We start from the raw sequence: 115,343 nt of genomic DNA on the forward strand, positions 1-115,343 counted from the left end.
TTACTGACTTAACGCCGAAAGAATTTGATTTATTAAAAACTTTAGCAACTAAGCCACGACAGGTATTTTCTCGTGAACAGCTGTTACAACTAGTTTGGGATTATGAGTATTATGGTGATGAACGAACTGTTGATGCGCATATTAAAAAATTACGTCAGAAAATAGAAAAAGTTGGACCACAAGTAGTGCAAACTGTTTGGGGTGTTGGTTATAAATTTGATGATAGTGGAGCTAATCAATGAAATTAATCTATAAACAAATGATGGGCTTTTTTGCAGTTATTTTAACGTGTATCGTAATTGTAGGTCTTTTGTTTATTAACGTTACAACTAAAATGTTATATACGAATACTTGGACGCAATTGCAAAACTATTCGGATAGTTTAATTGAAGACTCAATGCGTTATGATGAAAATACAAAGCAATTTGAAGGCTTAACTACAGTGCCACTTCAAAATAATGCGCGGCTATTAGCTCGTCAAAATGTGCACTTTACAATCTATAGTAAGCAAAACAAAATCAGTTACTCTAGTTCTGAATTTGCAACCAAGGTTAGCAAGGCTGATTGGAAAAAGCTAAAACAAGGCAAAACTGTGCACAAAATGATGGCAACGGCTGTTAAAACCAAAACCAGTTCGAAGACATCGAGTGCTAAGGAAAAAGCAGATGATAGCCGGCCACAAATGACGGAAGTAGTTAGACCGTATTTTTATAAGGGCAAGTTAGTTGCGGTTGTGTCTATTGGTGCCTATGTTTCTGACATTCAAGGGAATGTTCAGCAGATTAAGAATAATTTGTGGATTGCATTTGTAATTTCTTCCTTAATATCATTAATTTTAAGTTATTTCTTTGCCCGTTCAACAACTAAACGAATTGATAAGATGCGAATTGCAACGCATCAAATCACCCATGGTAATTATGATGTGAAGTTGGATTTGAGTGGTCGTGATGAAATTACTGAGCTTTCGAATGATTTTGGTAAAATGGCAGGTTCTTTACAAGAATCACAAGAAGAAATCAAGCGACAAGAAGAACGCCGTCGTCAGTTTATGGCCGATGCAGCCCATGAAATGCGGACACCACTAACAACCATTAATGGCCTACTTGAAGGATTAGAGTACGATGCCATTCCTGAAGAAGATAAGGCACAAAGTATTAAATTAATGCAGAATGATACAAAACGCTTAATTCGACTAGTTAATGATAATTTGGATTATGAAAAAATTAGAACTAATCAGTTTACAATGGAACGTAAAGTATTTAATGCTTCTGAGGTTTTAAATAATTTAAGTGAACAACTGAATAAAAAAGCTGAAAATCAAGGCGATAAGATTAATGTGGATGCACCGGATTCATTAATGACGTATGCAGATTATGATCGGTTTGTTCAGGTGATTTTTAATATTGTACAAAATGCGATTCAATTTACAACGAATGGAAAAATTACATTAGAAGCAGAAAAAGTTGATACTGGAAGTCAATTTAAGATTTCCGATACTGGAATTGGTATGACGGACGAGCAAGTTAAAAATATTTGGGAACGATTCTATAAGGCAGATCGTTCACGAATGAACACGGAATATGGTGAATCTGGTCTTGGACTAGCGATTGTTCATCAATTAGTTGACTTACACGGTGGGACTATTGAAGTAACTAGTGAAATCAACAAAGGAACGACATTTACTATTTATTTTCCAGATCGTGAACATGCTAAGCACTAACTGCATATTAATTAAAAGTAATTGGCCAAATTTAGACCAATTACTTTTTTTTTGCTGATAAACGATAATGTTAACGTTTCCAGAGATAGACCAATTAAAATTTGGACCTTGTGAAATAATTAACAGTTGTGAAACCGATTACATCACTATATAATAGTATAGTCATAGAGAGAAAAGGGAGAATTTTAATTATGTTTATTGCGTTAGCTTTGATTCCAGCATTAGCCTGGGGTAGTGTCGGACTGATCAGTGGTAAGTTGGGTGGAACAGCAATCCAACAGACTTTAGGAATGACAGCCGGGGCCGTGTTATTCGGGATTTTTACAATTGTAGTGTACCATCCAACCCTTACAGGACGAGTTTGGATTTCTGGATTAATGTCTGGTTTATTTTGGGCAGTTGGCCAGAGTCAACAATTTACGTCGATGAAAGCGATTGGTATTTCAAAAACAGTTCCTATTTCAACTGGTTTACAGTTAGCTGGTAACGCTTTAGCTGGAGTTTTACTTTTCCATGAATGGAAAACAACGCACATGATTACCGTTGGAACAATTGCGGTGGTCGTTTTAATTGCCGGAGCAACAATTACATCATTACGTGATCGTAGAGCTTCCGCAATCGGAGTGACATCATCTCAACCTAATGATGTTTCAACTGGTACCCGAGCAATTATCTTTTCAACATTGGGTTATGTAATGTATACAATTATTGTTAACTATGCCAATGTTGATGCCAAAGCAGTTGTATTTCCACAAGCAATCGGAATGTTTGCTGGAGCAATTATCTTTGCAATGTATAAAAAAAGCGCCAAAGATATTACTGCACCAGTTTCATATAAAAATGTTCTTACTGGTTTAGTTTGGGGTGTTGGTAATTTATTCATGTTCATTTCAATTCCACATGTCGGACTAGCTATTAGTTATTCATTAGCTCAAAGTGGAATCGTGATTTCGACTTTTGGTAGTATCTGGTTCTTGGGAGAAAAGAAAACTAGTAAAGAAATGGTTTATGTTGTGATTGGATCAGTCTTGGTAATCGTTGGTTCAGTCCTACTAGGAATGTTAAAATAATCTTGATTTTTAAAGTTGTCTAGACCAATATTGTGGTGTATAATGATGTTATCAAAAAAAGGAAGAGGTAATTATTTTGGCTCATATTTCATTTGATAGTTCTAATCTTAGTACATTTATTCAACCTAACGAATTAGGTGAGATGCAAGCAATGGTAAATGCTGCCGATGACCAGTTACGTAATGGAACTGGTGCAGGTGCAGAATATACTGACTGGCTACATTTACCAACTGATTATGATAAAGATGAGTTTGCTCGTATCAAGAAAGCAGCTCAAAAAATTCAATCAGATTCAAAAGTGCTAGTTGTTATAGGTATTGGTGGATCATATTTAGGAGCACGAGCAGCAATTGATTTCTTGAATAATGCCTTTTTCCAAGCTCAAACTGATGAAGATCGCAAAGCACCACAAATTTTATTTGCAGGTAATTCAATCAGTTCATCATATGTACATGATTTAGTTCAATTAATTGGCGATCGTGATTTTTCTGTTAATGTAATTTCAAAATCAGGAACTACAACAGAGCCTTCAATTGCTTTTAGAATTTTCAAGGAAATGTTAGTTAAAAAATATGGCGCTGATGGTGCTAAATCACGGATTTACGCTACAACTGATAAAGAACGTGGCGCACTTAAAACGGAAGCTAATTCAGAAGGTTATGAATCATTTGTAATTCCTGATGGTGTTGGTGGTCGGTTCTCTGTTCTAACGGCAGTTGGTTTATTACCAATTGCAGCAGCTGGTGCTGACATTGATAAGTTGATGGAAGGTGCAAGAGCTGCCGAAAATGAATACGTTGATACTGATCTAAGTAAAAACGAAGCTTACCAATATGCAGCTTATCGTAATATTTTGTATCGTAAAGGATATGAAACTGAATTACTTGAAAATTACGAACCAACAATGACTATGTTTGCTGAATGGTGGAAGCAACTAGCTGGAGAATCTGAAGGTAAGGACCAAAAAGGAATTTACCCTTCATCAGCTAACTTTTCAACTGATTTACATTCATTAGGTCAATATATCCAAGAAGGTCGTCGTACCTTAATGGAAACTGTTGTAAAGGTTCAAGAACCAAAACATGATGTTGTGATTCCTAGTGAAGATAGCAATCTAGATGGACTTGAATATTTACAAGGTAAGACAATGGATTATGTTAATGATAAAGCTTATCAAGCCGTTGTTTTAGCTCATGTTGATGGTGGAGTTCCAGTTATGACCGTTAACATTCCAAAGCAAGATGAATTTAGTCTTGGATACTTAATGTATTTCTTTGAAGTTGCCATCGGTGTTTCTGGTTACTTGAATGGAATTAATCCATTTAACCAACCAGGAGTTGAAGCTTATAAGACTAACATGTTTGGTTTACTAGGTAAGCCTGGATTTGAAGAAATTGGTAAAGAATTGAAGAGTCGTCAAAAATAATTTAATGCGTTAAAAAAAGCAGCCGATTGGCTGCTTTTTTTGTTAGAAATTATTAGATAGATAGGTCTTTAGTTCATTATTTGAAAGCCCAGAAGATAGCCCAATCAACAATTTAAGGCGTGCTTTTTGTCCGTTAAGTCCATTAACAAAATTAACACCCATGTTTACTAATTCCTCACCACCACCTTGATAGGTGTAAACCGGTTCGGGATTGCCGCGATAACCCCGCGCAACGAGATAAACAGGAATATCATTATCAATTACAGTTTGTAGCGCAGGCAGAACGTTTGGTGGCAAGTTACCAGCACCGGTACCTTCAATAACTAATCCATTAGCATGCTTTTTAGCAATATGGATAAATAAATCGGCATCCATTCCAGTGTATGATTTTAATAGATAGACATGGCTTACTAATTTATTGATTTTAACGGGAGCAATTAATTTTGTCATTGAATAAAAAACAACTGAATCATGTAAGACTTCGCCAATTGGTCCATTTGATGGTGATTCAAATGTGGCCACGTTTGTTGTGTGTGCTTTGGTAACGAAACGAGCAGCGTGAATTTGATCATTTAATTCGACTAGGACACCTTTTTGCTTAGATTCGTCATTAGCAGCGATTCTAATGGCGCTTAATAGATTATGAAGTCCATCAGAGCCAATTGCATTTGATGAGCGCATAGCCCCAGTTACGACGACTGGTTTGTCTGATGATAAAGTTAAATCTAAAAAATAAGCTGTTTCTTCTAAAGTATCGGTCCCGTGAGTAACAACGAAACCATCGTAATTTGGGTATTCATTTTTAATTTTAGTTTGCAACTGTAACATTGTCTCTGGTGTCATATGTGGTGAAGGGAGATTCATAAATTCTTCTGAAGTAACGTGTATATCTTTATCAGATAAATTATTCTGTTTCATTAACGGATTACTTGAGTTGGTATTAACCGCACCGGTATTATTTTCAGACATTGAGATAGTTCCGCCAGTGTGAATAACGAGAATTTTTTTCATGGATAAACTCCTTTATAGTTAATAGGGTAATTATAGTTGAATTAAGATACTTTGCAATGTAGTGTACAATTTTTTTCATAGATGTTACTATCATTGAGTAATTAAATATTTTTCACACTAGGGGCGCCAATAGGCTGAGACGATTAAATTCGAACCCTTGAACCTGATCTGGATGATACCAGCGGAGGAAAGTGTTGGAACCCTAATTCTGAAATTATGGGCTCTTCTAGTGTGTACACTCACTTAGGAGGGCTATTTTTTATGCATAAAAGAATTTATCGTTTAACTTTAACCGCACTATTTGTGGCATTTGGGGTCGTTGGAGGAAGTATGTTTGAGTTTACGGTAGGGGTTGCCAAGGTTGCACCAATGCAGCATTTGATTAATTTAATGTCGGGAGTAATTCTTGGACCTTGGGCAGCGTTAATCCAAGCATTCTTGACATCGTTAATTCGTAATATTATGGGTACTGGAACAGTGTTAGCATTTCCAGGGAGCATGATTGGGGCATTTTTAACGGGCTGGATTTTTCAACGAACAAGTAAATTAATCTTTGCATCCTTAGGTGAAATTATTGGTTCAGGAATTATTGGTGCCATCGTTGCTTATCCTATAGCGAGTCTCTTTTTAGGAACTAAGGGTGCACTATGGGTTTTCATGCCAAGCTTTTTTATCAGTACTTTAGTGGGTGTAGTAATTGGATATGGAATTCTAAAGGTGATGTGGAAAACAGTAATTGTGCCACAACTAGCTAAGTTTAAACAAGAATAGCTATATCGTTATTTTTTGAGGAATGTAAATAATTTGGTATCATTTAATCAAGTAGTCAGTAATCAACTTGATTGGGAGGAAAATATGAAATTTTATGATGAGTATCTTAGTAAGATAGATGATCAAGATCATCGAATTATTTTAGAAACAGTGCTCAATTGGGTCAGTGATAATTACCCGAATTTAGGTGGCAAAATTGCTTGGAATCAGCCAATGTTCACTGATCATGGAACTTTTATTATTGCCTTCAGTATTGCAAAAAATAACTTTGCATTTACACCAGAAGCATTCACGTTAGCTAAGTTTAAATCTGAAATTGAAAAAGCAGATTATAGCTTTACGGATAACATTATTCGTATTCCATATAATGCTAAAATCGATTTTGAATTAATTGGTAATATGATTGATTTTAATATTCAAGATAAACAAGGTTATACTAAATTTTTTAGATAAATAATTGTTGGTAGGATTAACGTATTTGGTTAATCCTATTTTTATATTGTTAACAATATAAATGAAATAAGTTTGACCATCTGATGTATAATTTAGGCAATTATAAGTTATAAAAATATAATAAGGTGGATAATGAAAAATGGTTTATACAGTTGGTTTCTTTGTTGCTTTTTGTGGACTTTTAATTATGTTATTTGGAATTAAAAATTTTTATTCAAACTTGAATAAATGGAATCGACTTGGGTTTATTTTGCTATGCTTAGGTCTGATATTACCAATGATTTATGGATTCATTGATGGAATTAAAAGTAGCTTTTAATTATGTAGATCAATTAATCAAAAATTGACACTGTATCATTTGAGGTAGTATAACAAACAATAATTAATACAAAGAAGATGGACAATGATGGAAGTTTATGATGGTGAAGCGCTTAATATACTGCACACAATTGGCTTGGATACCTTATATCCAGTCATTCGGATAGAACTTGAATTTTCACAAAGCCTATCTAAGTCTCGATTTGAACATGCGTTAAAAGGAGTTTGTAAGGTGGTTCCTGAAATCTTATATCGCTATAATATGCAAACTAATCAATGGTTTAAAATCACTGATAAAGTTTTTGATTTAGTGATTGAAGATGTTAGAAATGTTGATGAGCACGCTAAAGAATGGGACTTGATGAAAAATCCACAGTTACGCGTTTATTGGAATGAAACGACAACGGGTACACGATTAATTTTTTATGTGAGCCATATTTTGACAGACGGGGCAGGAAGTAAGCAATTATTATATTTGATTGCGAAAGCTTATACAGATGGCGAAAATTCAATTCAAAATATTCGTAATAATCAAAGCACTGAGTGGCTTGAAAAACTAGTTGAAAAGCACCAGAATACTAATGATAAAAAAGATAACAATTTAGACGAACTCATGTCATTGCCACAAATTAAAAGTGATACGCCTACAGGCCTTAAAGTTGGTTCGGCAACGTTGACGAAGCTGCAAACGGAACAATTAATTCAAGCTACACATCTTGCTAAAGTAACGGTTAAATGATGTAGTTATGGGTGCATTTGGACGTGTTATTCAGAGCTTTGCAGGTACACAGAGCATCAATTTAGTTTGTCCAACCGACTTACGCCAATTTAACACCACAGCGAATAATGTTGTTCAAATTGCTAATCTTACTTCGCGGTATACTTTGGCAATCAATACAGAGTTAACTGAACCTTTTCCGAATTTAATACAGCGAATACATCAAGAAATGGTGAAAAAAAAGAATCAGCGACAATGTTTTGATGCGCTTTCTAGTTTATTAAGGGATTACCATTCAAAACCGGTTGAACAACTAGAAACTATTGTTGATGATAATTACCAGATTCGCGAAATTGCGTATACTAATTTTGGGGTGCTTGACAAGGAACATTTAAACTTTGGTGATATTTCAGTTAAATCATTAATTATGACTGGTGGGTTTAGGAGGGCGCCAATGTTTCAAATTGCTACAGGTACTTTTGATGATCGGTTAACGTTAGCTTTCAATATGAATGGTACTAACAGTGAATACTTATTTGGTATGGCATTAGCCAGAAATGTTGCCATTATTATTAACAATTTTAGTCTAGAAACATTATCGATTGAGAGTTAATAGTGTATTTGTGGTATAAGTAACTAAGCTGCTCCATCGGGTAACTAATTTGAGTTAATGATTATGAAGCACTTCAAAAGAACCTTATGATTTATTGTTTACGTATTAAAAAATGACTACCGGTCTTTACACTGATAGTCTAAACATGTAAGTAGTGTTATCTCGTGGAAAGCTAATCCTTCTGGGTTAGCTTTTTTAGTGAATTGTTAATATACAATATCGCTATCTATACTAAGCAAAATATTCAGGTAGATATCTTATCAATAATCCCTAAAAATATTGTAGTATTAGAAAATAAAACGTGTAAATTAATACTTTTTCTGTTTATTGGACTACGTAAGTGTATTCTCACAAGGTTTTAAGTTATATGTTCTTTGTCTCTATTTACATAGTAATAATTGAAAGTAATAAAAAACCCGTTATATCAATGTTTATTAACATCAATGATAACGAGTATTTACTAACAATTGGGCATACTGGGTTCGAACCAGTAAATTGCGGATTCAGAGTCCGGTGCCTTACCAATTTGGCTAATGCCCAATAAGAACTTTGATTAACGTAACACTAATATTATACAGAATTGAAATTTTACAATCAATAGCTATAGACTAATCAGTTAATCTTTTCATTGTCATTTGTTATAATATACGAGAGTTGAAAGGGGAATTTATCATGGCTAGTAATTCAGATTCGATTTATCATGTTTTAACATATATGAAGCAGCATCCAGATGTAATTAATCAACAACCACTAGAGTATACGAATGTAATCAGGCTTAATATTTCAGATAAAATTAAAGTAGCCGATGCAGATATTTATTTTCCAGACCAAAAATTAATGGTTAATCGCTTTACACCAGATTTTGTGGCTAAAAATGGTGATTTACTAGATTACTTTTATGAAATGACTAACCAGGAAATTCCTAATTTTCACGATGTCTGGGTCACAACTTCACATATTCTTGACAAGAGTACTTATTTACTCGAACTATCTTTTGAATAACTCTAAATATCATTGACATTCGCGACGCTAAATAGCTATACTAGTATAGTAAATTTGCCCGCTGGTCAAATTGGTTAAGACGTGGCCCTCTCAAGGCTAAGTTACGGGTTCGATCCCCGTGCGGGTGATTTTAATGTAGTGGTCTGTTATGATACGGTGTTAAATCGTTGATGTGACAGGCCTTTTTATTTTAATAAATGGTGTTAATAGTATTAGATATTTAGGAGGAGTAGTTAATGCCCAAGCACTCGAGAGTTAAGCATACTTATAATTTCTATAGAAAAAGGCGTAATGATCCTAATTGGCGTGATGATTATATATATGTAAGGGATAAACGTATTATTAAATTTTTATTAGTGACAGTAGTATTATTATTTTTGGGATTAGGGTACATATTTTTTTACGGTGGTAATTCACAAGAACCGAGTTCTGAAGAATCAGCTAGTGTTGTTAATAGTGACAGTTCGTCAAGTAATAAAATAAGTAGCTCAGAATCAATAGAAACTGATAATGATGCTGATCCAGACGAGTATCAAGTTACTAATAAAATTGGTAACTATACCGTATCTACTGAAGAAATAAACGCTAATCAAACATATTCAGTTAATATCCATGCAGGAAGTAATAGTGCTGAGCCTAAATATAGAGGGATTAAATTTGAACTAGATGATGTAACTGGTGATGGAATATTTACAGATTTAGGAAATAGTTCTATACCTTCTAATGAAAGCCAAACTGCACATTATCAACAGATTAAAACTAAGAAAATTGAAGTTATTAATGCGGATAATGAAACAAGAACAGTAAAAGTTAATACTGCTGTGATAAATAATAGTGGAAAAGTAATATCTTTTGTATTTAAAAGAAGTAATGGTAACGTATCAGTAACTTGGAAAAATGATAGAGGATTAATTGAAGCTATTCCAACCGATGAAATATCATTCAATTAATGTGTACAATCATAAAATAAATGATCTTAAAATATGGAGGCAATTATAAATGGCAAAAGTAAAAGCAACAGATATTGATTTTAATAATCTAGGATTTAACTATTTTGACTTACCATATCGTTTTCAAGCAATTTGGAAAGATGGTAAATGGAGTGAGGGTGAACTTACTGAGGATGCAGAAGTTCACATTAGTGAAGGATCAACGGTTCTTCATTATGGACAGTCGGATTTTGAAGGTTTAAAGGCTTATCGAACTAAAGACGGTTCAGTTCAGTTATTTCGTCCCGACCGTAATGCTAAACGGATGCAAGATTCATGTGCACGGATGATGATGCCAGCCTATTCAATTGACAAATTTATTGAAGCAGTTAAACAAGTAACGAAGGCTAATGAAGATTTTGTTCCTCCATATGGAACTGGTGGAACATTATATTTGCGCCCTGTAATGTTTGGGGTTGGCGATAACATAGGGGTTCATCCAGCTGATGAATATATTTTGCGGATTTTCGCCATGCCAGTGGGTGCATATTTCAAAGGTGGAATGACACCAACTAGTTTTGTAACCTCTAAATATGATCGTGCAGCGCACCAAGGAACGGGCCAATCAAAGGTTGGTGGTAATTATGCTGCTAGTTTATTACCGGGTAATGAAGCTCATCAAGCTGGTTATTCTGATGTAGTTTATCTTGATCCAATTGAACATAAAAAAATTGAAGAAGCTGGCGCAGCTAATTTCTTCGGAATTACTAAAGATGGTAAGAAGTTTATTACCCCCAAATCACCTTCGATTTTACCAAGTATTACAAAGTATTCATTACTTTATTTAGCGGAACATCGATTAGGCTTGCAAGTCGAAGAAGGTGATATTTTTATTGATCAGCTAGATCAATTTAGTGAAGCTGGTGCATGTGGAACGGCTGCCGTTATTTCACCAATTGGAGCAATCGTTGATGGTGATCGGAAACATGTCTTCTATAGTGAAACTGAAGTGGGACCAGTTACTCAAAAGCTTTATGACACGTTGACGGGAATTCAATTTGGCGAAATTGAAGGTCCTGAAGGTTGGATTGTTAAAGTTGATTAGTATTTAATTCCACAAAAAAAGATTTCTATTCCAATTAAGGAGTAGAAATCTTTTTTGCTACATAAACAGTGAAACCAGAAGGACGGATCCTAATCCAGAAAGTCCAATCACACTAGTTAAAGTAGTCCAAGAAATAAATGTTTCTTTTAAGGTTAAACCAAAGTATTCTTTAATCATCCAGAAACCAGCATCATTAACATGGTCCATGAAGACACTACCAGCACCAATTGCGAGCACAATCAGTACAGGATCAACAGTAGAACCAGCTACGATTGAAGTAACTAAACTTGCACCGGTAATTGAAGCTACGGTTGATGATCCAAGACTAATCCGAAGAAGGGCAGTAATTAGCCAAGCCACGATGATTGGTGAAAGGCTAGTATTGCTGAATAGCTGACCAATATAATCGGCAACGCCACCATCAACAAGTACTTGTTTGAAGGCTCCACCACCACCAATGATTAGTAGCATCATGGCAATTTGTTTGATTGATTCTGACATTGCATTACCAATAGCAGTAATCTTTAAGCCACGGAAAATACCCATGGTAAAGATCCCAACGATTAATGAAATTAACATTGCTTGATCGGGTGATCCAATAAATTGAATAATTTGAAAAGCGATTGATTTATTGGGAATAATGAATGAAAGAATAGTTTCGATTCCGATTAATAATACTGGAAGTAAAGCGGTGAAAACACTGATACCAAAACCAGGAGTTTCTTCTAATTTAAATTCTTTATATTCACCTAAAACTGAGATATTAATGTTTTTCCGATATACTTGTGGATAAAATTTGTGTAGACACCAGTTAAAAATGGGTCCGGAGATAATAATAGTTGGAATTGAAACTAAAATTCCAATTAATAAAACGTGTCCAAGGGGTGCATTTAAAACCTGAGCAACCGCGGTTGGTGCAGGATGCGGTGGTAAAAATCCATGGGCAACATTTAAAGTTGCAGCCATTGGAACCCCTAAATACATTAACGGAAGGTCAACTTCACGAGCAATTACGAAGATAATTGGTAGTAAAACAACCAAGCCAACTTCAAAGAATAGAGCTAATCCAATAATGAATGAAGTTAAGATAACGGCAATTTGAATATGTTTTTTTCCAAAAACTTGAATTAGTTTGTTGGCAATTCGATAACCACCACCAGCATCAGAAATTAATTTTCCGAGCATTGATCCAAATCCAAAAATAATAGCTAAATGGCCTAATTGACCACCAATACCAGTTTCGATACTGGTAGAAATTTTAGCGACGGGAATTCCTAATGCAATTCCAACGGCAAAAGCAGTAATTACAAGTGATAAAAATGCATTAAGCTTTAGTTTAGTAATTAAAAATATTAATAAAATAACGCCAATTACAACGGTTATTAGGGGCATGTTCTTGTTCTCCTCATAAGGGGTAATAGTGCAGCGACAAAAATAAATTTTAGTACGTTATTACTGAATTGAATTACATCGCATGAATATCAATAATGATGGCTATATTTAGGTTTAAAGTTCCTTTCATGTTTTTTGCTTTGTAACCGTTAACAAATATACGGAATGTTGATACAAAAATCAACTAATAAGGCTAAACGATTAAACACTTATTTTTTGACTAAATAGAAGAAGGCTAATTTAGTTGACAAGTTTATAAGTTGAGAGTAAATTAGTTAATCGTTAGGTACCTAAGTATATATTGGGAGGTTAATCAATGACGAAGAGTTATGAGGACTTATCACATCAGATGTTTAATGTCATTGGTCTAATGCGCAGAGCGAGTTTAGCGAGAAGCTCTGAACAACATGGAATTCATCATGGTCAAGGCCATTTACTCAGCGTTTTAATGGAACATGATAATTTATCGCAAAAAGAATTAGCAGATGTCGTTCATATTAGAGCAGCTTCAGTGACGGATTTGCTTGAAAAAATGGAACACGAGGGATTAGTGATTAGGACTAAAGATGAAAAAGATCGCCGAATCACGCGAGTTTCAATTTCTGATAAAGGTCGCCAATTTTTAATTAAAAACAATTTGATCAGGCATGAAGTTAATGAAGTTGTTTACGGTGACCTTAATGATGACGACTTAGAGCAACTCGATATGATTTACCAAAAAATTATTAATTCGCTATCTAAAGATCTTGAATCGAACTGCGATTAAATAAGTCCGACAAAATGAATTACAAGGAGAAAGCTATTGTTTAAAATTGCACGAAAAAACTTTGCATTATGGGCTGTTGCGCTAGCCGTATTATTTTTGTTAATACAAGTCAGTGCAGATTTATATTTACCAACAATTACTTCAGATTTGATTGATAAAGGAATTGCGCAGAATGATCATGCGTATATTTGGCGTCAAGGTGGGAAAATGTTGGTGGTTTCTTTATTAGGTTTGTTAGCGGCTGCCGCTAATGTTTATTTTGCATCAACGCAAGCAATGAAAGTTGGACAAAAATTACGAACACAAATCTATTCGAAAATTATTAATTTCTCAAGTCGTGAGTTTACTGATTTTGGTGATTCATCATTGATTACACGAACAACCAATGATGTGATTCAGATTCAAAACGTTTTGGTAACAATGCTAAGAATGATGTTGCAAGCGCCAATTATGTTAATTGCCGCGGGCGTCTTGGCATATAATCGTGAAGCTAAGCTAACATCGGTATTTTTAATTTCATTACCATTATTAGCAATTAGTGTTATAGCAATTATGTATTTTGTGGTGCCACTATTTAAATCAATTCAAAAGAAAACCGATCGCATTAATTTAGTTTTTCGTGAAGGATTAACGGGAGTACGTGTAATCAGGTCATTTAATCAGGATCAATTTGAACAAAATCGATTTGATGAAGCCAATAAAGATTACACAATGACTTCAACTAAGGCCCAAACAATCGTGTCATTTATGTTTCCAATTATGACCCTAATTCTTAGTGGCACCAATATTGGAATTATCTGGTTGGGTGGACACTTGATTGGTGATATGTCGATGCAAGTTGGTAATTTAGTTGCTTTCATGACATATGCTACTCAAATTTTAATGAGCTTTATGATGCTTTCAATGGTCTTTGTGATGATTCCTCGTGCACAAGCTTCGGGTCAACGAATTAACGAAGTTTTAAATCGTGAAAGTAGTGTGAAAGATGCTACTGGGGATGATTTAAAGGTATTTGATCAAACTAAACCAGCTTCATTGGAATTTGATCATGTTGATTTTAGTTATCGTGGTGCTGAGAACAAGGCATTAGAAAACATCAATTTTAAAGCAACGGCTGGTCAAACGGTAGCCATTATTGGTGGAACGGGATCAGGTAAGTCAACGTTGGTTAACTTGATTCCTCGTCTATTTAGTGCAGATCATGGTGAAATCAAGGTTAACGGTCAAAATAATGCTTTGATTAGCCAAAATGAATTACATCAAGCTATCTCAATAACACAGCAAAAAGCCGTTCTGTTTAAGGGTACAATCCGTTCAAACATGCAATATGGTAAAGCTGATGCAACCGATGATGAAATTTGGCAAGCACTAGAAATTGCGCGCTCACGTGATTTTGTTGAAGAAAACGGTGGGCTAGATGCGACTGTTGAACAAAATGGGGATAATTTCTCTGGTGGTCAACGTCAACGATTAGCAATTGCACGAACAATCATTAAGTCAGCATCAATTTATATTTTTGATGATTCATTTTCTGCATTGGATTTCAAAACTGATGCGGAATTACGATTAGCATTGAAAGATGATAAAAATGTTCAAAAAGCTGTTAGTGTCATTGTGGCTCAACGAATTTCAACGGTTGCCGATGCTGATTTAATCTTAGTTATGGATGATGGTAAAGTAGTTGGTCAAGGAACACATGCTGACTTGAAAGCCACTAATGAAACGTATCGACAAATTGTCGAATCACAAATTCGGGAAGGGGATGGACAAAATGCATAATGGTCATCACGGGTCTAAAGGACCAATTGAAAAGCCACGTCATTTCTGGCCAACCACTAAACGATTATTTAAATATATGAAACGTTGGGTACCAGGGGTAATCATGTCGATTATTCTTGGTGGTGTATCGGTTATTCTCTCCGTTAATGCACCTAAGGTATTAGGGAAAGCGACCACCGAAATTTACGTGGGGGTAACTAAGGGATTCGCTGAAATGAAGGCAGGCGTACACGTTACGAGTTTGCCAATTAACTTTGATAAAATCCTCCAAATTTTAATTGTTGTTGGACTTTTATACGGAATATCAGCACTCTTTAGTATGGTTCAACAAGTGGTCATGACAAGGATTTCACAAAAAGTAGTTTATCAACTACGTAAAGATTTTAAAGCGAAGATGCAACGCGTACCCGTTAGTTACTATGATACCCATTCAAATGGTGATTTAATGAGTCGTGCCATTAATGATATGGATAATATCGCGGGTACACTACAACAAAGTTTGGTTCAAATCGTGACCAGTGTTTTGACTTTCGTTGGCGTATTGTATTTTATGCTGACAATTAGTTGGAAATTAACCTTGTTAGCGTTAATTACTGTGCCATTGAGTTTGATTATTGTCGGGGTGATTGCGCCTAAATCACAAAAACTATTTGCTAAGCAACAATCCAGCTTAGGTAAACTAAATAATCAGGTTGAAGAAAATTATGCTGGTCATACGGTGGTTAGAACGTTTAACCATGAAACGGATGCAATTGATAGTTTTAATGAACAAAATGAAAACTACTATAAAGCTGCTTGGAAAGCTCAATTTTTCTCAATGTTAATGTTCCCAATGATGAATTTCACGAAGAATATTACTTATTTATTAGTTGCAGTGGTGGGAACGATTGATGTTGCTAATGGAAATATTACTTTAGGTAATGTCCAAGCAATGTTGCAATATACTAATCAACTTTCGCAACCAATTACACAAGTTGCTAACTTATCAAATACAATTCAAGCAACCATCGCATCAGCTGAACGGATTTTTGAAGTCCTTGATGAACCAGAAATGGAAGATAATATTCAAGCTGATGCTAAACCAATTGATTTAAATGCGAAAATAATTTTTGATGATGTTGAATTTAGTTACGATGAAAATCCATTAATTAAAGATTTCAACCTGTTAGCGCCAAAGAATGACATGGTGGCGATTGTGGGACCAACCGGAGCCGGGAAAACAACAATTATTAACTTGTTAGAACGATTCTATGATATTCAAGGTGGAAATATCTACTTAGATGGTCAAGAAACACGAAATATGACGCGTGAAGAAGTTCGCAGTCATTTTGCGATGGTTCTACAAGAAACTTGGCTATTTACAGGATCTATCTTTGACAATATTAAATATGGTAATGAATCGGCAACTGATGAAGAAGTTTATGAAGCTGCTCGTTCAGCACATGCTGATAGTTTTATTCGTCAACTTCCCGATGGTTATGATACGATATTAGATGAGTCGGCTTCTAATATTTCACAAGGCCAGCGTCAATTAATTACCATTGCTCGAGCATTTGTCGCCGATCCTGAAATTTTGATTCTGGATGAAGCTACGAGTTCAGTTGATACACGAACTGAGTCGTTAATTCAAAAAGCGATGAATAATCTACAGCAAAATCGAACTAGTTTTGTGGTGGCTCATCGCCTATCGACAATTCGAAATGCAGAGAATATTATTGTTGTTAATCACGGTTCAATTGTAGAAACTGGAGATCATGATGATCTTATGAAACGTAACGGGTTTTATGCAGATTTATATAATAGTCAGTTCCTTGGAAATCAAATTTAAAGGGTAAAAATAAAATGGCACATGAATATTCAGAGACAATTAGACAAATCCATCAATTGGTGGAGGATGGCATTGCTCCTGGAATTTCATATGCCATTTTTGATGCTCATGAAGAAATTAAAGAAGTTTTTGGTTATGCAGAATTAACACCCGAGTTAGAAAAATTACGTCCAAGAATGCAATATGACGTTGCTTCTTTAACTAAGGTAATTGGGACAACAACGTTAATTATGCAATTAGTACAAGAAGGTAAAATATCGGTCGAGGATACTGTTCAAAAGTATCTGCCGGAATTTGGTGATCCTCGAGTTAAAATTAGACATTTATTAACTCATACGTCCGGAATTGAAGGATACATTCCGAATCGTGATGAATTAAGTGCAGAAAATCTAACTAAAGCATTGCTGGCATTACCAGTAAGCGATAATTTTAATCAAACAATTAAGTATGCTGATATTGGTCTTATTTACTTAGGCTGGATTATTGAATATTTTTATCACCAACCAGTGCAGCAGGTGATTCAAACCGAAGTATTAAACAAGTTAGGTATGAATTATTCGACTTTTAATCCGAAAATGAATAATTGTGTGCCTACACAATTACACCCCAATCGAGGATTAATACGTGGAGTTGTTCATGATCCAAAGGCTTATACGCTGGGAGAACATTGTGGAAGCGCAGGGATGTTTTCTACGTTACCAGATCTAACCAAGTTTGCGCATTCGATGATTGAGACCGGGCTAGATGGGTTGTTAACTAAAGCCACCATCGAATCTTTACAACAAGATCAAACACCAATGCAAGGATTTAACGGGCGAACCTTTGGCTGGCAATTATTGCAAGATAAGTCCGATAAGCATAATATTTTGTATCATACTGGATATACTGGTACCTGGCTAATTATTGATGTAAGCACTGATCAGGGATTTGTCTTTTTATCTAATCGAGTCCATCCATCCGATAATAATCAAATCTATTTACCAAGACGAGATGAGATAATTAGCACTTACTTAGCAGAAAAAAGTAAATAATTGTAGTTTTAGTTGTTAATGTTTAAAATGACAATAATGGATTACTGGAAGTCCTCAGTTAATTGAGGACTTCTTTTTTTGGAGGAGATTATGAGAAAAATAATGGGGATGTATCGGCGATATTGGATGCAATTTAGCCAACATTGGGGTTATTTAATTTTATTGACTATTGGAACAAGTGCAATTATTGGGCAAGTTATTGTGCCGGTTTTAACCTGGCTAGTTCAAAGAGCGATGAAAATAGCCAATATTCAATATTTATCGTATACCAATATGATCGATGTAATTATTTCTCATCCAATTTTCGTAATGATTTTATTGCTGATAGTGGTCGTAACCTTAATTACGGCTTATTTACAGTTCACTTTTTGGATGGTAATTATTGCTAATATTCGTATAAATCGAAGATTTTCAACATGGTCAGTTTTAAAAGAAAGAATTAGAGATCTAAAACATCTTCGGATTTCAACGATGTTAGTGACCTTTGCATATTTGATTGTCGTAGTACCATTCGGTAAAGTGCTATTTCAATCGGAATTACTTTCGAAAATTACAATTCCGGTTTTTATTCTGGATGATATGGGGTCGTCAGTCTTCATTTGGGTGCCAATCGTTATTATTACAGCATTATCACTTTTTTTATCGATTAAGATGATAACTTTTTTACCAAGAACTATGAATCGACATTCATCAACAATAACGTTATTAAAGAATAGTTGGATAGAAACAAATAAACGTTGCTTAAAAATTATAATTAAATTAATTGCTAGTTCATTTTTATTGATTTTAGTTGAGATTATTAGCCGTGGAATTTTATATATACTGCAAACCTATTTAGATAAGTATATGCCTTCAATTGCGTTGTTTGGAGCTGTAACAAATTTAATGATTTTAGAAGTAATTAACCAATTTATAATGGCAGTTGGAATTGTTTTTATTATCAATATTGTACTTGATGAATTCAATGGAAAGTTAGTTAATGAAACAAAAATAGTTATTAAGCAAGCTAAGTTTAAAAAATTAAAACGTTTCTCGGCAATTGGCTTAATTCTTATCGTAGGAGGATCGGTTGCCACATATAATTTTTTATATTTTAAAGGTGCTTTAATTGAGCCGCCATTAGTGATTGCCCATCGAGGGGTAGATAACCAAAATGGAGTTCAGAATACAATTCCAGCTCTTGAAAAAACAGCTAAAGAAAAGCCGGATTTTGTTGAGATGGATGTCCAAGAAACTAAGGATCACCAATTTGTGGTGATGCATGATGGTAATTTAAACAAATTGGCTGGTGTAAATAAACAAATTCATGATCTTACTTTGTCAGAATTAACTCGACTAACAGTAAGTGAAAATGGAAAGTCAGCTAAAATTGCTAGTTTTAATGAGTATTTATCAGTAGCAGAAGATAATCATCAAAAATTATTAGTTGAAATTAAAACTTCTAAATATGATAGCCCTAATATGGTATCTAATTTCTTGACAGAGTATCAATCCAGGATGTTGGCGGATGGTAACTATATTCATTCATTAGATTATCCAGTAGTTAAAAAAGTTAAAGATCAGTCGCCTAAACTGATAACGAGTTTTATCTTACCTTATAACTTAGCCTTTCCACGAACGAGTGCTAATGCTTATACGATGGAGGAAACGACATTAACACAAAATTTCATGGATCAAGCACATCAACATGGTAAAAAAGTTTTTGCTTGGACGGTTAATGATCCTGACCAAATGCAACGATTATTATTCTTAAATGTTGATGGTATTATTACTGATGATACTTCGACTCTTCAGGAAGTTATAACAGATAATAAGGATCATCCGTCATATGCTAATCAATTAATGATTTATACAAATCAATTAAATGGTATTAGTGGAACAGCGCAAAATTAATGTAAGTAGTTAAATAAATAGGACTTCACCCAAATTGGGGTGAAGTCCTATTTATTTAGAAAGTTGGTAAAACTTGATATTGTTCTTGAACTGAAAAATCTTCATTTGGATATTTATTGTGTAGTGCTTTGAGAATCATTCGTTTAGCTAGTAAACCATTACGAGTTAAGATTGGTCCGTGAAAGTATGAACAGTAGGTTTCTTTATAAATGGCACCTTCATAATTATCTTTATCATTATTACCTTTTCCAGAAATAACCGTACCTAAAGGTTTTTCGCCATCGCCAAGGAAAGTCATGCCGCTATGGTTTTCAAAGCCATGATAAACTTCGCCGGTTTCTTCGTTTTTAATGGTAATATCACCGATGAAACGACTATCATGCTGATTTATCGTATAGTGATTTAATACGCCGATACCCGGAATCCGTTCGCCTTTAGCACTAAGGTAATAGTGTCCTAATAATTGATAGCCACCACAAATTGCAAGCATTGGTTTATCATCATTAATGAATTTTTGAATTTCAACTTTTTTACTTTGAATATCTTTTGAGACAATAACCTGCTCGTAATCTTGACCACCACCGAAAAAAGCAATATCAAAATCAGTATCATCGAAGGTATCTTCAGTGCTAACAACGGTTGTTTCAATTTCTGTATCCATTTGGCGGGCGTAATATTGTAAAGCTAAAATATTACCAACATCGCCATAAGTATTTAATAAATCACCATATAAATGTACAAGATTTAAACGATATTTTGCCATTAAGCATCCATTCCTTCCTTGATTAATTTTTGATCAGCTAATTGATTACGAAGTTGTAAGACGGCAGTGTAAGTTGCCAAAACATAAACTTTTTTAGTTGGAACCTCAGTAATTCGTTGAACAACATCTTTAAGATGAGGTTCAATAATGGGGTCATCAATGCCAGCCACTTTAAGACGGAAAGTAATATCTTTATATCGTTCGCCACCAGTAATGAATTGTGGAATATCATGTTCTTTTAGTTTTTCAAAATTACCATCCCAAATCCAACTAGTATCAATACCGTCAGCGTAATTGGCGTTTAATAAACCAACAAATGAAAATGGGTCATTATCAGATAAAATCATATCAATAACTTGATTTAAGCCAACTGGGTTTTTAACAAGGATTAATGTAACTTGTTTATCGCCAACGTTAATAACTTCTTGGCGACCAAAAACACGGCTATCATTTTCAAAAGCATTACGAATTTTATCAGCGGGAACGTCTAGGAAACGGCCTAGAGTGTAGGCAGCTAAAGCGTTATAGATGTTGTAGGTTCCACCAATTTGAATTGAGAAAGGGTCGCCGTCAATTTCAAATGAAGAACTTGTTGGCGTGAGTTCATTAATTTTAGTTACTTGATGTGCTAATTTAGGACGTTTGAAATCACAATTTGGACAGAAATAATCGCCAAGATTGCCATAAGTAATGAAACCATAATGAAGAATGTGATTACATTTAGGGCAAAGGACACTATCTGTGTTGGAAGGGGCTTTAATGTCACTTGTAGGAAGATGATTAAAACCGTAGTAAATAATTTTATTTGGTAATTTCTTTGAGTTGAAAATCATTGCGTCGCCATTAGCGATGATAGTAGCTTCAGGGGCATTAGCAACGCCATCGAGAATCTTTTGGTAGGTTGTATATAATTCGCCATAACGATCCATTTGATCACGAAACAAGTTAGTAAAGACAAAGGCAATGGGCTGAATATGTTTAGTGACCTTAACCACATTGGCTTCATCAACTTCAAGCACAGCAATTGGTTTACCATTTTTTGATTTAGGTGCAGTAATGAAAGTTGTCACAATTCCTTGTTCCATATTAGAACCAGTTGGATTAGTAACGACTTGATCATATTTTTCTTTAAGAACTTTTACGCTAAGTGCGGTAGTAAGTGTTTTTCCATTAGTACCAGTGATAATCACAACGTCATATTTTTGACCAAAGGCACTTAAAATGTTTGGGTCAAGGGCAATTGTGACTTTACCTGGTAGCGAACTACCGCCATGGAAAAAAGTATGTAGAAACCAATAGCTAGATTTTCCAGCAGCAGCAGCCAATGAACTTTTGATTGACATGGAAATTTCCTCCCGTTATACGTTGTTAAATTAAGCATAGACTTATTTTTTTATTTAACTAATTTTGATTACGTAATTTACACAAATTTAATAAATTAATATTGATGTTATTAATAGCTTATTGATAAACCTTGAACCTTGAGTTTATCTAAAAAAGGGCAGATTGTCGAGTAATCTAAGTAAAGTTAGTCATCTATTTCGAAGGATCTGGACTTGTCTGTTCACAAAAACTTTTTTTTTCGGTATACTGTTAAGGACTATGTAAGGAAAAAGGTGAAATGACTTGGCACAATTATTCTTTAAATACGGTGCAATGAACTCTGGTAAATCAATTGAAATTTTGAAAGTTGCTTACAATTATGAAGAGCAAGGCAAGTCAGTAATTATGATGACAAGCGGCATTGATAATCGTTCAGGTGTTGGGATGATTTCAAGTCGAATTGGCTTGAAACGAGAAGCATTACCAATTATGCATGAAACTAATGTATTTGATTATGTTAAAAAAACTAATCCAGATGCAGCTTGTGTGTTAGTTGATGAAGCCCAATTTTTAACCAAGGAACATATTTTACAACTAACTAAAGTTGTTGATGATTTAAAGATTCCAGTGATGACATTTGGATTAAAGAATGATTTTCGTAATGAATTATTTGAAGGCTCTAAATATCTTTTAATTTATGCTGATAAAATTGAAGAAATGAAGACAATCTGTTGGTTTTGTAAGAAAAAGGCCAGTTTTAATTTACGAATGCTTGATGGCAAGCCTGTTTATGAAGGTGAACAAGTTCAAATTGGTGGTAATGAAGCTTACTATCCAGTTTGTCGACGTCACTATTTCGACCCAACTGTTTAGGAAACTAGGAGAAAATACTTAATGAACGAAATATTTGATAAATTACAATCGGTCGCCGATCGTTACGATGAAGTAAATGAATTACTTAGTGATCCAGATATTATTTCTGATACTAACCGGTTTATGGATCTCTCAAAAGAAGAGGGTAATTTACGTGAAACGGTTGAAAAGTATACAGAATATAAAAAAGTGGTTCAGCAAGTTAAAGATGATGAAGAGTTACTTCGTGAAAACTTAGATGATGAAATGGCTCAGTTGACTAAGGAAGAACTAACTGAATCACGTGAACAACAAGAAAATTTAGAAAATGAATTAAAAGTTTTATTATTACCTAAAGATCCTAATGATGATAAAAATATTATTATGGAAATTCATGGTGCTGCTGGTGGGGATGAAGCCAGTCTATTTGCTGCTGACTTATTTGAAATGTATTCACGATATGCTGAAAAGCAAAACTGGACAGTTGAAATCGTTGATCAAAGTCAAACTGAGGTTGGTGGTTTTAAAGAAATTGTACTAATGATTAGTGGTGCTAGTGTCTATTCTAAATTGAAGTATGAAAATGGTGCCCATCGAGTTCAACGGATTCCAACTACTGAATCAGCAGGACGAATTCATACCTCAACGGCAACGGTTGGGGTGATGCCTGAAGCCGAAGACGTGGATATTGAACTTGAAGATAAGGATATTCGGACTGATGTTTATCGTTCATCAGGAGCTGGTGGACAACATATCAATAAGACATCATCAGCCGTGCGGATGACGCATTTACCAACTGGAATTGTGGTAGCAATGCAAGATCAACGATCACAACAACAAAACCGTGCTAAAGCAATGCAAATCTTAAAAGCCCGTGTGTATGATTACTATTCACAAAAAGAAGAAAGTGCATACAATGAACAACGTAAATCGGCTGTCGGAACCGGAGATCGTTCTGAACGAATTCGGACTTATAACTATCCGCAAAACCGAGTTACGGATCATCGGATTGGATTAACTTTGAATAAATTAGATCGAATTATGAGTGGCGAATTGGAAGACGTGATTGATGCCTTGGTTATTGCCGATCAAGCAGAAAAAATGGAGCAACTTCGTGATGAATAATCCAACCTATCGAGAAGCCCTTAATTGGGCTTCTTCTTATATCCAGAGTAATATTGATCCCACAGCACCTGAGTTTTTATTAGAAGCTGAACATGATTGGACGCCAACCCAATTGGTTTTACATCGTAATGATGAAATGATTGATTTTGAATTTGAAATTTTTAAATCTCAGGTTGAACGTTTAATGCAAAATGAGCCAGCTCAATATATTGCTGGGAAGGCCCCTTTTTTTGGACGAACATTTACGGTTAATGATCAAGTGCTAATTCCAGAAAATGAAACTGAGGAATTAGTTGAGTGGGTATTAACGGAATTTGGTGAACAACCATTAAAGGTACTTGATTTAGGTACTGGTAGTGGTGTAATTGGAATTACTTTAAAATTAGAACGGCCAAATTGGAATGTAACGGCGAGTGATATTTCTACAGCAGCTTTAAATGTTGCTACATTGAACGCCAATGATTTAAATGCTGAGGTTGAATTTATCCAGAGTGATATTTTTACTAATTTGGATGAGCAAAAATTTGATTTAATTGTTTCTAATCCACCATATATTGGTGAAGAAGAACGTGATGAAATGGATGAGTCGGTTTTAGAATATGTGCCGGATTTGGCATTGTTTGCGGATAATCATGGTTTAGCAATCTATGAAAAGATCTTTAGTAATTTAAAACAAATCTTGACGCCTCAGGGAGTATTGTTTGCTGAAACTGGATATGGTCAGGAAAAGATGATTAAAAATTTGGCAAACCGTATATTGCCTATGGCGACAGTTGAAACTAAACATGATATTAATGATAAGATGCGAATGGTAAAGATATCCGATTTAAATGAAAGTGACAAGTAAGCAATGAAAACTCAAATTTTTACAATTAAAGAAATTAAGCAAGCTGCACAATTGATTAGTGATGGTCAGTTGGTTGCTTTTCCAACCGAAACGGTTTACGGATTAGGGGCAGATGCAACCAATGAAGCCGCAGTTAAGCAGGTTTATCTTGCTAAGGGCCGTCCTAGCGATAATCCATTAATTGTTCATGTGGCTGATATTGAAACGGTGGAGAAGTATGCCAAAGTTATTCCCGATAGTGCTTATCAATTGATGAATCATTTTTGGCCAGGATCATTAACGATGATTTTTACATTGAAGGATGGAGTACTATCAAAATCAGTTACGGGTGGATTAAATACGGCTGCCTTTAGATTTCCGGATAATGATGCAACGAGAAAATTAATTGAATTAGCTAATTGCCCAATTGTCGGACCGTCAGCTAATACTTCTGGCAAGCCTAGTCCGACAAAAGCCCAACATGTATATCATGACTTAAATGGAAAAATTGCTGGTATTTTAGATGATGGTGAAACTAAAGTCGGGGTTGAGTCAACGGTAATTGATATGTCAACGGATACGCCTGTAATCTTACGACCAGGTGCAGTGACTAAAAGCCAAATTGAAAGTGTGATTGGTTCAATTTCGAATAATCACCATCAAGTAGGTGACAAAGAAGTTCCTAAAGCACCTGGTATGAAATACACGCATTATTCACCCAAAGCACAAGTTACTATTTATGATCCTAAAGTTGACTTGTCTCGATTAAATCAATGGTTAGATCAGCAGAAACAACCAATTGGCCTTATGATTGCTGATGATCAATTAATGCAAATGAAGTTAAATTCTAATGTCGAAGTTTTTTCTTTGGGTAAATCTTTAATTGATGCAAGTCATCAATTATTTGCGGGATTAAGATATTTTGATGATCAGCCAGAAGTTAACACAATCATGGTGCAATCGTTTGAAGCCAATGACTTAGGGTTAGCTTATATGAATCGTTTAGAAAAATCGGCTGGTGGATCACACTTTTAATTATAAATTTTGACTAGTTTTGGTGTATTATCATATTGTGCTCTAAATACCATTAAATTTAAGGAGAGTGTGCTATGAACTATGCGAAGAAAGATGACCAATTATGGCAATCAATTGCGAAAGAAGAAATCCGTCAGGAAGATACAATTGAATTGATTGCTTCAGAAAACATTGTTTCAGATGCTGTCCGTGAAGCCCAAGGAAGCGTACTTACCAATAAATATGCTGAAGGGTACCCAGGCAAGAGATATTATGGTGGCTGTCAATTTGTTGATCAAGTTGAGCAGTTAGCAATTGATCATGCTAAAGAACTGTTTGGTGCTGAATACGTTAATGTTCAACCACATTCAGGTTCACAAGCTAATTCAGCTGTTTATCAGGCATTTCTTAAACCAGGTGACACGATTCTAGGTATGGGGCTGGATGCTGGTGGACATCTTACACATGGTGCGACCGTTAATTTTAGTGGTAAATTTTATAAGTCATATGGATATGGATTGAATCCGGATACTGAATTATTAGATTATGATGCAATTTTGGATCAAGCAAAAGAAGTTCAGCCACAAATTATTGTAGCTGGAGCCTCGGCATACAGTCGGATTATTGATTGGAATAAATTCCGTGAAATCGCTGACGCGGTTGGTGCATATTTAATGGTTGATATGGCACATATTGCTGGCTTAGTAGCGACTGGGGTTCATCCAAGTCCAATTGGAATCGCAGATGTGGTCACAACCACTACACATAAAACTCTCCGTGGACCTCGTGGTGGAATGATTTTAAGCCAAGAAAAATATGCTAAAAAATTAAATTCAGCAGTTTTTCCTGGAGGCCAAGGTGGACCGCTTGAACATGTAATTGCTGGTAAAGCCCAAGCTTTTTACGAAGACTTGCAACCATCATTTACAACTTATATTAAGCAAGTAGTTAAAAATGCTAATGCAATGGCAGAAGTATTTAACGCTAGTGATAACGTCCATGTTGTTTCTGGCGGAACCGATAATCATTTATTTAATATTTCTTTAGTTGATACAAATGTAAATGGTAAAGAATTACAAAACTTATTAGATAGTGTAAATATCACAACTAATAAAGAATCAATTCCAAATGAACCATTGAGTCCATTTGTAACTAGTGGAATTAGGATTGGAACTCCAGCAGTTACTAGCCGCGGATTTGATGAAGAAGATGCTAAACAAGTTGCACATTTAATCTTGCAAGTGATTAATCAACATGATGATGAAAAGGTCATGGCTGAGGTTAAAAATAAAGTTAAAGAGTTGACAAGTGTACACAAAGTAAATTAATTTGATATTTTTACACAGAACCAGTGATATGTCTGGTACAATAGATATGGAATTTTTATAAGGAGTGTAATCGATTATGGGCAAATTTGAAGTACTTGATCATCCACTAATTCAACATAAATTAACATTAATTCGTGATAAGAACATGGGAACTAAAGATTTCCGTGAGACAGTTAACGAAATTTCAACGCTAATGGCTTACGAAGTATCTCGTGATATGCCACTTGAAGATGTTGAAATAGAGACACCAATCATCAAGACAACTCGTAAACAATTAACAGGTAAAAAAGTTGCAGTTGTTCCAATTTTACGTGCTGGTCTTGGTATGGTTGATGGAATTCTGGATTTAATTCCAGCAGCCAAAGTTGGTCATATTGGAATGTATCGTGATGAAACAACCTTAAAGCCACATGAATATTTTGTGAAATTACCATCTGATATTGATCAACGACAATTATTTGTTGTCGATCCAATGTTAGCAACTGGTGGTTCAGCAATTATGGCAATTGATGCGCTTAAAAAGCGTGGCGCTTCATCAATTAAATTTGTATGTCTTGTAGCTGCACCAGAAGGCGTTAAAGCTTTACAAGAAGCACATCCGGACATTGATATCTATACTGCTTCACTTGATGATTCATTAAATGAAGATGGATATATCGTTCCTGGACTAGGTGATGCTGGTGATCGCTTGTTTGGAACTAAATAATAAATGAGATTTAAAAGATTGAACTTTGGTTCAATCTTTTTTTATGCAAATCTTTGAAATTATTAACTAACGCTTGCGGTACAATGAAACAGTGATGTAGGAGGAGTAGCATGAAGATACTTAAACAATGGTTTACAAATAAAAAAATAGTTATTTTAATCGTGCTACTAATTATTGGTGGCTGCTCCATGTGGTTTGTTAATCATAATCAAATGTTTTATCACGATACAATTGCTAAAGTTACGAAAGTTGCAACTGATAAGCCACAAAAACAAGTGGATACTTTTAAGAATAAAGACCAAGTAACTCAACAAAAATTAACTTTGCATATATTAAATGGAAATAAAAAAGGGCAAGACATTACTATTAAAAATGAATATTCTGATTCACAAGCAGCAGATCAAAAATATAAAGTTAATGATCAAATCTTTGTAAAGCTCCATCACTATGATGGGAAACTAGGTGGAACCATTCAAGGCTTTAAACGAGACTATGTGTTAGTATTTTTAGCTTGGATAGTCGTCTGTCTGTTAATGATGTCAATGGCTTTTAAGGGGTCAATGGCTTTGCTTAGTGTTATTTTAAATGCGGTGCTATTTATTTTTGCTGTTAAATTGGACTTGCATTGGCAAGGGAACCACGTAATGGCCATTTTTGGCACCTTAGCGGTTGTTTTTTCAGTTCTAACCTTATTACTAGTGCTGGGGCCTAGTAAGCGAATGCTGGCCACTTTAGGGGCAACGATACTAGGTACCGGTATTTCTATTTTAATTAGTCTGGCTGTTTTTGCATTAACTCATGAAAAAGGAATTTATTATGAGTCAATGGAATATGTAACTCAGGTTCCCAGACCTCTTTTTTTAGCAGAAACCTTGCTAGGATCATTAGGGGCAGTTATGGATGAATCAACGGATATCGTCGCTACTTTATTTGAGCTAAAAAGTATTGACCCAAATATCAGTCGGGGACAATTATTTTTATCGGGTCGCAAAGTTGGACAATCAATTATGGGTCCATTAGTAAATGTACTATTTTTAATTTTTATGACGGATACTTTTATTTCAACTTTGTTGTACATTAAAAATGGTAATTCTTGGGGTTATACATTTGCAATGAATATGAGCTTGGGAACCGTTCAGAGTTTAATTAGTGGAATTGGCATTGTACTGGCAATTCCGGTTGCTAGTGGATTGGCTGCATTATTATTAGGAAGGCGGCAATCAGTATGACAACAATTACAGCTTTAGGCTTAGTGCTCTTAATTTTAATGTTAATTATCGGTGGTAAACAAGGGTGGAAAGCTTTTATGAGTTTAATACTTAACTTTGGCTTTTTGTTCTTTGCAGTTATCCTAATTGCATTTCACGTTTCGCCTTTTTTGGTGACCTTAGGAATTGGGATTGTTATTTTAGCAATCACGATTTTTATGGGTGACGACGATTTGCTAACGACACAGACCGCTTTTTATGCCTCGCTAATCGTATTATTAATTCTATTAAGCATAATTGTTCCAATTGAACATTTTGCGATGGTTCAAGGATTCGGTGCAGAAGATTCCGATGCACTAGAAGGAATGTCATTATATATTGGCATGAACTTTTTACAAATTTCAGTGACAACAACTGTTTTAAGTACATTAGGAGCAATTGCGGAAGCATCAATTGCAATTTCAGCTGGTTTAACCGAAGTTATAAGTCAGCATCCACATTTAACTAATCGTCAGTTAATGGCGAATGGAATGTCAATTGGTGAATCAATTTTAGGTACAACGTTTAATACGCTCTTCTTTGGCTTTTTTGGTGGCTTTTTAGCGTTATTTATTTGGTTCATGGGTCTTAATTATTCATTTGGAGAGATTATGAATAATAAAATTTTTGTTTCTGAATTAATTATGATTTTTATTTCGTTCATTGGAGTTATTATTACGATTCCGTTAACGACTTTGGTTATGACACATCAAAGACATAAGAAATTCGTTGACAATGATTAAATAAATCGATACGATAGATGACAACATAAGAGTCCTTTTAATGTGGTCCCGTGAGGCCGCCAAAGGAGACAGTGGAATTTAGTATATCCTTGTTGCCTTTAAATCCTTGCGGGTTTAAAGGCTTTTTTATTTATAAGGAGGATTACGATGGATAAGAAACAAGTCGTGTTAGATATTCATGATCGGCCTAAATTGGGTCAATGGTTGGGATTATCGATTCAACATATGTTTTCAATGTTTGGGTCAACGGTATTGGTACCAATTTTAGTTGGATTAAATCCGGGGATTGCATTATTTAGTTCGGGCGTTGGAACGTTATTATACATTTTAATCACTAAGGGAAAAATTCCAGCATATATGGGATCGAGTTTTTCGTTTATTGTGCCCATGTTAGCTCTGATGAAAGCCGCAGGATATCCTGCAATTGCTCAAGGGACGATTGCAGTTGGGGCAGTATATTTAATTGTTGCTTTGATTGTTAACTTCTTTGGATCGGATTGGATTGATAAGGTTTTACCACCGATTATTGTGGGACCAATTGTAATGGTGATTGGATTGTCGCTTGCCGGTACAGCAGCTAAAGATGCCACGTTAAATGCAGCAGGTGAATATGATATTAAATTGTTCGTGGTTGCATTAATTACATTACTAGTTACGATTGGTTTTAATATGTATCTAAAAGGATTTTTAGGCTTAATTCCAATTTTGTTAGGAATTGTATTTGGCTATTTAATGGCGGTGGTTTTTGGATTAGTGGATTTTACACCGGTTATGAAAGCAAATTGGTTTCAGTTACCATCATTTCAAGTTCCGTTTGTTTCGTATACACCAGAATTTTATTGGGGTGCAATCTTAAGTATGGCACCAATTGCCTTTGTAACGATGACTGAGCATTTGGGGCATATCATGGTTTTAAATCAATTAACGGGCCGTAATTTTTTTAAAAATCCTGGTTTAAATCGAACATTAGCCGGTGATGGAACGGCATCAATTATTGCAGGCTTTGTTGGTGGACCACCGGTGACTAGTTACGGTGAAAATATTGGCGTATTAGCAATTACTAAAGTTCACAGTGTTTATGTGCTTGGAGGGGCTGCTTTTTTTGCAATTGTGTTTAGTTTTGTTGGCAAATTAAGTGCACTAATTGAATCAATTCCTAGTCCAGTAATTGGTGGGATTTCATTTCTTTTATTTGGAGTAATTGCTTCAAGTGGTCTGCGGGTATTAATTGATAAAAAAGTTGATTTTGATAAGAAAAGAAATTTGATGATTGGCTCAACAATTTTAGTTATTGGGATTGGCAATGCCTACCTACAATTAGGGCAATATCAATTCTCTGGGCTTGCTGTTGCAGCGGTTTTGGGAATCATCTTGAATTTAGTCCTACCTGAAGAGGCAGCCAGTGAAAAACAAAACAATCAATAAACGTTGTTCTCATGCACAGTAAGACACATTATCAATGATGTGTCTTTTTTGATAAATACCTTTGAATTTTACCTCAAATGGTGGTAATATCGTTTTATGTATTTTGAGCTGTCAAATAATGTATTATTGATAGAATCTTCAAGCTGTCAACTCACTATATTAAGAACTAAAATTAACAGTTATAAAGAAAAGAGGTGGAATGTACATGGGTGGTGACGCTTATACTTTTAAGCTTTTCGGCCTCATGTTCAACTGGACGAACGTTCTTTCCGGGCTTGCTGTATTTGCAATTGTGTTTTTCTTGTTATTCTGGTTATCTAGAAAATTAACAATGAAACCAACTGGTAAACAGAATGTCTTGGAATGGTTTGTTGATTTCACGAACGGAATAGTTCAAGGACAAATGCCAGCAGAATTTGCGCCAAGGTATAGTTTCTTAGGATTTTTCTTGTTCATTTTTATTTTCGTTGCAAACCAATTTGGACTAATACTTCAATTTGGATGGGGTGGACATGAGTTATTACGGAGTCCAACAGCAGATCCAGTTATCACGATGACATTATCATTTTCAATCATGGTACTGACTCATTTTGTTGGGGTAGCGCAAAAAGGAATTTTTAAGTATCTAAAAGGATATGTAAAACCTTATGCGTTATTACTACCAATCAATCTTTTCGAAGAGTTTGGTAATTTCTTAACACTCGGTCTTCGTCTCTTTGGTAATATTTATGCAGGTGAATTGTTAATGAAGATGATTGCAGGTCTTGCTTTACCAGACGGTCATTTATCACTCGGAGTGATTTATGCATTACCGTTGTCGGTTTTATGGCAAGGATTCTCAGTCTTCATCGGTGCAATTCAAGCATACGTCTTTGTAACATTAACGTCAGTTTATATTTCTCACAAAATTGCTGAGGAATAACACATTTTAAGGAGGATTTAACAATGGGAGCAATTGCTGCAGGAATCGCTGCGATGGGTGCCGCTGTAGGTGCCGGTGTTGGTAACGGTCTTGTTATCGGAAACACTATTTCAGGAATGTCACGCCAACCAGAATTATCTGGTAAACTTCAAGGAACTATGTTCTTGGGTGTTGGTTTGATTGAAGCTATGCCTATCTTGGCTATCGTTATCGCCTTTATGGTTATGAACAAGTAATAATTTTTTTAATATTATATAAGGAGGTAACGATAGGATGTTTGCACAAAGCGTTTTAGCTGAATCGAATAGCTTGTACGTCGGAGACATGATCTTTTACATAGTATCATTAGTAATTTTAATGTTATTAGTTAAAAAGTTCGCCTGGGGTCCAGTTGTCAAGATGATGCAAGATCGTGCTGATAAAATTGCTAATGATATTGATAGTGCTGAAACATCACGTGAAGAAGCAACTAAGCTTGCTGAAAAACGTGAATCAGAACTTCAGAACTCTCGATCAGAAGCAGCTACAATTGTAGGTAATGCTAAGCAAAGTGGTGAAAGCCAACGGACGCAAATCATTACAACAGCACAAAACGAGGCACAAGCACTTAAAGAAAATGGTCAACATGATGCTGAACAAGCTCGTGAAGATGCATTAAAGAGTGCTAAAGACGATGTTGCAAACTTGTCTATTGAAATTGCTTCTAAAATCATTCACAAAGAGCTTAGTGCCAGTGATCAAAAAGCTTTGATTGATTCTTATATTGAAGGGTTGGGTAAAGAATAATGAGTCTTGATAAGATGACAATTGCAAAACGTTATGCGAAAGCAATGTTTGAATTAGTCGTTGAACAAGATCAACTTGACGCAACGCTTGAAGAGTTAACGCAATTACGTGAAGCCTTTAAAGCAAATGATACTTTAACTTCAGTTTTAACTGGTGCTGAATTATCACTTCAAGAAAAGCAATCATTAATTCAAGCTTTGACTAATGGAGCTTCTCCAGTGGTCAGTAACTTGATTCAAATGGTTTTTGATTACGGCCGCATGAATGAAATGGTCGCAATTATTGATGAGTTTGAGCGACGTTATGATTCAAAAATTGGAAGAGTTCATGCAGAAGTAATATCTGCGGTAGAACTTGATGATTCACAAATAGAAAAATTAACTAAGCAACTTGCTTTACGTGTAAATGCTAAAGAAGTTGTCGTAAGTAAACGTATTGATGATTCAATTATTGGTGGCGTAATTGTACGTACTGATAAAGAAATTCTAGACGGTAGTATCAGTTCTAGAATTGAACAAGTTCGTCGTTTACTATTGTAATAACATTTAATTTAAAGAGGTGAGACTTTTATGAGCATTAAGGCTGAGGAAATCAGTTCACTCATCAAACAACAATTGGCTAATTACCAAGAACAATTATCTGTTGAAGAAACAGGAACTGTTACGTATGTTGGTGATGGTATCGCCCGTGCTCACGGGTTAGATAATGCAATGGCTGGTGAGTTGCTCGAATTTGACAATGGCGTATTTGGAATGGTCCAAAACCTTGAAAGCAACGATGTTGGTATCGTTGTTCTAGGTGATTTTACTGGTATTCGTGAAGGTAACAGTGTCAAGCGTACTGGTCGTATCATGGAAGTTCCTGTTGGTGATGCATTATTAGGTCGCGTGGTTGATCCATTGGGTCGTCCAATCGATGGTAATGGTGAAATCAAGACTGACAAGACTCGTCCTGTTGAAAGAAAAGCACCAGGAGTTATGCAACGTAAGAGTGTCTTCGAACCATTACAAACAGGTATCAAAGTTATTGATGCTCTTGTTCCTATTGGTCGTGGTCAGCGTGAGTTGATTATCGGAGACCGTAAAACTGGTAAAACATCAATTGCCATGGATGCAATCATTAACCAAAAAGATCAAGATATGATTTGTATCTATGTTGCAATTGGACAAAAAGAATCAACGGTTCGTAGCCAAGTAGAAACATTACGTCGTTATGGCGCAATGGATTATACAATCGTAGTTTCTGCTGGACCATCTGATCCAGCTCCACTATTGTATATTGCCCCTTATACGGGTGCTGCTATGGGTGAAGAATTTATGTTTAATGGCAAGCATGTTCTGATCGTGTATGATGATTTGACAAAGCAAGCTGATGCATATCGTGAACTATCATTGATTCTTCGTCGTCCTCCAGGGCGTGAAGCTTATCCTGGTGATATTTTCTATACCCATTCACGTTTACTTGAACGTGCAGCTAAGTTGTCAGATGAATTAGGTGGTGGTTCAATGACTGCCCTTCCAATTATTCAGACACAAGCTGGTGATGTGTCAGCATATATTCCAACGAATGTTATTTCCATCACTGATGGACAAATCTTCTTGGATTCAGATTTATTCTATGCTGGTACTCGTCCTGCCATTGATGCCGGAACTTCAGTTTCACGGGTTGGTGGAGATGCACAAATTAAGGCTATGAAAAAGGTTTCAGGAACATTACGTTTGGACTTAGCATCATATACTGAACTTGCATCGTTTGCTCAATTTGGTTCTGATTTAGATACATCAACACAATCTAAATTAAATCGTGGAGCTCGAACAGTTGAAGTATTGAAGCAAGGCTTACACCAACCTGAAACTGTTGAACAACAAGTTGTAACATTATTTGCTTTAGGTAAAGGATTCATTGATGCAATTAAGATCGAAGATATCCAACGTTATGAAAGTGAATTATTCAGTTACATGACTGGTAACCATCAAGAAATTCTTGATGAAATTACAAGTACTTCTAAATTACCTGAAGGTGATGGATTCTATAATGCAATTAAAGAATTCTCTGAATCATTTCAAGGTAGTAAAGAAGCTGCAAAATAAGACTTAACCAGTAGGAAAGGACGGTGAGATTCAGTGCCTGCATCACTAGCAATCGTTAAACGTAAAATCGTTTCAACTAAAAATACTCGACAAATTACTTCTGCGATGCAAATGGTTTCAACTTCAAAGTTGAATCAAATTCAACATCACACAACTACGTATCAAATATACGCGGCTAAAGTAGAGTCAGTTATAGCGCATCTTGCACAATCTCATGCTTTCGGTTCTTCATCTGCTGGTCAAGCTTCTTCCGTTTCTCCATTGTTAACTCAACGTCCGGTTAAAAAAACTGGAATATTAGTTATCACTTCTGATCGAGGACTTGTTGGTAGTTATAACAGTAATGTTATTAAATCTACACTAGATTTTATGAACGAACATGATTTGAACGCTGATAATAGTGTGTTCCTAACGATTGGTAATACTGGAACAGAATTTTTTACTAAGCGTCAAATGAATGTTGCTTATGAATATACAGGTGTCAACGATGTTCCTAAGTTTGAAGAAGTAAGAGAAATTGTTAAAACGGTAACTGAAATGTACAGTAATGAAGTTTACGATCAGTTGTATGTGGTTCATAGCCATTACGTTAATCGTATTTCTTCTGAAGTGGAAGTTTCACAAATGTTACCGATTTCTGAAGAAACTCTTGGTGACATTGTCGATTCGAAAGAAGCCGAGAATGCTGATCAAGTAAGTCCAGCTTATGATTTTGAACCTTCGGAAGATGATATTTTCTCAGTTGTATTACCACAATATGCTGAGAGCAAAGTTTATGGAGCAATTTTAGATGCGAAAACATCTGAACATGCATCAAGTTCAAACGCGATGCGTGCTGCTTCAGATAATGCCGGGGATGTTATTGGTTCACTTGAACTTAAATATAACCGTGCGCGTCAAGCTGCGATTACTACCGAAATTACTGAAATTGTCGGTGGTCAAGTAGCACTTGAATAAATCTAAAAAATAGGAGGAAACAACAAAATGAGTTCTGGTAAAGTTGTACAAGTTATCGGACCTGTCGTTGATGTTGAATTCCCCTTGGACAGCAATCTACCTAATATTAATACTGCGCTTGATATTAAGTTAGCTGATGGTAATGCTTTAACAGTTGAAGTTGCCCTTGAATTGGGTGATGGAGTTGTTAGAACAATCGCCATGGATGCTACTGATGGACTACAACGTGGTATGGAAGTTATCAATACTGAACAATCAATAAGTGTTCCAGTTGGTGATGACACATTAGGTCGAATGTTCAATGTCTTAGGAAATACAATTGATGGCGGTGCGGAATTTAGTGCTGATGCTGAACGTAATCCTATCCATCGTGATGCTCCTGAATATGACGAATTAAACAATGCCACAGAGGTTTTGGAGACAGGTATCAAAGTTATTGATTTACTTGCTCCTTATGTTCGTGGTGGTAAAATTGGTCTGTTCGGTGGTGCCGGTGTTGGGAAGACGGTTCTAATTCAAGAACTAATTCATAATATTGCACAGGGACACAATGGTATCTCAGTCTTTACGGGTGTCGGTGAACGTACTCGTGAAGGTAATGATATGTACTATGAAATGAAAGAATCAGGTGTTCTTGAAAAAACGGCCATGGTCTATGGTCAAATGAACGAGCCACCTGGGGCCCGTATGCGTGTTGCCTTGACTGGTTTAACGATTGCGGAATATTTCCGTGATGTTAAAGGTCAAGACGTGCTATTGTTTATTGATAATATTTTCCGGTTTACACAAGCTGGGTCAGAAGTTTCTGCCTTGCTTGGACGGATTCCGTCAGCCGTGGGATATCAACCAACTTTAGCAACCGAAATGGGTCAGTTACAAGAACGGATTACATCAACTAAGAAGGGTTCAATTACTTCGATTCAAGCTGTATATGTCCCTGCTGATGATTATACCGATCCTGCTCCTGCAACTACTTTCGCCCATTTGGACGCTACAACTAACTTGGAACGTGCCTTGACTCAACAAGGTATCTATCCAGCCGTTGATCCTTTGGCATCAACATCAACTGCCTTGACCCCTGAAATTGTGGGCCAAGAACATTATGATATTGCAACTGAAGTTCAACATACACTCCAACGTTATCATGAATTGCAAGATATTATTTCAATTCTTGGAATGGACGAACTTTCTGATGATGAAAAGACGATCGTTGCTCGTGCACGTCGTATTCAATTCTTCCTCTCACAAAGTTTTAGTGTGGCTGAACAATTTACAGGTCTACCAGGTGCGTATGTTTCACTTAAAGACACGGTTAGTGGATTTAAGGAAATTCTTGATGGTAAGCATGATGACCTTCCTGAAGAAGCATTCCGTTTGGTTGGAACTATTGACGATGCAATTGCTAAATCAAAAAAAATGCAAACTAACTAGGGGGAAATAAAATGGCTGATCATAATTTAAAAGTCACCATTGTTACTCCTGATGGAAGTGTGTATGATCGCGATGATGCAACAATGTTGATTTTAAAAACTGGTGGCGGAGAAATGGGTGTTTTAGCTAACCATTTACCTTTCGTAGCTACTTTAAAAATTGATGCTGTCCGTATTCAAAGTGATGATAAGGAAGACCAAGTTGCTGTTTGCGGTGGATTTGTTGAATTTTCAAATAATTTAGCAACCATCGTAGCTGACAGTGCTGAGACTTCTGTTGAGATTGATATTGAACGTGCACAAAGTGCTAAAACTCGTGCTGAAGAGCATATCCAACATGCGAACGAAGTGCATGATCAGGATGAACTTAAACGGGCAGAGGTAGCTTTGAAACGTGCCATAAACCGATTAAAAGTTTCTGGTAAATAATCAACTTTTAAAAATAAGATTGAACTCATTTAATTGGGCTCAATCTTATTTTTTTATATAAAATTACAATTTAAGCTTTGTTTAAGAACGGGCAGATGTTTATAGTTTATGGTATTATTGAAGACGATAATTGAAGGAGTATGTCATGAAATTAATTGGAATTGAAGCCTTAATTAGTTTAGTTGTACAATTTAGTTTTATTTGGCTTGCTTTTAAATCAATTCAAGGTTTACATATTGAACGATTGTTTCGTGAAACCCCGAAAACTTTGCCCTTGTTAAACGTCCTGTTATCAGTGACGATTGGATATACAAGTGCAAGCTTTTTTATGGCTTTTTTTGATACAATTCGTAATCTTATTTATATTGTGAAGTAAGTTCGTCGGAGGAATTCTCATGGAAAAAATTATTGTTAAAGGTGGCAACAAACTCGAAGGCGAAGTAACTATTGAGGGTGCTAAAAATGCGGTGTTGCCAATTCAAGCAGCATCTATTTTAGCGTCACAAGGGGTTGTTACATTGAGTAATGTGCCTATCTTGTCCGATGTATTTACTATGAATAGTGTTTTAGAATTTTTAAATGTAAAATTAAATTTTGATCAAGATAATAAAGTTTTGAAGTTAGATGCATCTGGTGATATTTCTTATCAAGCACCATTTGAATATGTTTCTAAAATGCGTGCATCAATCGTTGTAATGGGTCCATTATTGGCTCGTTGTGGTCATGCGAAGGTTGCGCTTCCTGGTGGATGTGCAATTGGTTCTCGTCCAATTGATTTACATTTAAAAGGATTACAGGCATTAGGTGCTAAAATCGAACAACATGATGGCTATATTGAAGCTTTTGCTGATCAATTAATTGGAAGCCAAATCTATTTAGATTTCCCAAGTGTGGGTGCAACTCAAAATATTATGATGGCGGCAACTTTGGCTCAGGGAATTACTGTAATTGAAAACGCAGCTCGTGAACCCGAAATCGTTGATTTAGCTAATATTTTAAATAAAATGGGTGCAAGAGTTCATGGTGCTGGAACTGAGGAACTCAGAATTGAAGGCGTTACATTTTTACATGGTTGCGAACATGCGGTAGTTCAAGATCGGATCGAAGCAGGGACATTTATGGTCGCTGCAGGAGTCACTGATGGTGATATTTTGATTAAGGATGCCATTGCGGAACATAATTTACCTTTGATTTCTAAATTAAGAGAAATGGGTGTCACCGTTGTTGATCAAGACAATGGTATTCGCGTGATTGGAACATCGGTATTATTACCAGCTAACGTGACAACAATGCCACATCCCGGCTATCCAACTGATTTACAACCACAAATTTCAGTGTTGCAGTTGTTAGCAAATGGGGTTTCAACCTTACACGAAACGGTTTTTGAAAATCGCTTTATGCATTTGGATGAATTACGTCGGATGAATGCTAGTGTGACGATTAAGGGGTCTACAGCTGTATTAAACGGTCCTGCTAAGTTAAATGGTGCCGAAGTCGAGGCGACTGATTTAAGAGCAGCAGCGGCACTTGTGTTAGCTGGATTAGCAGCAGAAGGCTATACACAAGTTACTAATTTAAAATATTTGGATCGTGGTTATTACTGCTTCCACGAAAAGCTTAGAGATTTAGGTGCAGATATCAAACGAGTGCAAGATCTTGATAATGTGACCATCAATGTTAATTCCGCTTTAAAACCTGAAAAATAAGTATTTAACTATGATATAATATCGACTGATAATTGAAGGGAGTAACAAGTAAATATGGCAAAAGATATCGGGATTGATTTAGGAACTGCCAACGTATTAATTTATGTTCAAGGTAAAGGAATTGTATTGAATGAACCATCAGTTGTTGCAATTGATACTAAGACTAATAAGGTACTAGCAGTTGGTTCGGAAGCTTATCGAATGGTTGGACGAACTCCAAGTAATATTCGAGCAATTCGACCACTTAAAGATGGGGTTATTTCTGATTTTGATGTGGCACAAGAAATGCTTTCATACTTTATTAATAAGTTGGATGTGAAAGGTTTCATGTCTAAACCTAATATTATGATTTGTGCACCAACTAACATTACTGAAATTGAACGTAAAGCAATTATGCAAGCTGCAGAACAATCTGGAGGCGGTAAAGTATTCTTGGAATATGAGCCAAAAGTGGCAGCAATTGGCGCTGGGTTGGATATTTTCCGGCCAACTGGTAGTATGGTGATCGATATGGGTGGTGGAACAAGTGACGTTGCAGTTCTATCATTAGGTGACATTGTTTCTAGTCGTTCATTAAAAATTGCTGGTGACAAGATGAATAGTGATATTGTCAGCCATATTAAAAATAATCATGGCTTGATTATTGGAGAGCATGCAGCAGAAAATATTAAGATGAAACTTGGTACGGCAATTAAAGCGGATAACCCTGAAAAGATGGAAGTTCGCGGGCGTGATTCAGTTAGTGGAATGCCGCGTTCAATTGAAATCGATGAAAATGAAGTTGAAGCTGCATTACATGATACATTAATGCAAATTGTTAATGGTGCAATTGAAGTGCTTGAAACGGTACCACCGGAGTTAGCTTCGGATATTATTGATCGAGGTGTAATGCTAACTGGTGGGACATCACTCTTGAAAAATATTGATCAATTGTTTAGTAGCTTCTTAAAGGTTCCGGTGTTAATTTCTGAGAGCCCATTAGATAACGTTGCTAAGGGTGCTGGCGCATTGCTAGAAAGAATGCAAAAATAGGCTAATATGATAACAAAACTCATTATACGAATCGTTAAGTGGTATCAATCAGGAATATCAGCATTTCGACCTGCTACATGTAGGTACACACCGACATGCTCAAATTATATGATTGAAGCCGTTGAAAATTTTGGAATGAGAGGCTTTATAATGGGGGTGGCACGAATATTAAGGTGTCACCCATTTGTGCAAGGTGGATTTGATCCCGTTCCGGATCATTTTAGTTTGCGCCGAAATAAAAATTTTAAGTAGGTGACATTTTGTCAAAAAAAGATAAAAATATAGAAGTTGAAATTGCAGAAGCCGTTAAAGATGGTAAACAAGTTCAACAAGTATTAATTGGAAAAAATATTGTTGGTGAAGTTAAAAATAGTGATGGTAAGTTCACAGCCATATTAACAGATGGTGAAGAATTTAATGTTCATTCATTTGATGAAGGTATTGAAGTTTTATTGCAACAGTATCACTTACATCAAGGGTAATACCTATTCATTGAAGGAGTTGTCTAATGCAACGAAAAGTAGAAAAATCAGAAGGAAATTCACGGATTGACTATGGAATTATTTTTTGTGTTTTACTATTAGCATTAATTGGATTAGCATCGATTTATGTGGCCGCTAATTACGATAAAACTTCGACTAGTGTCATGCATTATGTTGTTATGCAGCTTGCATGGTACGTGATTGGTTCGATTGCAATTGTGATAATTATGCAGTTTGATTCTGAACAATTATGGAAAGTTGCCCCAGTTATTTTTGGATTAAGTATGTTTTTAATGTATGCCATCTTAATCTTTTATAGTCGATCGTATTACGCTAGTACGGGTGCTAAGAGTTGGTTTGCGATTGGTTCGATAACCTTCCAACCGTCAGAGGTGATGAAACCCGCATATATTTTAATGATGGGTCGCGTCATCACAATTCATAATAATACTCATCCAACGCATACGATTGAGTCAGATTTCAAATTAATTGGTAAAATGATTTTGTGGGTGTTGCCAATTATAATTTCGCTTAAATTTCAAAATGATTTTGGTACGACCTTGGTTTTCGTGGCTATTTTTGCAGGAATGTTATTAGTATCCGGAATTTCATGGAAAATTATTATTCCAAGTGTAATTAGTGTTGTAGCTGTTGGAGTTACTGCGTTATCACTAGTTGCGACTACATATGGTCGGACTATTCTTGAACATGTTGGATTCCAAGCTTATCAATTCTCGCGAGTTGATACTTGGCTGCATCCTTCGCAAGATACATCTAACAATGGATATCAACTATGGCAAAGTATTAAAGCGGTTGGTTCCGGAGGGATTATGGGAACCGGATTTAATACATCCAAAGTCTATGTACCGGTGCGTGAATCAGATATGATTTTTTCAGTAATTGGTGAAAACTTTGGTTTCATTGGTGGGGCCCTATTAATTTTGCTGTACTTGTTGTTAATTTACCAAATGATTAGAGTAACTTTTGATACTAAAAATGAATTTTATGCTTACATTGCAACTGGTGTGGTAATGATGATTCTATTCCATGTCTTTGAAAATATTGGAATGAGCATTGGACTATTACCTTTGACCGGGATTCCATTGCCCTTTATTAGTGCTGGTGGGTCGTCGTTAATTGGAAACTTAATTGGTGTGGGAATGATAATGTCGATGCGCTACCATGATCATTCATACATGTTTAGTAATAAAGATCAATTTAGATAGTTATTATTTGAAAGGAAGTTAATATCTTGAGCGAAGCAAACAAATATTTTTGGCTTAAAAAGCAAGCAGACGGAACTAGTCGAATAGGGATTAGCGATTCAGGGGTTGAGGAATTAGGATCAATTAGTTTTATTGATTATCCAGAAGTTAATGCTAAATTAAAAATTGATGGCGAATTTATTTCAGTTGAGGCTGAAAAAGCCGTTACTGATTTGGTAAGTCCAGTTAATGGTACGGTGGCAAAAATTAATCCAAACTTAGAAAATGACTTAAGTGATTTAAATTCAACTAAGGCAGAACAACGTTGGATTGTGGAAATTAATGAAGCTTAATTTATTTATGTCTTGACAGTTTGAATGGAAGTTAAGTATAATTACGACATTGTTAATTATTAAAAATTGATTTGAAGAGATGAGTAAGTTTTTAATTCATATTTAAGAGAGCCCTTGTAGCTGAAACGGGGATATGAATGTTAACTGAAGATGGTCTCTAAATATTGATTTACAGATAAGTCATCGGTAGATAATGAATTTGTGATGGTAGTGCCCATTAGCGCACATGAGTAGTAATACTCACTGAGTCAATAGTTGTGAGACTATTGAAAAGTTAGGTGGCATCGCGCAAAGCAAATATAGCTTTTCGTCCTATTAAATGATTATATTTAATAGTGATGAAAGGCTTTTTTTATTAATTTTAAGGGAGACGATGTTTAGATGATTGAATTTAAAGATGTTTCAAAAACATTTGATGCCAAGACTGGCACCGTTAGTGCAGTTAAAGATGTTAATTTAGTTATTCCAGACGGGAAAATTTATGGGATTGTTGGTTATTCTGGAGCTGGTAAAAGTACGATAATTCGAATGCTAAATGGTCTTGAAGCACCAACAACTGGTTCAGTAACGGTTAATGGCTCAGAAATAAGCGCATTAAAAGGTAAGGCACTAAGAGATCAACGGTTAAAAATAGGAATGATTTTTCAGCACTTTAATCTCCTTTGGTCTAGAACTGTATTAGAAAATATTGAATTTCCACTTGAAATTGCGAAACTTTCAAAAGCTGAACGCAAAGCAAAAGCACTTAAATTAGTTGAATTGGTTGGTCTTAAGGGACGTGAAAATGCCTATCCATCTGAACTATCAGGTGGACAGAAACAACGAGTGGGAATTGCTCGTGCATTATCAAATGACCCAGAAATTTTGTTATCTGATGAAGCGACTAGTGCACTAGATCCACAAACAACAGATGAAGTATTAGATTTATTGTTAGATATTAATAAAAAACTGAATTTATCAGTGATTGTTATTACTCATGAAATGCACGTTATTCGTAAAATTTGTGATCATGTGGCGGTATTAGATGCTGGTGAAATTGTTGAACAAGGGCCAGTGTTAGATGTTTTCAAAAATCCAAAACAAGCGATTACGAAGCGATTTGTTAATCAGGAAACTGATACTGGTAGTGCCGATGATACTAATATTGCGGTGGAAGAAATGTTAAAGAAATATCCGCAAGGTAAAATCGTTAAATTGACTTTTCATGGTGAGCAAGCATCGTCACCAATTGTGTCTGAAACGCTTCGACAATTTGATGACATTGATTTGAACATCATTGAAGGTAATATTCATCAAACTCAGGAAGGATCAATCGGATCACTGTATATCCATTTACTGAGTGATAATCAGCAAAGTATCGATGGTACGCTGGCATATTTTCAAACACTGCGAGTTGAGACGGAGGTGATTGAACGTGGTTGATACAGGGATTGGTTCATATTTTAAATTTAGTAATGTTGATTGGTCCTCAATGGGAACAGCAACTTGGGAAACCTTTTGGATGACCGCAGTTTCAATCATTGTAGTTGCAGTATTAGGATTCTTATTAGGATTGTTATTATTTGAAACAACTGATAGTGATTCACTTTTGATCAAAGCGTTAAATTGGATTGTTTCAGCGATTGTTAATATTTTCCGTTCAATTCCGTTTATTATCTTGATTGTCTTACTATTACCAGCAACTCAAGTGATTATGGGAACAATTATTGGGGCACAAGCAGCCTTACCATCACTTATTATTTCAGCAGCCCCATTTTATGCACGATTAGTTGAAATTGCTTTTCATGAAATTGATCGTGGAGTATTAGAGGCGGCCGAGGCAATGGGTGCAACTAAAGCACAAATTATTTTCAAAGTTTTACTACCTGAAAGTTTACCAGCCTTAGTTTCCGGAATTACAGTTACGGCTATTTCATTAATTGGATACACGGCAATGGCTGGGGCAATTGGTGCTGGTGGTTTAGGGAATACGGCTTATCTGGACGGGTTCCAAGCTAATAATAATGCTGTAACCCTCACAGCGACAGTGATTATTGTGTTGATTGTGTTCGTGTTCCAATTTATAGGTGATTTTGCGGTTAAGCGGATTGATAAACGATAAAAATTTGGAGGAATTAGCTCATGAAAAAATTAATTGCGGGTCTTGTAAGTGTAGCTGCGGTTTCATTGTTATTGGTTGGCTGTGGTAATTCAAGTAAGGAAACTACACTAACTGTTGGGGCTTCAAATGAACCTCATGCACAAATTTTAAAACATATTCAACCACAACTTAAAAAAGAAGGAATTAACTTAAAAATTAAAGTATTCCAAGATTATGTTTTACCTAATAAAAGTTTGGCTAGTAAGAGTTTAGATGCTAACTATTTCCAGCACACACCATTTTTGAATAACTGGAATAAGAAAAATAATGGTACTTTAGTTAGTGCTGGTAAAGTACATCTTGAACCAATTGGGATTTATTCACAAAAATATAAAAGTTTAAAAGATCTTCCAGATGGTGCAACCATCTTAGTAAGCAATAACGTTGCTGATTATGGACGAGTGCTTACGATTCTTAAAGATGCAGGCCTAATTACTATTAAGTCGGGGACTGATATTACAACGGCTACTTTTAGTGATATTGCTACAAATAGTAAAAACTTGAAGTTTAAAACTGATCTTGAGCCTAAGTTGATGCCTAAATTCTATCAACAAAAAGAAGGCGATGCAGTCGTTATTAATTCTAATTATGCTGAACAAGCAGGAATTAACCCAACTAAAAAAGCCATCGCACTTGAAAGTAATTCATCACCATATGCTAATATTGTTGCGGTCCGTAAAGGTGATACTAAGCGCCCAGCAATCAAGAAATTGATGAAAGCTCTTCAATCAAAGAGTACACAACAATGGATTAAGTCAGAATATAAAGGTGCCGTGGTACCAGTGTATCCTAATGGAAAATAGTTTATGATATAGCTATATTTTGTTAAGTATATAAAGCCTATTGATATGGACATATCTGTTCATATCAATAGGCTTTTTTTATTTTATTCAATATGGAATAAGTGACATTGGATGTAATTGTTATGATAGTATTAACATTATAAATGTTAACGATGGAGGAACAGATTGATGACTCAAATTGAGACAGTTAAAAAACAACTGGTTGAATTAAGAAAAAAATTAAACGATGGTAAGATTTATCAATCTTTGGGTTCTGAAATTGGTAATGTTATTGATAACGTAAAGAAAATTAAATTAGCTAAAGTTTATTTATCAACCGATGATGACCAGTATCTTGAAACTTTAAATGATTTAAGAACTCAAAATAATGAACAACAATTAACGGAAATTTCAGACGAGGAATTAATACTGATGCTGACTCACTTAGGATCAATGAATCCTAATGTTCGAGATCAAGGTGTTTACTTCTTCTTTAGCGAATTACTTGAACTACAAGTTATTTCAAAGCAACAATTAGTATTATCATTTAATTATTTGTCACAAGACGATGTGATGTTTTCGCATATTTTAGAGCCAAAAAATAATGCTATTTTTAAGCGATCATTCAGTTTGTTATTATTATCAACGGTTTTGTATGGTGACCAAGCAGGTTATTTCTTTTTAGATTCAGAAAAATTGGATGAATTTATCATTCAATTTGCGACATACATCATCTTAGAAACTGATACGCGTGGATTCATTAAATCAAATGGGTGGGCACATGCTTATACACATATTGGTAATGTGATTGATGAATTGTGTAAACGTGATGATTTATCGCGGGCGGATAAGCTCTTTTTGATGACGGTGTTGTTGGAACGATATAAACGATTGGAAACACCAATTATTTTTGGCGAATCTCAGCGTATTGTGGCCTTTTTATCATCATTGGCTAATAAGAATGAATTATACAGTAGTTACTTATTGTTACAATTAAAGTCGTGGAGAAGTTACCTAATGACTAAATTACAACCGCAGACAGAAGCTGATTGGAACATAATTTTTAATCATAGTCGGTTAATGCAAGCCATGTTAGTCAGAGATGATTTTCCAGATGAAATTATGAAGTATATTTCCACTGGTGAAAATTTGTTATCATAAATTATTAAATATTTCTTAGAGTTCAAGCTAAGCTACGACAAACTATAGCTTTCATGCTATACTTAAGATTCTATAAAACGACAGAATAGGTGTGGAAAATTATGAAGAATAATAATAAGTTGCACATAGCTTTGCTATTTGGTGGTAACTCGTCTGAACACGATGTTTCAAAACGTTCAGCACACAATATATATGATGCAATGGATAAAGATAAATATGACGTAAGTTTATTTATGTTTACCAAAGATGGCATTTTGTTAGGGCATGAAGCATCAAAAAAAATCTTTGATGGCGTTCCGGAAGACGACATTATTGCAGACGAATATCCTAAGATTGATATGTCTGATCCGTTAGCTCCAATTAAGGCATTTCAAGAAGTTAAAGATATTGATTTATTTTATCCAGTTATTCATGGTAATTTGGGTGAAGACGGAACAATTCAAGGATTGTTTAAGCTACTTCGGAAACCATATATTGGCTCAGGTGTAATGGCATCAGCAATTTCATTTGATAAGGATATGACGAAGCGAGTACTGAATCAGGCAGGGGTTCGTAATACTAAATATCTACTTGTAACTCCTGAAAATCGCAAGCAGATGACATGGAATTATATTAGCGAAAGACTGGGCAAATCTGTTTTCATCAAGCCTGCTAATCAAGGATCATCAGTTGGAATCCACAAGGCGGATGACGAGAATTCTTATAATGAAGGTCTTGAAGATGCTTTAAGATATGACTTTAAAGTGTTGATTGAAGAAACAATTAATCAACCACAAGAAATTGAAATTTCAATTCTTGGTAATGAAACACCACGAGCATCAAAACTTGGTGCGGTTAGAGTTCCTGCAACCGATACCTTCTATGATTATCAAAATAAGTTTGTGGATGCTAGTGGAATTGTATTTGAATTACCAGTTGTTTTATCTGATGAGTTAACTAAAGAAATAACTGATATGGCCATCAACGCCTATGTCGCACTTGGACTTAAGGGGCTAACTCGAATGGACTTTTTAGTTGATAAGAATGATGTTCCATATCTTGGTGAACCAAATACTTTACCAGGATTTACCAATATCAGTCTTTATCCACAAATGTGGGAAGTATCAGGAATTAGTTATTCAGCATTAATTGATGAAATTATTCAATATGGATTAGCTGAATTTGAACGTAATAACCAAATTCATTATGATTTCCAAGAACTCGGTGATGAACATGTTGGTCAAAAGAAATATAATAACTAAGATAGCTGATTGAAACAATGAAACACTTGCAATACAATGGTATTGTAGGTGTTTTTTTGTTTGGAGGAAATTTAGTGAAGTGGTGTGAACTTACCGGGATTATTTGGCTCGGACTATTAATTAATAGCATATTAGTTAGTTTAGATTTATTTTGGGGATGGATAATAATCGCTATTATCTTTGAGTTGTTAATTATTACTCGATATATGCATAAGCAAATTCCTCTGATTTTAAGTAACCAGTTTGGAAGATATTTTATTGCGGGTTTTGTTTTAATGTTGCCATTGGGCGGATTAGGCACAGCCGGTTATTTATTTGCTAATTTACCATTTCCAGAACAAATTGTTAGGTTGGTTAATCTGCATCGAGTTGCCGTGGGAATCCCGGCAATTATTTTATATTTATTTTTATGGTTTATCTGGTTAAAAGTGACAAAAAATCATAACAGTTTTCGTCTAAAAAGGAAGCTAACGCTCAAATTGATAGTAGTAATTTTGGGATGTATTAGTTTATTAATGCTGTTATTGTTAACTAATTTCCGGATTAGCTTTATTGATGATCAGATTTTAGGAAGTGTGATTTTATTAATCGGAATGCTATTGGCTGCTTCGATTCTGAGTACACTGTTATATTTACATTTTGGGATGTATTATTCCAAGTTATCATCACAACCTAATTTAGGTGGATGGGGATTAATAATTGCGGCATTCGCTACGGTTAGTTTTGGGTTAGTTGGCTTGAATCCGCAAACTCAGCAAGAACCAATTGTTATTGCCCATCGCGGAGTAGATAGTAATAATGGAGTTCAAAATTCACTCCAAAGTTTAATTAAAACAGGTCAAGAAAATAAGTATATTGAAATGGATATCCAAATGAGTCATGACAACCAATTTGTATTGATGCATGATCCTAATTTAAAAAAACTAGCTGGAAAAAATCAAACAGTTGAAACTGATGAGTTTGCCGATTTAAAAAAGATTAAACTTCACGAAAATGGTTATGTAGCATCCGTAACTACACTAGATCAGTATTTAAATAAAGCAAATGAATTAAACAACCAGTTAATCATTGAATTGAAACCGCAAGCAATTGCTCCACAAATTGTTGCTAATAAATTTAATCAACAGTATGGCTTGAAAACAATTAAATCAGGTGCAATTGTTCATTCAGTTGATAGTGAAATTGTTAGTGCGGTCAAGAAAATAAATCCTAATATTAAAGTCGGTTTGATTAGGCCATTTGTACTGAGTGAATTACCAACAAAAGGAATTTCGTTTTACTCATTAGACTACAGAACAATTAATCAAACGATTGTTACGAAAGCTCATGACCAAGATAAAAAAGTATATGTATGGACGGTTAACAGTCCAACTGTTGCTAGAAGAATGGTCTCATTAGGTGTGGATGGAATTATTACCGATCAAAGTAGTTTAATTAAACGAGTACTTAAAGAAAAAACTAATTTAGTCGTAGAGCAAGCAAAAAACATTATTTGGCAATTAATATAATTTAAAGGATAAACAATATGGAACTTCGTGGAGATCAACTAAAGAAATATCGAATACAAAAAAGAATGTCGCAAGCAGATCTAGCAAGTGGTGTTTGTACTCAAGCAACAGTAAGCTTAATGGAAAATAGAAATAAGTTACCAGGGATGCCAATTTTATTTGCAGTTTGTGAACGATTAGGTATTCAGGTTGAAGATTTAGTTGCTGAAGATAGTCATAATTTAGGGGATATTTTTGAAAAAGTAAATCAATTGTTGATGAAGCATGAATATGATTTAGCGGCACAAGCATTAAATGAAATCAGGATTAAGCAAATTAGAAATGCGTTTGATAAACAACGTTACTATTATTTTATTGGGGTGACACAATTTTACGTTAACCAAGACTTAAATGAAGCTATGTTCAATTTTCAGTTATCAAATCAAGAGTTTTCTGAAAATAGTGGTAATGTCTATCAAGCGTTAACAACGTTGGAGATGGGGATGGTCTATTTAGCTCAAAATAACCATAAATTAGCTGGGCAAATGGCTAAACGGGTCAGTTTATTGATTGATGGCAATCAATTAACTGGAACGGTATCGCAGTTAATTCAGGTAAATGTTAATTTATCTAAATTAGCTTATGAATCAAACCAAATTTCAATTAGTCTAGAATCGGCTGAAGTGGCATTGAAAATATGTAAATTACATGGCTTGCTATTTTTATTAGATGAAGTTTATCTGTGTTTAGCAAAGAGTAATCAGGCACTAGGCAAAATTAAAGAAGCAAAGAAACAAACTATGATTGCTTTAGCGGTTAACGAAGTAATTGATAACAACTATTTAACTGAACAAATTAAAGTAATAAGTCATAAGTTAGGAAAATAAAAAGTTGTCCATGTATGAAAACATGGACAACTTTTTTAATTATTCTTATTTTTTCTTTTTAGTAATTGGTTGGTTGTCTAAGTCGGTTCTAACAACAAGCACATCACAGACTGCGTTACGAGTAACGAATTCAGTAACTGAACCAATCAATAGTCGTTCAACTGCATTAAGACCAGTGGCACCAATCATAATTAAATCGGCTTTCATTTCGCCAGGAATGTCTTTTGCAATAATGGTTTTTGGGGCACCATATTCAATTGTATAACTAACATTTTCAAGACCTGCAGCTTTAGCATCTTCGATATATTTATCTAAAGTTTTCTTAGCTGTGTCAGTAACTTGTTCAACCATTGAAGTATCAAAACTTGAAATGTTTTGGAAGGCGCGAGTATCGACAACGTGTACCAGGCGTAATTCTGTACCTTCACCATTTCTCATTGCGACTGCGACAGCCTTTTGGAAAGCTAATTCTGCTTCTTTAGATCCGTCGACTGGGACTAAAATACGTTCGTATTGTTGTAACATATGCCATTCCCCCTTAGTTATCTATAAGACCATTGTAATTGAATAGGGGTAAAAAGGCAAAGAAAACGATATCATTTTCTGTATAAAAATCGAGTCATTGTTAATAACATGAATGTTCCGGAGAAACTACCAGTGGTTAAGACTGCAATTGTCCAGATATCGTTATTAATAAATGCTATGATAATGCAGGCAAGTGCAACAAGTAAAAATTCACTTCCCCAAAACGTCAGCATCATTTTGAGTCCGGGTTGATTAATAGGATCAAAAACTAAAAATGGCTTATTTCGATGAGCTAACAGGTAGCTACCTAGAAACAGTAAAATTAATGCGAAAACAATTGTCAGTATGGCAATCAATGTAAAACCTCCAAAATAAAAAGTCCGATAATTTCTCGGACTAAGTTTAATTTCTAATAAAGGGAACTCTAATGGTGCCGTTAACTGTTCGTCAGTGATGACCCTGTAGTAAAGACAGGTGGGACATGGCAATTAAATATCTAACTACCAAATGATAAGGCTTGTTATCCAAGTAATTCAGCTCTAGTCCCAATGTAGTGAGACTGTAAGGCAAAACTGTAAATGAACAACGCGTACACCTGAGAATTCCTTAACTCATTCTAACATGGTGATTAAATCAGCGCAAACAATTGCTATGATTTACGTTGAGCATCTAATAGTTGTTGGTAACGAAAACCGAGGGCTTCTTCGAATTTACCGTTATTTTTTGGCTCGTAGTAAATCGCACGTTTAATTTTATCAGGCAAGTATTGTTGCTTAACCCAGTCATTTGGAAAGTTATGAGGATATTTATAATCAACACCATGGCCCAATTTTTCAGCTCCTTGATAGTGTGCATCCTTCAAATGAGCGGGAACATCGCCGAAGTTACCTTGTTTGATTTGAGCAATTGCTTTATCAATTGCGGTGATACCAGAATCAGATTTTGGTGAGATACATAGTTCGATTACCGCATCAGCTAATGGAATTCTAGCTTCAGGAAAACCGAGCTTTTCAGCGGCTGTGATTGCTTCAATTGTTCTAGCAGCCGCAGGTAAATTAGCCATACCGATATCTTCATAGGCAATGACCATTAATCGTCTGGTAATAATTGGTAAATCACCAGATTCAATTAGTCTAGCAAGATAATGAAGTGCTGCGTTGACATCACTACCGCGAATTGACTTTTGTAATGCCGAAATGACATCATAATGAGCATCACCATTTTTGTCAGCAGACAGGGCTTTGTGTTGAACACTTTCTTCAATGATGGGTAATGTAAGTGTAATCAAACCATCTTTATCAGCAGGGGTTGATTTAGCAGCTAGTTCCAGTCCATTTAATGAACTTCGAAGATCACCATTAGTGGCTCGAACTAGTTGTAATAAGGCATTATCTTCAAGCTTAATCTTCATTTTTCCCAGTCCATTTTCGTCGTCAGCTAACGCACGTTTGACGGCTTGTTCCATTTCGCTTTCTGAAAGTGGAAAGACTTGAAAAATTTGGGTTCGACTACGAATTGCGGGGCTAATAGAAATATATGGATTCTCAGTTGTTGCCCCAATTAAAATAATTTTACCGCTTTCTAAATGTGGAAGTAGAAAGTCTTGTTTAACTTTATCTAATCGATGAATTTCATCAAGTAATAGGATTACGGTACCACTCATTTTTGCTTCTTCAGCCACGATTTGGAGATCCTTTTTGGAATCAGTGGCGGCATTTAACATGCGAAAGGCATATTTAGTAGAACCAGCAATCGCACTAGCTATACTGGTTTTTCCAGTGCCAGGTGGTCCGTATAAAATCATGGACGACAACATTTTAGCGGTAACCATACGATTAATTATTTTGCCATCACCGACCAAGTGTTGCTGACCGACAATTTCACTTATTTGGGTGGGACGCATACGATATGCTAAGGGCTGCACGAGTTATTACCTCTTTTTTATTGAAATAGTTTCTGCCAAAATGATTGTTTAACCTTTTGGTTGCGTGGTTGGTCATCAATTGGATATTTTTCACTGGCAGTAATCGTTGAAAAATTAATTGCTTGTTTATTAGCTACGACAATCGCAAGATTATCTGGATTGGTATGGAACTCTGGACTTGTTTTCAGGGTGAAATTAATGCCAGCTTTGGTGGCAATCAAAATAAATGGTTTAATTTTTTCTTGTTCAAGATTACCATTAATGAAAATAATTTGGACGTAGTTTTGTGTTAATTCTTTGGCAAATTCTTTAGTCCAATCACGAGAAATTAATTCTTGAACCGAAATTGTAAATCCAACCCGTTCGCGAAAAGTACCGAGATATTTGCGTTGCTCGTCCGGATTGATCTTTGGTGTACCATGAATAGAATTTTGGAGACGATCGTCTGTAGAAGCTGAATAATTATCAGGCATGAGTCCATGCTCCTTTCAATTTAGTTGATACTATTATACCATGATGTAAATTGAATAATGAAATGGGTGAATGGAATTGTATGATAAATCAGATTTTGAAATATTTAATGATCAAACACTACAAGGACGATTAGGAAAAATTAAGCAGTCTATAGATCCAAAATTCGAAACGACAGGTAATCAATTACAAGGGCTATTTAACAGCCAAGGACTAACAGTTTTTCAACATGTTGCAAAACATGCTCGAAGAACGGTGAATCCGCCAGTGGATACCTGGATTGCTTTTGGACCGAATAAACGTGGATATAAGAAAGATCCGCATTTTGAGTTGGGATTTTGGGATGATCGGATGTTTTTAAAATTATGTTTGTTATCAGAATCAAAAGCTAATCCATTTAATGCAAAATATTTAGCAGATTCAGAGACAGCGATTAATCAAATTAGTGATCGTTATGGCGTTAGTTCTGATCACACTAAAAAAGGAATGCATTCGTTGAAATTAACGGAAGACTATATTGATAAATATGCAAATTTTAAGTCAGCAGAGTTTATGGTTGGAATTGAATGGATGAAAGATGGTGCATTTTTCAAAGATTTACACCAATTTGAAATCATTCAGCAAAGTATAAAAGACCTAATTGATATCTATAAAATTTGGGTAATTCGGATTTAATTATATTTATTGCAACAAAAAAGTTGATTACATTTTATGTAATCAACTTTTTTAAAATACAATGAATTATAGTTTGTTGTAATATTCAACGATTAATGATTCATCAATTTCTGCGTCCATATCTTGACGTTCTGGGATACGAACTAATGATCCTTCAAGCTTGTCAGCATCGAATTCGATATATGAAGGGCGACCAATAACTGCTTCAACAGCAGCAGCAATGATAACCAAGTTCTTTGACTTTTCACGTACGCCAATTACTTGACCTACTGTAACTTCGTATGAAGGAATATCAACACGTTTGCCATCAACGGTAATGTGACCATGATTAACAAGTTGACGAGCTTGACGACGAGTAGTAGCCAAACCTAAACGATAAACCATGTTATCTAAACGACGTTCTAGTAAAGCCATGAAGTTAGTACCATGAGTACCTTCTTTGATTTTACCGGCGCGAGTAAATAAGTTTGAGAATTGACGTTCAGTCATGCCGTATGTCATACGCATTTTTTGCTTCTCTTGAAGTTGTAAACCGTATTCTGACATTTTGCTATGACGATCTTGACCATGATCACCAGGAGCATAAGGGCGACGAGCTAATTCTTTACCTGTACCTGAAAGTGAAACTCCAAGACGACGAGATAGACGCCAGCTTGGTCCTGTATAACGAGACATATGATAGTCCTCCAAATATTTTTTGGAGTAAAATAATCCGATCGTATCCGCAATATTCGTGCAGATTGTTCTGCAACGTTCACCTTTACAGCTTAGGTTACTTGTTGAACCATGAAGGCATCAATCTGTTGACGAGCTTATCCGCATACTGCTGCACTATTTTACACAAAAACCAGTATAACGCAATTAAGGGCCACTAGTCAATGTGTTGGAGTAAAACATTACTGAATTTGATTAATTCTTGTTCATCAACTATTGAAAAACGATTTAATTTTGGTGAATCAATATCTAAAACACCGATTGGTGAACCCCAATTATCAAAAAGAGGGATAACAATTTCAGAATTTGAATCACTGTCACAAGCGATATGGCCAGGAAATTCATGGACATTATCAATTCGTTGAACGGATTGATTGGCAAGTGCAGTACCACAAACACCAGTACCATTTTTGATATGCATACAAGCAACTTTTCCTTGAAAGGGGCCTAAATCTAATGTATCAGTGTCTTGATTGTAAAAATAAAAGCCAGCCCAACTAATATCATCTATGGTTTGAAATAATAACGCCGCAGCATTTGAAAAATTTGCAATTGAGTTAGTTTCCTCAAATAAAAGCGCATCGAGCTGTTGATTTAATAGGGAATTAGTCATATTTTTTTGCTCCTTTTTAATTCTTAATAAAAACGTAGTGTGACATATATTTGTCTATGTTATAATTTTAGGTAAAATGATTTTAATAAATATACTATTAAAATGCAAACTATAAGTATTTATTTTTTGAGGGTGGGGTAAATAGGATGTTGCAAGTCTTAATTGGTTTAATTATTATCGCAGCAATTGTCGTTGGTGGTTTATATATCTTCCAAAAAACAACGACTAATCGCGTAAATGATATTAAGGCAAAAAAATATAAATTAGTGGAACTTCATGTTGAACGCGAGCTGGAATCTGGTTCGAAGATGAGTTTAACAGGTGAATCATTAGAAGAATTTAAGCAACTACAGACTGGCTTTGATCAAATTAGAACTGAGCAATTTAATAATATTGATGAACTAGCTGATGAAATCTATCGCGAAGTCAAAGGTGTTAACGTAATTAAAACACAAAGCGACGTCAAAATGCTGGATAGTTTGGTAACTGAAGCACAACACGATGTGACGCAAACTAGGGAAACTTTGAATGATTTTAAAAAAATTGATCAAAAGCATCGACAAGCCGTGTCAAAACTTGAAAAAAAATATCAAGCATTGCGTAAGCAATTGTTATCACAGAACTTTAAATTTGGGGATAGTATTGATAGCTTAGAAGATCAGCTTTCAACCTTAGAAGATGAGTTTGATAAGTTCAGTACACTTACTACTAACGGAGACCATATCTCGGCAAAAGATATTTTAGCTAAATTAGAGTTAAATACTAATCACTTAGAGAACTTAATTAAAGTTATTCCAGATCTATATCATCAATTAGAGTCAGAATATACTGATCAATTAGACGAACTTAAAAGTGGTTATGATCAGTTAGTGATTGATAATTTTAATTTTAAAGATGCTAATATTGCAACCGAAATTAACAATATTGAAACACAAAGAGTTGCTGTTTTAGCTAAATTATCAGGTTTGGATGTTGATGCAGTCAAAAAAGCTAATGAATCAATTGAAAGACAAATCGATCATTTATATGAATTAATGCAGATTGAAATTGATGCACGTCCACAAGTTACGGAAATTATGCCGCAGGTTTCTAAATTTATTATTCATGCACAGAATCAAAATCATGAGTTAATGTTGGAATTAGATCGCTTGGGTCAAAATTATACGTTAGATCATGGTGAACTTGAAACTGCACGTGGTTTAGGTGAACAAATTAAACAACTTGAAAAAGATTATCAAAATGATTTAAATGCAATTGAAAACAAATCGGCAATTGATAGTTCAGTTTTGGAACAACAGCAAGAAGCTTTAGTTCAACTTGAACAAATTGAAAAACAACAGACTGAAATTAATGATGATGTTGATAGCTTACAAAGTGATGAACATCGGGCAAAGGAAACGTTAAGACAATTTGCAATTGATATTCATGCAATTAAACGACATGTGGAAAGCCTTAATTTACCTGGGTTACCTAAGTCATATTTGGAATATTTCTTTGTAGTTAGTGATGAAATTAAAAAGCTAGATTCTGATATTAATAAAATTAAAATTAATATGGAAGATATCACGAAGCAATTATTGATTGTTCAATCTGATTTAGAAACACTTGAAGAAAAAACGAATGATGTAAAAGATAGCGCTCAACTTGCAGAACGATTGTTACAATATGCTAATCGTTTAAGAGAAGATAATGTTGAAGTTGAAGTAGCGGTCCAAAAAGCTCAAAAATTATTTGATGAGAGTTATGATTATTCAGCTAGTCTTGAAACTATTGCAACAGTTTTAGATAAAGTGGAACCTGGATCATATAAACGACTTGAAGATAACTATTACGGTAAATAAAGATTAATGACTTGTACAATTTGTATGAGTCATTTTTTATTAAATGAAATTAGTGAATTAGTTGTGGCAAGATAAATATCTATTAAACCGTACAGAATTCTGCTATAATATTTCTGTTTTGGATGGAGCTTAAACTCCTATATAGCTGGCTGTATTTTTGCTGCCAGTATGTTCAATTGAAGAAGGAAGAATAAATGATTTATTTTGATAATAGTGCAACTACACAAGCATTGCCTGAAGTTGTAGCAACTTATGCAAAAGTTAGTGAACAAATATGGGGAAATCCTTCAAGTTTACATGCCTTTGGTGAATCGGCTTGGAATTTATTAGAGCAATCGAGATCCCAAATTGCTGATTTATTAGGAACTAAACCTAGCGAAATCTTATTTACAAGTGGTGGAACTGAAGGAGATAACTGGGTAGTTAAAGGAACCGCAATCGAAAAACAAGCTTTTGGTAAACACTTGATTACGACAATGATTGAACATCCAGCAATTCGAAATTCAATGGAACAATTAGAAATGCTTGGCTTCGATGTAACGTATTTACCAGTCGACGATCATGGCCTGATATCAATTGATGATTTAAAGGCGGCAATTCGCCCAGATACAATCCTAGTATCAGTTATGGCGGTCAATAATGAAGTCGGCTCAAAGCAACCATTGCTTGAAGTTGCTGAGGTACTTAAAGATTATCCCAAAATTCATTTTCATATTGATGCAGTACAAGGAATTGGTAAAGGAATGCAATCTAAAATCATGAATGATCGAGTTGATTTTGTAACCTTTTCTGGTCATAAATTTCACGCACCACGTGGAATTGGCTTCATTTATGCTCGTTCGGGACGTAAAATTGCCCCCTTACTAACTGGTGGCGGTCAAGAACGTAATTTAAGAAGTGGAACTGAAAATGTACCCGCAATTGTAGCAATGGCTAAGGCACTTCGATTACTATTAGCTGGCGAAAAAAAGGCAGTTGCTAGTGAGCTTGCAATTAAACAATCAATCTTGGAACATATTAAAGGACGAAGAAATATAATCATTTTTTCGGAAGATAATGATAATTTTGCACCGCATATTTTGTGCTTTGCGATTGAAGGCGTTCGTGGTGAAACGATTGTCCATGCTTTTGAAGAAAAGGGTATCTATATTTCGACGACTAGTGCTTGTTCGTCGAAGAAACATTTGGCTTCAAGTACATTAAAAGCAATGAAGGTAGCGGATGCCGTTGCAACTAGTGCGGTTCGTATCAGTTTAGGCGATCAAAATACCTTAGCTGAAGCAGAAACATTCAATCAAGTATTTGATCAATTATATGCAGATTTTGGAAAGATAATGGCTTAAAGGAGGCGTTTATTCAATGCAATATTCAGAAATTATGGTTCGTTATGGTGAACTATCAACTAAAGGTAAAAACCGACAGACTTTTATTGATCGACTTGGATCAAATGTCCGAAATGTCTTACATGAATTCCCTGAAGTAAAAGTTCATGCTAACCGCGACCGACTTCATGTGGATTTAAATGGTGCCAATAGTGATGAAATTATGAAACGGTTGAAGTTGGTGTTTGGAATCCAAAACTTCTCTCCATCAGTCCAAGTGGAACGAACTTTTGAAGCCACCGCTGAAATGGCTGTAAAGATGGTTCAAGAACAATTGGGCGATGCTAAAATGACATTTAAAGTTAATACACGTCGGTCAGATCACGAGTTTGAAATTGATACTAATGAAATGAACATGCGCTTAGGTGGTTATTTGTTAGAACAATTTGATCAACTAGCTGTGGATGTTCATAATCCCGAATTAACCATCCGTGTAGAAATTAGAAATAATGGAATCTTTTTATCAAGTGAAACTATTCAAGGAATCGGTGGCCTACCCGTTGGAACTGGTGGTAAAGGAATGTTAATGCTTTCTGGTGGAATTGATTCACCAGTGGCTGGATTCTTAGGTATGAAGCGTGGTGTATCCATGGAAATGGTTCATTTCTTTAGTCCTCCATATACTAGTCCACAAGCCTTAGCTAAAGCTAAGGAATTAACTGGTAAGATGGCACGTTACAGTGGTTCGATTAAATTCATTGAAGTACCATTTACGGAAATTCAAGAGACAATTAAATCATCAGTTCCAGAAGGATACTTGATGACGGTACAACGTCGAATGATGCTCCGGTTGACGCAAGCTCTAACGATTCAACGGCACGCAATGGCTATTTTTAATGGAGAATCTTTAGGCCAAGTGGCTTCGCAAACAATGGAAAGCATGATGGCAATTAATGATGTCACTACCTTACCAATTTTACGACCAGTCGTTTCATTAGATAAAAATGAAATTATTAAAATTGCTAAAGATATTGATACTTATGAATTATCAATTTTACCTTTTGAAGATTGTTGTACAATTTTTGCGCCACCTAGCCCAAAGACACGTCCTAATTTAGAACGAACTAGATTGTATGAACAACGTTTAGATATCGATGGATTAATGCAACGTTCCCTTGATGGAATTAAAATTTCAGAAGTAAAAGCTGGAGAAGAATTTTTAAATCAAGAAGCTGATGCATTTGCTGAATTATTGTAATTAAGTAAGAACCTTAAATTCTAAAAGAGAATTTAAGGTTCTTTTATAGTCTTATTACTTGCAAACTAACGATATTTACGGTAATTTTATAGCAATCAAGATATATTTGTTAGTACAAATTAAAGGAGTGTGCAAAGTGGAAATCAAACGAATGGGTGTTACTGAACAACTTATAGGAAATCCACCAGAAGTCGGTGAAGAATTGCCACATTTTAAGTTTTATGATGCTGACAATCAAAAGGTTAAAACACGTGATTTATTGGGTAAAGCAACTTTGATTAGTGTGGTACCTGATATTAATACGAGAGTTTGTAGTCTACAAACTAAAAAATTCAATCAAACGATGGATCAATATAAGGACGTACATTTTATTACGGTTTCGACAAACTCAATCAAAGAACAAGCTGCTTGGTGTGCTGCTGAAGGCGTAGAAAATATGGATATGATGTCTGATGCTGAAGAATCATTTGGTTATGAAATGAAGCTTTTGGTGCCAACTGAAGGTGTCTTAGCACGTTCAATCTTTCTAATTAATGCGGATGGTCAAATTGTTTATCGTCAAATGGTAGAAGAACAAACTGATGAACCTAATTACTTAGCAGCAATTAATGCGATGAAAAAATTAATTTAAACTATTGACGTCACCTTAAATTTTGATTATTATATTTAACAATGAGCATTGAACAAGAGAGTAAGTAACTGGATAGTGTTTAGGAAGAAGACAGCAGACTGAAATGTCTTCCACGCCAGAAACTGAAAGTAACTTGTGAGCTGACGCACTGAACTCGAGTAAGTGTGTCCGGAGCATTCCGTTAACATGATAAAGAGGGGGATTTTTCCCCAATTTAGGTGGTACCGCGAGAAATTCGTCCTATTCCAAGGATGGGTTTCTTTTTTTGTAGTTGTAAATAATGAGAGGAGCTCCAACTAATGACAAAAGAAACTGAAATGTCGACTAAATATGATCCAAAATCGGTTGAAGCTGGTCGATATGAACAATGGACTAGTCAAGGCCTATTTAAACCTAATGAAGATAAAAAAGCACATAAATATTCAATCGTAATTCCACCTCCAAATGTTACTGGTAAATTGCATTTAGGTCATGCTTGGGATACGACATTACAAGATATGATTATTCGTCAAAAACGGATGCAAGGATTTGATACTGTGTGGATACCAGGAATGGATCATGCTGGGATTGCTACGCAAGCTAAAGTTGAAGCTCGATTACGGGAACAAGGTATTTCACGATATGATTTAGGTCGCGAAAAATTTGTCGAACAAGTTTGGGATTGGAAAGATGAATATGCTGATATTATTCATCAACAATGGGCTAAACTTGGGTTATCATTAGATTATGATCGTGAACGCTTTACCTTAGACGAAGGACTTAATAAGGCAGTTCGGAAAGTTTTCGTTGATCTTTATAAAAAAGATTTAATTTATCGTGGCGAATATATTATTAATTGGGATCCACAAGCACGGACAGCGTTATCTGATATTGAAGTTATTCATCAAGATGATGAAGGTGCGTTTTACCATGTTAAATATCCATTTACAGATGGAACGACATTTAACGGTCAAGACTATATTGAAATTGCAACAACGCGTCCTGAAACTATGTTTGGGGATGTGGCAATTGCGGTTCACCCAAGTGACGAACGCTATAAAGATCTAGTTGGTAAAAAAGTGGTTGTGCCATTGGTTAATCGTGAAGCTGAAATTATTGCGGATGAATATGTGACACCTGATTTTGGAACTGGAATGGTTAAAATCACTCCAGCTCATGATCCTAATGATTTTAAGGTTGGAAATCGTCATAATCTTGAACGCATTAATACCATGAATGAAGATGCAACCATGAATGCCAATGCTGGTAAATATGATGGTATGGATCGATTTGAAGCTCGAAAAGCAATTGTTAAAGATCTTGAAGACGCTGGCTTTATGTTAAAAATTGAACCAATTGTTCATTCAGTTGGTCATTCAGAACGGACAGGGGTTCAGGTCGAAGCCAGACTTTCAACTCAATGGTTCGTTAAAATGGAACCATTAGCTAAAGAATCACTTGCTGGCCAAAAAGGTGAAGACCGTGTTGATTTTGTGCCTGCACGATTTGAAAATACCTTTTCAAGTTGGATGGAAAATATTCATGATTGGGTAATCTCACGTCAATTATGGTGGGGACATCAAATTCCAGCTTGGTATCATAAACAAACGGGTGAAGTCTACGTTGGCATGGAAGCGCCTGAAGATAAGGAAAATTGGGAACAAGAAACGGATGTCCTAGATACTTGGTTCTCAAGTGCTTTATGGCCATTTTCAACGATGGGTTGGCCAGATACAGATAGTGAAGACTTTAAGCGTTACTTCCCAACAGATACGTTGGTTACTGGTTATGATATTATCTTCTTCTGGGTTGCTCGGATGATGTTCCAAAGTAAAGAATTTACTGGTCGCAGACCGTTTAAAAATGTCTTAATTCATGGCTTAATTCGTGATGAACAAGGTCGTAAAATGAGTAAGTCATTAGGTAACGGGATTGATCCAATGGATGTCATTGAAAAATATGGTGCTGACGCATTACGCTGGTTCTTATCAACTGGTTCAACACCAGGGCAAGACGTTCGCTTTAGTTATACTAAGATGGATGCGGCCTGGAACTTTATCAATAAGATTTGGAACGCTAGCCGTTATGTCATTATGAATCTAGGTGAGATGGAAGAGCCTAAATTACCAGATCAATCAGAATGGGACTTAGCGGATAAGTTTATTTTGAATCAATTAAATACTACGATTGCAGAAACTACCCGTCTCTTTGATAAATTTGAATTCGGTGAAGCTGGTCGAATTTTATATAACTTCATTTGGAACGACTTTTGTGATTGGTATATTGAAATGTCAAAAGAAAAGCTAAATGGCGGGGATGCACAGCAACAAGCCAATACTCGTAATATTTTAGCTTATGTGCTTGATCAAACCTTGAAGTTAATGCATCCAATTATGCCATTTGTTACTGAAAATATTTGGTTAAGCATGCCACATACTGGTGATTCATTAGTTAATGCACCATATCCAGTTGTGAACGATGAATTTGATAATCAAGAAGCTAGTGAACAAATGAATCATTTGATTGATTTGATTAAAGCGGTTCGAAATATTCGAAATGAAGCTGGAGCACCAATGTCTAGTTCAGTTGATTTATTAATTAAGGTTGACACAGAAGAATTAGGTCAAGTGTTTAAGGACAATGAAGAATATATCGCACGTTTCTGTCATCCTGATAATTTAGAAATTGGAACCGGTGTTGCGGCACCTAAATTAGCGCTTAGTGGAATTATCACGGGGGCTGAAGTTTATATTCCAATGGCTGAATTAGTTGATATGGATGAAGAAAAAGCTAAACTAGCTAAAGAAATTGAAAGCCTAAGCCAAGAAGTTAAACGTTCAGAAAAGAAGCTTGGTAATGAACGATTTGTTGCTAACGCTCCTGCTGAAGTTGTGGCGGAAGAAAAAGTTAAACAAGAAGAATGGGAACAAAAATTACAAGCGGCTAAAGATCGTTTGACTAGTATTGAAAATGCATAATTAATAACGTGATGTTTAGATTTTGACATCACAGAAAATAAATAGCTATGATACAAATTTAATTTGTTCATGGCTATTTTTAGAAAGATAAATATGATTAATAATTATGAAGCAGCATTATCATTTATTCATGGACGACAACAGTTTAAAAAGATTCCAACCCTTGACCGTATGCGGCGCTTGATGGCGAAACTAGAAAACCCACAAGATAAATTGAAAATGATTCATGTTACTGGAACGAATGGTAAGGGATCAACGGTTGCGTTCTTAGCTTCATTAATGATGGAACAAGGATTAACGGTGGGAACCTTTACCTCACCATTTATTACAAGATTTAATGAACGAATTAGTTTCAACAAGTTACCGATCGATGATAATGAATTATTAGAATTAGTTAAACAAATTGAGCCAATTATTAGCGAGATGGATGAAACTGATGTTGATGGTGGACCAACTGAATTTGAGATTGTCACAGCGTTAATGTTTATGTACTTTTCACATACTTCTCCAGACGTAGTGATTGTTGAGGTTGGCATTGGTGGAACGTATGATTCAACTAATATTATCACGCCAATGCTATCAATTATTACGACAGTTGGATTAGATCATATGAAAATTTTAGGTAATACGATTACCGAAATTGCTAATCAAAAAGCTGGGATTATTAAACCAGAAGTGCCAGTGATTTTAGGCGAAGTATCTAGTGAAGCTCAAAATGAGATTGCAAGAGTAGCAGCTGTAAATCATACAATCGTCCATTTATGGAGACGTGATTACCAAGCAATTGATTTTAAAAAGACGTCAATTTATCCACAATTTAAATTTAACAATCATGATATACGGATTGATATTGAATTATCAATGGTCGGTGAATTTCAAATTCAAAATGCAGCAGTAGCCATAGAAGCCTACCTAATCTTTTGTCAGCTTGAGCAAATATCACCTAACAAAGTAGCTATCAAAAAAGCGATGAAAGTAACTCAGTGGCCAGGTCGAATGGAATTAGTTAATCAACAACCAGCTATTTTTATTGATGGTGCACATAATGTTCCAGCAATTGAAGCTTTAATTGAGACGATTAATGCTGATTTTTCAACGCAACAAGTTTATCTAATTGTTGCAATTTTGGCAGACAAACAAGTTAATACAATGATTGATATGTTAGCAAAATTAAGTAACGTGACCATTGTTTTGACTTCCTTTACTGGGCCGCATATTAATCGACCGGCCGCTAAAATTGATCAAATTCAGATTAATAATGACAAGGTGTTAAGAACTAAATCTTGGCAAGAAGGTCTAATACAAGTCACGCAAAAAATGTCGGTTGATGACGTGCTGATTTTTACTGGATCACTATATTTCATTTCAGAAGTCAGAAGTTATTTTCGATGAAAATAACGATTTTCATCGTACGTAGTACATGAGGTGATTTTGAAATGACAATGAGTGAATTGACTGATAAAGAATTATTAATTGAGTATTTTTCGAATATTGGTCAACAGCGAGTCGATGAATTAACCATGTTTTTTTGGCAAACATTTCCAACCTTGGCTGATTTTAAAATGGCTAAAAATGACGTTAAAAGAGATTTACTTGATTTTGATCATCAATATTATGAGTTGTTGGTGGGGATTGAGTTAGGGCAGCGTATTGCTCACAAACCACGACCTTTAATCGGCAAGATTTATTGTAGCCAACAAATCGGGGTGGAATTAATTGAGCAATTACGAAATGATGTTCAAGAATGCTTAATATTATTTTGTTTAGATGTTAAACATCAAATTATCTTTCAACAAATGGTTTTTAAAGGAACTTTAAGTACGTGTCCAGTTCATCCACGTGAAATTTTTGCTGTGGCATTGGAGCACCATGCAGAAAGTATTTTAGTAGCTCATAATCATCCCAGTGGTAGTGTTACTCCGTCTCAAAATGACATTTTATTTAGCAAACGGTTAGATCAATGTGGTGAGTTAATGGGAATCGAGTTATTAGATAGTTTCATTATTGGTGACGGAAATTATCTTAGTTTACGTGAAGCAGATTTGTTTGAATCAAATTAAGACAATCCTTGTATTGCCAATGCTTAGCAGACTTCTTTTATAAATCTTAACTTTTGATCTTATAGAATGCGAGTGTATCTATGATCAACTATGGTATAATGTTTTAGATAATTTAAAACTAAATGGTTAATGACGAAGGGAAGAAATAGCGTGCTAGGAATTGGAACGAAAAACATTGGAATAGATTTAGGTACAGCGAATACCATTGTCTATGTTGAAGGCAAAGGAATTGTGCTACGCGAACCTTCAGTCGTAGCAAAAAATATCAAAACTGACGACGTTGTTGCAGTTGGACAAGAAGCTCGTGAGATGATTGGTAGAACACCAGGAAGTATCGTTGCAATTCGTCCATTAAAAGATGGGGTCATTGCTGATTATGATACAACTGTTGCCATGTTGAAATATTACATTGAAAAAGTACTTGGTAAAAATGGTGGCAAGCCATTTGTTATGGTTTGTGTGCCCAGTGGTGTAACTGAAGTTGAAAAACGTGCTGTGATTGATGCCACACGAGTTGCTGGTGCTAGAGATGCATACGTAATTGAAGAACCATTTGCAGCAGCAGTCGGTGCAGGATTACCTGTTATGGACCCAACTGGTAGCATGGTTGTTGATATTGGTGGGGGAACTACTGATGTAGCTACTATTTCACTTGGGGGAATTGTTTCTAGTCGTTCAATTAGAATGGCTGGAGATAAAATGAATGATGCAATTGTGTCATATATTCGCCAACATAAAAATATGCTAATCGGGGAACGAACTGCTGAACAATTAAAATGGGATGTTGGTTCTGCTTCATCAGAAGCTGCCAATGAACTTGGTGTAACTGATGTTCGTGGCCGTGATTTAGTAACCGGCTTACCAAAAACAATTGAAGTATCTGCAGTTGATGTAGCTAATGCACTTCAAGATGTCGTTGCTGAAATCATCGTTGCGATTAAAGAAACACTTGAAGAAACTTCACCAGAAATTTCTTCAGATGTTATTGATCATGGAATTGTTTTAACTGGTGGTGGTGCCTTACTAAAAGGCTTGCCAGAAGTAATTGCTAATGAAACTAAGGTTCCGGTATTTATTGCTAACGAGCCATTAGACTGTGTTGCAATTGGTACTGGTGAATCATTGAAAAGTATCGATGTGCTAAAAAAATAAATATTCGTTAAGTAAGTTAGCTTGACGAAACATTTGGGCGGGGTTGGTACAAAACTAATGTTTTGTCCAATGCCGTCGTTTTTATTTAAAAGTGGAGGATAATAATGCAAAAATTCTTTTCAAACCGGAGATTAGTACTGATCTGCGTTTTGCTAATACTTTGCTTTGGATTGATGGCTGGTTCGGTAGCTTTGAGAAATAAGAAATCGACACCGACGTTAGTTCAACAGTTTGGTAATGATATTGTTGGGTTCACGAATAATGTTGTATCTTATCCAATTAATGGTATTAAATCAGGTCTAGATTCAGTATCAGAATTAATGAATTCATATTCTGAAAATAAAATTTTGAAAAAGCAAGTTAGTGGTTTAGCTCAAGTTAAAGTTAGAGATCAAACACTTGCAGATGAAAATGCACAATTAAAAAAGGAATTGAAATTGCAAAAGTCATTGACTGATTACTCTACGGTTACGGCAGCAGTTATTTCAAGAACCCCATCTTCATGGCAAAGCCAAATTATAATTAGTAAAGGACAAACTGATGGTATTCGTAAGAATATGCCTGTATTGTCACAGTCTGGTTTAATTGGCCGGATTTCAGAGGTTAATAAGACTAACAGTAAAGTTGAATTATTAAGTGACTCAAATGACTCATCAAATCGATTTGCTATCCAAATTAAAACAAGTAGTGGTGATGTAGTTAATGGGATTGTTACTGGTTATAAAAAGTCAACAGGTCAACTAATTATGGGACAAGTTACATCTGATGCTGATATTAAGAAAAATGATAAAGTAGTCACTAGTGGAATGGGTGGAGTTACACCTAAAGGATTATATGTTGGAAAAGTTGCTAAAGTTGGTAAGGATGATTACGGACTAGCAAAGAAAATTTATATAACTCCAGCCGCTGATTATAATGATATCAGTGTTGTCTCAGTAGCTGAGATTGATTAGTGGAGGATAGATATGTATCGATTATCTAGGATGAGATTTATTTTTCCAATTGGATTACTATTATGTTTCTTTTTAGATGGTTCAGTTAGTAGTGTTTTCAGTGACTTTTTATTTAGCTATCCGTATTCTACTGTGAGTCACTTGGTCGTTTTATGGATGGTGTTAGGAGTTATTCAAGAAGGACGTAATGAACGAGTGATTCCATTTACATTTTTTGCGGTAGTGATTGGTATCATATTTGATTCTTATTACGCCGGAATTCTAGGATTATTTGTGTTTTTATTTCCTATTATCATTTGGGTCACAAGAATGCTAACTAAGAACTTTGCAGCTAATTTTTTAAATTCAATTATGATCTTTTTTATTGATATTGCATTACTGGAATTACTAAATTATGTTGCTTATTCAATTGTCGGAGTTATCAGTGTTAGCTTTTCAGATTTTGTATTGCATACATTGGCACCAACGTTAGCGTTAAATTTAGTTTATTTTGTGATATTATACCTGCCTATTTCAGCTATTTATGATAAATATGCCAGATTACGTTCATAAGAAACTGATTTAATGATTGACATAAATGCCATTGCATATTAATATAATAAACAATAATAAAAGACATTGAGCGGAAAAGTAGATTAGTTATTTTGCCTAGAAAGTCCCTGACGATGGAAATGGGATCGGATAATTAGTCGAAACACATCTGTGAGTTGATTTTCTGAACATAGTAAGAAAATCCGGGTAGCCCGTTACAGCATAAGTTTAATTATTAAACTTAACGAGACTAATTTTGTGAAAAATTAGTAATGCTGAGGTGGAACCGCGGAAACGCCCTCGTAGTCTAAATAGGCTATGAGGGCGTTTTTAATTTTAATAATTAAACTTACAGAGGTATGTATCGTAAGGTATATACAAATAGAGGTGGAACCACGGTTAAAACGTCCTCTTGAATTAGTTTATAAAGCTAATTCAAGAGGATTTTTTTGTTCATTAAAAAATTAGGAGGATGGCATATGTCATTAAATTATATATCAGAAATTTTACCATCATTATTTCAAGGTGCTGGATTAACATTGCAATTATTCTTTTGGACATTAATTGGTTCATTACCGCTAGGCTTACTTGTTAGTTTGGGATTAAATTCAAAAATTAAACCAATTAAATGGATTTTAGATATTTATGTATGGTTGATGCGAGGAACACCGTTATTATTACAATTGATTTTTGTCTTTTATGGGCTACCATTAATTGGCGTTGTGTTTGAACGATATGATGCAGCCATTTTTGCTTTTATTCTTAATTATGGAGCTTATTTTGCCGAAATCTTTCGTGGTGGATTACAGTCCATTGATAAAGGTCAATATGAGGGTGCTAAAGTTCTGCGTTTAAGTTATTTTCAAACGATTAGAAAAGTTGTAATTCCGCAAGTATTTAGAATTGTTCTACCATCTGTAGGAAACGAAGTTATTAATTTGGTTAAGGATTCATCATTAGTTTATGTAATTGGTTTGGGAGATTTATTACGAGCCGGAAACATTGCGACTTCACGTGATGTCTCATTAGTACCGTTATTATTAGTTGCAGTCATTTATTTAGTAATGATCGCTGTACTCACATATATCTTACGTAAAGTTGAAAAACGTTATTCATATAAATAACAGGAGGTATCACTATGTTAGAAGTTAAAAATTTAAAAAAGAGTTTTGGTTCACGAGTTATTTTAGATGATGTGAATGTTACAGTTAAAGATCGCGAAATTTTAAGTATAGTTGGTCCTTCTGGAGCTGGTAAAACAACTTTACTTCGTTGCATCGCCGGTCTTGAAACTGCTGATTCAGGCGAGTTCCTAATCGATGGGGTTGCTTTTGATCCAGCAGCTAGTGATACGTCAGAAAGTGTGATTGGCGTTGTATTTCAAGATTTTAATTTATTTCCACATTTAACAGTTTTTGAAAATATAATGTTGGCACCTACGATGGTATTAAAAAATACTAAGAGTGAAGCTCAGGATGAAGCAAAAACATTATTGAATAATCTGGGATTAGATGATAAAGGGGAATTGTATCCGCACCAATTATCTGGGGGTCAAAAGCAACGGGTTGCTTTAGCTCGTGCTTTGGCGATGCATCCTAAGATTTTATGTTATGACGAGCCAACATCAGCGCTAGATCCAAACTTACGTCGAGAAGTTGAAAAATTAATTTTGAAGTTAAAACAAGATGGAATGACACAATTGGTTGTAACTCATGATATGGAATTTGCAAAAATGATTGCTGATGATATTTTAGAAGTTAATTATTTAGATAATTCAAATCAAAAGTAAAACACTGGAGGAAAATAGATGAAGCAATTTAAAATTTGGTTTCTCTTGGTAGTTCTGCTAGTGCCAACCATATTTTTGAGTGGTTGCGAGAACGTAACAAAAAAAGCTAATACCGCTGATACGTGGTCGCAAATTCAAAAACGAGGGACCGTAATTATTGGACTTGATGATAGTTTTGTACCAATGGGATTTCGTCAAAAAAATGGTAAATTAGTTGGTTATGATATTGATCTAGCCAGGGCAGTCTTTAAACAATATGGGATTAAAGTTGATTTTCAGCCAATTGATTGGTCAATGAAAGAAACTGAACTTCGCAATGGAACGATTGATCTCATTTGGAACGGTTATACATTGACTCCTGATCGTGAAGGGAAAGTATTATTTAGTCGTTCTTATCATCAAAATAAACAAGTTTTAGTAACTAAAACCAAAGACAATATTAATAGCTTTGCTGATATGACGGGGAAAGTACTTGGAGTCCAAAATGGTTCAACAGGGAACACTGTTTTGAATGAAAATCCAAGTATTTTAAAAGATTTAATTAAAGATCAAAGCCCAGTGTTATATGATAATTTTTCAGAGGCTTTTATTGATTTAAATGCTGATCGAATTCAGGGGATTATGATGGATAAGGTTTATGCAGAATATTATATTCAGCATCAGAAAGATAGTTCTGCTTATAAGATTTATGAAAGTAGTCAAATTAAATCTGAAGACTTTGCAGTCGGAATGCGATTAGGGGATAAAACCTTAAAGATTAAAATTGATCGTGCTTTAAGCAAGCTACAAAAAAATGGACAACTGGAAAAGATTAATGAAAAGTGGTTTGGTGAGAATAGCAGTTGGCTAGGTAACCATAATTAACTAGTCTTATGTTAGAATAAATATACAGATTATCGTAAATAATGGGAGGATCACTAGATGACTGATTTTTGGATATTAGTAGATAGTATTATTTTTTTGAATGCTATTGTGGCGCTAATCATCATCTTTCGTTCAAAACGTGATATCTCAACAACATGGGCCTGGCTACTGGTATTGCTTTTACTACCGGTAGTTGGCTTTTTGTTATATTTAATTGTTGGACGCAAATTATCGTCTCGAAAAGTATTTAATTTACAAGCGCAGGAACCATTAGGATTAGACCAAATTGTAGCTAATCAAAAACTACAAATTGATGAAAAAGAGTTATTACCAGCTAATCAGATTACTAGCTCAGCAAGGGAATTAGTTCGGTTATTTTTAGAAACTGATAATGCCGTGTTGACTAAAAAAAATGCAGTTAGAATTTATGCTGAAGGCAATAAATTGTTTGAAAGTATTTTTGAAGATGTTCGGCGGGCTAAGCATCATATTAATATTGAATTCTTTACTTGGTACGATGATCGGATTGGTAATGAGTTTGTTCAATTACTGGAAAAGAAACAACGACATGGTGTTCAGGTAAGAGTAATCTACGATACATTTGGATCGCATGGCTCAAAAAAGAAATTATTTAAGCATTTAGTTGAGTTAGGTGGCGAGGTTAGCCCATTTTTAGCGTCTAGGTTTTTTCCATCGACGTTGCGCTTGAATTTTAGAGGTCATCGTAAACTGGTAATTATTGATGGTGAAATTGGATATATTGGTGGTTTTAATGTAGGAGATCAGTATTTAAATCGCAAATCAAAATTTGGCTTTTGGCGGGATACACATTTAAGAGTATTGGGAGATGCTGTTTTATCAATGCAAAGTCGTTTCTTTCTAGATTGGAATGCAACGTCTAAAAATAAAGTTTCATTTGATCTGAAATATTTTCCAGAAACGAAATCAATTGGTCAAACCAGTATGCAAATCGTTTCTAGTGGACCCGATGATGATCGTGAGAAAATCAAGCAAGGTTACGTGAAAATGATTTCGATTGCACGAGAATCAATCTATATTGAGTCACCTTATTTTGTTCCGGATAATAGTGTTTTTGAGGCGCTGTCGATTGCAGCCATTGCCGGAGTGGATGTTCGAATTATTATTCCTAATGCACCAGATCATCCATTTGTTTATCGAGCAACGGAATATTTTGCAAAAGAACTCATTAAATCCGGTGTAAAAGTTTATAAATATCAAAAAGGATTTATGCATTCTAAAATGGTCGTAATTGATGGCAAAATTGTATCAATTGGTTCAGCTAATATGGATATTCGATCATTTAAATTAAATTTTGAAGCTAATGCTTTTTTATATGATTGTGAATTTGCCAAAGCCACTGAAATGATTTTTTTACATGATCAAGAAAATTCACAGTTTGTAACTGAAGAGCATTTTGAAGCTCAGACAAGATTTAAAAAGATTAAACAAGATTTATGCCGGTTGTTGGCACCGGTACTATGATGGTTAATGATACAAAAAAAGACTGTTATCTGGGGAAATATATTCCTAGTAGCAGTCTTTTTAATTTTAATTATTAACCTTTTTTAAAAAATTCTGTATGCAATGCCTGGACTGCTTTATCAGCATCATCTTGCGAAACGCCAAACATAATTGATAGTTCAGATGCTCCTTGGTTAATCATTTGAAGCCGAATACCAGCATTGGCTAAAGACTTGGTTGCTCGAGCCATTACCCCAACGGTATTACGCATGCCTTCGCCAACGACCATAACTATCGCGTAGTTATGAATGATATGCATTTCATCAGGATGAATTGCGTCTTGTAGTTCAGTCATAATGGCATGCTCAATTTCGGGAGTTAAATTATTTTCATCCATGATAATGGTGATATCATCAATCCCAGATGGCATGTGCTCATAACCAACGCCATTTTTAAATAGAATGTTTAGGACTTTACGTGTAAAGCCAACTTCTTTGTTTAGAAGATATTTACTAATATATAATCCACAAAAATTTTTGGATGCAGAAATTCCACGAACCGGATAATCTTTATTGGGTTCGATTTTAGATGAAATAATTGTACCAGGGGCATCAGGATTATTAGTATTTCTAACGTTTACCGAAATATTACCTTGAATAGCTGGAATAAGCGCTTCATCGTGAAAAACAGAAAAGCCAGCATAAGATAGTTCCCGCATTTCACGGAAAGTCATGTGAGCAATCGCGTGTGGATTTTTAACGACATTAGGGTTAGCTGAAAAAATCGCATCGACATCTGTGAAATTTTCATATAGCTCAGCGTCTAATCCACGAGCCATAACCGATCCAGTAATATCGGAACCGCCACGAGAGAAGGTACAAATATCACCATCAGAGTTATAGGCAAAGAATCCGGGAACAACCAAAATTTCTTCGGTTAGCTTCCATTTGGCAATGCGACAATAACTTTCAGGGGCAATTTGGGCATCATCGGGAACGTTAGAAACAATCATCCCAACATCCGCAGGGTCTAAATAACGCGCTTTTATTCCTAAAATAGATAAAACTTTAGCGATTAATTGGGCATTTAATTTTTCACCATGCGCTTTAAAAGCAGCCATTAAATATTCATCATTAGGATATTTTTTTTCTGGGAGTTCTTTAATCGCTTGTTTAATTGGTGAAAAACCTTCTGTCGTAATTCCAAAGCCATTGGCAATTTCTTGATAGCGGTCAATAATTGCATTTTGGGTATTAGTGAAGTCATTGTGCTCGATTGCTTGATTTGCATAACGAATTAATAAATCAGTAACTTTAGTATCTGCAGGATTTCGTTTACCTGGGGCAGAGACTACAATACATTTACGTTTTGAATCAGATTTTACAATGTTAATAACTTTTTTAATTTGGTCGCTGTCTGCCAACGAACTTCCGCCAAATTTAATAACTTTCACGATTACACTCTCCTCGTTTTTGCATTAAACCTTATAATATCAAACCGAGTACCTAGTTACAATTGCTCTTTAGTAAACTTCAGTTAGTCTTAATTTGTTTAGTGGTATATTTGTATTTTAGAAGATATTAACGTAGTATTGTTGAACATGTGTAATTAAAATAAGGTCATCAGAATGATGGAGGCAAAAGTTTGCATTTCAATTTAACTAACGGTGTTGATTTAAACATTATTAAAACAACACAATTTAAAACCAATCAAATTATTGTTAATTTTTCGACACCACAAACAAAAAATAATATTACTGCTAGAAGTTTAATGGCCGATATTCTGGAAACTAGTACTAAAAAGTATCATACACAAACATTATTAGCCCGACATGAAGCAGATTTATTTGGAATGTATTTAGGTACAAGTGCTTCTAGAATTGGTAATTTGCATAATGTTAAGTTTCGAGCTAGTTTTTTAAATGATCAATATTCACAACCTGGACTTTTGCATGAAGTAATTAAATTGGTTGGAGAAATGATACTTAATCCGTTAATTGATAATGGTTCATTTGATGAACCAACATTTATGACGCAAAAAACTAATCTGGCAAGCTCAATTGCTTCTTTAGCCGATGATAAGCAATACTATGCATCTAGTGAATTAAGAAAGATATATTTTGATCAAGATTCACCAATGCAAATACCTAGTTTTGGCCAAATAGATGATTTAAGTGTGCTGACAGCAACCAATTTAGTTGATCAATATCAGGCAATGATCAACCAAGATAAAATAAATATTGTGCTACTAGGTGATGTCGATGAAGAAAATGCAGCGGCAGCTTTTCGCGAGTTAAACTTTAGTCCGCGAATAGTTAAAAACGTGAGTGCGTTTTATCGACAAGAGCTACATGAAGTCTTTGAAAAAGAAGAACAGCAAGAATTAAAACAGGCCAAGTTAAACCTAGCTTATCAATTGCCAGTATATTTCCAAGAATCAAACCACTATTCAGCCGTTGTTATGAATGGTATTTTAGGTGGCACACCGTTATCAAAATTATTTGTTAATGTCCGTGAAAAAGAAAGCTTAGCATATTATGCTAATAGTAATTTTAATGCCTTTAATGGCGTTTTAACCATTCAAACTGGAATTGAATCTCAGAATAAAGATAAAGCAATTAAATTGATTAAACAGCAAGTAGAGGCAATTGTAGCTGGAGATTTTTCAGAAGAACTATTGCAAGAAGTTAAAGATGGCCTGACCCATCAATTATTATCGGGATTAGACTCATCAAGTAATGGTGCTGAACGGTCACTAATGAACGATATATTTGATAATGATAAGTCTGTAGAGACAATTGTTAATGAAATTAATAACGTTACCATTGATGATGTTGTTAAGACAGCCAAACTATTGAAGCTACAAGCGGTTTACTTCTTGAATGGAGAGGTTAAATAATATGGAAAAACATCAATATTCACGATTTAATGAAACAATTTATCATCAAAAACTTGATAATGGACTATTAGTACAAATGCTCCCCAAAAAGGATTTTCATAAAACGTATGCAATTTTAACTGTTAATTTTGGTTCGATTGATCGGACATTCGTACCAAAAGGAAAAACAGAGATGCGTACTGTCCCGGATGGTATAGCTCATTTTTTGGAACATAAAATGTTTGAAAAAGAAGATCATGATGCATTTGATTTATTTGGTAAGCTTGGTGCTGATTCCAATGCTTTTACTAGTTTTACACAAACCAGTTATCTATTTTCTGGTAGTGACCATATTCATGAAAATATAGATGTATTATTAGATTTTGTTCAAGATCCATATTTTTCAGAAAAAACAGTAGAAAAAGAAAAAGGTATTATCGGTCAAGAAATTAGTATGTATGATGATGATCCTAATTGGCGATTATATTTTGGTATTTTGGGTAATTTATATCCAAATGATCCAATGCATATTGATATTGCAGGAACTAAAGAATCGATTTCACAAATTAAAGCTGAAGATTTATATCAGACCTACCACACATTTTATCAACCCAATAATATGAATTTATTCATTGTTGGAAATATAGATCCAGCAGAAACGGTGCAATGGATTGCTGATAATCAGGCACATAAGCAATTTGATGAACCAGCTGATATTGAAACTGAGTTTGAATTGAACACACTTGATGGATCTGACGTAATTCCTTTTAGAACATTAGAAATGGACGTTTCACGTCCCAAGGTAATGGTTGGAATTCGTGGATTAAAAGAAATTAAGCCAGGCCAAGATGCGTTAAAATATCGATTTACAGTGGAATTGTTATTAGATACACTTTTTGATGATACTTCAGATAAATATCTAGAATTATATGATAACGGAATAATTGATGATTCATTTAGTTATAACTTTGAAATGCAACGTGGGTTCCATTTTGCTTATTTCAATGCAGATACTGACAACACTGAACAATTTTCAGATGAGATTGTAAAGGTCTTAGAAAATGCTAATGCTCAGATGTTGAAAGGACGTAGTCAATTTGAAAGTGAAAAGCGAGCTATTTTAGGTCGTTTAATCGGGATGATGGATTCACCGGAGGCAATTGCTAATCGGTATGCAGGCAAATTATATGGTAATACTAATTTACTTGATGAAGTTGAAGTACTAGAATCAATTACGTTTGAAGATGTATTAGCTGTGATACCAGAATTTATTCAACCAGCTGGTATATCTGTATTTCATATTATTCCAAGGAATAACTAAGAAAAAAATCACTTTTTTTTCACTCATTTATACCATTAAATGTGATATAATTTCGTTCGTAATGGTGAATAATATAGTATTGGAGAAATCAAGATAAATGGATAACAAAGAACTCGGCCAGATTGGTCGTAAACTACGTGATGCCCGTGTAGCTAAAGGGCTAACGCTTGATGATTTACAACAAACTACCAAGATTCAAAAAAGATATTTAATTGCCATTGAAGACGAAAAATTTGATGAATTGCCGGGAGATTTTTATGTACGTGCATTTATCAAACAGTATGCGGAAAAGGTTGGACTAGATGGAGAAAACTTACTCCAGGAGTTTAATGAGCAACTTCCAGATGTTCATACAGCCGAATATGAAGAAAAAATTACAGAAAATCAACCAACACGTTCAAGTAAAACTAAAACTGCCAGTGGATTAGATAATTTAAGACAATACATTCCAACTGTAATTGTGGTTGTAATTGTAGTGGCTATTTTAGGTGCTATTTGGCTTACTGCAATTCATAGTCGTTCAAGCGAAAAAAGTACAAATGCGGACAGTAGTTCTGTTTCAGTTTCAAGTGATTCAACTAAAAAATATAGCTCTTCAGCTAAAAAAGCATCTAGTGATAAAGAAAAATCAAGCACAAGCTCGTTGAAAGTTTCGTCAACGTCATTAACAACAAGTGCAGCAACTTTTAACGTGACAGGTAAATCATCTAAGGGATATACCCTTAATCTTGGTGCCACTGAGCAATCATGGTTACAAGTGACATCTAATGGTTCAACTTTATATAGTGGAACATTAGAAAGTGGTGACTCAAAAAACGTTAAAGTTGATAGCTCGGCAACATCTATTGTACTTTCAGTTGGTAATGGTGATGGGACTAAAGTTAAATTGAACGGAAAAACATTAGATATTACTGATTCAGGTAAGTATCCTAATGTAAGAACTGTAACCATTAAGTTAAATGGAACATCATCTAGTTCATCAAATTAAAAATAATTTTTACTATGGAGGATTTTGGTTTGAATTTACCAAATAAATTAACTGTATTACGTTTAATTGCGATTCCTTTTTTCTTACTATTACTAGTATTACCATTAGATTGGGGTACAATTTCATTTGCGGGATCAGTAGTTCCAGTATCTCAATTTGTTGCAGCAATTTTATTTTTAGCTGCAGTGATTACTGATAATTTAGATGGAATTATTGCTAGAAAATATCATTTAGTGACGAACTTCGGTAAGTTTACTGATCCATTAGCTGATAAATTATTGGTAATGACGGCTTTTATCATGTTGACATCAATGGATGTTGTTCCTGCATGGGTAACCGTGGTTATCATTTGGCGTGAATTAGCAGTTACAGGCCTTCGATTATTAATTGTCGAATCTAATGGTGAAGTTTTGGCAGCTAAAATGCCGGGTAAAATAAAAACAGTTAGCCAGTTTATTGCAATCTTGTTTTTACTTTTGAATAATATGGGATTTGCATTGATTAATGTTCCATTTGGCGAAATCATGTTATATATTTGTTTGTTTTTTACTGTATATTCAGGAATCGATTACTTTGTTAAGGGACGTTCAGTCTTTTCAGATGGTTTAAAATAAGCTAATTATGCTGGGGAATTTATTTCTCAGCTTTTTTTAACTAAAGAAATAGAAATATTCGTAGTTATTAAGTGTGAGGAGGATAACATGCAAGCTGAAATAATTTCGGTTGGAACAGAGCTGCTACTTGGAAGAATTGTTAATACAAATGCTAAGTATATAGCTGCTAAGTTAGCTGATATAGGAATTGAGTCAAGATATCAAACGACAATTGGTGATAATCTTGAACATATTAAGGAAGCTATGGCAATTGCTAATCAACGTAATGATTTAATAATTGTGAGTGGTGGTTTAGGACCGACTCAAGATGATATGACTAAACAGGCAGTTGCTGAATTTTTAAATACGAAATTGATGCTGGATAAAGTACAACTTGAAAGAATTAAACGTCGATTTGATGAACGAGGACGAAACTTTGTAGAATCAAATATAAAACAAGCTCAATATTTAAACGGTAGTGAAATATTGCCAAATTATCATGGATTAGCACTAGGTGATTTTTATCGTAATGATAATGGTGCAGATATTATATTATTACCGGGTCCACCAACTGAGATGGAGCCAATGATGAACGAATTGATACTAAGCGTAATCAAAAACTATCATTTAAAATATCGATTGATTTCTAAGGTAATGAAGTTCTATGGGATTTCAGAATCTCAGTTAATGTCAGAATTATCTGATTTAGTAGGTAATTCAGGGCGAGTATCGATTGCATCATATGCAAAAAAACATGAAATTTGGTTACGTTTAACGATTCTAGATAATGATTCTGATGATGCTCAAATTGAAATTGATGCGGTTAAGTTAAAGATTGCTAAGCGATATCCTGATTTTTATTATTCAGATAACATAGATGAAACGTTAGCAATGGTGGTTGTTAAGTTATTAAAAGCAAAAAATAAGGCTATTACAGCTGCTGAAAGTCTAACTGCTGGAATGTTTCAAAGTACGATTGCTTCAGTTCCAGGAGCTTCAAATGTTTTTAGCGGTGGCTTTGTAACTTATTCTAATCAGGTCAAAACACAAATGTTAAATATTCCAAGTTTAATAATTAAACAAAATGGTGTAGTTAGTGAACAAGTAGCTACATCAATGGCTGAAAACGCAAAGGTAATAATGAATGCAGATATTGGCATTTCGTTTACTGGAGTTGCGGGACCAGATAGTTTAGAAGGTAATCCAGTTGGAACGGTTTGGATTGGACTTGCTGGTTTAGGAATGACCGTGGCACAAAAGCTACAATTTGCATCTACTGATTCAAGAACGGCTATTCGTGAAAAGAGTGTTCTGGAAGCATTACGCATGTTATGGATTAAATTAAGAAAATAAAAAAATGCGAACCTTTGTTCGATTTTTCTTGCATTTTAATTTCTAACTGCTATGATAGTTAAGAAAGTATTACCCAATCTGAGGAGGAACGAATATTGGCAGATCAACGTCAAGCAGCTTTAGATGCTGCTCTTAAAAGAATTGAAAAAAACTTTGGTAAAGGTTCCATTATGCGTATGGGCGAAAAGTCTGATATGAATGTTGCTACTGTATCTAGTGGATCATTAGCACTTGATGAAGCTCTTGGAGTAGGCGGATATCCCAAGGGAAGAATTGTTGAAATGTACGGACCAGAAAGTTCTGGTAAAACGACGGTTGCCTTGCATGCGGTCGCGGAAGTCCAAGCTCAAGGTGGAACAGCTGCGTATATTGATGCTGAAAATGCAATGGATCCTAAATATGCTGAATCATTAGGTGTTAATATTGATGATTTATTACTCTCTCAACCAGATACTGGTGAAGAAGGGCTTGAAATTGCTGATGCGTTAATTTCAAGTGGTGCAATTGACATTGTGGTGATAGATTCAGTTGCCGCCCTTGTTCCTAGAGCCGAAATTGAAGGCGAAATGGGGGATGCTCACGTTGGGTTGCAGGCACGATTAATGTCGCAGGCATTACGTAAGTTATCAGGATCAATTAATCAAACAAAGACAATTGCAATTTTTATTAATCAAATTCGTGAAAAAGTTGGAGTTATGTTTGGTAACCCTGAAACCACTCCTGGTGGACGAGCATTAAAATTTTATTCAACAGTGCGATTAGAAATTCGTCGTGGCGAACAAATCAAAGACGGTACCGAAGTGATTGGTAACCGAACTAAAATTAAAGTTGTTAAAAATAAGGTTGCGCCTCCTTTCCGTCGTGCTGAAGTTGATATTATGTACGGTCACGGAATTTCTAAAACTGGTGAGATGCTCGATATGGCAGTTGAAAAAGATTTAGTTAATAAGAGTGGTGCATGGTATTCTTATGGTGACGAACGTATTGGGCAGGGTCGTGAAAATGCTAAACAATACTTCGCTGATAATCCCGCTGCAATGGCCGAATTAAACGATAAGGTTCGTGCTGCATATGGTATGGATGGTCAACCTGCTGCAGATGAAGAAGTTATTGACGATAATGAATCAAATGAAAAATAATATTAATTATGAGAAGAGCTAATCGCTCTTCTTTTTTTGTATATACTTACAGGTGTTAGGGTGAATTGTTCGTTAATAACTCAGGTGATTGTATGATTATATTTATATAATTTATTGACATGTAACCAAGTCAAGCTTAAAATTAAGTGTGTGTGAGTTTTCATTTATCACATTAAAAATTTTAAGATTATTAACCAAACAACAAATTAATAAGTGATGCGGAGGTGAAACAATGAATGCTTTAAGCATAGTTCTCGCCGCGATCGCTATAGTTGTCGGTGGTTTGATTGGTTATTTCGGACGTAAGTCAACTTACGAACAAAAGATTGATCAAGCACGTAATAGTGCCGAAGGAATTATTTCAAGTGCAAAGAAGGAAGCTGAGACTGCCAAGAAAGAAGCCGTAATTGAGGCTAAAGAGGAGAGTCATCAGTATCGGGCTAGCATTGAAGAAGAGTTAAAATCTCGTAGATCTGAATTACAGAAACAAGAAGATCGACTTCTTCAACGTGAAACAACTTTAGACCACAAAGATAATACCATTGAAAAACGCGAAAATGTTCTAAGTGAGCGAGAACAAGAAAATGCAAAACGCAAAGAACAAATTCAAACAGATCAACAACATGTAACGGAATTAATTGAACAACGACAGGTTGATTTACAAACTGTTGCCGAAATGTCCAAGGATGATGCGAGAACTTTAATTTTAGATGATGTAAAGTCTCAATTGACCCATGAACGTGAAGTTCTTATTCGTGATAGCGAACAAGAAGCAGCGGCAGTTGCCGATAAAAAAGCTAAAGGATTGATTGTTTCTGCTATTCAAAGAAGTGCGGCCGATATGGTGTCTGAAACCACAGTTTCAGTTGTCACATTGCCAAACGACGATATGAAAGGTCGAATTATTGGCCGTGAGGGTCGTAATATTCGAACGCTAGAAACATTAACTGGAGTTGATTTAATTATCGATGACACTCCTGAAGCTGTCGTATTAAGTGGTTTTGATCCAATTAGACGAGAAATTGCCAAGATGGCACTTGAAAAGTTAATTCAAGACGGAAGAATTCATCCGGCACGAATTGAAGAGGCGGTAGAAAAAGCACAAAAAGACATGGATCAACAGCTTCGCGAAGCTGGTGAACAAACAGTCTTTGATTTAGGTGTTCATTCTATTCATCCTGATTTAATCAAGATCATTGGACGTATGAAGTATCGGACTAGTTACGGTCAAAACGTTTTAAATCATTCAATTGAAGTTGCTAAGATCGCGGCTATTATGGCAGGCGAACTTGGTGAAGATGTTACTTTAGCTAAGCGCGCAGGATTACTACACGATATAGGTAAAGCAGTTGATCATGAAGTTGAAGGTTCACACGTTGAATTAGGTGTTGAATTAACAACGAAGTACAAGGAAAATTCTGTGGTAATTAATACTATCGCATCTCATCATGGCGATGTTCCAGCAGAATCAATTATTGCTGTTCTAGTGCAAACCGCGGATGCAATTTCTGGAGCCCGTCCAGGAGCACGAAGCGAATCGCTCGAGAATTATATTCAAAGATTGAAACAATTGGAAACTATTGCAAATAAACATTCCGGTGTGGATCACAGTTATGCGATCCAAGCTGGTCGTGAAGTTCGTGTAATGGTTGAACCTAAGAAAGTTTCTGACTTAGAAGCAACAGCCTTGTCTCATGACATTAAAAATGAAATTGAAGATGAACTTGAATATCCAGGTCATATTAAAGTGACTGTTATTCGTGAAGTTCGATCAGTTGATTATGCAAAATAAGGATTGTCCCAGTTATCTGGGCGATCCTTTTTGTTTGTATTTTAATTTCATACTTTAAATTTAAAATCGTGGTAAAATTGAATATATATTTTTAAAAGATAGATGAGGTGAATTTGCGTGCCACAAAAAACTAAAGAAACGCCAATGATGCAGCAATATCAGGCAATTAAAGATCAATATCAAGACGCGTTTTTATTTTACCGACTCGGTGATTTTTATGAGTTATTTAATGAAGATGCGATTAAGGGTGCCCAGATTCTTGAGTTAACTTTGACGACACGAAATAAAAGCGCAATTGATCCGATTCCAATGTGTGGGGTACCACATCATGCAGCTGAAAACTATATTGATATTTTAGTTGATAAAGGATATAAAGTGGCGGTATGTGAGCAAGTTGAAGATCCTAAAGAAGCAAAGGGAATGGTTAAACGTGAAGTTATTCGTTTAGTAACACCCGGAACGCAGATGGATATCAAGGGTGATCAAACGCATGATAATAATTATTTAACTGCAGTTTTGATTTGCAATGGTGAATTTGGACTTGCCTACACCGACTTATCAACGGGGGAATTGAAAACTACGATTTTAGCTAGTGCTGATGCGGTCATTAATGAAATGATTAATTTAAGAACTAAAGAAGTTGTAATTGACGATTCAATTAATGACGATTTACAACGAAAATTTAATCAGCAATCAATTTTAATTTCACAACAAAATGAAATTACAGATAATTCGGAGCTTAGCTTTTTAGTGCAAGATTTAGAGCAAACTACTCAAGAAAAAGTCGTTAGTTTATTAATTTCGTATTTAATTACAACGCAAAAAAGAGCGCTTGATCACTTACAACGCGCTGTTTCTTATGAAACATCATATTTTTTAAAAATGGACCATTATTCTAAATATAATTTAGAATTAACAACAAATATTCGTAGTGGGAAAAAGCAGGGTACTCTAAGTTGGTTGCTTGATGAAACAAAGACAGCAATGGGAAGCCGACTATTAAAACAATGGCTAGATCGTCCGTTACTGGATCAATCAGCCATTGAAAATCGACAAGACAAAGTTGAAGAATTACTCAATCATTATTTTGAACGTAGTAATTTACAAGAAGAATTAACAAAAGTCTATGATCTTGAAAGATTAGCTGGTCGAGTTGCATATGGTAGTGTTAATGGTCGTGATTTAATCCAGTTATTAACTTCGTTAGAACAAGTTCCTAAAATTTCGTATGTGTTAGAAAGTTTAAATGCGCCAACTTTCAATGCACTTGTGAAAGGAATGGACCCTTTAGCAGATATTGCGGCAATGATTAAAAATTCAGTTGCAGAGGAACCACCTATTTCAATAACTGATGGTGGAGTCATTAAAGATGGCTATAATGACGTTTTAGATCAGTATCGGGATGCTATGAAAAATGGCAAACAATGGATTGCTAGTTTAGAAGCTAAAGAACGAAAAGAGACTGGGATTAGTAACCTTAAAATTGGCTTTAATCGCGTGTTTGGATACTATATAGAAGTTTCCAAGGGTAATATTGGTAAATTAGCAGAGGGACGCTATGAGCGTAAACAGACGCTAACGAACGCCGAACGCTTTTCAACGCCAGAATTAAAAGAGCGGGAAGCTTTAATTTTGGAAGCACAAGAAAAATCAACTGCCTTAGAGTATGAATTATTCGCGGAAATTCGTAATAATGTTAAATTAGCCATTGATAGGTTACAAAAATTAGCTAAAGTTATCTCTGAATTAGATGTGATTCAGAGCTTTGCTGTGGTCAGTGAAACGTATCATTTTGTGCGTCCTGAATTTAGTGATTCACATACTTTATCAATTAAAGATGGTCGTCATCCAGTTGTAGAAAAATTCATGGGTCATCAAGCCTATGTTCCAAATGATGTCTCGATGGATAGTGAAACTAATATTTTATTAATTACAGGACCCAATATGTCAGGTAAAAGTACCTATATGCGTCAGCTAGCTTTGACAGTAGTTATGGCTCAAATGGGGTGCTTTGTACCGGCAAAAGAAGCTAAGCTCCCAATTTTTGATCAAATTTTCACGCGCATTGGAGCAGCTGATGATTTAATCTCCGGTCAAAGTACTTTTATGGTTGAAATGCAAGAAGCTAATAATGCCTTAAGTCATGCTAGTTCAAATAGTTTGATATTATTTGATGAACTTGGTCGTGGGACTGCCACTTTTGATGGAATGGCCTTAGCACAATCAATTATTGAGTATTTACATGAAAAAGTTCACGCAAAAACGTTATTTTCAACGCATTATCATGAATTGACTGTTTTGGATAAATCATTGAAGAATTTAAAGAATGTTCATGTTGGTGCTGTTGAAAAAGATGGTGAATTAGTCTTTATTCATAAGGTTGAAGATGGCCCAGCTGATCAATCATATGGGATTCATGTTGCTAAATTAGCTGGTATGCCTACGTCGCTGCTTTCACGTGCTAGTGTTATCTTGTCACAATTGGAAGATGAGAAAGTTGAGCTTCCAGATGCGGTTCATGATGAAACGCAAACGACGGTTGTAAATTCAGAAAATAAAGGAAAAATTACTGACAATCAAATGGAGCTATTTCAAACGGTAGAACTTGATCCTAAGTATGAACAGGTAATTGATCAAATTAAGAAACTTAATCTGATGTCAATGACCCCCATGGATGTTATGAATATGATTTATGAATGGCAAAATAAAATTCAATAAGATTTATATGTCAGAGCCAACATAGGAGATTCGAGTAATGACTAAAATTCATGAATTAACTGAAGTGTTAGCTGATCAAATTGCTGCTGGAGAGGTTATCGAACGACCAGCTTCAATTGTGAAAGAATTAGTTGAAAATTCAATTGATGCGAACAGTCATCAAATTGATATTATCGTTGAAAATTCGGGGCTTGATAGTATCCGAATCATTGATGATGGTGATGGAATTGAACCCGATGATGTGTTAACCGCGTTCAAGCGGCATGCAACTAGCAAAATCAGTTCAAGGCAAGATTTATTTAAAGTGGCTTCATTAGGATTTCGAGGTGAAGCTTTACCGAGTATTGCATCAGTATCAGATGTTGAAATGATTACGTCTACTGGTGAGGACCAAGGGACTGAAATAAATATTCGTGGCGGAGCGGTTATCAAACATACGGTTGCCGCCGCCCGTCAAGGAACCGATATTTTAATGAAGGATCTTTTTTTCAACACTCCCGCACGATTGAAATATTTAAAATCACCACAAACTGAGTTATCGCAAATTACTGATATTATTGATCGACTTGCATTAGGTAATCCTGCCATTGCAATTACGTTTATGCATAATGGACATGAAATTTTAAGAACAGCTGGCAATGGTAATTTACAACAAGTTATTGCAGCAATTTATGGGATTTCAAATGCTCGACAGATGGTAAGCTTTGAAAATGAAGATGCCGATTTTAAGGTGAATGGATATACGGCATTACCTGCAGTAACCAGAGCATCACGTCAATACATCACGATTTTAATTAATCATCGCTATATTCGTAATTTTCAATTAACGCGATCAATTGTACAGGGTTATGGATCAAAATTAATGGTTGGTCGTTATCCAATTAGTGTTATCAATATTGAGTTAGATCCAATTTTAGTCGATGTTAATGTTCATCCGACTAAACGAGAAGTAAGAATTAGTAAAGAAGATCAGCTGGGACAATTAATTGCGAGTGCACTGCAAGCAGCGATTAAACAAGAAAATTTAATTCCAGATGCTTTGGGTGATCTTAATGCTAATGAAAAAGTTGATTTTGATAATTTGAAATCAAGTCTAAATGATGCATCTAGTTCTTATACAATACCATTGAAAGAAAATGATGATAATCAAACTGATGTTACGGTAGCAGAACCAGTTTCACCGATTACGATTGCAAGTCAAAATGAATTGATTAATCCGATGGTTAAAAAGTTTGATGAAAAATACCAGAGCGAGGACAAGCTTTCAATTTTTGAAGATGGACAGTCTGATACGACAATTGCGCACAAACTTGAAAATGTTGAATTGGAATTAAATGATAAAAGTGATCGAGCTAAAGAACGCTTTCCGGAGTTGCAGTTTATTGGTCAATTCCGAGGTGCTTTCTTAATTGCTTCTGCTGCGGATGGGTTGTATTTGATTGATCAGCATGCTGCGCAAGAAAGAATTAACTATGAATTTTATCGCGAAGAAATTGGTAAAGTTAGTGATGATGAGCAAACGATGTTGGTACCAATTGTGTTAGATTATCCAACAGCCGATGCTATGATTATTATGGAACACACCGAAGTTCTCGAAGGTTTAGGCTTGAAGTTGGAACCGTTTGGTCAAAATAGTTTTGTGGTTCACCAGCATCCAACTTGGTTTAAGCAAGGCCAAGAAGAAGCGACAATTCGTGAAATGGTTGATTGGATTATTAATGACGGTCAGTTAACGGTTGCACAATTCCGTGAAAAAACAGCAATTATGATGAGCTGTAAGCGCGCGATTAAGGCGAACCATTATTTGAATGATGTGCAAGCCAAAGCACTGTTAACCGAATTACCTAAGTGTGAAAACCCATTTAATTGTCCACATGGACGGCCAGTCGTGATTCAGTTTACTGAATCAGAACTGGAAAAAATGTTTAAGCGAATTCAAGATTCACATAGTTCATATGCAGGTGAATTTGATGATCATGATTTTTAAAGTGGTATTTAAAAAATAGTAGTAAATAACAGAATTAATCAATTCTGTTTCATACATAACTTTATGATAGAATTAATAACGTAAATTTAAGAAAAAGTAGGAATAAAAATTGTATGAATATCTAGAAGGTAAAGTTACAATTGTTACTCCCAGCTATATAGTAATTGATGTTCAGGGAGTAGGGTATCGAGTGCTAACTGCGAATCCATATCGTTATCATGAAAATGATGTGGCACGTATTTATATCTACCAAGCAGTTCGAGAAACCGAGCTCACATTGTATGGATTTGTTGATTCTGATGAGAAGCAATTATTTGAACAATTACTGAATGTTTCCGGGATTGGTCCTAAAAGTGCGTTAGCGATTTTAGCGAGTGCTGATCACAGTGGGCTAATTAATGCGATTGCAAATGATGATGCATCGTATCTAACTAAATTTCCTGGTGTCGGTAAAAAAACGGCGGGTCAAATTGTACTAGATTTAAAAGATAAGATTTTACAATTAGATACAGGTAATCAAAATAGTAAAGAAATTATGACAGCATCAAATGATATCTTGCCACTTTCAGATGCCCTATCAGCACTGGAATCATTAGGTTATCGGACTAAAGATGTTGAAAAGATTGCTAAAAAGTTGCGTGAACTACCTGAAACGACAACTGATGATTATTTGCGACAAGGATTAACACTATTAACAAAGTAACTAGAGGAGGTCGTTAAAATGGATGAAGATAACCAGGATATTTTATCTGGACAAAGTGAAAATGAACAAGAAAATTATATCGAGAAGTCATTGCGGCCTCAAAGTTTGGATACTTATATTGGGCAAACAAAGATTAAACATGAATTGGAAGTTTACATTCAAGCAGCAACTGGGCGTGAAGAAGCTTTAGATCATGTCTTGTTATACGGACCGCCAGGGTTAGGTAAAACAACATTAGCCATGGTAATTGCGAATGAGATGAAAGTTAATATTCGAACCACTAGTGGACCAGCAATTGAAAAACCGGGTGATTTGGTTGCTTTGTTGAATGAATTAGAACCGGGGGACGTTCTTTTTATTGATGAAATTCATCGTTTACCTAAAATTGTTGAAGAAATGTTGTATTCAGCAATGGAAGATTTCTTTGTTGATATTGTAGTTGGACAAGGACCAACCGCTCATCCAATTCATTTTCCGTTACCACCATTTACTTTGATTGGTGCGACGACTCAAGCCGGAGCATTATCAGCACCTTTACGGGATCGTTTTGGAATTGTTGAACACATGGATTACTATACGATCGAAGAACTACAACAAATTATTTTTCGCTCGGCAGATATTTTCCAAATTACGATGATTTCAAGTGGTGCGCGTGAATTAGCGTTGCGATCTCGAGGAACGCCGCGAGTAGCTAATCGATTATTAAAACGAGTTCGTGATTTTGCTCAAGTTGAGCAACGTAGTGATGTTGATCAAGCAATTGTAGCCTATGCATTAGATTTATTGCGGGTTGATAATCGTGGCTTAGATGAAATTGATTTAAAGTTATTACAAACAATGATTGATTTTTATCAAGGTGGACCGGTTGGATTAGGAACTTTAGCCGCTAATATTGGTGAAGAACCGAATACCATTTCTGAAATGTATGAACCATATTTATTACAAATTGGCTTTATTAAACGAACCCCACGCGGTAGAATTGCCACCTCGCTTGCATATGAACATTTAGGAATACCAGAAACTAAAGGAGAATAATACTAATGTCAGATTTAACGCTGGATGATTTTGATTATGATTTACCACACGAATTAATTGCTCAAACACCAATTGAACAACGTGATACTTCACGCTTACTTGTTTTGGATAGTAAAACGGGAGAAATGCAAGATCAACATTTCTATGATGTGCTTGATCAATTAAATCCCGGGGATGCGGTTGTCATGAATAACTCGCGTGTTTTACCAGCTCGAATTCATGGTGTGAAATTAGATACGGGTGCGCATGTTGAAGTATTGTTATTAAACAATACGGAAGGCGATACATGGGAAACTTTAGTTAAACCTGGTAAAAAAATTAAAGTTGGAACGGTATTAACATTTGGTAATGGCGAACTAACTGCCACGGTAACTGAAGAACTTGAACATGGTGGCCGAATGATTGAATTTCATTATGAAGGAATCTTCTTAGAAGTTCTTGAAAAATTGGGAGAAATGCCATTACCACCATATATTAAAGAAAAACTTGATGATCCAGATCGTTATCAAACAGTTTATGCTAAAGAAAATGGATCAGCTGCGGCACCAACCGCAGGATTACATTGGACCAAAGATTTATTGCAAAAAGTTGAAGATAAAGGAATTAAGTTAGTCTATTTAACTTTACATGTTGGACTAGGAACTTTCCGTCCAGTTGATGAAGAACGAATTGAAGATCATGTAATGCATAGTGAATTTTATCGATTAGATGCTGAATCAGCTAAGACGTTGAACGAAGTTAAGGCAAATGGCGGTCGTATTATCGCCACTGGAACGACATCGATTCGTACATTGGAAACGATTGGTTCAAAATTCAATGGGGTGTTACAAGCCGACTCTGGTTGGACTGATATTTTTATTATGCCAGGATATAAGTGGACAGTGGTTGATGCATTTATTACAAACTTCCATTTACCTAAATCAACGTTGGTAATGTTAGTCGCTGCCTTTACTGGACGTGATAATATTCTGAATGCTTATCAACATGCAATTCAAGAAAAATATCGTTTCTTTAGTTTTGGGGATGCGATGTTTGTTAAATAATTTATAACGTTAACAGTGAAATGGAGATTTTATGGAACCAGCAATTAAGTATCGTTTGATTCACCAAGATAAGTACACTGGGGCTCGTACTGGTGAAATCATAACCCCGCATGGAACATTTCCAACACCAATGTTTATGCCAGTTGGAACTCAGGCAAGTGTAAAAAGTATTGCTCCAGAAGAATTAGATGAAATGGGTGCTGGCATTATCTTAGCTAATACTTATCATTTATGGCTCCAACCGGGCGAAGACTTGGTTGAACAAGCTGGTGGATTGCATAAGTTTATGAATTGGGATAAAGGTATTTTAACCGATTCAGGTGGTTTTCAAGTGTTTTCACTTGCGAAACATCGTGACATTAAAGAAGAAGGGGTCACGTTTAAAGATCCTTCAAGTGGACGGACAATGTTTTTATCACCCGAGAAAGCAATTCAGGTGGAAAATGCACTTGGTCCTGACATTATGATGAGTTTTGATGAATGTCCACCATACTTTGAAACCTATGATTATATTAAAAAATCAGTTGAACGAACTTCAAGATGGGCTGAACGTGGTTTAAAAGCTCACCAAAATCCAACTAATCAGGGACTATTTGGAATTGTTCAAGGAGCTGGCTTTAAAGCACTACGTCAGCAAAGTGCACGTGACTTAGTTAGTATGGATTTTCCTGGCTATTCAGTTGGTGGATTATCAGTTGGTGAATCTAAAGAAGAAATGAACCGCGTTCTAGAATTCACTACCCCATTGCTCCCTGAAAATAAACCGCGTTATTTAATGGGCGTGGGAACAGCGGATTCATTAATTGATGGTGTGATTCGTGGGATTGATATGTTTGATTGTGTCTTACCTACTCGGATTGCGCGTAACGGAACTTGTATGACTTCTCATGGCCGTTTAGTGGTTAAAAACTCGCAGTATGCTCGTGATTTTAATCCGTTAGATGATAATTGTGATTGTTATGTTTGCCGTAATTATACGCGAGCCTATATTCGTCATCTGATTCATGTAAATGAAACCTTTGGAATTCGGTTGACCAGTTATCATAATTTATACTTCTTAATTCACTTAATGGAAGATATGCGAGAAGCAATAAAAAATGATCAAGTGCTCGAATTTAGGGAAATGGTTTTTGAACAATATGGGTTTAATGAAGAAAATGCACGGAATTTTTAGTAATTTTACTCGTGTTTTATAAGTTTTTTTGATACAGTAGAGATAGTAAAATTGAAAGGATGTTCAAATTAATGCAAAGTTATTCAGGAATTATTTTAATCGTTGTGATGGTTGCAGTTATGTATTTCTTAATGATTCGCCCACAACAAAAACAACGTGCTAAGCACCAAAATATGGTTAGTACTCTTCAAAAAGGCGACAAGGTTGTTACAATTGGCCGTCTTCACGGAGTAATTGATTCAGTTGATAACACTAACAAGACCGTAGTTTTAGATGTTGAAGGAATTTATTTAACATTTGATTTATCTGCGATTGCTAACGTTGTCCCAGCTGAAAAGGCTGCTGCAGTTGTTACTGAAGCAAAAAGTGAAGCAGTAGAAGAAACTGTTGCACCTGCTGAATCTGCAAGTGAACCAACTTCAGAAGAAGCTAAATAATTTTTAATGATGAAATACCTGTAAAGCAAAACTAATATTTTGCTTTATGGGTTTTTTATTTATAAATAATTGCCTAATTAAATGATCATGATAAGAATGAGCAAGATCTGAATTCTTAGTTTTATTTTTTGATATAATAATCATCAGGAGAAATAACATGACGGAATTTATGCAACAGCAGTTAAATATTGATACTACTCGTAAAATTATTCATATCGATATGGATGCTTTTTATGCACAAATTGAAATGAGAGATCATCCAGAATGGCGCGAAAAGCCGTTGGTAATTGCCAAGGATCCTAGAAAAACTGGTGGTCATGGAGTAGTAGCAACTGCAAATTATGTTGCACGAAAAGCCGGTATTCATTCAGCAATGAGTGCCGCCAAAGCATTAGAGCTTGAAGCTAATGCGGTTTTTAAGACCCCTGATTTTACTTTATATCGTCGGATTTCAGCACAGGTTCATGAAATATTTCATCGATATACTGACATAGTAGAACCAATTGCCTTTGATGAAGCATATTTAGATGTAACCGATAATAAGTTGAATATTAGTAATCCAGTTGTGTTGGCGCATAGATTGCAGGCTGAAATTTTTGAAGAAACTAAGTTAACTTGTTCGACGGGGATTTCATATAATAAGTTTTTGGCTAAACTGGCATCTGAATATCGTAAACCAGTGGGTGTAACAGTTATTAATCCAGATGATGTTAAGAACTTTTTATTTAAATTGCCCATTGATGATTTTAGAGGGGTCGGAAAAAAGACAGTCCCCAAAATGTACGAAATGGGGATAAATAATGGTGCTGATTTATTTGAGTATTCGGAATCAGACTTAATGGCTAAGTTTGGTAAAATGGGCTATATATTATATCGTCGTGTGCGAGGCGAAGATGATCGACCCGTTGAGTATCAACGTGATCGAAAATCAATTGGTAAAGAGCGAACTTATACCCAATTGATTAATTCTGAAGAAGGGGTACAAGCTCAATTAACGTATCTGTCAGAGTTGGTGGCTGACGCTTTAAAAGCTAATCAAAAGCACGGTAAAACAGTCGTTCTTAAGATTAGGTATCAGGATTTTTCTACGATAACCAAACGTGATACGATGACCGAATTTGTTGATAATACACCAGAAGCAATTTACTTTGTTGCTAATCAAATTTATGAGGAACTACCAAAAAATGATGATTCAGTACGGTTATTAGGAATTACATTGACTAATCTATCACCGTCCACTTTTGAAAATATTACGTTGCCCTTATTTAAGCACTGATAAAACAACCTTTGTAACTAGACCCAATAAACGTTATACTGGTGAATGGACTTTAACGCGATGTCTCTGTATTGAGAGGAATAAATAGATATGAAGGAACAACAAGAAATACTAGAAAAAATCAAGAAGTATCAAAAAATTATTATTCATCGTCATCAACGACCTGATCCAGATGCAATTGGTTCACAGACTGGTTTAGCTGAAATCTTGCGAGCTTCTTTTCCAACTAAAGAAATTTTTATGGTTGGTAAAAAGATTCCAGGGTTTGCTTGGATTGGTGAGATGGATGAAATTGACAATGAAGTATTTGACGATGCCTTAATAATTGTCACAGATACTGCCAATGCACCACGAATTGATGATCGTCGATTTGATCAGGGAGATTTATTAATTAAAATAGATCATCATCCCAATGATGAACCATATGGCGATATTATGATGGTTAATCCAGATTCATCTAGTTCTTCAGAAATTATTTATGATTTTTATGAGCAATTTAAGGATCAACTAACGTTACCTAAAGTGGCAGCTAGTGCATTATTAGCTGGAATTATTGGTGATACCGGTCGATATCTTTATCCAGCAACAACAGCTCGTACGATGAACGTCGCTGCGGCATTGATGAATGCAGGAGCCGATAACAGTGCAATTGGACAACATGAAAATGAAATGCCAATTCCGGTGGCCCGTTTATCAGCTTATGTGTATGAAAATCTTGAAATTATGTCACATGGCGCTGCGTATTTAATCTTAACTAATGAAATCCTTGAAAAATTTGATTTAAAGGATTCAGGAACTGCGGGGATTGTACCGCTACCTGGACAAATCAAAGGGGTAATTTCATGGGCAATTTTTGTTCAACAAGAGGATGAAAGTTACCGGGTAAGATTGCGTTCTAAGGGTGAACCAATTAATGAAATTGCTAAACTTCATGATGGTGGTGGACATCCACTAGCCAGTGGGGCAAAAGCCAAAGATGATAATGAAGTTAAAGAAATTATTGCGCAACTGGACCAGTTAACAAAAGAAAATGAGGTAGATTAACATGGCCGAAATGTTTACAAGTTTTAATTTTCAACCGTATCTATATGATGCGTTAAAGGATTTAAATTTTAGAGAACCAACACCGGTTCAAACTAAGGTAATTCCGTTAGTTAAAGCAGGAAAAAGTGTTATTGGACAATCACAAACTGGTAGTGGGAAAACACATGCGTTTTTGTTACCAATTTTTGATAAAATTGATCCAGAAAAGGATGAAGTTCAAGTAGTTATTACCACACCAAGTCGTGAATTAGCCTATCAAATTTACGATGCTGCAAAGCAGATTGCTGGCTTTGGATCAGATAAGTTGATTGTTCATAATTATGTTGGTGGAACTGATAAGGTTCGTCAAATCAACCAATTAAAACGACATCAACCACAAATTGTGATTGGAACACCAGGTCGAATTTGGGATTTAATTTCAGCACAAGCTTTAGATGTTCATACTGCTAATCAATTTGTTATTGATGAAGCCGATATGACTCTAGACATGGGATTCTTGGATCAAGTTGATAAAATTGCTGGTAGTTTACCCGAACATTTACAAATGATGGTCTTTTCAGCAACAATTCCTGAAAAGCTACGACCATTCTTACGTAAATATATGAATAACCCGGTCGTAGAAGAAATTCCAGTAACGTCAGTAATTAATCCAGATGTTAATAATTGGCTACTTTCAACTAAGGGCAAGAGCAAAAACGCACTTATTCATCGCTTAGTGACAATGGGTGATCCATACTTAGTCTTAATTTTTGCTAACACGAAAACGCGTGTTGAAGAAATCCATGAATATTTACAAAAGCAAAATTTAAAAGTAGCAATGATTCATGGTGATATTAAACCACGTGAGCGTAAACGAGTGATGCGTCAGGTTCATAACCTAGATTTTCAATTTGTAGTTGCGACTGATCTAGCAGCGCGTGGAATTGATATTGATGGTGTATCAATGGTTATTAATGATGAAATTCCAACTGATCTTGATTTCTTTATTCATCGTGTTGGTCGTACTGGACGTAAGGGTATGAACGGAACGGCCGTTACCTTGTATGAACCAGGTGACGACAAAGCAGTTAGTGAATTGGAACGTCTTGGAGTTAAATTTCAAGATAAAGAAATTAAGAATAACGAACTTGTTGATACGTATGACCGTTTGCGTCGTACAAAGCGTAAACCACGTCAAGAAGAATTAGATATCACGATGAAAGGTTACGTTAAAAAACAAAAGAAAACCGTTAAGCCTGGTTATAAGAAAAAGATTAAAGGTGCAATTGCCGATCAAGCAATTCAAAAACGTCGAATTGAACAACGTGCTGATTTCCGTCGAACAAAGAAAGCTAAAAAGAATTCATCACGTTGATTTTTGTACTTGGCTCAGCTATAATTACGAGTGTTAAGGGACATGCTGATTGATTGGATTTTAAGAAACGTTTTGGTAATGAGAAAAACGATGAAGGTCATTAAGTGCTACCCAAAATATAAATTTAAATAATTTAGATAACAATTAAGAGGTTAACGATTTCCATCGTTGCAAGCAGAGTGGTACCGCGTCTAGGACGTCTCTGTGTGCAATGGTGGATTTTTTTATTTTTTAAAACAGAGGAGAATTTTTATGAGTGAATTAAAGCAATTATCTAGTAGTGAAGTTCGGCAAATGTTTATCGATTTCTTTGCTCAACATGGGCATAAAGTCGAACCAAGTGCTTCCTTAGTCCCAGTCGATGATCCAACTTTACTTTGGATTAATTCTGGAGTTGCCACCATGAAAAAATATTTTGATGGCTCAGTAGTCCCTGATAATCCAAGATTAGTTAGTTCACAAAAGAGCATTCGGACTAATGATATTGAAAATGTAGGAAAGACTGCGCGTCATCATACTTTATTTGAGATGCTAGGTAATTTCTCAGTTGGCGATTATTTCAAAAAAGAAGTTATTCCATGGGCATGGGAGTTATTAACGAGCCCGGAATGGTATGGATTAGATCCTGAAAGACTTTATATTACGGTGTATCCAAAAGATCAGGATGCTCGTAAAATTTGGGAATCAATCGGGATTGACCCAAGTCATATTTATGAAGATGAAGATAATTTTTGGGATATTGGTCGTGGACCATCGGGACCTGATTCTGAAATTTTTTATGATCGTGGACAAGAAATGAATAACGTCGACGTTGATGACCCAGAAAATTATCCGGGTGGAGAAAATGAACGCTATCTAGAAATATGGAATATCGTATTTTCACAATTTAATCACACGCCAGAAGATACCTTTGAACCATTACCCAATAAAAACATTGATACGGGGATGGGATTAGAACGAGTTGTTTCAATTTTCCAACATGCGCGGACTAACTTTGAAACCGACTTATTCTTACCACTAATTAAAAAGACTGAAACCTTTAGTGATAATAAAAAATATGGTCAATCAGCTGCTGAAGATATTTCATTTAAAGTAATTGCTGACCATGTTCGGGCCATCACATTTGCAATTGGTGATAGTGCATTACCTTCTAATGTTGGTCGTGGCTATGTAATTCGTCGATTAATTCGGCGTGCTGTAGTTAATGGCAAGAAGCTTGGAATTAATGATGGTTTCTTATATAAATTAGTGCCAACGGTTGGTGAAATTATGGAATCATATTATCCAGAAATCACTCAAAATGCTGATTATATTGCCTCAGTTGTAAAATCAGAAGAAGATCGGTTTAATGCAACTTTAAATGATGGCTTAGATTTGTTGAATGAAACAATTGCTGATGTTAAGTCACGGAATAGTGATTTGATTGATGGTGAATCAGCGTTTAAATTATATGATACTTATGGTTTCCCAATTGAATTAACCCGTGAATATGCTGAAGATGAAGGTATTAAAGTGGATGAAGCTGGGTTTGATGCTGAAATGAAAAAGCAACAAAACCGAGCACGTAATGCCCGTGGAAATACAAAATCAATGGGAGTTCAAAGTGATTTTTGGATTAACGTTCAAGATGAAAGTGAATACGTTGGTTATGATACCTTAGTGGTTGATGACGCCAAAGCAGTTGTGGTTGCGCAAGATGAAGCCAATGTTCCAGAGGCACAACCAACAGAAAATCCGATTGAAGTTATTTTTGATCGTACACCATTTTATGCAGAAATGGGTGGACAAGTAGCCGATACAGGTTCAATCATTGATAACTTAGGAGAAGAAGTGGGACGGGTAGTTGATGTTCAACATGCACCTAATGGACAAAACCTACACACGATAGCTTTGAGCAAAGCTTTGAAAAATGGTGCACGTTACAAACTAGTTGTTGATCGTGCACGTCATCTAAAAATTGAAAAAAATCATACAGCAACTCATTTATTAGATCAAGCACTACGCAATGTGTTAGGTGGTCATACCCAACAAGCTGGTTCGTTAGTTGAACAGCATTATTTGCGATTTGATTTTAATCATTTTGGCTCAATTACTGAAGATGATTTGGAACAAGTTGAACGAATGGTTAATGAACAGATTTGGCGTGAAATTGAAATTTTAACCGTAGAAACTGATTTAGAATCCGCTAAAGAAATGGGTGCAATTGCGCTATTTAGTGAAAAGTATGGCGACCAAGTGCGGGTTGTTAAAATTAATGATTTTAATACTGAATTTTGTGGTGGGAACCACGTCCGTAATACAAATGAAATTGGAATCTTTAAAATTGTTTCGGAAGCTGGAGTTGGTGCAGGTGTTCGTCGGATTGAAGCGGTAACTGCTGGGGATGCATACCAGTTGTTACATGAACGTGAAGAACTATTAAAGCAATCAGCTGAAGTTTTAAAAGCACCACAAGTAAAAGAACTTCCACGTAAAATTGAAGCTTTGCAAATGGAACTTAAAGAAGTTCAACGGGTTAATGATAGTCTTCAAAGTAAGCTGACTTCACAACAAGCAACAGATGTATTTAGTAATATTCAAGAAACTGCTAAAGGAACTTTGGTTGCTGAACAAGTGCAAGTTAACGGAATGGATCAATTGCGTCAATTAGCTGATACTTGGCGGACAAAGTCAATATCAGATGTACTCGTGTTAGCAGCTGTAGTCGGAGAAAAGGTTAATTTAATTGTTGGTGTCAGTGATGATAAAGTTAAAGAAGGTCTGAAAGCTGGCGAAATCATTAAAGCAATTGCACCCGCAGTCGGTGGTGGCGGCGGCGGTCGTCCTAATTTAGCTCAAGCAGGTGGAAAAAATCCAGCCGGAATTGAACAAGCATTATCGCAAGCTAAAGAATTTTTAGCATAAGATGAAATGACGTAGGTTACATTAAAAATGCGTTACAGTAATTTGGATCGATTGTACTTTTGCCGTGTGTTTAGTAGTATAGGGATATAAACAAATTATTGTGGGGGTGGGTTTAATGGCATTAGATAAGACAATGTTCTTTGATTTTGGTGATAGTAATCAAAAAAATGTTCATGAAACATTAAATACAGTTTATAATGCACTTGAAGAAAAAGGTTATAATCCAATTAATCAGATTGTAGGGTATTTATTGTCTGGAGACCCAGCATATATACCACGCTTGAATGATGCTAGAAATTTGATTCGCAAGTATGAACGTGATGAAATTATTGAAGAACTTGTTCGCTCATATCTCAAAACTAAGGGTGATGCTTAATGCGGTTAATGGGATTGGATGTCGGCTCAAAAACAGTTGGAGTTTCTGTTAGTGATCCATTAGGTTGGACAGCTCAAGGCTTAGAAATAATTGCGATTAATGAAAATGAACAAATTTTTGGTATTGAACGAGTTGCAGAATTAGTTAGTGAAAAAAGTGTAGCTGGTTTTGTTGTCGGATTACCTAAAAACATGAATAATACTGAGGGACCAAGGGTTGAAGCTGCTCGTAATTATGGTAAACTCTTAGAAGATACATTTAGTCTCCCTGTTGACTATCAAGATGAAAGATTAACGACAGTTGAGGCTTCACGAATGTTAGTTGAGGAAGCAGATACATCTCGTGCAAAGCAAAAAAAAGTAATTGATAAATTGGCGGCTAGTCTAATTCTACAAAATTATTTAGATGGCCATGGTAAACTACTAAAAGAACTGTGAGGAATTAATAATGGCTGAAGAACACAATCACGACCATAACCACGAAGATGAAGATTTAATTACATTAGTTGATGATGATGGTAACGAGGAATTATATAAAGTACTCTTTACCTTTGATTCAGATGATTTTGGTAAATCATATATTCTTCTATACCCATCAAGCGCTGAAAATGATGAAGAAGTTGATATCCAAGCATATGCTTATAATCCTGATCAAAGCGAAGACTCAGAAGGCGATTTACAACCAATTGAGGATGAAGCTGAATGGGAAATGGTTGAAGAAGTATTAAATACTTTCTTGGATGATGACGGTAATTTTGACGCATAATATAAATAAGTACAAAAAAACGATTTTGATGAAAACATCAAAATCGTTTTTTATTTGTTATCAGCAATGGCTTGGGCTTTTTGTGTATTAGCAAAATGCAATTTAGCATAATCTGCCAGTGGTTTTCCTTGACGAATTAATTTAGCGGCAATTTGATCAACTGCATTACCAGCACCAATCGGTAAGGTAATTCCTGCGTTCGCTGTTAATTCATCCATAGCTTCGAGTGAAACGTAACGGGCAATCACTGATGCAGCCGCTACAGCAAGATGAGCTTGTTCACCTTTAGTTTGAAAGTAGACATTTTCATGGATAATTGATTGGCCCTTAAGGTAACGGTAATAGGTGCTTGGGGCAACAAACTGATCAATTAAAATTGCTTGCGGTTTTTCAGGTTGAATTTTTTTTAAAACATTTGTTAAAGCTAAATTATGGCAAAGGGCTTTTAACTGTCCTTGATTATATTTTTCAATCATTTGATTGTACTTAGTAGGCATAATATTAACGACATGGTAAGGCAAAAAAGTAATGAGTTGTTTTGCCATTTTAACGATTTCTGGATCAGTTAATTTCTTTGAATCTTGAATACCTAATTTACGAACGGTTTCAATATTTTCACTAGTTACGTAAACTGAAGCAACTGTTAATGGTCCAAAGTAACTACCGGTGCCAACTTCATCGGAGCCAATTACTGACCAAGTATCAAAACCTGACGGTAATGTACTATTAGTTGCCTTTGGAAAGCTAGCTTTATTCGTTGAGGTAGTAGGTTTACCCCATTTTGATACTTCGGAGGTAACATTGGTGCCTTGAAACATAACTTTACCGGAATTGTAGCCAGTAATAATGGTGCCACCTTGTTTTACGCGAAACAAAGCCCCAACTGGTGGGACTTGTTGGTTGCTAGCGTAATGGCTATTCATTTGTTTTAAAGTGGCATTATTTACTTTAATTACTTCTTGCATGTAATCATCCTTCATTTATGTTATTTTAACAATTCTACCATAGTTATTTAATTGGTGAGGTTTAACACTTTATTGTAAACAGTGATATAATTTTTACGTTGTAATTAGGTCGATGAACGGAGAAAAATGATGAGTGAATTACCACGATGGAAGAAAAATACGTATGCTCTTTGGGTCGGTAATTTTGCGACTGGAGCTGGAGCTAGTATGAGCTTACCATTTTTGCCATTGTTTATCTCAACAATGGGTGATTTTTCAAAATGGGAACTATCGCTATATTCTGGGATTGCCTTTTCAATTACCTTCTTGAGTCAAGCAATTGTCTCACCATTATGGGGAAAGCTAGCGGATCGAACTGGTCGAAAACCAATGCTATTAAGAGCGGCAATTGGGATGACAATCACAGCGACTTTAACCGGATTATCACCCAATGTATGGATTTTAATTTTACTTAGACTTATTCAAGGTGCTTTTTCAGGTTATATTAATAACGCTTATGCACTAGTGGCTAGTGAAGTTCCTACCAAACAAAGTGGTAAGACAATGGGATTATTAACAACTGGAAGTGTTGGAGGACAATTAATCGGTCCAGTTTTTGGCGGGGTAATTGCTGATGCGTTTGGCTATCGAATTCCGTTTTATATATTTGGGTGTTTAATGTTGATGGCAACGGTGATTACCATTGTTGGGGTTAAAGAAAAATTTACGCCAATTGATAAAAATAGTCAGTTAGCTAAACAAAGTGCATTTGCAGGTGTTAAAAATGTGCATGTGGTTTGGGCAATGATAATCTCATCAATGTTAATTCAAGCTGCCACTAATTCAATTAATCCAATTATTAGTTTATTTGTTAAAGAGTTATTAACGACGCACTCTAATTTAGCTTTAACAAGCGGAATTATTGCGGCTTTACCTGGAATTGCAACTTTGATTGCAGCACCACGATTTGGATCATTAGGGGATCATATTGGGCCGCAAAAAGTATTAATTGCTGGACTACTGTTGTCGGGAGTGGTATTTTTACCAACCTTCTTTGTGAGCACTGTATTTATGTTAGGGGTTTTCCGATTTATGATTGGAATTGCTGATGCGGCACTGTTGCCTGTAACGCAAACCGTGATGAGTGTTAATACGCCACAAGAATCAATTAGTCGTATTTTTAGTTATAATCAATCATTTCAAGCAATTGGTTCAGTATTAGGACCTATGTTAGCGTCAATGGTGGCTGGAATATTGGACTATCGCTTTATTTTTTTAATGGCAACCGGGTTAGTGGTTATTAATTTAGTGGTTGTTCTATGGGCATATCGAAAAGATGGGTTAAGTAGCTAAATAGCACGGTTCGTGCTAAACTTGATAAGTTAAAAACTAGGCGGGTGATGAAATGAATAAAAGATATAAAATTCAATTAGATGGTCGAGAATATGTAATCAGTGGACCAGGAGAATCAGATTTAATTGTTGCCGCTCAAAATCTAGTCAATGAACAAATTGATCATTTAAAAGAAGTTAATCCACAATTGGATGATATTCAACGGGCTAATTTAGTGGCATTTAATGCGGTCGCTGATCAGATAAAAATGCAAAGAGATTTAGAGATAAATAAGGATAAATAATGATACTTTCAATTGGCATTCTAGTGTTATTGGTGTTTAACTTTATAGTAGGACGCCGACGTGGACTATTGTATATGATATTAAGGCTGGTTAGCTTTGTTGTTGCAATAATTGCTGCAAAATTTATGACCCAATTAGTCGGTGATAATCTAACATCACTATTTCCAGTGTTTGATGCTACCACTAATAGTACTGGTAGTGCATTAAATAGTAGTAATGGGGATAGTTTCTTTTATAATGGAATTGCTTTTTTTATCACCTTTTTGATTGTGATGAAATTAGTTAAATGGCTAATTATGCGACTAAATTTACTTAGTAAAATTCCAGTAATACATCAAATAAATGCGCTGGCAGGTGGATTAATCAATTTAGGGCTGACTTATGTTGTAATTTTTTTAATCCTAACAGTATTTCAAGTGTTACCAAATACATGGTGGCAAGATCAATTAGCAGTATCTGGGATCGCACAATGGATTATTAATGATACCCCGGTTTTGTCACAACAAGTTGTTTACTGGTTATCAGGTAGTTAATTAAGAGGAAATATAAATGAATTCTAAAATATTAGAGGTAATGGATTTTGATAAAGTTAAAGCGAAAGCATTACCATTTTTAGTATCAGCAGCAGGGAAACGAGAACTTGAAAACTTGGTGCCCAAAACTGAGATTGAAAAAGTGAAGTTGGCAATACAAGAAACAACTGATGGTGTAAATATTTATCGCTTAGCTGGCGGAATGGTGATTCCACAGCTAGCTGATATTAGTATGCAATTAAAACGTTTAAAAATGGATGCAGTCTTAAATGCGGGTGAGCTAGCTCAAATTACGAAAATTTTACGAACTAGTATGGCGGTTAAAGATTTTTTTGCTAAATTACGCGAACAAGATGTCGATATGCATACGATTGAACATTACGTTGATGATTTAGTTACGATTCCAACGATTACAAAACAATTAGCAATATCAATTGAAGGTGATGGTCACATCACTGATGAGGCATCATCAAAATTACATGGCTTACGGCAACGAATTACGCAAACTGAGGGATCAATTCGTTCTAAAATGGAAGGATTTACTCGGGGAGCCAATGCTAAATATTTAAGCGATGCAATTATTACGATGCGTGATGATCGTTATGTAATTCCAGTACAGGCTAACTATCGAGGTAAATTTGGTGGGATTGTTCACGATCAAAGTGGTAGTGGTCAGACACTATTTATCGAGCCACAAGCAGTTATTGAATTGAATAATCGCTTACGCCAAGATCAATTAGATGAGAAACAAGAAGAAATACGGATTTTAGCTGAGCTATCGGCCTTAATTGCACCTTATCGAATTGATATTGGAAATAATGAACAAATCCTAGGACACCTTGATTTTATTAATGCCAAGGCACAAATGGCTCATAATATGCGGGCAACACTGCCAATAATTAGCAATGAACATCAGATTAATTTAAAGCAAGCTCGACATCCATTGATTGAAGCAAATAAAACAGTTGCTAACGATATTATTATTGGTGATGAATATCAAATGATCGTCATTACTGGTCCTAATACCGGTGGTAAAACAATTACAATGAAGACCTTAGGGTTGATCCAATTGATGGGTCAAGCTGGGTTTTACATTCCAGCTCAAGAAGAAAGTACAATCGGGGTCTTTGAACAGATTTTTGCGGATATTGGGGATGAACAGTCACTTGAACAAAATTTAAGTACTTTCTCTTCACACATATCAAATATCAAAGCAATTTTAGATCAAGCTGATGAAAATTCATTAGTCTTTCTTGATGAGGTTGGGGCCGGAACTGATCCTAAAGAAGGTGCCGCATTGGCAATGTCAATTTTGGATGCTTTAGGTGCTAAAAGTAGTTACGTGTTGGTTACAACCCATTATCCTGAACTAAAGGCATATGGTTTTGATCGTGAAAAAACGATTAATGCCAGTATGGAATTTGATCAGGAGACCTTTAAACCAACTTATAAATTGCTATTAGGTATTCCTGGACAATCAAACGCATTAGAAATTGCCAAACGATTAGGGATTACCGAATCAATTATTATGGAGTCAAAGGCCCTTATTTCAGAAGATAGTCAGGATTTAAATGCAATTATTGGTGATCTGGTGACACAACGTAAATTAGCACGTGATCGGTCAGAACAATTAGAAAATGATTTGCAAGCTACTGGAAAACTACAGACTGATTTAGATGAAAAGTTAACTAAATTTGAAACGCAAAAGGCAAAACTGCTGGAAGATGCTCAAGTAGAGAATAATCATTTAGTATCGCAATCACGAAAGCAAGCCGACAAAATTATCGAACGATTACGAAAATTAGAACTTGAAGGGCAACAAATTAAAGAAAATCAGTTAATTGATGCTAAGGGTGAATTGAATTCTCTACGCATGGATGACCAACGATTAAAGAAAAATAAAGTTTTACAACGTGAAAAATTGAAACATGATTTAAAAGCTGGTGATGCTGTACTAGTTAAATCTTATGGTCAGTATGGCGATCTAATTCGTAAATTAGGTAAACAAGATTGGGAAGTTCAGCTGGGAATTTTAAAGATGAAGGTCAATGAATCTGATTTAGAAAAATCTAAGCAAGCGAACATTGCAGCTCAGGAACGCGAACGTGAGCCAAAGCAACGAATTACTCACTCTGTTTCAACCCGAGAAACATCTGCTCGTTTAGACTTACGAGGACATCGCTATGATCAAGCAATGGTCGAAGTTGATCAATTTATTGATCATGCGGTTTTGAGTAATTTGTCATCAGTAACGATTGTTCATGGTAAGGGAACTGGGGCACTTCGTAAGGGGACACAAGAATATCTTCGAAGTAATCCACGAGTTAAAAGCTTTGAATTTGCAGCACCTAATGCTGGTGGCGATGGAGCAACGATTGTCTTTTTATAAATTACTAATTTTTTGTAAGCAAAATAATGTATTTTAATTTAAAAATTTGTTAGAATGTTAGCAATGAAAGCGAGGAATTGATTATGTCATTCAAAGAAACAACTGATCAAACCTTCGTAGCAGATACTGCGAACGGAGTAACATTAACTGATTTTTGGGCAACTTGGTGTGGTCCTTGTCGGATGCAATCACCAGTAGTGGAACAATTAGCTAGCGAAATGGGAAATGTAACATTCAATAAACTTGATGTTGATCAAAATCCAGAAACTGCACAAAAATTTAATGTGATGAGTATTCCAACTTTACTTGTTCAAAAAGACGGTGAAGTGGTTGATACATTGATTGGTTATCATTCAAAGGAACAATTAGCGCAAATTTTAAATCAATATTTATAACAAAATAAAATGAACAAAACATTAGTTTTGTTCATTTTTTGTATATAATTTTATTCACTTAACTGAATGAAATTAATTGGGGTTTCATCAGTGACTTGATTGGATGAATCATGATAGACAGTAATTTGAATAATCTTTTTCTTTTCCACTTCGACGGAAGCTTCAGTGACCATATTAGTTTGAAACTCGATTTGTTGCGCAATTAGGCCGGCTTCAAAATTAAAAGTAGCATGGGATAATTTTGAACGATCAATGATCTCATCACCGGCTAGCTCCCATACTTGCTGTTTACTATTCTTTTTAATTAAAGATAAGGTTCCAAGGCTAAGTTGATGAAATAAGCTAATTAATTTATCATCAGAATCAACGGGAAATTGGCGGGCAATATCTTTACCTGCCCAATATAAGATACCATCAGCTTCGGTACCTAAGATAGATGGTAGAAGAACATCTCGAAGCATCATTTGTCCTAAACCAGTATTGCTATGAATCATTTGATCATACAAAGATTGTGTCATTTTTCGAACTCCTTAATTTGCTAAAATTTATTATACATTTTAAATGATGATATGTCAGTTGTAACTGCTATTTTGCTTGAAAAAAAGGTTAATTAAGTCGATAATTGTAGTTATAGTTTAAAGATAAGCGGGGCAAGACATCATGGATAATCGACCAATTGGTGTAATGGATTCAGGACTAGGCGGACTGACATTTGTTAAAGAAATTAGACATCAACTGCCAAATGAATCAATAGTTTTTTTGGGTGATGAAGCACGACTGCCATATGGTATTAAATCTTCGTCGGAAGTTCGTGAATTTAGTTTTCAGATTGCTAAATACTTATTAAAATTTGATATTAAAATGTTTGTGATTGCTTGTAACACGGCAACCGCTGCGGCATTACAGTTTTTACAAGAACAATTGGATATTCCCGTAATTGGAGTAATTAAGCCTGGTAGTCAAGCAGCAACAAGCTTAACGAAGAATCATCAAGTTGGGGTAATTGCAACTCAAAAAACCATTGAGAGTTTGGCCTATACTAACCAAATTGGTTTACTGGATTCAAAAGTAAAAGTAATTGGGCTTGCAACACAATCATTAGTCAAGCTAGTTGAAAGTAATCAAATGAATACTGATTATGCACAACAAATAATTAGTGAACAATTAAATTTCTTTGCTGATTATCAAGTTGATACGTTAATTTTAGGGTGTACCCATTTTCCATTATTAGCTAATGAAATTCAATCAGCGATGGGGCCAGAGGTTAAACTAATTGATTCTGGAGCTGAAACGGCATCGGTAGTTAAAGAGCTATTGACTAAAAATGATGTATTAGCGAGTCAGCATAATGATAACTTTTTGAAATTATTAACAACAGGTTCAATCATACAATTTGAAAAGGTGGCAAGTAACTGGTTACAAGATTCTAAGTTGGATATTGCACAAGTTAATTTAGGAGAATAAAAATGAATGAAATTATTGTAGCTACTAATAATGCTGGTAAAGCGACTGAATATGAGGAATTATTTTTACCACTTAAAATTAAAATAAAAACATTAAAAGATTTTCCAGAGTTACCTGAAATTGAAGAAACTGGGACAACTTTTGAAGAAAATGCTTTAATTAAAGCTCATACAGTTGCTAAAATCACTAATTTACCAGTAGTTGCTGATGATTCAGGATTAATGATTAATGCTTTAAATGGTGAGCCTGGGGTATATTCAGCAAGATATGCAGGCAATCATGATGACCAAGCCAATATTGATAAAGTATTGGTTAATTTAAAAAATGTTGCGCCGGTGGATCGTGGTGCTAGTTTTCATACTGCATTAGTTGCAGTTAAGCCTAATGGTGATCAGCTGTTAGCGCATGGTGATGTTGAAGGCGTGATCCTAGATGAACAACGTGGAACTAATGGCTTTGGCTATGATTCAATTTTCTATGTCGATCAGTTTAATAAGACGATGGCAGAATTAACGGCAGAACAAAAAAATCAAATTAGTCATCGAGGCAATGCAATGCGTAATTTAATGACTAATTTTGAAACTTGGTGGCGTGAATAATGAAAATTATGATTGTAAGTGATAATCATGGTGATCGGGATATTTTAGCTAAATTGGTTAATGAATATACGAATAAAGTTGATTTGATGATTCATTGTGGTGATTCAGAAATGCTAGTTGATGATCCTATTTTTGAACATATGCCAAGTGTGCTTGGTAACAATGACTGGGGACAACCGTTTTTAGATAAGCGAATAATTGAAGATGAATCAGAACGGATTTTATTAACCCATGGGCACCTATATAATGTTAATTTTACAATGGATAAATTAGCAGCCTTAGCTAGAAATCATAATGCATCAGTAATTGCTTTTGGACATACCCATCAATTAGCAGCAACGATGAAGGATAATAAATTATTTATTAATCCGGGAAGTATTAGTTTGCCTAGAGGTGAGTTTAGTTATATTGGTGGCACATACGCAATTGTTGATCTGCAGGATGAAATTGTTAAAGTTCAATTTTATAATCGGGAATTAGAGCCAATTGATGAGCTTAAATTTACATTTGAAAGAAATATGAAGTGATTTTTAAATATTTTAAAATATCAAAGACATTAGTATTCATGTGACTAAATTTTCGATACAATGAAATAGTACTGAAAGGAGTCATTCTAATGATCGATGCGTCAATTAATGAAATGTTGACTGAGAGAAAACAGAAATTTTTGATTCCAGCCAATATTGTTGCTAATGTTTTAGAATCAAATAATTTGTATCATGCATTTTTAGTTTTAACCAAGAATCAATATGCTAAAATCATTGTTTTAGATAATGATGGTAAGTACAAAGGCTTATTATCATTAGCGATGGTAACTGATCAGATGTTAGATACTGAAAGTATTAATGTCAGTAAGCTGACTCATATTTTAGTTGGTGATGTAATGCAAACGGATGCAATCACGGTGGAAGATCCATACGATGTTGAAAATGATTTACGACTACTAACTAATAATCCATTTTTGCCAGTTGTCGCTGATAATGGTGATTTTACTGGGATTGTCACACGAAGAGAATTATTAAAAGCAATCAATCGAATGGTTCATAATATTGATGATCAATATGAAATTACAAAAAAATGAAAATATTAAATAGATGAGGTAAAGTATGGCAAAATTAGACGCACAATCAATTATTAACTATATTGGTAATTCACCTAAGAAAACGCCAGTTAAGGTGTATATTAAAGGTGATTTAGCTGACTTAGAATTTCCAGCTGCAATTCGCTCATTTGTTGAAACTAAAAGTGGGGTTATTTTTGGAGATTGGAAAGATATTAAAGTCTTTTTAGATGCTCATAAATTAGAAATTGTTGATTTTGAAATTGAAAATGACCGTCGTAATTCAGGTGTTCCATTGCTTGATATGAAAGAAATCAATGCACGAATTGAACCAGGGGCTGTAATTCGTGAACAAGTTTTAATTGGTAACAATGCGGTAATCATGATGGGGGCGCAAATTAATATTGGGGCTGAAATTGGTGATAATACAATGATTGATATGGGTGCCGTTTTAGGTGGTCGTGCTTTAGTTGGCCAAAATTGTCATATTGGTGCGGGGACAGTGCTAGCAGGAGTTGTTGAACCACCTTCGGCTACACCAGTTATTGTAGAAGATGATGTTTTAATCGGAGCTAACTGTGTGGTACTTGAAGGTGTTAAAGTTGGTAAAGGATCGGTTGTGGGTGCTGGAGCAGTTGTAACCCAAGATGTTGCGCCAAATACGGTTGTCGCTGGAGTACCAGCTCGTAAAATTAAAGATATCGATGATAAAACTAAAAGTAAGACTGAATTAATGGATGAATTGCGTAAGCTTTAAAGCGTATTAGGTCATTCTAATTTAAGTTGATAATTAATGATAGGGACTGTTATTAAAGCGATTGCTTTCATACGGTCCCTTAATAGTAAGGTTGGTTAGATAATGGCATTTAAAAATGAGCAGTTAATTCAAATATATCAACAGCTACATCAAATTCCTGAATTAGGACTTGAAGAGTTTGAGACACATCAATTTTTATTGACTACGATTCATCAAATGAATCAGGAAAATCTAAAATATCAAACAACCGATAAATTACCGACTTCATTGGTAGTGAAGGTCAATGGAAAAAAGCACACAAAACGAATTGGCTATCGGACTGATATCGATGGGTTACCAATTGTTGAACAAACTGGGTTATCATTTGCTTCAAAAACTAATGGACGAATGCATGCTTGTGGACATGATATTCATATGACCGTTGCCTTAGGAATTTTAGATTATTTTGCTGATCATCAACCTGAATATGATTTAATTTTTATTTTTCAACCATCTGAAGAAAATCATAGTGGTGGGATGAAACTCTATCAAAGTGGAATTCTCGATGATTGGATGCCGGATGAAATATATGCTTTTCATGATAATCCAAATCTGCCAACCGGAGCAATTGGTTCAACTAATGGGACCTTATTTGCCGGAACTTGTGAGATTCACGCAGATCTTGAGGGGTTAAGTGGTCATGCAGCGTTTCCTCATGCAGCAAATGATATGGCAGTTGCAGTTAGTGCGTTTGTGATGCAATTACAAACAGTAGTCAGTCGAAATGTGGATCCAATTGAAGGTGGCGTTGTGACGATTGGTCATATCAATGCTGGTGATACAGGTAATGTGATTGCTGGACATGCTCATGTTGACGGAACGATTAGGTCATTAACCCAAGTAAATAACTTAAAGATGCAAAAACGAGTGCAGGCAATTGCTGAAGGCGTTGCATTAACTTATAGTTGCCAAGTGAATTTAACTTTACACCAAGGTGGATATTTACCAGTTGAAAACAATCATGAAACTACTACTGACTTTATTAAATATATGAAAAATAATCAAAGTGTTAATTTTATTGAAACTAAACCAGCGATGACTGGTGAGGATTTTGGATTTCTTTTATCGAAGATTCCAGGAACAATGTTTTGGTTGGGTGTTAATAGTCCATATTCACTTCATAGTGAAAAGCTAGCCCCAGACACTAATGCAATTTTTCCGGGTATTCAAGCAATGACCGGATTCTTGGAGCATCGTTTTCAAACGATTGACAATTAATATAAATAGTACAAAAAAAGCCTCGCTGATATTAAATCAGTGGGGCTTTTGGTTGGGCACCAAGATCAATTTTAGCCGCTCTAATTGCGGTTAGATATTCGGCTAAGAATTGGCTACGAATGGCATCTTGTTTACCATTTTCAGTGATCATCGTTACACGGTAGACTAAATTATTATTTTTGTTTAAAGTTGGGCCAATAATCTTAGGAGCACTAGATAATTCAGGTGTTTCTGGTGCAAGTCGTGCATTAACAGCTTCAATTTGAGCTTCAATTTTTTCTAAGGGTGCATTTGAACCAATATATAAATCGACGGTCGCAATCATATTATTTCGTGAAAAGTTACTGACAACGGTGATATTTCGATTGGGAATGAAATTTAAGGTACCATCGGCACTAGTTACTTGAGTAGTCCGAATTCCAAGCGAGGTAACTGTTCCTTTAACATTTCCGAGTTCTACGATATCTCCAACATCAAGTTGTTGCTCAAGTAAAATAAAGAATCCGGTGACAACGTCGTTAACAAATCCTTGAGCACCAAGCCCTAAAGCAATACTGAAGATTCCGGCTCCAGCAATTAAGGTGCCAACTGGAACCCCGATGGTAGATAATAGGGCGTATAGCAAAAAGAAAAAGCAAGTATATCTAAAGATATTTAGGGTTAGTGCATGAATTGTATTAGTTCGATTGGTAGTGATGGCAAAATTACTTTTGGTGTACTGTTTGAAGGCGCGGTTGATAATAATTCGACCAATCCATAAAATTAAACCGAAAATGACGATAATAAAAATTAGAACAAAAAATTTATTGAAAAATCCTGCGACAAATTGATCCCAATTTATAGTGGAAAAATATTTAGTGAAGGTAGAAGCTTGTTGAGTTAGAAGTTTATTCATACGACACATACTTTCTAAAATAATTTAATATCTTTATTTTACCAAAAAAACAAACTTGCAACCAGATTAAGTAGGGTTTTAATTGCGGATGTAGTTTGTCAGTGATATTCTTAGTGAAACAACTTTTGAATGGAGGAATTAATTATGTCTTTAGGAGCTATCGCTGGTTTAATTGCAGCCATTGCGTTTTTAATTTTAGCAGTTTTCATTTCATTCTTTTTGATTCGTTTGAGTGGAACACTGAAAGAAGTTAACCGAAGTTTACCAATTATTACAAATGATATGGATTCAATTAGCCGTGAAACTGAGGTTATTTTGAACAATGCTAATGATTTGTTGGAAGATGTCAATCAAAAGGTAGCAACGATTGATCCTGCATTTCAAGCAGTTGCTGATTTAGGAACTTCGGTTTCTGATTTAAATGAAGCTACTAGGAATGTTACCGACAAATTTACGAACAATGCTGCTAATTTGGGTAAATTTGGTGTTGCAGCAACAGTGGGTCAAAACGTTGCTGAAAAATTATGGAAAATGCGTAAAAAATCAAAAAATAAATCTAGAGAAGAGTAGAGGTATTTCACATGAAAAAAGGATTCCTATTAGGACTAACTGTTGGTGGTGTTGCAGCATTTGCTGCATATCAAGCACTTTCTGAAGAAAAAAAGGAAGAACTACACGATAAAATCCGTAATACTAAAGAAGACTTGAAAGAACAATTTGCTGATTATGCACTTTATGCTGAAGATTTAATTGATGATTTAGTGGAAGAATCAGATTTTTATGATGATGTTAAAGAAAAGGTTCAAACTGCTAGTGATCGTTTAACTGATAAAAAAACTGAAATGTTAAATAAATTTAATCAAGATGACTTTGATGATCAGACTACCTCGATTCGTGAACAACTTAGTGCAGCAATGAATGACGATGATATCATTATCGATAAGACGGATGAGTTTGTTGATGATGAGCTGAATGAAGAAACTGATAAAAGTGAAAAATAGTATTTAAAACTATTATTAGTTAAAAATAAAAAAGTCTGGATTAAAAACGTTAGTTTTTAATCCAGACTTTTTATGACTAAGTGATTAGTTTAAATATGTTAATTCTTTAGATGTATGAGTAAAGGCTTCACAACCAGTGTCTGTAATATGAACGCAATCTTCAATCCGAACACCAGCAACTTCTGGTATATAAATACCAGGTTCGATAGAGAAACACATTCCTGGTTGAAGAATTAAATCATTACCTTCCATGATTGATGGAAATTCATGTTCACCCATTCCCATTCCGTGTCCAAGACGATGGATGAAATATTCTCCATAACCAGCTTTTGTAATGATATCACGGGCTATTTTATCAAGCTCTGCCGCAGTAACTCCTGGTTTGGCAAATGATTGGGCAGTTAATTGAGCTTCGAGTGTGACGTTATAAATATCTTTTTGTTTATCATTTAATGTGCCAACAGCAATAGTTCTTGAAGCATCGCTAATATAACCGCGGAAAATAGTTCCTAAGTCGAATAAGACCATTTCATTATTTGAAATTTGTTTTGAAGAAGTTGCACCATGTGGTTCAGCGGCATGGGTACCAGCTTGAATTAAAGTATCGAAACTCATTTGGCTGATACCATTTTGTTTTAATGCATATTCAAGTTCAGCGGCAACTTGTTGTTCTGTTTTACCAATTTTAACAGCTTCAAAACCAACTTTAAATGCAAAGTCAGCCCATTTGCCAGCTTCATTTAATAAGTTAATTTCATCGTCACTTTTAATAAGTCTAAAGTTTTGAATTGCGGGAGTTAAATTGTAGCTAAGATTAGCATCATTAAATTGATCTTTAAGTGCATTAGCACGACTAACGGTTAGTTGATCGTGTTCAATTCCCCAAACGATAGGGTTACTATTACGTTTTTTGATTTGATCAGCAATCATTGCAAATGGTGCTTCGTGGTCTAAGTAACCATAAACAGGGAATTTCCAACCAGTATCTTTAATTGATTCAACTTCTAGTGCAGGAGCAAATAAAAATGGTTCATTATCAGGGAAAATGATTAAGGCAAGGACACGTTCAACTGGATCACTGTAAAATCCAGTGAGGTAGCTAATTGTCATAGGATCACTGATGTAAGCAATGTCCAATTCGTTATCGGAAACTAATTGTTGTAACTTTTCTAATTGACTCATTAAAAGACTTCTTTCTATATGTAATGCGAATATTATAGCATAGTTCGGATGAATTCAGTTTAGATTTCAATTTGCATTTGTGATTTTTATCTGATATATTTATTAAGTTATGAAACCATGTGAAAACATATAAGAATAGTAAAGAAAGGGCTTAATTAACGATGGAAAAACAAACTATCACAATTTATGATGTTGCGCGCGAAGCCGCAGTATCAATGGCAACCGTTTCACGAGTGGTCAATGGGAACCCAAACGTGAAACCAGCCACACGTCAAAAAGTTTTAGATGTAATTGATCGTTTGGATTATCGTCCAAATGCAGTTGCCCGAGGATTAGCAAGTAAAAAAACGACAACCGTTGGAGTGGTCATTCCAGATGTAACTAATGCATATTTTGCACAGTTAGCATTGGGAATCGATGATATCGCAACCATGTACAAATATAATATTATCTTAGCTAATTCTGATGAAAATGGCAGCAAAGAATTACAAGTGGTAAATACTTTGCTAGCTAAGCAAGTCGATGGAATTATTTTTATGGGTAATAAAATTTCAGATGATTTAAAAGCTGAATTTACGCGTGCTCAGATGCCGGTTGTAATTGCTGGCTCAGTTGATGCTAAACAAGATTTACCTAGTGTAAGTATTGATTATGCCGCTGCAACTAAAGAGGCTGTATTAAATCAATTAAATCGTGGTAACAAGGCAGTTGCTTTGGTAACTGGATCAATGGATCAATCGATTAATAAAGATTATCGTCTTAAGGGATACAAAGCAGCACTTAGTGAAGCTGGTATTTCATTTGATGAAAAATTAGTATTTGATACTGATACTTCATATAATACTGGTTATAATTTATCAGAAAAAATCCAAGCTAATGGTGTGACTGCAGCTTTTGTTGGGGATGATGAATTAGCTGCTGGATTACTTAATGGTTTAACTGATCGTGGAGTTAAAGTCCCTGATGAATTTGAATTAATAACTACTAATGATACTAAGTATACTGAAATTACACGTCCTAAGATGTCATCTGTAACCCAACCACTTTATGATATTGGTGCGGTGGCAATGCGTTTATTAACTAAGTTAATGAATAGTGAAGAGGCAGACGATAAAAATATTGTCTTACCATATGGTCTTATTAAACGAGGGACGACAAGATAAGCAAAGCATATTGAATTATTAACTAAATTTTGCTACAATGTTGGTCGTATGTTTTATAAAAGTAAATTAAAAGAAAAGAGGAGTTATTATGTCAGGACATTCAAAATGGCACAATATACAGGGTCGTAAAAACGCGCAAGATGCAAAGCGCGGTAAAATTTTCCAGAAAATTTCCCGTGACTTGTATGGAGCCGCTAAAGGTGGAGATCCTGATCCAGCTAACAACCCTCAGCTACGTTTGATTATGGATAAGGCACGTGCTGCTAATATGCCAAAAGAAAACGTGCAACGTGCAATCGATAAGGCAACTGGTGCTGGTGGTGCCAATTATTCAGAGATTACTTATGAAGGTTATGGACCAGGTGGCGTTGCTGTCATGGTATCTGCTTTGACTGATAATAAGAATCGGACAGCTGCTGCCGTTCGTTCAGCCTTTACACATGCTGGTGGTGAACTTGGAACTACTGGATCAGTTGCATATAACTTTAACCGTCGTGGATATGTTGTAGTTCTTCGTGAAGAACTAGATACCGATGAAGACACAATGTTGATGGATGCGCTTGATGCCGGTGCCGAAGACATGAATACTGAAGATGCAGCTTTTGAAATTTATACAGAACCAGCAGATCTTACTGCTGTTCGTGATGCACTTCAAGCCAAGGGGTATGAACTAGATACAGCTGAAGTCACTATGCTTCCTGAAAACACAACTGAGGTTCCAGCAGACAAAACTGCTCAATACCAACGTTTGATTGATGAACTTGAAGAAAATGATGACATTTCAGATGTTTATGAAGCTGGAGTTATCGCAGAAGATTAAACTGGAAATATTAAAAAGACTCAAAACAAATTTTGTTTTGAGTCTTTTTTGTCGTAAAAATAAAAATTATTGCGTACTTAATTGCTAGAAGGGAGGTCATTATGAAAGAGGAAGTATTTTCAGAATATTTGACAGAATGTATTAATGAGCAGGCTTCTGACTTATATATATTACCGAAAGATAGTGGCTATCAGTTAAGTTATCACTCTAAATTACAATTAACAATCTTGGCGGAAATTAATCGAACTGAAGGGCTGCAGATGATTAATTTTTTTAAGTATCGGGCTAATATGGCAGTCAGTGAACATCGAAGACCACAGCTGGGTTCATTAAAGTGGGC

General features: G+C 35.3%; 115 protein-coding genes, 2 tRNA genes, 1 riboswitch and 2 other annotated features (2 of these 120 only partly in view). Of the genes, 101 read left to right on the plus strand and 16 right to left on the minus strand.

Features of this window, described 5'->3' with window-relative positions; all coding sequences use genetic code 11:
- The 4 genes from FC70_RS01675 to FC70_RS01690 form a co-directional block, all read left to right on the plus strand.
- Positions 1-242 carry the end of a response regulator transcription factor gene (locus FC70_RS01675; RefSeq protein ID WP_057889306.1) on the plus strand. 481 nt of this gene lie to the left of the window's left edge, so 242 of the gene's 723 nt are visible here — the last part of the coding sequence; its start codon lies beyond the left edge, outside the window; its stop codon occupies positions 240-242.
- On the plus strand, positions 239-1,720 hold the full coding sequence (locus FC70_RS01680) for a sensor histidine kinase (RefSeq protein ID WP_057889307.1): 1,482 nt from the start codon (positions 239-241) through the stop codon (positions 1,718-1,720). Before FC70_RS01675 ends, FC70_RS01680 begins: the two co-directional genes overlap by 4 nt.
- Positions 1,721-1,911: 191 nt before the next feature.
- Complete coding sequence (locus FC70_RS01685; protein ID WP_057889308.1) at positions 1,912-2,790, plus strand: GRP family sugar transporter; 879 nt, start codon at positions 1,912-1,914, stop codon at positions 2,788-2,790.
- 76 nt (positions 2,791-2,866) lie between these two features.
- Positions 2,867-4,216: a glucose-6-phosphate isomerase gene (locus FC70_RS01690; protein WP_057889309.1), complete on the plus strand. Its 1,350-nt coding sequence runs from the start codon at positions 2,867-2,869 to the stop codon at positions 4,214-4,216.
- Between the two features lie 42 nt (positions 4,217-4,258).
- Here FC70_RS01690 and FC70_RS01695 read toward each other — a convergent pair whose 3' ends face one another.
- Positions 4,259-5,227 carry an asparaginase gene (locus FC70_RS01695; protein ID WP_057889310.1) on the minus strand — a complete coding sequence of 323 codons (969 nt, stop codon included), beginning with the start codon at positions 5,225-5,227 and terminating at the stop codon, positions 4,259-4,261.
- A gap of 109 nt (positions 5,228-5,336) precedes the next feature.
- A riboswitch (TPP riboswitch) is annotated at positions 5,337-5,434 on the plus strand.
- A 54-nt stretch (positions 5,435-5,488) separates the two neighbouring features.
- On the opposite strand from FC70_RS01695, the gene thiW reads away from it, so the two are divergent.
- The 5 genes from thiW to FC70_RS01720 all read left to right on the plus strand — a co-directional run bounded on the left by thiW (position 5,489) and on the right by FC70_RS01720 (position 8,100).
- A complete protein-coding gene (gene thiW, locus FC70_RS01700) occupies positions 5,489-5,998 on the plus strand; it encodes an energy coupling factor transporter S component ThiW (protein WP_057889311.1) in 510 nt (169 codons plus the stop codon).
- Between the two features lie 84 nt (positions 5,999-6,082).
- Positions 6,083-6,451 (plus strand): iron chaperone, encoded by a 369-nt coding sequence (locus FC70_RS01705; RefSeq protein ID WP_057889312.1) that lies wholly within the window; start codon positions 6,083-6,085, stop codon positions 6,449-6,451.
- Positions 6,452-6,590: 139 nt separating this feature from the next.
- Positions 6,591-6,770, plus strand: coding sequence for a hypothetical protein (locus FC70_RS01710; RefSeq protein ID WP_057889313.1), 180 nt, complete (start codon positions 6,591-6,593; stop codon positions 6,768-6,770).
- Between the two features lie 84 nt (positions 6,771-6,854).
- Positions 6,855-7,508: a hypothetical protein gene (locus FC70_RS01715; protein WP_057889314.1), complete on the plus strand. Its 654-nt coding sequence runs from the start codon at positions 6,855-6,857 to the stop codon at positions 7,506-7,508.
- A gap of 7 nt (positions 7,509-7,515) precedes the next feature.
- A complete protein-coding gene (locus FC70_RS01720; RefSeq protein ID WP_057889315.1) occupies positions 7,516-8,100 on the plus strand; it encodes a hypothetical protein in 585 nt (194 codons plus the stop codon).
- A 467-nt stretch (positions 8,101-8,567) separates the two neighbouring features.
- Here FC70_RS01720 and FC70_RS01725 read toward each other — a convergent pair.
- Positions 8,568-8,640: transfer RNA gene (locus tag FC70_RS01725), tRNA-Gln, on the minus strand.
- A gap of 132 nt (positions 8,641-8,772) precedes the next feature.
- On the opposite strand from FC70_RS01725, the gene FC70_RS01730 reads away from it, so the two are divergent.
- From FC70_RS01730 to FC70_RS01745, 4 genes are all read left to right on the plus strand, one after another.
- Positions 8,773-9,102: a hypothetical protein gene (locus FC70_RS01730; protein ID WP_057889316.1), complete on the plus strand. Its 330-nt coding sequence runs from the start codon at positions 8,773-8,775 to the stop codon at positions 9,100-9,102.
- Positions 9,103-9,157: 55 nt separating this feature from the next.
- Positions 9,158-9,230: transfer RNA gene (locus tag FC70_RS01735), tRNA-Glu, on the plus strand.
- A gap of 108 nt (positions 9,231-9,338) precedes the next feature.
- A complete protein-coding gene (locus FC70_RS01740) occupies positions 9,339-10,052 on the plus strand; it encodes a hypothetical protein (RefSeq protein WP_057889317.1) in 714 nt (237 codons plus the stop codon).
- A gap of 49 nt (positions 10,053-10,101) precedes the next feature.
- A complete protein-coding gene (locus tag FC70_RS01745; protein ID WP_057889318.1) occupies positions 10,102-11,136 on the plus strand; it encodes a branched-chain amino acid aminotransferase in 1,035 nt (344 codons plus the stop codon).
- 57 nt (positions 11,137-11,193) lie between these two features.
- On the opposite strand, the gene FC70_RS01750 is transcribed toward FC70_RS01745, so the two are convergent.
- The gene (locus tag FC70_RS01750; protein WP_057889319.1) at positions 11,194-12,528 is read right to left on the minus strand and encodes a gluconate:H+ symporter; all 1,335 of its coding nucleotides are present in this window, start codon (positions 12,526-12,528) and stop codon (positions 11,194-11,196) included.
- A 316-nt stretch (positions 12,529-12,844) separates the two neighbouring features.
- Here FC70_RS01750 and FC70_RS01755 point away from each other — a divergent pair, with 316 nt between their 5' ends.
- The 5 genes from FC70_RS01755 (at position 12,845) to FC70_RS01775 (ending at position 19,825) form a co-directional block, all read left to right on the plus strand.
- A complete protein-coding gene (locus FC70_RS01755) occupies positions 12,845-13,294 on the plus strand; it encodes a MarR family winged helix-turn-helix transcriptional regulator (protein WP_057889320.1) in 450 nt (149 codons plus the stop codon).
- 36 nt (positions 13,295-13,330) lie between these two features.
- Positions 13,331-15,073, plus strand: coding sequence for an ABC transporter ATP-binding protein (locus tag FC70_RS01760; RefSeq protein ID WP_057889321.1), 1,743 nt, complete (start codon positions 13,331-13,333; stop codon positions 15,071-15,073).
- Positions 15,066-16,901: an ABC transporter ATP-binding protein gene (locus tag FC70_RS01765; RefSeq protein ID WP_057889322.1), complete on the plus strand. Its 1,836-nt coding sequence runs from the start codon at positions 15,066-15,068 to the stop codon at positions 16,899-16,901. Before FC70_RS01760 ends, FC70_RS01765 begins: the two co-directional genes overlap by 8 nt.
- 14 nt (positions 16,902-16,915) lie before the next feature.
- Complete coding sequence (locus tag FC70_RS01770) at positions 16,916-17,932, plus strand: serine hydrolase domain-containing protein (protein ID WP_057889323.1); 1,017 nt, start codon at positions 16,916-16,918, stop codon at positions 17,930-17,932.
- 90 nt (positions 17,933-18,022) lie between these two features.
- Positions 18,023-19,825, plus strand: a complete 1,803-nt coding sequence (locus FC70_RS01775) for a glycerophosphoryl diester phosphodiesterase membrane domain-containing protein (RefSeq protein ID WP_057889324.1) — start codon at positions 18,023-18,025, stop codon at positions 19,823-19,825.
- Positions 19,826-19,880: 55 nt separating this feature from the next.
- Here the strand turns inward: FC70_RS01775 and FC70_RS01780 are convergent, their stop codons facing one another.
- On the minus strand, positions 19,881-20,588 hold the full coding sequence (locus FC70_RS01780) for a type 1 glutamine amidotransferase (protein WP_057889325.1): 708 nt from the start codon (positions 20,586-20,588) through the stop codon (positions 19,881-19,883).
- On the minus strand, positions 20,588-21,931 hold the full coding sequence (locus FC70_RS01785) for a Mur ligase family protein (RefSeq protein ID WP_057889326.1): 1,344 nt from the start codon (positions 21,929-21,931) through the stop codon (positions 20,588-20,590). The genes FC70_RS01780 and FC70_RS01785 overlap by 1 nt, the downstream gene beginning before the upstream one ends.
- Positions 21,932-22,214: 283 nt before the next feature.
- Here FC70_RS01785 and FC70_RS01790 point away from each other — a divergent pair, with 283 nt between their 5' ends.
- The 31 genes from FC70_RS01790 to FC70_RS01935 all read left to right on the plus strand — a co-directional run bounded on the left by FC70_RS01790 (position 22,215) and on the right by FC70_RS01935 (position 50,267).
- The gene (locus FC70_RS01790) at positions 22,215-22,784 is read left to right on the plus strand and encodes a thymidine kinase (RefSeq protein WP_057889327.1); all 570 of its coding nucleotides are present in this window, start codon (positions 22,215-22,217) and stop codon (positions 22,782-22,784) included.
- Between the two features lie 21 nt (positions 22,785-22,805).
- Complete coding sequence (gene prfA / locus FC70_RS01795) at positions 22,806-23,888, plus strand: peptide chain release factor 1 (protein ID WP_057889328.1); 1,083 nt, start codon at positions 22,806-22,808, stop codon at positions 23,886-23,888.
- Complete coding sequence (prmC, locus tag FC70_RS01800; protein WP_057889329.1) at positions 23,881-24,735, plus strand: peptide chain release factor N(5)-glutamine methyltransferase; 855 nt, start codon at positions 23,881-23,883, stop codon at positions 24,733-24,735. Before prfA ends, prmC begins: the two co-directional genes overlap by 8 nt.
- A 3-nt stretch (positions 24,736-24,738) precedes the next feature.
- Positions 24,739-25,749, plus strand: a complete 1,011-nt coding sequence (locus FC70_RS01805; protein WP_057889330.1) for an L-threonylcarbamoyladenylate synthase — start codon at positions 24,739-24,741, stop codon at positions 25,747-25,749.
- 74 nt (positions 25,750-25,823) lie between these two features.
- Positions 25,824-27,056: a serine hydroxymethyltransferase gene (gene glyA, locus FC70_RS01810; RefSeq protein ID WP_057889331.1), complete on the plus strand. Its 1,233-nt coding sequence runs from the start codon at positions 25,824-25,826 to the stop codon at positions 27,054-27,056.
- A gap of 76 nt (positions 27,057-27,132) precedes the next feature.
- Positions 27,133-27,762: a uracil phosphoribosyltransferase gene (gene upp / locus FC70_RS01815; protein ID WP_057889332.1), complete on the plus strand. Its 630-nt coding sequence runs from the start codon at positions 27,133-27,135 to the stop codon at positions 27,760-27,762.
- A gap of 116 nt (positions 27,763-27,878) precedes the next feature.
- Positions 27,879-28,991 carry a YibE/F family protein gene (locus tag FC70_RS01820; protein WP_057889437.1) on the plus strand — a complete coding sequence of 371 codons (1,113 nt, stop codon included), beginning with the start codon at positions 27,879-27,881 and terminating at the stop codon, positions 28,989-28,991.
- Positions 28,988-29,752 (plus strand): YibE/F family protein, encoded by a 765-nt coding sequence (locus FC70_RS01825; protein WP_057889333.1) that lies wholly within the window; start codon positions 28,988-28,990, stop codon positions 29,750-29,752. Before FC70_RS01820 ends, FC70_RS01825 begins: the two co-directional genes overlap by 4 nt.
- Positions 29,753-29,899: 147 nt before the next feature.
- The gene (gene uraA, locus FC70_RS01830; RefSeq protein WP_057889334.1) at positions 29,900-31,177 is read left to right on the plus strand and encodes a uracil permease; all 1,278 of its coding nucleotides are present in this window, start codon (positions 29,900-29,902) and stop codon (positions 31,175-31,177) included.
- A gap of 205 nt (positions 31,178-31,382) precedes the next feature.
- Complete coding sequence (gene atpB, locus FC70_RS01835; RefSeq protein ID WP_057889335.1) at positions 31,383-32,099, plus strand: F0F1 ATP synthase subunit A; 717 nt, start codon at positions 31,383-31,385, stop codon at positions 32,097-32,099.
- A gap of 23 nt (positions 32,100-32,122) precedes the next feature.
- Entirely contained in the window at positions 32,123-32,335 is a 213-nt protein-coding gene (gene atpE / locus FC70_RS01840) for a F0F1 ATP synthase subunit C (protein WP_057889336.1), read from the plus strand.
- A gap of 37 nt (positions 32,336-32,372) precedes the next feature.
- Positions 32,373-32,885 (plus strand): F0F1 ATP synthase subunit B, encoded by a 513-nt coding sequence (gene atpF / locus FC70_RS01845; RefSeq protein ID WP_057889337.1) that lies wholly within the window; start codon positions 32,373-32,375, stop codon positions 32,883-32,885.
- Positions 32,885-33,424 carry an ATP synthase F1 subunit delta gene (gene atpH, locus FC70_RS01850; RefSeq protein WP_057889338.1) on the plus strand — a complete coding sequence of 180 codons (540 nt, stop codon included), beginning with the start codon at positions 32,885-32,887 and terminating at the stop codon, positions 33,422-33,424. The genes atpF and atpH overlap by 1 nt, the downstream gene beginning before the upstream one ends.
- 30 nt (positions 33,425-33,454) lie before the next feature.
- A complete protein-coding gene (gene atpA, locus FC70_RS01855; RefSeq protein WP_057889339.1) occupies positions 33,455-34,975 on the plus strand; it encodes a F0F1 ATP synthase subunit alpha in 1,521 nt (506 codons plus the stop codon).
- A 33-nt stretch (positions 34,976-35,008) separates the two neighbouring features.
- Positions 35,009-35,932, plus strand: coding sequence for a F0F1 ATP synthase subunit gamma (locus FC70_RS01860; protein ID WP_057889340.1), 924 nt, complete (start codon positions 35,009-35,011; stop codon positions 35,930-35,932).
- 27 nt (positions 35,933-35,959) lie between these two features.
- Positions 35,960-37,363, plus strand: a complete 1,404-nt coding sequence (gene atpD / locus FC70_RS01865; protein ID WP_057889341.1) for a F0F1 ATP synthase subunit beta — start codon at positions 35,960-35,962, stop codon at positions 37,361-37,363.
- An 11-nt stretch (positions 37,364-37,374) separates the two neighbouring features.
- Entirely contained in the window at positions 37,375-37,791 is a 417-nt protein-coding gene (locus tag FC70_RS01870) for a F0F1 ATP synthase subunit epsilon (RefSeq protein WP_057889342.1), read from the plus strand.
- A gap of 145 nt (positions 37,792-37,936) precedes the next feature.
- Entirely contained in the window at positions 37,937-38,167 is a 231-nt protein-coding gene (locus FC70_RS01875) for a DUF1146 family protein (protein ID WP_057889343.1), read from the plus strand.
- A gap of 19 nt (positions 38,168-38,186) precedes the next feature.
- Entirely contained in the window at positions 38,187-39,497 is a 1,311-nt protein-coding gene (gene murA, locus FC70_RS01880; protein ID WP_057889344.1) for a UDP-N-acetylglucosamine 1-carboxyvinyltransferase, read from the plus strand.
- 54 nt (positions 39,498-39,551) lie between these two features.
- Entirely contained in the window at positions 39,552-40,529 is a 978-nt protein-coding gene (gene mreB / locus FC70_RS01885; protein WP_057889345.1) for a rod shape-determining protein, read from the plus strand.
- Between the two features lie 6 nt (positions 40,530-40,535).
- Positions 40,536-40,781: a membrane protein insertion efficiency factor YidD gene (gene yidD / locus FC70_RS09080; RefSeq protein WP_420835977.1), complete on the plus strand. Its 246-nt coding sequence runs from the start codon at positions 40,536-40,538 to the stop codon at positions 40,779-40,781.
- An 8-nt stretch (positions 40,782-40,789) separates the two neighbouring features.
- On the plus strand, positions 40,790-41,011 hold the full coding sequence (locus FC70_RS01890; protein ID WP_057889346.1) for a DUF2969 domain-containing protein: 222 nt from the start codon (positions 40,790-40,792) through the stop codon (positions 41,009-41,011).
- 26 nt (positions 41,012-41,037) lie between these two features.
- Positions 41,038-42,237: an FtsW/RodA/SpoVE family cell cycle protein gene (locus FC70_RS01895; protein WP_057889347.1), complete on the plus strand. Its 1,200-nt coding sequence runs from the start codon at positions 41,038-41,040 to the stop codon at positions 42,235-42,237.
- Positions 42,238-42,263: 26 nt separating this feature from the next.
- Positions 42,264-42,569 (plus strand): glycine cleavage system H family protein, encoded by a 306-nt coding sequence (locus FC70_RS01900; RefSeq protein WP_057889348.1) that lies wholly within the window; start codon positions 42,264-42,266, stop codon positions 42,567-42,569.
- A 381-nt stretch (positions 42,570-42,950) separates the two neighbouring features.
- Positions 42,951-43,991, plus strand: a complete 1,041-nt coding sequence (locus tag FC70_RS01905) for a methionine ABC transporter ATP-binding protein (protein WP_057889349.1) — start codon at positions 42,951-42,953, stop codon at positions 43,989-43,991.
- 49 nt (positions 43,992-44,040) lie between these two features.
- A complete protein-coding gene (locus FC70_RS01910) occupies positions 44,041-44,670 on the plus strand; it encodes a methionine ABC transporter permease (RefSeq protein WP_172457071.1) in 630 nt (209 codons plus the stop codon).
- A 20-nt stretch (positions 44,671-44,690) separates the two neighbouring features.
- Positions 44,691-45,512 (plus strand): MetQ/NlpA family ABC transporter substrate-binding protein, encoded by an 822-nt coding sequence (locus tag FC70_RS01915; protein ID WP_057889351.1) that lies wholly within the window; start codon positions 44,691-44,693, stop codon positions 45,510-45,512.
- 168 nt (positions 45,513-45,680) lie between these two features.
- Positions 45,681-46,652 (plus strand): DUF2785 domain-containing protein, encoded by a 972-nt coding sequence (locus FC70_RS01920; protein ID WP_057889352.1) that lies wholly within the window; start codon positions 45,681-45,683, stop codon positions 46,650-46,652.
- A gap of 101 nt (positions 46,653-46,753) precedes the next feature.
- On the plus strand, positions 46,754-47,893 hold the full coding sequence (locus FC70_RS01925) for a D-alanine--D-alanine ligase family protein (RefSeq protein ID WP_057889353.1): 1,140 nt from the start codon (positions 46,754-46,756) through the stop codon (positions 47,891-47,893).
- Between the two features lie 74 nt (positions 47,894-47,967).
- On the plus strand, positions 47,968-49,401 hold the full coding sequence (locus tag FC70_RS01930; RefSeq protein ID WP_057889354.1) for a glycerophosphodiester phosphodiesterase: 1,434 nt from the start codon (positions 47,968-47,970) through the stop codon (positions 49,399-49,401).
- A 17-nt stretch (positions 49,402-49,418) separates the two neighbouring features.
- Positions 49,419-50,267: a helix-turn-helix transcriptional regulator gene (locus FC70_RS01935; protein ID WP_057889355.1), complete on the plus strand. Its 849-nt coding sequence runs from the start codon at positions 49,419-49,421 to the stop codon at positions 50,265-50,267.
- A 45-nt stretch (positions 50,268-50,312) separates the two neighbouring features.
- On the opposite strand, the gene FC70_RS01940 is transcribed toward FC70_RS01935, so the two are convergent.
- The 4 genes from FC70_RS01940 to FC70_RS01955 form a co-directional block, all read right to left on the minus strand.
- Positions 50,313-50,792 (minus strand): universal stress protein, encoded by a 480-nt coding sequence (locus FC70_RS01940; protein WP_057889356.1) that lies wholly within the window; start codon positions 50,790-50,792, stop codon positions 50,313-50,315.
- Positions 50,793-50,863: 71 nt separating this feature from the next.
- The gene (locus tag FC70_RS01945; protein ID WP_057889357.1) at positions 50,864-51,148 is read right to left on the minus strand and encodes a hypothetical protein; all 285 of its coding nucleotides are present in this window, start codon (positions 51,146-51,148) and stop codon (positions 50,864-50,866) included.
- 293 nt (positions 51,149-51,441) lie between these two features.
- Positions 51,442-52,695 (minus strand): replication-associated recombination protein A, encoded by a 1,254-nt coding sequence (locus tag FC70_RS01950; protein ID WP_057889438.1) that lies wholly within the window; start codon positions 52,693-52,695, stop codon positions 51,442-51,444.
- Between the two features lie 38 nt (positions 52,696-52,733).
- Positions 52,734-53,189, minus strand: coding sequence for a YueI family protein (locus FC70_RS01955; RefSeq protein WP_057889358.1), 456 nt, complete (start codon positions 53,187-53,189; stop codon positions 52,734-52,736).
- A gap of 76 nt (positions 53,190-53,265) precedes the next feature.
- On the opposite strand from FC70_RS01955, the gene FC70_RS01960 reads away from it, so the two are divergent.
- A complete protein-coding gene (locus FC70_RS01960) occupies positions 53,266-53,862 on the plus strand; it encodes a DUF1054 family protein (RefSeq protein WP_162253433.1) in 597 nt (198 codons plus the stop codon).
- A 66-nt stretch (positions 53,863-53,928) separates the two neighbouring features.
- On the opposite strand, the gene rpsD is transcribed toward FC70_RS01960, so the two are convergent.
- Positions 53,929-54,537: a 30S ribosomal protein S4 gene (gene rpsD, locus FC70_RS01965; protein WP_057889360.1), complete on the minus strand. Its 609-nt coding sequence runs from the start codon at positions 54,535-54,537 to the stop codon at positions 53,929-53,931.
- Positions 54,538-54,733: 196 nt separating this feature from the next.
- A complete protein-coding gene (locus FC70_RS01970; protein WP_057889361.1) occupies positions 54,734-55,189 on the minus strand; it encodes a GAF domain-containing protein in 456 nt (151 codons plus the stop codon).
- Positions 55,190-55,335: 146 nt separating this feature from the next.
- On the opposite strand from FC70_RS01970, the gene ezrA reads away from it, so the two are divergent.
- The 14 genes from ezrA to cls all read left to right on the plus strand — a co-directional run bounded on the left by ezrA (position 55,336) and on the right by cls (position 72,050).
- Positions 55,336-57,030 (plus strand): septation ring formation regulator EzrA, encoded by a 1,695-nt coding sequence (gene ezrA / locus FC70_RS01975; protein WP_083478595.1) that lies wholly within the window; start codon positions 55,336-55,338, stop codon positions 57,028-57,030.
- 194 nt (positions 57,031-57,224) lie between these two features.
- A complete protein-coding gene (locus tag FC70_RS01980) occupies positions 57,225-58,373 on the plus strand; it encodes a cysteine desulfurase family protein (protein WP_057889362.1) in 1,149 nt (382 codons plus the stop codon).
- Positions 58,374-58,389: 16 nt separating this feature from the next.
- The gene (gene thiI / locus FC70_RS01985) at positions 58,390-59,610 is read left to right on the plus strand and encodes a tRNA uracil 4-sulfurtransferase ThiI (RefSeq protein WP_057889363.1); all 1,221 of its coding nucleotides are present in this window, start codon (positions 58,390-58,392) and stop codon (positions 59,608-59,610) included.
- Between the two features lie 136 nt (positions 59,611-59,746).
- On the plus strand, positions 59,747-60,241 hold the full coding sequence (locus FC70_RS01990; RefSeq protein WP_057889364.1) for a peroxiredoxin: 495 nt from the start codon (positions 59,747-59,749) through the stop codon (positions 60,239-60,241).
- 39 nt (positions 60,242-60,280) lie between these two features.
- Positions 60,281-60,487 (plus strand) — a binding site (T-box leader).
- Positions 60,488-60,540: 53 nt separating this feature from the next.
- Positions 60,541-63,198 carry a valine--tRNA ligase gene (locus tag FC70_RS01995; RefSeq protein WP_057889365.1) on the plus strand — a complete coding sequence of 886 codons (2,658 nt, stop codon included), beginning with the start codon at positions 60,541-60,543 and terminating at the stop codon, positions 63,196-63,198.
- Positions 63,199-63,291: 93 nt separating this feature from the next.
- On the plus strand, positions 63,292-64,590 hold the full coding sequence (locus FC70_RS02000) for a bifunctional folylpolyglutamate synthase/dihydrofolate synthase (RefSeq protein ID WP_057889366.1): 1,299 nt from the start codon (positions 63,292-63,294) through the stop codon (positions 64,588-64,590).
- Positions 64,591-64,634: 44 nt separating this feature from the next.
- Positions 64,635-65,258, plus strand: a complete 624-nt coding sequence (locus FC70_RS02005; protein ID WP_057889367.1) for a JAB domain-containing protein — start codon at positions 64,635-64,637, stop codon at positions 65,256-65,258.
- A gap of 150 nt (positions 65,259-65,408) precedes the next feature.
- Positions 65,409-66,410 carry a rod shape-determining protein gene (locus FC70_RS02010; RefSeq protein WP_057889368.1) on the plus strand — a complete coding sequence of 334 codons (1,002 nt, stop codon included), beginning with the start codon at positions 65,409-65,411 and terminating at the stop codon, positions 66,408-66,410.
- A 104-nt stretch (positions 66,411-66,514) separates the two neighbouring features.
- Positions 66,515-67,363 (plus strand): rod shape-determining protein MreC, encoded by an 849-nt coding sequence (gene mreC / locus FC70_RS02015; RefSeq protein ID WP_057889369.1) that lies wholly within the window; start codon positions 66,515-66,517, stop codon positions 67,361-67,363.
- A gap of 12 nt (positions 67,364-67,375) precedes the next feature.
- Complete coding sequence (mreD, locus tag FC70_RS02020; RefSeq protein ID WP_057889370.1) at positions 67,376-67,915, plus strand: rod shape-determining protein MreD; 540 nt, start codon at positions 67,376-67,378, stop codon at positions 67,913-67,915.
- Positions 67,916-67,972: 57 nt separating this feature from the next.
- Positions 67,973-68,199: a binding site (T-box leader), on the plus strand.
- Between the two features lie 174 nt (positions 68,200-68,373).
- Positions 68,374-69,018, plus strand: a complete 645-nt coding sequence (locus tag FC70_RS02025; RefSeq protein ID WP_057889371.1) for an amino acid ABC transporter permease — start codon at positions 68,374-68,376, stop codon at positions 69,016-69,018.
- A 14-nt stretch (positions 69,019-69,032) separates the two neighbouring features.
- A complete protein-coding gene (locus FC70_RS02030; protein ID WP_057889372.1) occupies positions 69,033-69,683 on the plus strand; it encodes an amino acid ABC transporter ATP-binding protein in 651 nt (216 codons plus the stop codon).
- An 18-nt stretch (positions 69,684-69,701) separates the two neighbouring features.
- Positions 69,702-70,547: an amino acid ABC transporter substrate-binding protein gene (locus FC70_RS02035; RefSeq protein ID WP_057889373.1), complete on the plus strand. Its 846-nt coding sequence runs from the start codon at positions 69,702-69,704 to the stop codon at positions 70,545-70,547.
- A gap of 57 nt (positions 70,548-70,604) precedes the next feature.
- A complete protein-coding gene (gene cls / locus FC70_RS02040; protein WP_057889374.1) occupies positions 70,605-72,050 on the plus strand; it encodes a cardiolipin synthase in 1,446 nt (481 codons plus the stop codon).
- 73 nt (positions 72,051-72,123) lie between these two features.
- Here cls and FC70_RS02045 read toward each other — a convergent pair whose 3' ends face one another.
- Positions 72,124-73,482, minus strand: coding sequence for an aspartate kinase (locus FC70_RS02045; protein WP_057889375.1), 1,359 nt, complete (start codon positions 73,480-73,482; stop codon positions 72,124-72,126).
- 191 nt (positions 73,483-73,673) lie between these two features.
- On the opposite strand from FC70_RS02045, the gene yfmF reads away from it, so the two are divergent.
- The 21 genes from yfmF to FC70_RS02150 all read left to right on the plus strand — a co-directional run bounded on the left by yfmF (position 73,674) and on the right by FC70_RS02150 (position 98,908).
- Positions 73,674-74,927: an EF-P 5-aminopentanol modification-associated protein YfmF gene (yfmF, locus tag FC70_RS02050; RefSeq protein WP_057889376.1), complete on the plus strand. Its 1,254-nt coding sequence runs from the start codon at positions 73,674-73,676 to the stop codon at positions 74,925-74,927.
- Position 74,928: 1 nt separating this feature from the next.
- A complete protein-coding gene (yfmH, locus tag FC70_RS02055) occupies positions 74,929-76,227 on the plus strand; it encodes an EF-P 5-aminopentanol modification-associated protein YfmH (protein WP_057889377.1) in 1,299 nt (432 codons plus the stop codon).
- Between the two features lie 97 nt (positions 76,228-76,324).
- Complete coding sequence (locus tag FC70_RS02060) at positions 76,325-77,215, plus strand: helix-turn-helix domain-containing protein (RefSeq protein ID WP_057889378.1); 891 nt, start codon at positions 76,325-76,327, stop codon at positions 77,213-77,215.
- Positions 77,216-77,244: 29 nt separating this feature from the next.
- Complete coding sequence (gene pgsA, locus FC70_RS02065; protein ID WP_057889379.1) at positions 77,245-77,829, plus strand: CDP-diacylglycerol--glycerol-3-phosphate 3-phosphatidyltransferase; 585 nt, start codon at positions 77,245-77,247, stop codon at positions 77,827-77,829.
- An 87-nt stretch (positions 77,830-77,916) separates the two neighbouring features.
- Positions 77,917-79,161: a competence/damage-inducible protein A gene (locus tag FC70_RS02070; RefSeq protein WP_057889380.1), complete on the plus strand. Its 1,245-nt coding sequence runs from the start codon at positions 77,917-77,919 to the stop codon at positions 79,159-79,161.
- A gap of 95 nt (positions 79,162-79,256) precedes the next feature.
- The gene (recA, locus tag FC70_RS02075; RefSeq protein WP_057889381.1) at positions 79,257-80,300 is read left to right on the plus strand and encodes a recombinase RecA; all 1,044 of its coding nucleotides are present in this window, start codon (positions 79,257-79,259) and stop codon (positions 80,298-80,300) included.
- Between the two features lie 232 nt (positions 80,301-80,532).
- Positions 80,533-82,092 carry a ribonuclease Y gene (gene rny, locus FC70_RS02080; RefSeq protein ID WP_057889382.1) on the plus strand — a complete coding sequence of 520 codons (1,560 nt, stop codon included), beginning with the start codon at positions 80,533-80,535 and terminating at the stop codon, positions 82,090-82,092.
- Positions 82,093-82,209: 117 nt separating this feature from the next.
- Positions 82,210-84,810 (plus strand): DNA mismatch repair protein MutS, encoded by a 2,601-nt coding sequence (mutS, locus tag FC70_RS02085; RefSeq protein ID WP_420835978.1) that lies wholly within the window; start codon positions 82,210-82,212, stop codon positions 84,808-84,810.
- 37 nt (positions 84,811-84,847) lie between these two features.
- Positions 84,848-86,797 (plus strand): DNA mismatch repair endonuclease MutL, encoded by a 1,950-nt coding sequence (gene mutL, locus FC70_RS02090; protein WP_057889383.1) that lies wholly within the window; start codon positions 84,848-84,850, stop codon positions 86,795-86,797.
- A gap of 109 nt (positions 86,798-86,906) precedes the next feature.
- A complete protein-coding gene (ruvA, locus tag FC70_RS02095; protein ID WP_057889384.1) occupies positions 86,907-87,500 on the plus strand; it encodes a Holliday junction branch migration protein RuvA in 594 nt (197 codons plus the stop codon).
- Positions 87,501-87,518: 18 nt separating this feature from the next.
- Positions 87,519-88,535, plus strand: a complete 1,017-nt coding sequence (gene ruvB / locus FC70_RS02100; RefSeq protein ID WP_057889385.1) for a Holliday junction branch migration DNA helicase RuvB — start codon at positions 87,519-87,521, stop codon at positions 88,533-88,535.
- 5 nt (positions 88,536-88,540) lie between these two features.
- Positions 88,541-89,578: a tRNA preQ1(34) S-adenosylmethionine ribosyltransferase-isomerase QueA gene (queA, locus tag FC70_RS02105; protein WP_057889386.1), complete on the plus strand. Its 1,038-nt coding sequence runs from the start codon at positions 88,541-88,543 to the stop codon at positions 89,576-89,578.
- Between the two features lie 31 nt (positions 89,579-89,609).
- Positions 89,610-90,752, plus strand: a complete 1,143-nt coding sequence (gene tgt / locus FC70_RS02110; protein ID WP_057889387.1) for a tRNA guanosine(34) transglycosylase Tgt — start codon at positions 89,610-89,612, stop codon at positions 90,750-90,752.
- Positions 90,753-90,823: 71 nt separating this feature from the next.
- Complete coding sequence (gene yajC / locus FC70_RS02115; protein ID WP_057889388.1) at positions 90,824-91,189, plus strand: preprotein translocase subunit YajC; 366 nt, start codon at positions 90,824-90,826, stop codon at positions 91,187-91,189.
- A 157-nt stretch (positions 91,190-91,346) separates the two neighbouring features.
- Positions 91,347-92,465 (plus strand): DNA polymerase IV, encoded by a 1,119-nt coding sequence (dinB, locus tag FC70_RS02120; protein WP_057889389.1) that lies wholly within the window; start codon positions 91,347-91,349, stop codon positions 92,463-92,465.
- 90 nt (positions 92,466-92,555) lie between these two features.
- A complete protein-coding gene (locus tag FC70_RS02125; RefSeq protein ID WP_057889390.1) occupies positions 92,556-93,509 on the plus strand; it encodes a DHH family phosphoesterase in 954 nt (317 codons plus the stop codon).
- 1 nt (position 93,510) lies between these two features.
- Positions 93,511-94,863 carry a DEAD/DEAH box helicase gene (locus FC70_RS02130; protein ID WP_057889391.1) on the plus strand — a complete coding sequence of 451 codons (1,353 nt, stop codon included), beginning with the start codon at positions 93,511-93,513 and terminating at the stop codon, positions 94,861-94,863.
- 252 nt (positions 94,864-95,115) lie between these two features.
- Positions 95,116-97,767: an alanine--tRNA ligase gene (alaS, locus tag FC70_RS02135; RefSeq protein WP_057889392.1), complete on the plus strand. Its 2,652-nt coding sequence runs from the start codon at positions 95,116-95,118 to the stop codon at positions 97,765-97,767.
- Between the two features lie 115 nt (positions 97,768-97,882).
- Positions 97,883-98,143: an IreB family regulatory phosphoprotein gene (locus FC70_RS02140; protein WP_057889393.1), complete on the plus strand. Its 261-nt coding sequence runs from the start codon at positions 97,883-97,885 to the stop codon at positions 98,141-98,143.
- Positions 98,143-98,580, plus strand: coding sequence for a Holliday junction resolvase RuvX (ruvX, locus tag FC70_RS02145; RefSeq protein WP_057889394.1), 438 nt, complete (start codon positions 98,143-98,145; stop codon positions 98,578-98,580). Before FC70_RS02140 ends, ruvX begins: the two co-directional genes overlap by 1 nt.
- Positions 98,581-98,590: 10 nt before the next feature.
- A complete protein-coding gene (locus FC70_RS02150) occupies positions 98,591-98,908 on the plus strand; it encodes a DUF1292 domain-containing protein (RefSeq protein WP_057889395.1) in 318 nt (105 codons plus the stop codon).
- Between the two features lie 50 nt (positions 98,909-98,958).
- Here the strand turns inward: FC70_RS02150 and rnhC are convergent, their stop codons facing one another.
- A complete protein-coding gene (gene rnhC, locus FC70_RS02155; RefSeq protein WP_057889396.1) occupies positions 98,959-99,873 on the minus strand; it encodes a ribonuclease HIII in 915 nt (304 codons plus the stop codon).
- Positions 99,874-100,002: 129 nt separating this feature from the next.
- On the opposite strand from rnhC, the gene FC70_RS02160 reads away from it, so the two are divergent.
- The 5 genes from FC70_RS02160 to trxA all read left to right on the plus strand — a co-directional run bounded on the left by FC70_RS02160 (position 100,003) and on the right by trxA (position 104,805).
- A complete protein-coding gene (locus FC70_RS02160; protein ID WP_083478596.1) occupies positions 100,003-101,205 on the plus strand; it encodes an MFS transporter in 1,203 nt (400 codons plus the stop codon).
- Positions 101,206-101,257: 52 nt separating this feature from the next.
- Positions 101,258-101,488, plus strand: coding sequence for a cell division protein ZapA (locus FC70_RS02165; RefSeq protein WP_057889398.1), 231 nt, complete (start codon positions 101,258-101,260; stop codon positions 101,486-101,488).
- Positions 101,488-102,021: a CvpA family protein gene (locus FC70_RS02170; protein WP_057889399.1), complete on the plus strand. Its 534-nt coding sequence runs from the start codon at positions 101,488-101,490 to the stop codon at positions 102,019-102,021. The genes FC70_RS02165 and FC70_RS02170 overlap by 1 nt, the downstream gene beginning before the upstream one ends.
- Positions 102,022-102,037: 16 nt before the next feature.
- Positions 102,038-104,410: an endonuclease MutS2 gene (locus FC70_RS02175; protein ID WP_057889400.1), complete on the plus strand. Its 2,373-nt coding sequence runs from the start codon at positions 102,038-102,040 to the stop codon at positions 104,408-104,410.
- Between the two features lie 83 nt (positions 104,411-104,493).
- The gene (gene trxA / locus FC70_RS02180; RefSeq protein ID WP_057889401.1) at positions 104,494-104,805 is read left to right on the plus strand and encodes a thioredoxin; all 312 of its coding nucleotides are present in this window, start codon (positions 104,494-104,496) and stop codon (positions 104,803-104,805) included.
- 50 nt (positions 104,806-104,855) lie between these two features.
- Here the strand turns inward: trxA and FC70_RS02185 are convergent, their stop codons facing one another.
- Entirely contained in the window at positions 104,856-105,323 is a 468-nt protein-coding gene (locus FC70_RS02185) for a YslB family protein (RefSeq protein ID WP_057889402.1), read from the minus strand.
- 142 nt (positions 105,324-105,465) lie between these two features.
- Between FC70_RS02185 and racE the strand changes: the two genes are divergently transcribed.
- The 6 genes from racE to FC70_RS02215 all read left to right on the plus strand — a co-directional run bounded on the left by racE (position 105,466) and on the right by FC70_RS02215 (position 109,942).
- Entirely contained in the window at positions 105,466-106,269 is an 804-nt protein-coding gene (gene racE / locus FC70_RS02190; protein ID WP_057889403.1) for a glutamate racemase, read from the plus strand.
- A 2-nt stretch (positions 106,270-106,271) separates the two neighbouring features.
- On the plus strand, positions 106,272-106,868 hold the full coding sequence (locus tag FC70_RS02195) for an XTP/dITP diphosphatase (RefSeq protein WP_057889404.1): 597 nt from the start codon (positions 106,272-106,274) through the stop codon (positions 106,866-106,868).
- On the plus strand, positions 106,868-107,395 hold the full coding sequence (locus FC70_RS02200; protein ID WP_057889405.1) for a metallophosphoesterase: 528 nt from the start codon (positions 106,868-106,870) through the stop codon (positions 107,393-107,395). The genes FC70_RS02195 and FC70_RS02200 overlap by 1 nt, the downstream gene beginning before the upstream one ends.
- Positions 107,396-107,484: 89 nt before the next feature.
- Positions 107,485-107,949, plus strand: coding sequence for a cyclic-di-AMP-binding protein CbpB (cbpB, locus tag FC70_RS02205; protein ID WP_057889406.1), 465 nt, complete (start codon positions 107,485-107,487; stop codon positions 107,947-107,949).
- A 25-nt stretch (positions 107,950-107,974) separates the two neighbouring features.
- On the plus strand, positions 107,975-108,685 hold the full coding sequence (dapD, locus tag FC70_RS02210; RefSeq protein WP_057889407.1) for a 2,3,4,5-tetrahydropyridine-2,6-dicarboxylate N-acetyltransferase: 711 nt from the start codon (positions 107,975-107,977) through the stop codon (positions 108,683-108,685).
- A 102-nt stretch (positions 108,686-108,787) separates the two neighbouring features.
- On the plus strand, positions 108,788-109,942 hold the full coding sequence (locus FC70_RS02215; RefSeq protein ID WP_057889408.1) for an N-acetyldiaminopimelate deacetylase: 1,155 nt from the start codon (positions 108,788-108,790) through the stop codon (positions 109,940-109,942).
- A gap of 31 nt (positions 109,943-109,973) precedes the next feature.
- Here FC70_RS02215 and FC70_RS02220 read toward each other — a convergent pair whose 3' ends face one another.
- Positions 109,974-110,837, minus strand: a complete 864-nt coding sequence (locus FC70_RS02220; RefSeq protein ID WP_083478597.1) for a mechanosensitive ion channel family protein — start codon at positions 110,835-110,837, stop codon at positions 109,974-109,976.
- A gap of 144 nt (positions 110,838-110,981) precedes the next feature.
- Between FC70_RS02220 and FC70_RS02225 the strand changes: the two genes are divergently transcribed.
- Both FC70_RS02225 and FC70_RS02230 read left to right on the plus strand, forming a co-directional pair.
- The gene (locus tag FC70_RS02225) at positions 110,982-111,407 is read left to right on the plus strand and encodes a DUF948 domain-containing protein (RefSeq protein WP_057889410.1); all 426 of its coding nucleotides are present in this window, start codon (positions 110,982-110,984) and stop codon (positions 111,405-111,407) included.
- A gap of 11 nt (positions 111,408-111,418) precedes the next feature.
- Positions 111,419-111,838, plus strand: a complete 420-nt coding sequence (locus FC70_RS02230; RefSeq protein WP_057889411.1) for a YtxH domain-containing protein — start codon at positions 111,419-111,421, stop codon at positions 111,836-111,838.
- A gap of 84 nt (positions 111,839-111,922) precedes the next feature.
- On the opposite strand, the gene FC70_RS02235 is transcribed toward FC70_RS02230, so the two are convergent.
- Entirely contained in the window at positions 111,923-113,020 is a 1,098-nt protein-coding gene (locus FC70_RS02235) for a M24 family metallopeptidase (protein WP_057889412.1), read from the minus strand.
- Between the two features lie 161 nt (positions 113,021-113,181).
- On the opposite strand from FC70_RS02235, the gene ccpA reads away from it, so the two are divergent.
- The 3 genes from ccpA to comGA all read left to right on the plus strand — a co-directional run.
- Positions 113,182-114,183: a catabolite control protein A gene (ccpA, locus tag FC70_RS02240; RefSeq protein ID WP_057889413.1), complete on the plus strand. Its 1,002-nt coding sequence runs from the start codon at positions 113,182-113,184 to the stop codon at positions 114,181-114,183.
- An 88-nt stretch (positions 114,184-114,271) separates the two neighbouring features.
- Complete coding sequence (locus tag FC70_RS02245) at positions 114,272-115,003, plus strand: YebC/PmpR family DNA-binding transcriptional regulator (RefSeq protein ID WP_057889414.1); 732 nt, start codon at positions 114,272-114,274, stop codon at positions 115,001-115,003.
- A gap of 101 nt (positions 115,004-115,104) precedes the next feature.
- Positions 115,105-115,343, plus strand: partial view of a competence type IV pilus ATPase ComGA gene (comGA, locus tag FC70_RS02250; protein ID WP_057889415.1) — the start only. It continues 748 nt past the right edge of the window; the window shows 239 of its 987 coding nt (coding positions 1-239); its start codon is at positions 115,105-115,107; the stop codon falls past the right edge of the window.

This window comes from Paucilactobacillus oligofermentans DSM 15707 = LMG 22743 (assembly GCF_001434315.1).
GTDB classification, from domain to species: Bacteria; Bacillota; Bacilli; order Lactobacillales; family Lactobacillaceae; genus Paucilactobacillus; species Paucilactobacillus oligofermentans.

Coding starts and splice junctions, on each gene's coding strand:
- FC70_RS01925 (WP_057889353.1), top strand. CDS start 46,754: ATGAAGAATAATAATAAGTTGCACATAGCTTTGCTATTTGGTGGTAAC.
- FC70_RS02030 (WP_057889372.1), top strand. CDS start 69,033: ATGTTAGAAGTTAAAAATTTAAAAAAGAGTTTTGGTTCACGAGTTATT.
- FC70_RS01905 (WP_057889349.1), top strand. CDS start 42,951: ATGATTGAATTTAAAGATGTTTCAAAAACATTTGATGCCAAGACTGGC.
- ezrA (WP_083478595.1), top strand. CDS start 55,336: ATGTTGCAAGTCTTAATTGGTTTAATTATTATCGCAGCAATTGTCGTT.
- FC70_RS02195 (WP_057889404.1), top strand. CDS start 106,272: ATGAATGAAATTATTGTAGCTACTAATAATGCTGGTAAAGCGACTGAA.
- FC70_RS01780 (WP_057889325.1), bottom strand. CDS start 20,588: ATGGCAAAATATCGTTTAAATCTTGTACATTTATATGGTGATTTATTA.
- FC70_RS01730 (WP_057889316.1), top strand. CDS start 8,773: ATGGCTAGTAATTCAGATTCGATTTATCATGTTTTAACATATATGAAG.
- FC70_RS02140 (WP_057889393.1), top strand. CDS start 97,883: ATGGCATTAGATAAGACAATGTTCTTTGATTTTGGTGATAGTAATCAA.
- atpB (WP_057889335.1), top strand. CDS start 31,383: ATGGGTGGTGACGCTTATACTTTTAAGCTTTTCGGCCTCATGTTCAAC.
- FC70_RS02230 (WP_057889411.1), top strand. CDS start 111,419: ATGAAAAAAGGATTCCTATTAGGACTAACTGTTGGTGGTGTTGCAGCA.
- ruvB (WP_057889385.1), top strand. CDS start 87,519: ATGGATGAAGATAACCAGGATATTTTATCTGGACAAAGTGAAAATGAA.
- FC70_RS02220 (WP_083478597.1), bottom strand. CDS start 110,837: ATGAATAAACTTCTAACTCAACAAGCTTCTACCTTCACTAAATATTTT.
- FC70_RS01980 (WP_057889362.1), top strand. CDS start 57,225: ATGATTTATTTTGATAATAGTGCAACTACACAAGCATTGCCTGAAGTT.
- FC70_RS01955 (WP_057889358.1), bottom strand. CDS start 53,189: ATGCCTGATAATTATTCAGCTTCTACAGACGATCGTCTCCAAAATTCT.
- FC70_RS01940 (WP_057889356.1), bottom strand. CDS start 50,792: ATGTTACAACAATACGAACGTATTTTAGTCCCAGTCGACGGATCTAAA.
- FC70_RS01895 (WP_057889347.1), top strand. CDS start 41,038: ATGCAACGAAAAGTAGAAAAATCAGAAGGAAATTCACGGATTGACTAT.
- FC70_RS01875 (WP_057889343.1), top strand. CDS start 37,937: ATGAAATTAATTGGAATTGAAGCCTTAATTAGTTTAGTTGTACAATTT.
- FC70_RS02185 (WP_057889402.1), bottom strand. CDS start 105,323: ATGACACAATCTTTGTATGATCAAATGATTCATAGCAATACTGGTTTA.
- FC70_RS01755 (WP_057889320.1), top strand. CDS start 12,845: ATGACGAAGAGTTATGAGGACTTATCACATCAGATGTTTAATGTCATT.
- FC70_RS02025 (WP_057889371.1), top strand. CDS start 68,374: ATGTCATTAAATTATATATCAGAAATTTTACCATCATTATTTCAAGGT.
- dapD (WP_057889407.1), top strand. CDS start 107,975: ATGGCAAAATTAGACGCACAATCAATTATTAACTATATTGGTAATTCA.
- ruvX (WP_057889394.1), top strand. CDS start 98,143: ATGCGGTTAATGGGATTGGATGTCGGCTCAAAAACAGTTGGAGTTTCT.
- FC70_RS01750 (WP_057889319.1), bottom strand. CDS start 12,528: ATGCCCCTAATAACCGTTGTAATTGGCGTTATTTTATTAATATTTTTA.
- atpD (WP_057889341.1), top strand. CDS start 35,960: ATGAGTTCTGGTAAAGTTGTACAAGTTATCGGACCTGTCGTTGATGTT.
- atpH (WP_057889338.1), top strand. CDS start 32,885: ATGAGTCTTGATAAGATGACAATTGCAAAACGTTATGCGAAAGCAATG.
- dinB (WP_057889389.1), top strand. CDS start 91,347: ATGACGGAATTTATGCAACAGCAGTTAAATATTGATACTACTCGTAAA.
- ccpA (WP_057889413.1), top strand. CDS start 113,182: ATGGAAAAACAAACTATCACAATTTATGATGTTGCGCGCGAAGCCGCA.
- atpA (WP_057889339.1), top strand. CDS start 33,455: ATGAGCATTAAGGCTGAGGAAATCAGTTCACTCATCAAACAACAATTG.
- yfmH (WP_057889377.1), top strand. CDS start 74,929: ATGGAAAAACATCAATATTCACGATTTAATGAAACAATTTATCATCAA.
- FC70_RS01950 (WP_057889438.1), bottom strand. CDS start 52,695: ATGCGTCCCACCCAAATAAGTGAAATTGTCGGTCAGCAACACTTGGTC.
- yajC (WP_057889388.1), top strand. CDS start 90,824: ATGCAAAGTTATTCAGGAATTATTTTAATCGTTGTGATGGTTGCAGTT.
- atpE (WP_057889336.1), top strand. CDS start 32,123: ATGGGAGCAATTGCTGCAGGAATCGCTGCGATGGGTGCCGCTGTAGGT.
- thiW (WP_057889311.1), top strand. CDS start 5,489: ATGCATAAAAGAATTTATCGTTTAACTTTAACCGCACTATTTGTGGCA.
- rpsD (WP_057889360.1), bottom strand. CDS start 54,537: ATGTCTCGTTATACAGGACCAAGCTGGCGTCTATCTCGTCGTCTTGGA.
- FC70_RS01785 (WP_057889326.1), bottom strand. CDS start 21,931: ATGTCAATCAAAAGTTCATTGGCTGCTGCTGCTGGAAAATCTAGCTAT.
- alaS (WP_057889392.1), top strand. CDS start 95,116: ATGAGTGAATTAAAGCAATTATCTAGTAGTGAAGTTCGGCAAATGTTT.
- FC70_RS02245 (WP_057889414.1), top strand. CDS start 114,272: ATGTCAGGACATTCAAAATGGCACAATATACAGGGTCGTAAAAACGCG.
- FC70_RS01775 (WP_057889324.1), top strand. CDS start 18,023: ATGAGAAAAATAATGGGGATGTATCGGCGATATTGGATGCAATTTAGC.
- cls (WP_057889374.1), top strand. CDS start 70,605: ATGACTGATTTTTGGATATTAGTAGATAGTATTATTTTTTTGAATGCT.
- prfA (WP_057889328.1), top strand. CDS start 22,806: ATGAACGAAATATTTGATAAATTACAATCGGTCGCCGATCGTTACGAT.
- FC70_RS02215 (WP_057889408.1), top strand. CDS start 108,788: ATGGCATTTAAAAATGAGCAGTTAATTCAAATATATCAACAGCTACAT.
- mreD (WP_057889370.1), top strand. CDS start 67,376: ATGTATCGATTATCTAGGATGAGATTTATTTTTCCAATTGGATTACTA.
- FC70_RS01770 (WP_057889323.1), top strand. CDS start 16,916: ATGGCACATGAATATTCAGAGACAATTAGACAAATCCATCAATTGGTG.
- rnhC (WP_057889396.1), bottom strand. CDS start 99,873: ATGCAAGAAGTAATTAAAGTAAATAATGCCACTTTAAAACAAATGAAT.
- uraA (WP_057889334.1), top strand. CDS start 29,900: ATGGATAAGAAACAAGTCGTGTTAGATATTCATGATCGGCCTAAATTG.
- FC70_RS01910 (WP_172457071.1), top strand. CDS start 44,041: ATGGGAACAGCAACTTGGGAAACCTTTTGGATGACCGCAGTTTCAATC.
- FC70_RS02125 (WP_057889390.1), top strand. CDS start 92,556: ATGAAGGAACAACAAGAAATACTAGAAAAAATCAAGAAGTATCAAAAA.
- FC70_RS02005 (WP_057889367.1), top strand. CDS start 64,635: ATGACAATGAGTGAATTGACTGATAAAGAATTATTAATTGAGTATTTT.
- FC70_RS01710 (WP_057889313.1), top strand. CDS start 6,591: ATGGTTTATACAGTTGGTTTCTTTGTTGCTTTTTGTGGACTTTTAATT.
- FC70_RS01915 (WP_057889351.1), top strand. CDS start 44,691: ATGAAAAAATTAATTGCGGGTCTTGTAAGTGTAGCTGCGGTTTCATTG.
- FC70_RS02035 (WP_057889373.1), top strand. CDS start 69,702: ATGAAGCAATTTAAAATTTGGTTTCTCTTGGTAGTTCTGCTAGTGCCA.
- FC70_RS01825 (WP_057889333.1), top strand. CDS start 28,988: ATGACAACAATTACAGCTTTAGGCTTAGTGCTCTTAATTTTAATGTTA.
- FC70_RS01680 (WP_057889307.1), top strand. CDS start 239: ATGAAATTAATCTATAAACAAATGATGGGCTTTTTTGCAGTTATTTTA.
- FC70_RS02160 (WP_083478596.1), top strand. CDS start 100,003: ATGAGTGAATTACCACGATGGAAGAAAAATACGTATGCTCTTTGGGTC.
- FC70_RS02150 (WP_057889395.1), top strand. CDS start 98,591: ATGGCTGAAGAACACAATCACGACCATAACCACGAAGATGAAGATTTA.
- FC70_RS01705 (WP_057889312.1), top strand. CDS start 6,083: ATGAAATTTTATGATGAGTATCTTAGTAAGATAGATGATCAAGATCAT.
- mreC (WP_057889369.1), top strand. CDS start 66,515: ATGCAAAAATTCTTTTCAAACCGGAGATTAGTACTGATCTGCGTTTTG.
- cbpB (WP_057889406.1), top strand. CDS start 107,485: ATGATCGATGCGTCAATTAATGAAATGTTGACTGAGAGAAAACAGAAA.
- FC70_RS02130 (WP_057889391.1), top strand. CDS start 93,511: ATGGCCGAAATGTTTACAAGTTTTAATTTTCAACCGTATCTATATGAT.
- FC70_RS01685 (WP_057889308.1), top strand. CDS start 1,912: ATGTTTATTGCGTTAGCTTTGATTCCAGCATTAGCCTGGGGTAGTGTC.
- FC70_RS02165 (WP_057889398.1), top strand. CDS start 101,258: ATGAATAAAAGATATAAAATTCAATTAGATGGTCGAGAATATGTAATC.
- FC70_RS02235 (WP_057889412.1), bottom strand. CDS start 113,020: ATGAGTCAATTAGAAAAGTTACAACAATTAGTTTCCGATAACGAATTG.
- FC70_RS01765 (WP_057889322.1), top strand. CDS start 15,066: ATGCATAATGGTCATCACGGGTCTAAAGGACCAATTGAAAAGCCACGT.
- racE (WP_057889403.1), top strand. CDS start 105,466: ATGGATAATCGACCAATTGGTGTAATGGATTCAGGACTAGGCGGACTG.
- FC70_RS02000 (WP_057889366.1), top strand. CDS start 63,292: ATGATTAATAATTATGAAGCAGCATTATCATTTATTCATGGACGACAA.
- glyA (WP_057889331.1), top strand. CDS start 25,824: ATGAACTATGCGAAGAAAGATGACCAATTATGGCAATCAATTGCGAAA.
- murA (WP_057889344.1), top strand. CDS start 38,187: ATGGAAAAAATTATTGTTAAAGGTGGCAACAAACTCGAAGGCGAAGTA.
- prmC (WP_057889329.1), top strand. CDS start 23,881: ATGAATAATCCAACCTATCGAGAAGCCCTTAATTGGGCTTCTTCTTAT.
- FC70_RS02070 (WP_057889380.1), top strand. CDS start 77,917: ATGCAAGCTGAAATAATTTCGGTTGGAACAGAGCTGCTACTTGGAAGA.
- FC70_RS01695 (WP_057889310.1), bottom strand. CDS start 5,227: ATGAAAAAAATTCTCGTTATTCACACTGGCGGAACTATCTCAATGTCT.
- FC70_RS01920 (WP_057889352.1), top strand. CDS start 45,681: ATGACTCAAATTGAGACAGTTAAAAAACAACTGGTTGAATTAAGAAAA.
- FC70_RS02170 (WP_057889399.1), top strand. CDS start 101,488: ATGATACTTTCAATTGGCATTCTAGTGTTATTGGTGTTTAACTTTATA.
- FC70_RS02225 (WP_057889410.1), top strand. CDS start 110,982: ATGTCTTTAGGAGCTATCGCTGGTTTAATTGCAGCCATTGCGTTTTTA.
- atpF (WP_057889337.1), top strand. CDS start 32,373: ATGTTTGCACAAAGCGTTTTAGCTGAATCGAATAGCTTGTACGTCGGA.
- rny (WP_057889382.1), top strand. CDS start 80,533: ATGAATGCTTTAAGCATAGTTCTCGCCGCGATCGCTATAGTTGTCGGT.
- FC70_RS02060 (WP_057889378.1), top strand. CDS start 76,325: ATGGATAACAAAGAACTCGGCCAGATTGGTCGTAAACTACGTGATGCC.
- mutL (WP_057889383.1), top strand. CDS start 84,848: ATGACTAAAATTCATGAATTAACTGAAGTGTTAGCTGATCAAATTGCT.
- FC70_RS01720 (WP_057889315.1), top strand. CDS start 7,516: ATGGGTGCATTTGGACGTGTTATTCAGAGCTTTGCAGGTACACAGAGC.
- FC70_RS02175 (WP_057889400.1), top strand. CDS start 102,038: ATGAATTCTAAAATATTAGAGGTAATGGATTTTGATAAAGTTAAAGCG.
- FC70_RS01935 (WP_057889355.1), top strand. CDS start 49,419: ATGGAACTTCGTGGAGATCAACTAAAGAAATATCGAATACAAAAAAGA.
- FC70_RS01970 (WP_057889361.1), bottom strand. CDS start 55,189: ATGACTAATTCCCTATTAAATCAACAGCTCGATGCGCTTTTATTTGAG.
- upp (WP_057889332.1), top strand. CDS start 27,133: ATGGGCAAATTTGAAGTACTTGATCATCCACTAATTCAACATAAATTA.
- FC70_RS01715 (WP_057889314.1), top strand. CDS start 6,855: ATGATGGAAGTTTATGATGGTGAAGCGCTTAATATACTGCACACAATT.
- FC70_RS01995 (WP_057889365.1), top strand. CDS start 60,541: ATGACAAAAGAAACTGAAATGTCGACTAAATATGATCCAAAATCGGTT.
- FC70_RS01745 (WP_057889318.1), top strand. CDS start 10,102: ATGGCAAAAGTAAAAGCAACAGATATTGATTTTAATAATCTAGGATTT.
- queA (WP_057889386.1), top strand. CDS start 88,541: ATGTCAGATTTAACGCTGGATGATTTTGATTATGATTTACCACACGAA.
- FC70_RS01740 (WP_057889317.1), top strand. CDS start 9,339: ATGCCCAAGCACTCGAGAGTTAAGCATACTTATAATTTCTATAGAAAA.
- thiI (WP_057889363.1), top strand. CDS start 58,390: ATGCAATATTCAGAAATTATGGTTCGTTATGGTGAACTATCAACTAAA.
- trxA (WP_057889401.1), top strand. CDS start 104,494: ATGTCATTCAAAGAAACAACTGATCAAACCTTCGTAGCAGATACTGCG.
- mreB (WP_057889345.1), top strand. CDS start 39,552: ATGGCAAAAGATATCGGGATTGATTTAGGAACTGCCAACGTATTAATT.
- FC70_RS01870 (WP_057889342.1), top strand. CDS start 37,375: ATGGCTGATCATAATTTAAAAGTCACCATTGTTACTCCTGATGGAAGT.
- tgt (WP_057889387.1), top strand. CDS start 89,610: ATGGAACCAGCAATTAAGTATCGTTTGATTCACCAAGATAAGTACACT.
- FC70_RS01805 (WP_057889330.1), top strand. CDS start 24,739: ATGAAAACTCAAATTTTTACAATTAAAGAAATTAAGCAAGCTGCACAA.
- yidD (WP_420835977.1), top strand. CDS start 40,536: ATGATAACAAAACTCATTATACGAATCGTTAAGTGGTATCAATCAGGA.
- FC70_RS02200 (WP_057889405.1), top strand. CDS start 106,868: ATGAAAATTATGATTGTAAGTGATAATCATGGTGATCGGGATATTTTA.